Here is a 115343-nt window from a genome sequence, read left to right as displayed (position 1 = left end):
TACGTTTTGAGAAAAGGCCAAATCATCAATCATAGAACCTAGCGGGCGGCGTAAATAACCATCATCATCTAAGCTTCCAATAATCTGTTTTCCTATGATAAAATCTTGATCCGATAGCGGAATTAAATCTAGTTGTTCTTGTAAACTTTCAAAAAAAGTACTTTCAATTGCGATTGGTGTCTCCTTTTTCTCGTCATCATCATCACCGTTATTATAATTGGTGCTGTAATCGTTGGTGTTGTCATCCTGCAGATAATCATCTACATTAAACTCATCCATGCTATTGTCTTCAGAAGATTTTTCATAGTCATCAGGCCCATCATTAAGATCGTCATATTCGCCTTTAGGCTCGTCAGCAGTCATTAAACTTGGATCTTCAAGCGCAGGGTTATCTTCCAATTCTTCTTTTACACGGGTATCTAAGGCAACAGTTGGCACCTGTAGCAGCTTAATAAATTGGATTTGCTGGGGCGATAACTTCTGTAATAATTTTTGTTGTAAATGTTGCTTTAGCATATTGTATATAAAAGAATAGGGGCAAAAATAAACAAATCATCTCAGATATTTCCTACAATAGAATAAATGCTGTTTATATGTTCGGTTTTAAATTTTTGCCTAAACATTTGTATTAAATTTAATCTTTATTACTTTAGTAAATAAATCATTCTAAAACTTTGTAAAAATGGGATTTGTAAAAGAATTTAAGGATTTCGCCGTAAAAGGCAACGTAATCGATTTAGCAGTCGGTGTAATTATTGGAGCGGCATTCGGTAAAATAGTTAGCTCTTTAGTCGAAGACATTATAACTCCGGCAGTATTGGGTCCAGCACTTAAAGCTGCGGGTTTAGAAGATTTAAGTAAACTTACTATTGCTGGTACTGCGATTAAATATGGTAATTTTCTTTCTCAGGTAATCTCATTTATCATCATTGCGTTGGTTTTATTTATTATTATTAAAACAGTAAATAACATTAAAAAGAAGGAAGAAGTGGCACCTTCTGCGCCTCCAGCACCAACAAAAGAAGAAGTTCTTTTGACAGAAATAAGAGATTTGCTTAAAACAAAAGCATAATATTTAAAAGGGTTCGCAAGCATTTGCGAACCTTTTTTCTAATAGCTCTTTTTGATTTTCGGATCGGTTATAATAACATAATCGCCTAAATTTTTGAATTTTTCCCAATCTGGTTTTTCAAAACTTTCATCAGGGAAAGATGAAATATTTAAAGTTTTTAGCTTTGGTGCATAGTTTTTTAGCTTGGCCAGCGTTCCAAGTTTTTCATCACTGTGGAAGCGGCCGTTAAGTTGTAAAATTTTGATTCCTTTATTTGTCTTTGCAAATTTTGCGATAGACCAAGCCATTGTAGCATCCCAAAAATTTTGGGTTTGATAAATCTTCATCGATCCCATATTATGGCCACCCAAAGTTTCAATAAACTTCTCGTTATATCTACCCGTCGCAGTATCAACAGGTATTGGCGGAAGAAATATTTTAGATGTTTCAGGAAAATTTTTCAAAACATCTAAACCACCCATGGTAACGGCATTGCTATAACGGGCAGCAGCATTTGCAGCAATTACGCTCAGTTTATTTTGCTTTGCATATTCAATAGCTTGACGATAATCCGTATAATTTCCCCAGGCCCTGCTTTCTTTTATAAAGTTTTTCTCAGAAATTACACCTGCTAAATATTCGTTAACAATTGGCTGAACATCGGTATGGAACATTTCTAAACTCAATGCTGCCTTTTGAGGATATTTTTCGTTTAGCCTTTTAAGCAGCTCAGCCTCCAAAAAGTGCCCAATGGAATCATTATGTTCTTCTCCAAAAAATAGAACATCGGCTTTATCCATATCTAAAACAATATGATCAAGAGAAATCATTTTTTGTTTTCTCACATCATAAATTTTATATGTTGTGTTTATATCCTGTGCGAAGATGCCAAGTGGGAGCGTTATGGCGAATATTAAAAGAATAAATTTCATGTCCTCAAAATAGGAAAATAATTTTCACCGATGAAATAGCGACACTTACCGTTATTTAACCTTTTCTTGTGGGTTCTTGGTTTAACAGGTTAATTTTTATAGATACTTTTAATTATTAATATGAACACAAATGGAAAATCTAAATAACATAAATAAAAATTCTAGCAGGGTTTGGAGCGGTGCATTAATTATCATCATCGGACTTGCATTTTTGCTCAATAACATCGGCCTTAATATTCCAAGATGGCTTTTCAGTTGGCATACCTTTTTAATCGTATTGGGTCTGTTTATTGGTGTTAGAAGCAATTTTAAAGGAATAGGTTGGCTTGTGTTGGTTTTAATTGGAACTTACAATACCTTACAGCGCATACCGGAACTCGATTTGGACATTTCTAAATATGCGCTCGGATTTGGGTTGGTAATTGTTGGCGGGTTTCTAATTTTAAGACCTAAATCTAGTTTCGACAAGAAAAAATTTAAGGCCAATTTTAAAGATCAATTTAGCGAAAACGACGATTCCTCAGCATTTAAAGCCAAGGATAAAAATGCTTTTAATAACGATATTATTGATGTTACAGCTGTTTTTGGCGGAAGTCATCAGATTGTTTACTCAAAAAATTTTAAAGGTGGCGACATTACCGCAGTTTTCGGTGGTGCAGATATTAACCTAACACAATCAGATTTTGCTGAAAGTGTTTCGTTAGATGTTACCGCAGTATTTGGTGGAATAAAATTAGTAGTTCCACAAAACTGGGCCATAAAATCGAACGTTACCGCATTGTTTGGAAGTGTAGAAGATAAAAGATCTCATATGATGCCAAACGGAGAAATTCAAAAAACCTTGGTATTAGATGGTACAGCAATGTTTGGCGGTATCGAAATTAGAAGTTTTTAAATCCCTTTGTTATGAAATGGTTTTCAGTAAATTGTATTTATCGGGTTGTATGTGGTGAGGGCAAACATTCGCCACAATTTAACGAACAAATAAGGTTGCTTCAGGCCAATAGTAGGTTAGAAGCACTAGAAAAGATAAATCAAAATGCAAATAAGTATAATCTCCCTTTTAAAAATTGTAATGGTGAACAAGTAAATTGGGAATTTTTGGGAATCGGCAGCTTAATCGAGATTACTAAGCCAGAAGATGGGGTAGAAGTCGCCGCAAAAATTTTAGAACCAAAATCTGTAGAAAGATACCTTGAAAATGTAGCGCACAGAACCAGATTGCTCACAGAATATAACTAAGAAACAGTGATAACTAGACCATTAACCATTCCCCAAATTCAGAAAACATCATTAGGTTTTGCAATCTCGTGGATTGTTTTGTGCGCTATTGGTTTACATTACTTTGTAAACTTTTCGTGGTCAATTTCCTTTACCGATAGTTTTGTTAATAATTTTCTTCTTGCTGTGGCCTGCATAAGCATTAGCAATATGCTTGGCTATTATCAGCCCAAAAACGAAAGGATTTTGTATGTGTTAATTGTTACGCTAGCGCTAACCCTTGTTATTGTATATATTTCTAAATATGCCCTGCACTATATTTTTATTGATTATAAAGACTATCTCGATTTTTACAATTTCTCTTTTCCTTTTCGTGGTTTAATCTCTTTTATGTGTCTTGGCTGGTGCGCACTCGCTAATATTTTATGGTATAGGTTAGAAGAACAATCTGAAACACAACAAAGGCTCTCTGCTGCAAAAAGCTTGGCTAAAGAGGCCGAATTAAATAAACTTAGACATCAGCTTCAGCCACATTTTTTGTTCAACAGCTTAAATTCTGTGTTTGCCCTCACTATGGTAAACCCAAAAGAAGCTGGTGTTATGATTACCAAATTAGCCTCCTTTTTACGTGGAACTTTAAAACGTGATGATGAATTATGGGTTTCTGTAGAAGAAGAAATGGAATACATTCAACTGTATCTGGATATCGAAAAAGTTAGATTTAGTCATCGTTTAAATATTGAGGTTAACGTTGCAGATGATACTTTAAATCTATGTTTGCCCGGAACTTTGTTGCAGCCGATCGTAGAAAACGCGATTAAATTTGGATTATACAATACTTCTTCAAAAATTACGATTAAGGTTGATGTAACGGTAGATGAGAGCCTGTTAAAGCTGAGGGTGGAGAATCCTTTCGATCCAGAAATGAAAGCAACCGGCGGAACAGGATTTGGTTTAACCGCTATTAAGCGCCGTCTATATCTTTTATTTGCCAATCCACATTTATTGCAGACCGAAATTGAGGCAAATAATTTATATATTACCACTCTAAAAATTCCACAAAAAAATGATCAGGACCATACTAATTGATGATGAGCCTTTAGCCAGAGATATCGTAAAACATTACCTTTCAGATCATGCAGAAATTGAAGTAATAGCAGAATGTTGTGATGGTTTTGAAGGCTTAAAGGCAATTACCCTACACAAGCCCGATTTGATTTTTCTGGATATCCAAATGCCTAAAATAAGCGGTTTCGAAATGCTCGAGCTCGTAGAGGAAAAGCCCGCCGTTATATTTACCACAGCTTTTGATGAATATGCCATCAAAGCTTTTGAAGTTAATGCCGTGGATTACCTTCTTAAACCCATAGATAAAAGTAGGTTTGATGCAGCAATAAAAAAGCTTCCATCAAAACTTAATCAAACAGAAAATACCGAAGCAGTACTAAATGCGGCAGCGTTAACACCTGCGCAAAACAATAGAGTAGTAGTTAAAAAAGATGGCGTAATTAAAATTATTCCGGTTGCAGATATAAATTATCTTGAAGCTGATGATGATTATGTTAAGCTTAGTACCATTGATGGAGCTTTCTACAAAAATAAAACCATGGCTTATTTTGAGCAGACTTTAGATGCCGGACAATTTATTCGCATTCATCGATCGTATATTATCAATCTTGCTCAGGTTACCAAAATAGAACTCAAAGAAAAAGACAGTTACGTTGTGCTCCTTAAATCGGACATTTGGTTACCTGTTAGTAAAACCGGTTATGTTAAATTAAAAGCTGCGTTGGGCTTGTAAGCTCTTTTATGCAGTAATGGAATTAAATTCGGGCAAGATTTGCTACATTTGCTTTTCAAACAGAAAAATAAAAATAAAACACTCTTGCATATGTAGAGAAATCGCTTTATATTTGCACCTCTTAATTTTGAAATTATAATAGATAATATACAGTCATGAAAAGAACATACCAACCTTCGCAAAGAAAGAGAAGAAACAAACACGGCTTCCGCGAAAGAATGGCAACAGCTAACGGCAGACGAGTATTAGCATCACGTCGTGCTAAAGGAAGAAAAAGATTAACAGTTTCTGACGAACGCAAGCATAAAGCATAATTTTTGATTGCTTTTCCGATCAATCGGAATCGGCAGATCAGATTCTGCATTTATCAATCAAAAATATATGTACACATTCAAGAAAGAAGAACGGTTATGCAGCAGAAAATATTTAGATCTGCTGTTTAAAAACGGTTCTTCTTTTTTATTATATCCATTTCGCATTTCTTATATCTTTATTGATCTACCGGCCGATGTTCAGGCTCAAGTGGTTATCAATGTTCCAAAAAAGAGATATAAAAGAGCAGTAGATCGTAATCTACTTAAACGACGCATCAGAGAGGCTTATCGCTTAAATAAACAAGAAAACTTCTATAATCAATTGCCAACAGATAAAGGCTTGTTGTTGTTTTCTATCCAGTTTGTTGGGAAAGATAAGTATGAGTTTGAATTTATTCAGAAAAAACTGATCGCTACTTTCAAGCGTTTTCAAAACTTAATTCAACCCAATGAAAATCATCAATAAAATTTTCGGCTGGTTCTTTTTGGGTTTAATTCGCATTTATCAATATGCAATTTCACCAATGCTCGGGGCAAATTGTCGTTTTACACCAACTTGTTCGCAATATGGAATTGAAGCCATTAGAAAATATGGGCCATTTAAAGGCGGGTGGATGGCATTAAAAAGAATTGGTCGTTGTCATCCCTGGGGAAGCCATGGGCATGATCCCGTTCCTTAAATCAATTCAAAAATAGAAGCTGGGGCTTCAATCTTCTAACCTTTCACTTATCTTTGCACCATGGCTAAAATACTTCAAATAGAAACGGCAACTTCAGTATGTTCTGTAGCGGTATCAATTGATGGAAAAACTATTGCCGTTAAAGAAGAAACAGGGCAGAATTTACATGCTGGTAACCTCACCCTTTTTATTGAAGAGGTTATTAAAAAAGCCGATTTAACATTTAAAGATTTAGATGCAATTGCGGTAAGCAAAGGCCCGGGTTCTTATACAGGTTTACGAATTGGTGTTTCAACTGCTAAAGGATTATGCTATGCACTCGATATTCCATTAATAGCAATTGAAACGTTAGAAATGATGACTGCCGGATTTTTGATTAAAAATTCTAACTATTCTGGTTTGATTTGTCCAATGATTGATGCGAGAAGGATGGAAGTTTATACTGCAATGTTTAATACTGATTTAGAAATTTTAGAACCAACATCAGCAAAAATTATTGATGCAAGTAGCTTTTCTGAGTTTTTGGCTAACCAGAAAATAACATTCATTGGTGATGGTTCTTCGAAGTGTAAAGTAGCCTTAAATAGCCCTAATGCTTTCTTTTGCGAAGATAATTTTAATTCCGCTGGCAACATGTCGTTACTAGCAAAGCATGCTTTCACAAAAAGACTTTTTGAAGATGTAGCTTATTTCGAGCCTTTCTACCTAAAAGATTTTGTTGTTACCCAACCGAAGAAGCAAAAGACTTAAAATTATTTCCTCTTAAAAATGGAGAAAAGATTTTTAAAGAAACTTCCCTCATTATCGTTAATGCCAGGCATTACATCGCTAAATTGAGGATGGTTAACTACATCACCAAACTTGATGCCTATTCCCATATAAAAAGAACCTCCATTAGGTCCCGATCCAATGTTTGCATCGTTTTTGATAACCCCACTAATCTGGCTTGCGGTAGATAAAAGATTATCCGTTCCTAAAAACATTTCAAAATTTGGTGTTTGATACTTTGCCTGTAAACCAACCATAAAAATGTTGTTCAGGTTATAAAGCGGCGTTACACTCCCAGAAAAATCATTATACTTAAAAGTATTTATGAAAGCAATATCGCCACCCTTATAAAAAAGATTTTTAGATACAGCGAGTGCTGGTTTGTAGAAACCATAAGCTTTAGACATATAAACATCTATTTTTGCATTTGTAGGTGCTAAAAATTTATTGCTCTCTTCCGATAAAAGAAAAATATCCTTTATTTCTTCATTGGTATTTCCTTGGTTAAAAGCGATATTATTGATGGTTTTAAAGGCATTCGCAGTTGTTCTGGTGGTATTGCTTCGCCACCAAATAAATCCTAGATCTTTTACATTGGCCATTAAAAACAAGCCTTTTTTAGTTGTGTAATTGGTTCCAAAGCTTAAAGAAAGTCCTGGGTTTTTAAAATTTGGAAAGAATTTTTTTTTGTCTATTTCCTTGGTATCAGAAAAATTTGCAGAATATACTCCAGCAAGTCCAATATCCAAAGAATTGGTTTCCGGATTAATGTATAGATAGGAATCTGAAATATCCAATTTATTATAAAGAATTCCACTTAATAAACTTGCTTTAACACCAAAGGCCAATCTTTTATTATAATTCTCTCTATAAGTAAAGCTAAACTGATGATAAGTTTGTTGGTACCCTTTGGTATTTAGGATATCATTAAGTTGCGTAAATTGTGGAAATCTTGTATAGGTATCAAAGATTGCTAGTGTTTCATTGGTGTAATCGATTTGAGAATCAGACCTAATTTGCCATGCAAAGCCCATTTCCTTTTGATATTTATAGGATTTGAATAGACGAAAAGTGGCTACATAAATATTACTGTTTTCGTAGAAATGATTAACCTCTCCAGTCCCTATTGGAAGTGTTCTGGTATCATTTTTACCCTCTTGGGTTAACTTTCTTATGATGTATTCTGCGCTTCCCTTGTTTGCGGCATTAAAACCAAAATTTGGCAAAAAGAAATTGGAAGAAAATTTTCGCGAAGAATCTAAAGTGAACGATTTTTGAGAAGGGTTTTCAAAAGCATCGAACATCGTTTTAGTTCCGAATAAAGCAAATTGTTGGGCGTGTACAGCCGTAAAGCTGATTACTGCTACAAAGGCAAGTAAAAGTTTCTTCATGTAAATTGGTTTTCTGGCTTATTTGACTATTTAACGGTTGCTTAAAGAATCTGGTATTTCTGGTTTTAAATATTTGTTTAAAAGCAAGTTAGTAATGAACTTTCCCTTGTCCGCACTCATCTGATAATAAAAGGTATCGAAACTTTTTAAACCGCTATCTGCCCTTAAATGTTTGTAGTACGGTAATAAAATATTATTTCTAAAAATTTCAGAAGAGTTTTTAGTGCCGATATAATAGCTCACGTTAGATGTGCTAGAAATCTGATTTAATGCATCCTGATAAGCTGGATTTTGAATCAGGAGCCTGTTATTCCTATAATTATTTAAAAAAGATTGTATTGTACTTGCGTTATTCGCCACAACAAGATTGTTGTCAATTATGGTATAATACGGTCTTCCGAATTTGTTAAATGGCTCTCCATAGTAGCTAAAAAGGATATCTGAAGATTTGAATAGCCGAATTTCCTCACTGTAATCTGCGCTTACATCAAGCAAAAGTTGCTTTACTTTTTCGCCATCGCTCAAAGCTATGGCCGCAAGTTTTTCGGTTGTACTCAGCTGAAAAATTATAAACTGATTTTTTGAGTAAACTGGAAAAATATTATTTAGATCAACCCTATAATTGCTTTTTACATTTCCGATAATCTTTTTGGCGTTTAGGTCTTCTTTTTTTCTTTCTTGCCAGATGTTCAGTTTCTTGATCCAATTTTTATAATCATCAAAAGCGTACAAAACGTAATTTGCTGTATTATCTGGAAGAATATTGTTAATGGAAATATTTTGAGTTGGTGTATTTTCAAAGATTTTTAAGTAATTATCTTCAGCTTTTAATTCAGTGTAACCATTAAATAAAATTTTCTCTTTGCTGAAATTATAGTTTAATGCTGCGTAGCTATTTTGCTTGTTAAATAAGGAAATTTCTCCATTTATGTTTCCGGCGATAATATTTTTAAGCAGGAGCGGCGCTTGATTAAAGTTGATATAGATGTGCGCCAGTACGTTTTTATTGAGCAGATTGTTTTCTTTGATGTATTCGGTAAAAGGATTTTCCTCTAATCTAATGGAGGCATCTTTTATCAGTTTCAATGAGGTGGAAGCTGTAAGAACCTGACCATCCATGCCAACAAAAACAGATAGACTATCATTCAATTTAACCGAATAAACGTCCTTCAAATTGGCAACAACGGTAGATTTGCTTTTTATCTGGCTGTAAAAGTCTTTGATCGATTTATCAGGCTGAACCTGTAGTGTTATTAAAAAGTTCAGGGTTTTGTCTGAGTCTGGAAGCACGCTAATGTAAACTTCCTGATCCTTTATGAATGAATTCAGCGTATTGTCGCTAATTATAATCTCTTTTAATTGCTTTAAAAGAGTAGTTTTTTCAGCACCCAGCACCTGTTGTATTAAACTCTGACCTTCAATTATCTGGTAAAAACTTTTGTCGTTTTGGAAAGAAAAAAGCAAAGCTGCATTGTTGGTTGCCGATTGTAAAGCTAAATCTTTCGCATCGTTCTCATTATTTAATTTTGAAAAATATACGTAGGTCATTGCTGCCACGCCTATTACCAAGCCAGTTAATAAAATTATTATTCTTTTCATGTGTCTGTGCAACAAATTTAATTTATTACATCGATTAGTAAGAAGTTCTTTGCCAATTTATTAATTTAGCGATTGCTATAAGCAAAAGATTATGAACAAACGTATTATCCTTACTGCTTCTTTTTTTGGTGCTGTTGCTGTTTTACTTGGCGCTTTTGGTGCCCATGGTTTAAAGAGTTTAATTGATGGCCCTTCATTGGATATATGGCAAAAAGGTGTCGATTATCAGTTCTATCATACCTTTGCTTTACTTTACCTATCAACTTTTGCCAGGTATAGAAACAAACTGATTAACATTGCATATTTCTGTTTTACCTTCGGGATAATCTTATTCTCTGGCTCTCTATACTTGTTAGCAACCCGGAGTATTTTAAACATTGGCTTTACTGAATTTATAGGGCCTGTTACGCCAATTGGTGGTCTTTTGTTTGTACTTGGGTGGATCATGTTGTTTTTTGCGGCTATAAAAGATAAATAATGGACACATTCGAAAATGAGATCTTTACGGAAAGAGAAACTCTTTTTGTGGAAGTTGTTTTGCCTTTATCTCTGGCTAAAAACTATACCTACCGTGTGCCATTTGATCTTAATCACCAAGTTGAAATTGGAAAACGGGTTGTTGTTCAGTTTGGCAAACACAAGATTTACACCGCATTAATCAAAGCGATAACTAAAGTTCCGCCAACAGTTTACGAAGCCAAATACATTATCGATGTTATAGATGCCGAACCTGTTATTACGCCAACGCAATTAAAGTTTTGGGAATGGATGACGCAGTATTACATGTGCAATGAAGGCGACGTAATGGCTGCAGCCCTGCCTGCAAGTTTAAAACTGGCTAGTGAAACCATTCTAATACTCCGTGAGGATTTTAATGAAGATGCCGAGCTTACAGATAAGGAGGAGCTTATAATCTCTGCACTTAAAAAACAGCAAAAACTTACCGTTAATGATGTTTCTAAATTGCTTGGACAAAAAACAGTTTATCCAATAATCAATCATTTATTAGATAAAGAACAGGTTCTGGTAGCAGAAGAAGTTGTGCAGAAATATAAACCGCTATTAAAATCTTTTGTTCTTTTAAATGAATTCTATGCTGAAGAAGAAAATTTAAAGCAGTTATTTAATATTCTTGATCGGGCGCCAAAACAGCTTGATGCCTTACTTGCGTATTTGAAATTGCAGAAAACAGGGATGCCAATCTCAAAAGAACAACTTTTAGAAGAGAGCGATTGCGGACCTGCGGCCTTTAAAGCTTTAATTGATAAAGATATTTTTGTGATTATGAAACGACCAGTTAGTCGTTTGGCAAGTCATGACGATGATTTTAGTGTAAATTTTACTTTAAACGATGAACAGCAGAAGGCTTACGACAAGATAAATAGTTTATTTGGGGAAAAGGAAGTTACACTGCTTCATGGTGTTACAGCATCTGGTAAAACCCAGGTATATATCAAACTGATTGAAGAAATTATTCAGAAAACCGATGGACAGGTTTTGTTTCTTTTGCCAGAGATTGCTTTAACTACACAGATTGTAGAGCGGATAAAACTTTACTTTGGCAATGCCATTGGGGTTTATCATTCTAAATTTAACAATAGCGAACGTGTAGAAATTTGGAACAAGGTTAGAAACGGAGCGTATAAAGTTGTTCTTGGAGCAAGATCAGCCGTGTTTTTGCCTTTCCAGCATTTAAAACTTATTGTAATTGATGAAGAGCATGAACCATCTTATAAGCAATACGATCCGGCGCCACGTTATCAGGCTCGAGATGCTGCTATTTATTTGGCTCATTTGCATCAGGCAAAAGTTATACTAGGTTCTGCAACTCCATCGCTGGAAAGCTATTACAATGCCTTACAGGGAAAGTACGGATTGGTCGAAATGAAGGAACGTTTTGGTGGCGTTCAGTTGCCTAACCAACAGGTTGTGAGCATCTCAGAAGAGACGAAGAAAAAATCTATGGTTTCGTATTTTTCAAGCGTTTTAATTAAGGATATTGATCTGGCACTTTCTAAAAAGGAACAAATCGTACTTTTTCAAAATAGAAGAGGATATGCTACAATTTTAATTTGCGCCACCTGCGGATATACCCCTAAATGTATCAATTGCGACGTAAGTCTTACATATCATAAAAGCAGTGGGAAACTTCATTGCCATTATTGTGGTTACCAGCAAAGTAGTGTTAATATATGTCCAGCTTGCGGTTCAGTACATGTAGAACAGAAAGGTTTTGGAACCGAGCGGATAGAAGAGGAGCTAAAACTGCTTTATCCAGAGGTAACCATTGCCAGATTGGATATGGACACCACCAGAACACGAAATGGATTACAGCAAATCTTAACCGATTTTCAGGATAAGAAGACAGATATTTTAATTGGTACGCAAATGGTTGCCAAAGGTTTGGATTTTGATAATCTGAATTTAATAGGCGTAATTAATGCAGATACATTGTTGGGTTATCCTGATTTTAGAGCTTACGAAAGAAGCTTTCAGCTTTTAGCGCAAGTAGCGGGTAGGGCAGGTCGCCGTGCTGATCAAGGCAATGTGTGTATTCAAACTTACGATGCAAACAACCGAATCATTAAACAGGTTGTTAATAATGATTACATCGGAATGTACAACGATGAAATTGAGGAGCGAGAAAAATTTCTTTATCCTCCATTTACCAAAATGATCTTTTTATCTGTAAAGCATAAAGATGCTCATGTTTTGGATTACGCGGCAACAACGCTTGCAAATACACTTAAGGGCAAGTTTGGTAAGCGTGTTCTCGGACCAGAGCAACCTTTAGTAAGCAGAGTAAGGAACCTTTATATCAAACAAATTATCATAAAAGCGGATAAACATACGGCCATACAAAAAGTAAAAAACGCTTTAAAAGAAACCATAACTGAATTTAATGCAGTTAAAGAATTTAAAAGCGTAATGATCCAGATTGATGTAGATCCTTATTAATTTTTTCCGTTTAGGCTAAATTGAACACCAACTGAAACAGGATTTAGTAAATATTCCCATTTTCTATAAGTGGTAACCGTTCTGGCAACGCCATTTGGTTGTGTAAGATCTTGTTTTTCGTACGAGTAATAAAAATCTAGATTGCTTTCTGCAAATACGTTAAGTTGAGGAATGATGTTAACTTTTAACCCTAAAACCGGCGTTAATACTAAACCATTTTTGCTGGCATCAACTGTTTGTTCCGTACTGCCAACCAATGCGTTTTTTGGAGAAATTGTTCCTGTAAAGCGATTAGAGCGATATCCCAGATCAAAACCAAAGTAAGGTTGAATTCTAGAATAGTTAAAGTTCTTTTCGAAACCAATTTTGAATGAATAATCGGTTACCTTTCCTCTAGCAATTTCGCATGATGCACAGGTGTTATCAAACTCCTCATCATTACGATAATAATTTCCGCTAATTCTATAACTAATCTGATTATCGTTGAATTTAAACATTAACCCATTTCCATACGCTTTAACGTAATCTTGTGTATTGGTTTGGTTCATAACTTTTGGCAATTGCATTAAAGTAAAGCCACGTAAACCAATTGTATAGTTATAATCTGCGCTAGATTGAGCAAATAATGTTAAAGAAGTACATAAAACAATAAGGCTAAGTAATATTTTCTTCATAAATAGATAAGGATATTTTACAATAATTTTTATTCAATCTCAAAAGTAGAAATAATTCCTTACTAACTTGCAAATTATATTTGTAACCGTAAATCTAATTTGAATATTTTTAGTTTTGATTTACTGTTACTTACAGCCCAAACGAAATTTTAAGGTTGTATCACCATATAAAAACGCTAATTTTGAGACTTCATGGCCTATAAATTTGTTGATAATTACCGAGAACGTGGTGCGAGAAAAAAGCTTGTTGAGCTGTTGAGTAGTCGCGGTATTGAAGATGAAAATGTGTTGAAAGCAATCGGTAAAGTTCCGCGTCATTTTTTCTTCGACGAAACGTTTTGGAATCAATCTTATAAAGATATTGCTTTCCCAATAGGTGATGGACAAACCATTTCTCAGCCTTACACAGTTGCTTATCAAAGTGAGCTGCTTCATATTAAAAAAGGAGATAAAGTTTTGGAAATTGGGACAGGTTCTGGCTATCAAACCTGCATTTTAATGGAACTTGGAGCAAACGTATTCACCATAGAAAGGCAGGAAAACATCTTTAATCGTACCATTCAAGTATTACCAGGAATGGGTTACAGACCAACTTTTTTTTGTGGCGATGGATCAAAAGGTATTGCTGAACATGCGCCTTATGATAAAATTATTGTGACTGCTGGCGCACCTTTAGTTCCAGAAATTTTATTAAAACAATTAAAAATCGGCGGTATTTTGGTTATCCCGGTTGGTGATGAAAAGACACAAAAAATGGTTACGGTAATTCGTGTTAGTGAAACAGATTACGAAAAAATAGTATTAGATACCTTTAGGTTTGTTCCTCTGGTTGGAGATCAAGCCTGGTAAAAGGTTCATTAGTCATTAATTCAATGGCTTGCAAGAATAAACTAATAGAGCCAAAGAATTATCTTTTCATGGCTCTATCCATTTCACGTTTTACATCTTTATCTTTAAGGCTATCGCGTTTATCAAATTCCTTTTTACCCTGTGCAAGTGAAATTTCGATCTTTGCAAAACCGCGTTCATTAATGAAAATTCTTAAGGGAACAATGGTGTATCCCTTTTCTTCGCCTTTAAGTTTTAGTTTCCTTATTTCCTTTTTTTGAAGCAATAAAGCCCTGTCTCTCTTGATATCATGATGATAAAATGAGCTGTGGCTATATTCGGAAATGTGCAGGTTTCTTACGTAAAGAATTCCGCCAATAAACATGCAGAAAGCATCTGTCATATTTGCCTTGCCTTGTCTAATCGCTTTTATTTCTGTTCCTAAAAGTGCTATTCCTGCTATATATTTATCAATTAAATTATAATCGAAATAAGCCCTTTTATTTTTTATGTTAATGTCGTTTTTCAAAATTTATATTCCTATCTGCAAATCAAATACGATTTGCTCTTTTAATAACCACTAATTTAGCCGGATTGCAAATATCTTAAAAATTGGTGTGATAATCATTTTTAAATTAAATCAACATCAGATATTTAACTCTTATTTGTTCATCTGTTTGTAAAACCTCAATTTTATTTGGCAGTTAAGTATTTATTCGCTTAAGTTTGGAATCTTCAAAACATCGCAATGAAATTTAAAAATCTTCTTTTGGTCTTATTTTTTTTCATAGCTGTACAGGCAAAAGCCCAACAGCCTACATTATTGCCTCAATTTACATTCTTTAAGCTTGATGGTAAGTCCTTTTCAAATAAGGATATGAAACAAGGTAAAAAAAACTTATTTATACTTTTTGATTGTACCTGCGAGCATTGCCAGAGAGAAGTGAAGCTTTTAAATACCAATTATGCCAAGTTTAAAGATGTTAATATCTATATGATTACACTTGATGAGGCCTATATTATTCCTCAATTTTTTACATCTTACGCACCTGGCTTAAACTCAAAGCCAAACGTCACCGTTCTTCAAGATAAAAACAAAATATTTATACCAGCATTTTTGCCTTCTAAATACCCTTCGATGTATCTTTATAGTACGGCCAACAAACTTTTGCTTTACCAAAGTGGGGATGGCGGCATTCAAAAAATAATGAAATTGCTTAGCAAATAATTATCTGATAATTAGGACTGGCATATTAACCTTATGCCTAACGGAATCTACAGTTGTACCAAAAATTAAATCCTTAAGTCCTTTATGGCCGTGAGCGCCCATTACCAATAATTCTAGTTTATTGCTATTGCTAATTTTTGCAATAGCTTTTGCTGTACCGCCAAAACCTATAAAAGCGGTAGAATCATAACCCAAGTCTGCCAAATTGAGCCTGTATTTTTCTAGGTTTTCACCATCGCTCTGTGTTTCATGATCCATAACTACATCTCCATGATACCTTGCAGCTGCGGTTTCGACCACATGAATTAGATAATAATGTGCATTTTTTCCACCTTGAATAAGCGCATGCCTAATGGTGTTTCTATCATTTTTGGAGAAATCAACTGCAATTCCAATTCGTTCGTAAATCACTTTCTCTATTTTTCCAATATCAAGCGCATTGCCGTGCGGAACCATTTGCCTCTGCATATTTCTTTTATCAATAAGTGGATGAAAGAAAATGTAAAGAAGTAGGAGAATGATTAAGGTTACGGCAGGGAAAATAATTGCATAAATCCACCAATTGTTTGCTTCTTTTGTCCAGCCAGAAATTTCTTCTATAACCAACTTAACATTTAAGGCAATTATCCCGATTGCACTTGCCCAAGCTAAAATTTTTACCCACAACTTAATAGCAAAGTCCTTCATCAGTTTTTTATCTGATGTAAAATGGATCAAAGGAATAATTGCAAAGCCCAACTGTAAGCTCAATACAACCTGACTTAAAACCAAAAGGCCCCCAAGTGCATCATCTCCGTAATGAAGAATGGTAAAAAAAGCAGGGATAATTGCTAATAAGCGAGTAATCAGTCTTCTTAACCACGGTTGAATTCTGAGGTTAATATGACCTTCCATAATAATCTGACCCGCAAGTGTACCTGTAACGGTAGAGCTTTGGCCTGCTGCAATTAAGGCAATTGCAAATAGGGCAGGTGCAACTTTGCCAAAAATATTTGATAAAAGTTTATGTGCATCCTGAATTTCGGCAACTTCGTGTAATCCATTTTTGTAAAAAGCGGCCGCTGCCAAAATTAAGATGGCAGCATTTACAAAGAATGCCAAATTTAGTGCAACCGTAGTATCGATTAAATTAAATTTTAAGGCTTCCTTAATCCCTTTGTTTGTTCTCTCAATTTTTCTGGTTTGTACCAGTGATGAGTGTAAATAAAGGTTGTGTGGCATTACGGTTGCGCCAATTATACCTATAGCAATGTATAAAGCATCGCCACTTAGTAATGATGGTTCAAAACCTTTAGCAACTTCTTTTAATGATGGCTCAACAATAAACATTTCCACCAAAAAAGAAATCCCCACAATGAAAACCATTGAAACAATAAAGCCTTCCATAGCCCTCATTCCCTTATTTAAAAGAAACAGGAGTAAAATGGTGTCGAAAATGGTTATGGAAATCCCCCAGATTAACGGTAAACCAAAAAGAAGCTGTAACCCAATAGCCATACCAATAATCTCAGCTAAATCACAGGCGATAATAGCGGTTTGTGCAAGACCAAAGAGTGGAATGTTTGCCCAACGGGGATAAGCATGTTTGGAAGCCTGCGCCAAATCCAATCCTCTAACAATACCTAACCTTGCACTTAACGATTGAAGTAAAAGGGCAATTAAATTCGACATTAACAAAACCCAGATCAGCTGATAGCCAAATTTACTTCCTCCTGCTAAATCGGTGGCCCAGTTTCCCGGATCCATATAACCAACGCTTATTAAATATGCCGGTCCGATAAACGATAATATTCGTCTCCAGCCCTTTCGTTTATCTGTGGCTACGCTTTGATGTACTTCGCTTAACGATTCAGATTTTGCCATTACTGCTTATTAAAATATGTTTTGCAACTTCTCTACTTATATTGATCTGCTTCTCGCTCGAAAGAATTTCTACTGAACCATCGAAATCCGTAACATCATTAATATGAATTTGTTTGCCCAAGGTTAATCCTAATTTTTCTAAATGCTTTAAAAATGCCGAGCTGTGTTGACTAACACCTGTAATGGTTCCAGAATCTCCTACTTTTAAATCGATAAGTTTTATAAACTGGGTTTTCGCAAATCTTCCATGTTTATCCGGAATTGGATCACCATGAGGATCAGCTTTTGGGAAACCTAAAAATTCATCCAATCGCTCAATTAAATCTATAGATTTAATGTGTTCAAGCTCTTCGGCAACATCATGTACCTCGTCCCATTTAAAATTAAGTTTATCAACCAAAAAAACTTCCCAAAGTCGGTGTTTTCTAACGATATCAATAGCTGCCGATTTACCTTTTTCTGTTAAACTAACGCCTTGGTATTTTACATAATCAACCAATCCCTTGTCGGCTAATTTTTTAATCATATCTGTTACCGAGGCAGGTTTTGTTTGAATTTGTTCAGCAATGGCATTGGTTTGAACAGTTTCTGTTTTTTCTGCCAAATGATAAATAACCTTAAGATAGTTCTCCTCTGTGAAACTTTGCATTTTTATTTATCTAATTAATTTTTTAGGTAAATCTAAAAATTTTAATTTAAAATATATATGATAAATTATGTTAAAATTTAGAATATAATTTGGTTATGTTTGTGTTCTCAATACCTTTGAATTTATATGGCATCAGAATTAGATAAAATTGATTTTAAAATTTTAAGAATTTTACAAGAAAACGGTCGAATAACCAACCTATTATTATCTCAAGAAATTGGATTATCTCCAGCTCCAACATTAGAGCGTGTTCGTAAACTTGAAATGGCAGGTTATATCAAAAGCTATCACGCTCTGGTAGACGAAGAAAAACTCGGACTTGGAATTAAGACTTTTATTCAAATTCAACTTGATTTTCATAAAAACAATACGATACAAATCTTTTTGGATGAAGTAAACCAGATCAAAGAAATTACCGAATGTCATCATGTTACCGGCCAGGCAGATTTCCTGCTGAAAGTTTATGTTAAAGACATTAAAGCTTATGAGCGTTTGATTATGGACAAAATCAGCAAGATTTCTGTAGTGAAAACTTTTCAAACGATGATGATCATGTCTACAACGAAAAAAGAACCTATCGTTCCGTTGGAGTACTAGGTTGATTTTTACCACCTTAGACACTTAAGAACATCTAAGCTAAATTGCGTAAATTCTAATTATCGAATCAAAGTACCTAGGGATTTAGATTATACATTAATTCATTCACAAAAGCTCTTTTTCCATTTTGGACAATATTAGTGCAATTAAAGTTTATTAATAATCCTTTAGGTACATTTAAAAGTTTCATATAGGTAAGTATTTGAGCTTCGTGAATTGGTAAAATCCTTTCAACAGATTTTAATTCCAGTACTATGCAATTCTCAATAAATAAATCTGCCCTTAGCTCACTGTCCAACAGAATATCTTTATAAGAAATAGTTATGTGTTCTTCGGCAGAATATTTTATGTTTTGCAATTGCAATTCTCTAATTAAGCATTTTTGATAAACACTTTCGAGTAAACCAGGGCCAAGCAGTTTATGTACTTCAATGCAAGCGCCTGTTATTTTATATTCTAAATTATTAAGAAACGTTTTGTTAATCATATATAAATCATTAAAGTTTTAAAACTTTTGGGATGATTTAAAAGATTTTACTAAGGTGTTCTCAGGTGCCTTAGGTGGTGAATTTATTATAGTTTCCAGTCAATTGGTGCCAAATTATTCTGAACCAACAATTTGTTTGCTTTAGAAAAATGTTTTGAGCCGAAGAAACCATTATATGCAGAAAAAGGAGAGGGGTGTGCAGCTGTAAGTACATAATGTTTCTTCTCATCAATAAGCGCAGCTTTTTGTTGAGCATATTTTCCCCAGAGTAAAAAAACAAGATGTTTACGTTTCTCAGAAAGTGCCTTTATAATTTCATCAGTAAAAATTTCCCAGCCCCTGTTTTGATGAGAACCTGCTTCCGATGCTCGAACAGTAAGGGTTGCATTAAGCAATAAAACACCCTGTTCTGCCCAATGGATTAGGTTTCCATGATTAGGTGTTTTAAAGCCTTCAATGTCGGTTTCTAATTCTTTATAAATGTTTTTTAAAGAGGGTGGAATAGCAACGCCTTTTTGAACGGAAAAGGATAAGCCATGAGCCTGTCCTACGCCATGATACGGATCTTGACCTAAAATAACTACTTTCACCTCATCAAATGGTGTAGTGTTTAAAGCGTTAAAAATATCTGCACCTTTTGGATAAACAGTATTTCCATTTTGTTTTTCTTCCTGTAAAAAAGACTTCAAATTTTTCATGTAGTCTTTTTCAAACTCTCCATCCAAAACGGCTAACCAACCGGGTTCTAATGCTGCTGACATATTATCTATTTAAGCTTTCTTTTTTAATATAGCTAACAAGTCTCCTTCTAAAGTTGTTTTAGGGCCTTCAACTATTCTTCCAAGTTCAGCACCCTTTTTATCGTAAATGATAAATGTTGGAACCCTTTGAATGTTTAAACCGTCGATAATTCCATTTTCTGCTTTTTTTGTGCCATCAACAGCTATAATATCTACATTCTTTTCTTTAAAGTGCAAAGCATCAAGAACTTTAAAAAAGTTAGGAACGTTCACCTTACTATCGCCACACCAGGTGCCGAAAACAATTTTTATCTTTTCTTTCTTAACCAATTTTTTTAATTCGATCATGGTGGCAGCATCTGGTATATAAGCTGCATAAATTGGATCGTACATTTCCTTAAACTCAGGAAAAGTCATAATGCCTTCACGCGTACATGCATTTATAAGGATATCTTTGTTATGAGATTGATCATGGATTTTTTTGTTAATTTCTTGTGCAGAAACATTCATAGCGAGTACGATTAAGGTTATTGAAAACAGGATTTTCATATTTATAGATTAAGTTTTTAAGAGTTGTAAATTTTTAATGAAATTATTGTTTTAAAATCTAATTTCTGCCATTTAAACACGATATTTGCAAAAAAAATAATTTAGATTAAAATTTATGCCAAATATTATCAGATTAATTGCGGGGTTTGCTTTACTGGGTGGCGCAGTAGCTTTATTTATTTTCGGTTTTTGGCCTTGGGGTATTGTAGCTATACTTTTGGGCTTAATTGTTATTGTAACCTATTTCTTTAACGAAAATATGCTTTTAGCACAATGGTTTTTAAGAAAAGACAATATGCCTAAAGCGAAGATGTTCTTGAACAGAATTACCAATTACGAAACTCAGTTGATCAAACTTCAACATGGATATTATAACTTATTAGTTGGATTAATAGAAAGCAGAACAGCACCAATGCAAAGCGAAAAGTATTTTAAAAAATCGTTGGCCTTAGGGATGCAGATGGATCATAACGTTGCGTTGGCTAAGCTAAGTTTAGCAGGTATTGCAATGGCAAAACGTAATAAACGCGAAGCAACAATGTATCTTGCTGAAGCTAAAAAAGCAGATAAGAATAAATTACTTGCTGATCAGATTAAACAGATGAAAGATCAAATGGGCATGATGGATAAACAACAGCAAGTTCGTTATAGATAGAAAAATAATGGAAATATTTAATTCCTTTTGAAGGCCATTTCTTATTTGAAATGGCTTTTTTATTTGGTAATGTACGTTTGGGATTCCATAGATACTGTAGTGCACTTTACAGTTTGGCTAAGAGAAATTGAATGCGGTCATACCCATCAGGCTTAAGTTAAGTGGTATTATAAAACGTTAAAGCCTATCTCTCCCAATAAAACGTTCCTTTCCAAGTAGAAATTGGATTGCTTTTTTAATATTTCTATCAACTGCTTCCTCCGTTTTTAAATTGGAAATGTATCTTATTATCTCTTTTTGAAGATGTGGAGCAAGCTGATGAAATATTTCTTTAGCTTCCACATTATTATTTATTGCAAGCTCTAATTTTGGATGAGGTTTTAATGTACGGTTCTCCAAATCCAGCGTAATTTCAAACGAAGCATAATCTTCTACGTCTTTTCCTGCAGCTTTACGCATAGGCGTGTTGAGGTATAAGCGCCAATCTCCTGCATATTTTACGAGTGTCTGTTTAAACGGGTGGCCATCAATTTTTAAAAGAATTGGTATTTGGCCCCTTTCTTTTTTAGCTTGTTGAAATATATATTCTAGAACTGGTTTTGGAACAAACACGAAGGGATTTATGCCAATGATGTTAATTTGTGCAGTGAATGTATTTGGTTGATCCATGCTTTTAAAATGTCAATTGTGGTTAAAGATAGCAGTTTTGGTTTTTAGCACAAACCTGAACTTATAAACCTGATCGAGTGGTTATCCTTTTTGTTTGTCCGTAATTTTCCCTCAAAATCGAATCAACAAAAAGATAATAGCAAGAGCAGGACTAACTTTTATTCCCAGTAGGAATTTGCTTTTCAAAATCTTTAAAACCAAATCGATTTGAGAATTGTAGTTTATATAAAATCTTATACCTATGGCAACATCACAAGAAGGAAGTACTAATAATACTCAAGAAGAAAATAATATTAAAGATTTAGGTGGTTCTGAAGCGGTTGAAAAGCTTAGAGAGCTTGCAGAAAAAGCAGAAAGCTGTTTCTTCTGCACCAACATTAAAACCGGGATACCTTTATCTGTAAGACCAATGGCTATTCAGCAGGTTGATGACGAAGGAAATATTTGGTTTATGAGTATGAAGGATAGTCATAAAAATGATGAAATTTCTACCGATCCATTTACACATTTGCTGTTTCAGGCAGGTGCACACTCGGGTTTTGTAAATATTTATGGTATTTCAGAAATTAGCAGAGATCAAGCGAAAATAGATGAGCTTTGGAGTCCTTTTATTAAAACCTGGTTTCAAGGCGGAAAAGACGATCCAAATATTACTTTAATTAAAGTAATTCCATCAGAAGGGTATTATTGGGATACCAAACATGGTACAGCTGTGGCATTTTTAAAAATGGCAGCTTCTGTAATTACAGGTAAAACCATGGATGATTCGGTTGAAGGAACTTTGGATGTAGATTAGCGTACGTTAAAAGTTTAGAGTTGAAAGTTAAAAGTGTGAACTGAATATAAGTTGAACTGGCTACCCATAACTCAAAACTGATAACTTATTTATCGCCTAAATAATCAAAGCCTTCCAGCTCTTCTCTTCTGGTGCGTTTGCTTAAAAGATCTTCTTCTTCGGCTTCTGCTCTTTTGAAGAAAAAAGCCTCTGCCTGGATTCTTTTTATTAATTGGTGTACAAGAGATAAATCGAAAGCATCTTTGCTTAACTTAATGCAGTATTCTCTTTCGTTGATTTCTAAGCTTGAAATATTCATAAGGCAATCATTTTAAATTATCGATTGCTGTAAATATAGAAAAGGCTTGCTAAACAATTGTTAGCAAGCCTTTTAAGTTTATGTTATGTTTTTGTTAAAATCAATATTAAGTGAACGAAATGATTTTTATTTATGTGATAAAAATAATCCTTCGTCGGTTTTTGTAACTTTTAATATTCCTTTTCCAGTTAAGGCTTTCAAGGTCGTATCCCACTTCTTGTTGCTCCAGTCTGCTAGTTTTGCTTTTACATCGGCTAAAAGATATTGTTCCCCTTCTTTTACCAATCCATATAGTTCAGTTTCTTCAGGAGTTAATTCAATTTTCTTTTTCTCCGGACGCATCTGAGGGAAGAATAACACTTCTTGAATGGTACTTTGGTTGGTCATAAGCATTACAATTCTATCAATACCAAAACCTAAACCAGAAGTTGGAGGCATACCGTATTCTAAAGCTCGAACAAAATCATCATCCATGGCCATAGCTTCGGCATCACCACGATCGGCAAGCTTCAATTGATCTTCAAAACGTTCTTTTTGGTCGATTGGATCGTTCAATTCTGAATACGCATTTCCGATTTCCTTGCCATTTACAAATATTTCAAAACGCTCAACCAAGCCTTCTGCTGAACGGTGTTTCTTTGCAAGCGGAGTCATTTCGATTGGATAATCGGTAATAAATGTAGGTTGAATTAAATTCGCTTCTACTTTATCACTGAAAATCTCATCAACCAATTTACCACGACCCATTGTAGAATCTGTCTCTATTCCTAATGTAGCGCAAGTGTGTAGAAGTTCTTCTTCATTCATTGCAGAAACATCAATACCTGTATATTTTTGGATAGATTCGTACATGGTTAGTTTTTCGTATGGCCCTTCAAAATTGATTTCGTTTTCGCCAACTTTAACAACTGGAGATCCATTAGTTGCAATGGCTACTTTTTCCAAACATTCTTCAACCATAGCCATCATCCAGATATAATCTTTATAGGCTACATATATTTCCATCGAAGTATATTCTGGATTGTGCGTGCGATCCATGCCTTCGTTACGGAACATTTTTCCGAACTCGTAAACACCGTCAAAACCAGCAACAATTAATCTTTTTAGATAAAGCTCATTTGCAATGCGCAGGTAAAGTGGCATATCTAAAGTATTGTGGTGTGTTGCAAACGGACGAGCTGCAGCACCACCATGAATGGGCTGTAAAATTGGAGTTTCTACTTCCATCCAGCCTTGCTCATCAAAGTAATTGCGCATGCTGTTAATTACCTTGCTGCGTTTGATGAAAATTTGTTTATAATCTGGATTTACAGTTAAATCTACATAGCGCATTCTATAACGCAACTCTGGGTTGGTAAACCCATCATATACGTTGCCTTCGTCATCGCGTTTTACAATTGGCAAAGGACGGATGGATTTTGATAAAACTTTGAATTCTGTTACGTGAATAGAAATTTCTCCGGTTTGAGTTGTAAAAACATACCCTTTAACGCCAATGAAATCTCCAATATCTAAAAGCTTTTTAAAAACGGTGTTGTATAATGTTTTGTCCTCAGTAGGGCAAAGTTCATCTCTTTTTAAATATACCTGAATGCGACCTGTAGAATCTTGGATTTCAGCAAAAGAGGCAGCACCCATAATGTTACGTCCCATTATACGCCCAGCTAAACTAACGGTTTTATAGGCTGTTTTATCTTTTTCGTAGTTTGCTAAAATATCTGCAGCGTTTACATTAATCTCGTAAGATTCTGCAGGGTAGGGCTCAATGCCTAGTTCGCGTAATTGTTTTAACGACTCACGTCGTAGTATTTCTTGTTCTGATAATCCTATACTCATTTCGGGTATTTTTTGCAAAAGTAAGAATTTCTTCCGTCATTGCGAGGTAAGAAGCAATCTTAAAGCTATAGAATTAATTTTTTTGACAAGATTTCTTCTATTTCTTAATAATCAATTTGAATTAAGATTCTGCCTCTACGCCTTCATCATACATTTCGTTAATGGTGTCGGCGTATTTCTTTTCTACAATTCTGCGTTTAACTTTCATTGTAGGTGTAATTTCGCCTTCATCAATACTAAATGGATTCCGCTTTATTTTGAAGTTTTTAATGCGTTCGAACTTGGCCAGTTCGTTAGATATTTTTTTGATGTCGGTCTCAATCCAATCAATAATTTCCTGATTGCGAATAAACGGATCCTCTTCTTCAAAGAATGATGGTTTGAGCTTGAAGGTTTCTTCTAAAGTTTCTCTGTTTGGAATGATAATCGCCGTGATGAACTCGCGTTTATCTCCAATTAAAAATAACTGATCTATCTTAGGGCTTTTTAAGTATATATTCTCAACTGGTGTTGGGTAAACATTTTTGCCATATGCATTAACAATCATGTTTTTTAAACGATCTGTAATCTGAAGGTTGCCTTTGTAAAAACGGCCGATATCGCCAGTATGAAACCACATATCTCTATCTATAGCTTCGGCAGTTTCGGCAGGTTTGTTAAAGTAGCCTTTCATAACACAGTGCCCACGAACAATTACTTCGCCTTCAGCACATTCAAATTCTTCGTTAAAAGTTTCATGTGTTTGTATGTTTATAATCTGCTTGCTTTCAACATCCTGAATTCCGATTTCAATACCTGGAATTACACGTCCCACTGTTCCATAAACTTGTCTGTGGTATTCTGTAACAGACATTACCGGAGATGTTTCTGTTAAACCAAATCCTTCTAATATTTTAATGCCTAAATCTCCAAAAAATTCGCCTACGTTTTTAGGCAGGGCAGCTCCGCCAGAGATCATGAATTTTAATCGTCCACCGGTTTTCTCTTTAATTTTGCTGAAAACCAATTTCTCGGCAATTCCTTTTTTTGCGGATAAAATTAAACCTGGATTTTTTCCGGCTTCTTTTGCAACGCGATATTTATTTCCGGTTTCGAGTGCCCAGGTAAATATTTTTGCTTTGGTTCCACCGCCAGATGTGCCCGATTTTATAGCTTTATCATGAATTCGTTCTAATAACCTCGGTACGCAGCTCATTACAGTTGGGCGCACTTCGCCCATATTTTTTGCCAGTAATTCTAAACTTTGCGCAAACGCGATTTTACAGCCCTGGGCACAACATACATGATAAGTTGCCGTGCGCTCAAAAACGTGGGATAGTGGTAAAAATGATAAAAAAGTTTCTGTTTGATCTATCACCGGAATTTGCTGCAGGCAAACCTTAACATTCTCTACAAAGTTGCTGTGTGTAAGCATCACGCCTTTCGGAGTGCCGGTGGTGCCTGACGTATAGATTAGGGAAGAAACGTCGCTAGGCAATACTAAACTTCTACATTGATCAATATCTGCTTTTTCGGCTGCGGTAATCTGGTGTTTTAACGCAAGTATATCTGAAAATGCAATAACTTCTACATTAACATTTTCGGGAATGGTAACTTTTTCGAAATCTCTAAATGCCGGTATAATATATTTAAGCTCTTTACAGTTTGATGCAACTTTAAGTACTTTTCTGTAAAGGAAATTATTCCCAACAAGAATTGCTTTTATGCCAGAATCATTGATAATATAGGCTACTTCTTGCTCGGAAAGCGTTGGGTATATAGACACATTTATTACGCCAATCTGTTGGATGCCTTGATCATAATAAACATATTCGGGCGAATTTTCGATCATTAACCCTAATCTATCGCCCTTTTTTATTCCCATATCCAGAAAAAAGGCCGAAACTGCATCTGCTCTTTTAAGCGTATCCTCATATGAAATTTCAGTCCATTCGGCACCTTGTTTATGAATTAAAAAGGTTTCTTCTGGTTTGTGAATGTTCTTTACAACATTTCTCAACAGGGTAGGTACAGTTGAAAATTCGTTAATTAATGGCATGCTCGTTATTTGGTGTGTTCGTTATAATTAACAATTATAATGCTTTTTGGTTTAAAAATGCAAAATTGATGTGTTTCTGTTAAATGTAAATCTAATCGTAAAACGTCATTGCGAGGTACGAAGCAATCTCTTTGGCTAGGGAGATTGCTTCGTACCTCGCAATGACGAAAGTTCTATTCCTAATGTGAGAAAAATCTTATACATAAAAAAAGACCCCAAAATTGGAGTCTTTTAAAATAATTTTATTGAGTTTAAACCGAGAAACTTTCGCCACAACCGCAAGTACGGCTCGCGTTGGGGTTTACAAAGTTGAAACCTTTTCCGTTTAAACCATCCGTGAAATCAAGTTCTGTACCTGCAAGGTAAAGGAATGATTTCATATCTAATGCAATTTTGATTCCTCTATCTTCAAAAAACTGATCACCAGTTTTAGACTCGTTGTCGAAATCTAAATTGTATGATAAACCTGAACAACCACCACCTTTTACTGAAACACGTAAAAAGTAATCAGAACCCATTTCAGAATCCTGCATTAGGTGATCTATTTTTTCTTTTGCTTTATCGGTTATAGTTATCATCTTGAGTTAAGATTTTAGATTTACAATTTTAGACATAAACGAATAGTAAACAGTAATTCGTCAATCTAAAATCTAAATTCTGTTTAGTGGTGCGATTTTTCTAAAGCAATTGCTTCTAAACCATTTTTAACGCGATAATCGTTAATGGCCGATTTAATTGCATCTTCTGCCAACACCGAGCAGTGAATTTTTACTGGAGGTAAAGCCAATTCTTCAACAATATCCATGTTATCGATAGTTAAAGCCTCATCAATTGTTTTTCCTTTTAACCATTCTGTAGCTAAGGAAGAAGATGCAATAGCCGAACCACAACCAAATGTTTTAAATTTAGCATCAGTGATTACGTTATCTTCTCCAACCTCAATTTGTAAGCGCATTACGTCACCACACTCAGGTGCGCCAACTAAACCTGTACCTACAAATTTACTATCTTTATTTAATGTACCTACGTTACGTGGGTTATTGTAATGGTCAATTACTTTTTCTGAATATGCCATGATATTTTAGATTTTAGATTTACGATTTTGGATTGCCCCTCATTCGTAAATTATTAAATTTTATTTTTATTTGATTGTGATTTAAAATCGTAATTCGTCAATCTACAATCGTAACTTAATTTAGTGTTCTGCCCACTCAATTTTACTCAAGTCGATACCTTCTTTAAACATTTCCCAAAGTGGTGAAAGTTCTCTTAAGTGATTAACCGCTTTCTCAGTAACTGCAATAGCTTGATCAATTTCTTCTTCAGTAGTAAATCTTCCTAAGCCGTAACGGATAGAAGAGTGTGCCAAATCATCAGATAAACCTAAGCTTTTCAAAACGTAAGATGGTTCTAAGGATGCCGAAGTACAAGCCGAGCCCGAAGATACTGCTAAATCGCTCATAGCCATCATTAAACCCTCACCCTCAACATATTTGAAAGAAATATTTGCTACGTGCGGTAAACGATGTTGTGTATTACCATTAACATAGCTCTCTTCCATTTTGTTTAAAGTTGATTCTAACTTATCGCGTAAACCCGATAAACGAATGGCTTCGCTTTCCATTTCTAAGCGACAAAGTTCGCAGGCTTTACCTAAGCCAACAATACCTGGAACGTTTAACGTACCAGAACGCATCCCGCGTTCGTGGCCACCGCCATCCATTTGCGAAGTTACTTTAACTCTTGGGTTTTTTCTACGAACGTAAAGTGCTCCAACGCCTTTTGGGCCATACATTTTGTGTGCAGAGAAAGCCATTAAATCAATTCCGTCAGCAATAACATCAACAGGTATTTTACCAACTGCCTGCGTAGCATCAGTCATAAATAAAGCGCCAAATTTGTGTGCAATTGCAGCAATTTCTTTTACCGGTTGGATAACACCGATCTCGTTGTTGCCATACATAATAGAAACCAAAATAGTTTCCGGTGTCATGGCAGCTTCCAATTCAGCTAAATCAACCAATCCATCTTCTTTAACACCTAAATAAGTTACTCTGGCACCGTTTTTTTCAAGGTGTTTACAAGTATCTAATACAGCTTTATGTTCAGTAACGGCAGTAATGATGTGATTGCCTTTTTCTTTGTACATCTCAAAAACGCCCTTAATACCAAGGTTATCGGCTTCAGTAGCGCCAGATGTAAAAATAATTTCCTTTTCAGTACAGCCGATTAATTTGGCTACTTGTTCACGAGCATAATCCACTCCCTCTTCAGCCACCCAACCAAAAGCGTGATTACGGCTTGCGGCATTTCCAAATTTCTCGGTAAAGTATGGTAGCATTGCTTCTAACACTCTTGGATCAAGAGGTGTAGTTGCATTATTATCTAAATATATCGGCTGTTTCATTTCAGTTCTGTTATTTGCACTACAAAGATACAAAAAAACTTATTTAACAATTATAATTAATAGCTATGAGGTTATAGTTAAAACATGCATTTTTACATTCACATAACCTTATAATCTATGAATAAGATAGAACACATCGGCATCGCCGTAAAAGACCTCAATACTTCAATAGATCTTTACCAAAAACTACTCAATACCGATTGTTATAAAACTGAGCAAGTTACAACCGAATTTGTAAATACAGCCTTCTTTAAAACGGGCGAAAACAAAGTAGAACTCCTTCAGGCAACATCTCCAGAGAGCGCAATTGCTAAATTTATCGAAAAAAAAGGAGAGGGGATTCATCATATCGCTTTCTTGGTAGATGATATCTTGGCCGAAATGGAACGTCTGCATAATGAAGGTTTTGTTTTGTTAAGCGATTCGCCTAAAAAAGGTGCAGATAATAAAATGGTTTGCTTTGTTCATCCAAAAGATACAAATGGTGTTTTGATAGAGATTTGCCAGGAAATTAAGTGGCTTTAATAAGTCGTTGGGTTTTATGCCTCTCTTTTATAGGGGTGCTTGAACCATAGGCATCCCTTTGGGACAAGGCGGGGTGTACTTCAATATTTGAAAACGAAGGGTTCTGTGCTTATCGCTTTTATCGCCCTGCTGTTCATTATATCCCGATAAAGAATCGGGGATGTCATTCCCATCAGGTTTATTAACTTTGGTTTCTGGTTCTTGGCAAAACAGCGAGGTCCAAAAGTTTTTATTCTTAAAAGTTATTTGTGAGCGATACAACTTCCTTAATTAAAATTATCAGTAAAGATTTCGATATTGAAGATCATCTTTCTGAAGAACGTTTGAAGCAGGCTATGATTGATGCTTTTGACTATTTGGTAGATAACGACTTTCCAAAATTGATTCAGATTTTATATAAAGCCGATGTCGACCAATATAAATTAAAAGAACTGCTCGAAAATACTGAAGGCTTGAGCTCGGCCGAAGTAATTGCCAACACTTACATCGAAAGGCAAAAAGCTAAGGTGGAAACCTGGAAGAAATATAGTTTATAGATGTTCAGGGGGAAGAGTAAGGAATAAGGAGCAAAGATCAATGATTTGGTGCACTACATTTCACTGCCATCATTCGAAGAGATAACAATAATAACGAGTGAAGATTTATGATTAGGCGTTATACATTTCATTGTCGTCATTCGAAAATATAACAATAATTAAGAGTGAAGATTTTCATTTGTCGCAATGCATTTAATTGCCGTCTGCTTCAGCTGACGGATTAAAGAATATATAATGCATCGTTAGCATTCCAGTAAAATAACCATCATTCAAGGTTTAATCTGTAATTTTTATATTTTTGATTTATGAGTCAACCTGAAACCAAAACAAATCCTGTACGCCGTATATTAATGGCAAGCTTAATCGGAACCACCATCGAATTTTTTGATTTTTACATATTTGCAACTGCTGCCGTACTCGTATTTCCAACCTTATTTTTCTCTGCTGCCGATCCAACTTCTGCTACGCTAGAATCTTTGGCCACCTTTGCTTTGGCATTTTTTGCCCGTCCATTGGGTGCAGCTTTATTTGGGCATTTCGGAGATCGAAAGGGTAGAAAAGCAACTTTGGTTGCGGCGTTAATGACAATGGGGCCATGTACGGTAGCCATAGGTCTTTTGCCTGGTTATGCCTCAATAGGTATAGCTGCTCCAATTTTGTTGGCCTTGTTTCGTTTTGGGCAAGGTTTAGGTTTAGGTGGAGAATGGGGAGGAGCGGTATTATTGGCTACAGAAAACGCACCAGCCAATAAAAAAGCTTGGTATGGTATGTTTCCTCAATTGGGTGCGCCTATAGGCTTTTTATTGTCTACAGGCTCATTTTTCATCCTCAGCAAAACAATGGATGACACAACATTTATTCAATATGGCTGGCGCATACCATTTATTGCAAGTGCATTGCTGGTATGGTTGGGTTTATATGTAAGACTAAAAATAGAAGAAACGCCAGATTTTTTGAAAGTTATCGATCAAAACGAACGTTCTGCCATTCCTGTTGCTGATGTTTTTCTTAAACACACGAAGGTGATTGTTCTAGGTACTTTAGCAACCATTACTACTTTTCTGCTATTTTATTTAATGACGGTTTTTACATTGAGTTGGGGAACTTCCGCACTGCATTATCCAAAAAGTACTTTTCTAATCATTCAAATGATTTCGATGCTTTTCTTTGGCTTGGCGATTCCATTATCCGCAAAATTAGCCGACCGATACGGGCGCAATAAAATGCTCGTTGTGGCAACCATTTGCATTATGCTGTTTGGGTTAGTTTTTTCATCGCTCTTCACCACTGGAAGCGTGATGATTACAGGTGTATTCTTATCGTTGGGGATGTTTTTGATGGGACTTACCTACGGGCCAATCGGAACAGCTTTAGCAGGAATTTTCCCTGCAGCCGTACGCTATACAGGCGCATCACTAGCTTTTACACTAGCAGGAATTTTGGGTGCATCGTTAACACCTTATTTAGCAACTACACTAGCGCACAATTATGGCCTATCATACGTTGGTTATTATCTTACCATTGTTTCTGGCCTTACCTTATTGGCCTTACTGGGTGCAAAAAAAATAATGAAAGAGTAGGGAGGTTGGAGTTGAGTAGAAAGTGAAAAGTTTGAAGTAGAAAGTTTAAATTGAAAAGTATAGCGCAAATAAAAGAGAAATAACCTGCAAAGCTTAACGCTTTAATCGGTAATTATATAGTTGATTAGTCGCACCGTTTTTGGAGAATTAACCATAAGCTCTTAATGCTTTAAGGATTACAATTAATCGGCTCCTTGGCTTACTTTTCAATTTCTTTTAAACTATCCATTTTCTTGTATGCCAAGAAACCTTTAATATCTTCAAAGTGTTCGCGAACGCGTTTGTTTCCAAACTCGAAAACTTTTTCTGCTAAACCGTCTAAGAAATCCCTATCATGTGAAACCAAAATTAATGTGCCATCAAAATCGCGTAAAGCATCTTTAATAATATCTTTGGTTTTCATATCCAAATGGTTGGTAGGCTCATCCAGAATCAGCACATTAACCGGCTCTAATAAAAGCTTAATCATAGCCAAGCGGGTTTTCTCGCCTCCGGATAATACCTTTACTTTCTTAGTTGTATCATCACCACTAAACATAAAGGCACCTAATAAGTCCTTGGTTTTAAAACGTGTTTCAGTTGTTGGGATCTGGTCTATTGTATCAAAAACGGTTAAATCTTCATCTAAAAGTGATGCCTGGTTTTGTGCGAAATAACCAATCTTCACGTTATGGCCAACTTTCAAATCACCTTTAAAATCAATTTCACCCATAATGGCTTTGATCATAGTTGATTTACCTTCACCATTCTTACCTACAAACGCTACTTTTTGTCCACGCTCGATCACCATATTCGCTTTCTCAAACACTACATGTTCACCATACGCTTTGGTCAGTTCTTCTACCATTACAGGGTAATTGCCCGAACGTGGCGAAGGTGGAAATTTTAGGCGTAGAGCAGAAGTATCTACCTCATCTATCTCAATAATTGGCAATTTCTCCAGCATCTTTACCCGCGATTGTACCTGCAAAGTTTTAGAATAAGTGCCTTTAAAACGATCTATAAATTCCTGATTATCGGCAATAAAACGCTGTTGTTCTTCGTAAGCCTTCAATTGGTGCTCTCTACGCTCTTTACGCAGTTGCAAATAGTGTGTGTATTTCGCTTTGTAATCGTAAATACGGCCCATTGTTACCTCAATGGTGCGGTTGGTGATGTTGTCTACAAAAGCACGGTCATGGGAAATCACAATGACCGCCTTTGCCGAGTTGATCAAAAAGTCTTCCAGCCACTGAATACTTTCGATATCCATATGGTTGGTGGGCTCATCGAGTAAAATCAGATCGGGTTTTTTCAATAGAATTTTGGCCAGCTCAATACGCATCCGCCATCCGCCAGAAAACTCCGATGTTTGACGGGTAAAATCGCTTCTCAAGAAACCCAAACCCTTTAATACTTTTTCTACTTCTGCATCGTAGTTTACTTCCTCAATCGAATAAAATTTCTCGCTCAGTTCCGATACCCGCTCAATTAGCTTCATGTAATCGTCACTCTCGTAATCCGTACGAGTGTTCAGTTGCTCATTGATGTTTTCCAGTTCATCTCGCATTTGATAATATTCACCAAAGGCTTTAGATGTTTCCTCAAAAACGGTTACATTATCTTGTGTAAGTAAATGCTGTGGTAAATAAGCTATAATGGCATCTTTTGGTCCAGAAATATGCCCTGAAGTTGGCTGACCAGCACCTGCAATAATTTTTAATAAAGTAGATTTTCCTGCGCCGTTTTTACCCATAAGGGCAATTTTGTCGTTTTCGTTGATGGAAAAGGATACTTCGCTGAATAGTGTTGTGCCACCAAAAGATACGGTGATGTTATTTACGTCGATCAATGCTTTACTCTTTTATAATTGAGCCGCAAAGATAGGGCGAAGAAATAGTTTTTGAAAGGATTTGTAGCTAATTCCTTATTCTGTAGTTTTCATACTCCTTTAATAAATATAGGTAGGGGAAACCGTAAGGATGTAAAATCGAATATAGAGAGTTTTGGACAAATAAATTAAAATCTAAAGCTTATGGCCAATTACCGTTTAAATTTGAACCAACAATCCAATGGCGATTATGAAGTTCACAAGGATGATTGTAGATATTATCCTTCACAAAACTATGACAATTTAGGGTCTTTCAGCACATGTTCTCCTGCAGTTGCAGAAGCTAAAAGAAAGCATCCTTACAAGAAAATTAATGGTTGCGTGCACTGTGCAACTGCATGCCATACAAGTTAGGCTTGCAGAAGAGCAGCAATTCTTTTGCTGCTCTTATTTTTTATTAAAATAACTTCTCCTGAGGCGGTTTAACACCTGCTAAACGCAAATAAACCGTTGCCTGACCGCGGTGATGCGTTTGATGTTCAAAATCTTTTGTAAAAACCATGTCTTTAGTCATTTCGAAACGGTTCATAAATTTAACCTTTTCATCTAATTGCTGTGGAGATAATTTTTTCAAAGCATCAATAACATAATCGTAACCAGCCATAACAATCTTGGTTACATTGGCTTTCGATTTATCTTTAGTTTTTTCTACGTCACCCAATCCATACGGACTTTTTTCGCCAGTTGCTGTAGCGGTGAACCCATAATTGGCATCAGTAAGGTGTAACATTTGATCTGCAAAAGAGCGCATTTCAGGCGTCGGTTTTAATGAATAACCTGATTCTGGCATTGCATCTAAATATTCTTTGGTATAAGCTTTAGCTCTTTCCCATTCTGCAATTTTAGTGGCCGATTGATTTTGAGCGCTTGCCATACTGAATGTGGCAAACAGGCATAAAATGCTTAGCAATAGTTTTAAATGTTTCATAATTTGGTTTGTTTTGTTAAACAAATATAACTTAGAAACCTTTAAATCCCACTAGAAAAATTGGAAGATCTTATAAATTTTGGAGCGCTTCTATGCTTCGTAGCTTGTTCGTATGCGTAGGCAAAAGCCAAAACCTTCGGTTCTTCATAAGCTCCAGCGATAATCGATAATCCTACAGGTAATTCATGAATTTTGCCCATTGGCAATGTAATGTGCGGAAAGCCAGCCATCGCCGCGGGCGAACAGAAATAAAATCCATTTCCGGCATCGCCATTAAATAAATCTATAGGAGATGGAATGCCATAAGTTGTTCCAACTATTGCATCTAGCTGGTTTTTGGTCATTAAATCCGTAATAATTTTTCTTGAAGAAAGCACTTTCAAAACCGCTTCCTTATAGGCCACACTTTCTAAGTCTGGCGCTTTATCACTGCTTTCCAGTGTTTCCTGTTTAAAATAGGGCATAGCCGCGCTTTCGTTGGCCTTGTTAAATGCAATTACCTCTCTTAAGCTTTTAACTTTCGCATTCGAATTTGCCAAGTAGGCGTTTACGCCATCTTTAAATTCGCATTGCAATACTGTAAAACTTGCAGGGCCGATTACCCGCATTTCTTTAAGCAATTCGATTTCCACTGTTTCTGCGCCAAGTTCTTTCAATTTTTCTATAGCGGTTTTGTAAAGTGCAACAACGCCTTCATGCCCATTTAAAAGAGATTTTTCGATACCAATTTTCTTTCCTTGCAAGGCGCTGGTTTTTAAAAATGTGGTATAATCCGGCTCTGCCTTTCCAGCGCTGCTTTTTGTGACTTCATCTTTAGGGTCAATGCCGGTTAGTGCAGAAAGTAAAATGGCTACGTCGGTAACAGATCTACCCATTGGCCCGGCGGTATCTTGTGTTTTTGAGATGGGAATGATTCCGCTCCTACTTAATAAACCGACCGTAGGTTTTAAACCAACAATTCCATTAGATGATGATGGTGCTGTTACTGAGCCATTTGTTTCCGTTCCAATTGCAATAGCGCAGAGGTTTGCAGAAACTGCAGAGCCAGAACCTGAACTTGATCCGCTTGGATTTCTGTCCAAAATAAATGGATTTTTAGTTTGCCCCCCACGACTACTCCAGCCACTACATGGCCGGTTAGAACGAAAATTTGCCCACTCACTTAAATTGGTTTTACCAAGAATTACAGCGCCTGCTTCTCTAAGTTTTTTAACAATAAAAGCATCTTCTGAAGCAATATTTCCCAATAATGCCAAAGCGCCCGCAGTCGTTTGCATTTTATCAGCTGTGTTGATGTTGTCTTTTATCAAAACGGGTATACCATGCATAGAGCCCCTTATTTTTCCAGCCTTTCTTTCCTCGTCCATTTTGGTTGCAATTTCCAATGCATCCGGATTAATCTCAATTATGGCATTCAATTTTGGTCCATTCTTATCTATCTTTTCAATTCGATCAAGATACATTTTAGTTAAAGATTTGCTAGTGAGCTTACCTTTTTTCATCATATCCCGCAATTCGCTGATGGTTACCTCTTTTAACTGAAAGTTGTCGTTAAAATCAATGGTGGCATTTTCTCCGTTGTTGCCCATCATTGTTGCGCCGGCAGGAATGCCCAAAGTGGTAATTAAACCTACTGTGGAAGTATTTTTTATAAAGTTTCTTCTGTTCATTGGAAAGTTATGATGCTTGGAGAAATAAATATAGTTTTAAAAAAACATCTTCTTTAATAGGCTTTAAAAATCTTACAATTTAAAATTGTTTTTTACGCTTGTATTTCAGAAATAAAATTAAGATATTTGCACCTCTTAAAAAGAATTAGAAAGACTAATAGGAAATATCATAAGCGTTGTTGCCAGGCAAATTGCAACCATGTTCTTGATGCTTTCACACAAATAACTAAAATAATATTCAAATGAAAAAAGATTTGCACCCTACAAGCTACAGACCAGTTGTTTTCAAAGACATGTCTAACGAATATGCTTTCTTAACAAAATCTTGCGTAGATACTAAAGAAACAATTAAATGGGAAGACGGTAATGAATATCCTCTATACAAATTAGAGATTTCTCATACTTCACACCCTTTTTATACTGGTAAAATGAAATTGGTTGATACAGCAGGACGTATCGATAAATTCAAAAACCGTTACGCTAAGAAATAATTTAGCAACAAAAAAGCATTTTTTAAAGTCCCTTTGCCAAAAGCATCGGGACTTTTTTTATTTTTGTTGCTTATGACAGTCAATCTTTTTGATGATTCTAGTTGGGAATCATTACGTCCACTTACTTTTACAAGGCCTGTAGCCGATTTACGCATAGGTATCCTTACTATTGCAGAAAAATGGGCGAAATATTTAAATGCCGATTTCGGTTATGTTACTCAAGATTATCTCTCAAAAAAATATCCTGCTAAGTTAAACGCTCAGCTCTTCATCAATGGTTCTATTTGCCCAGATGAGTCTTTGTTAAGTTCTATTTCTGCTCTAAATGCTGGGGAAAGCCTTATTAAAGGTGAATTGATTATTGCTTACATTATAGGTGATTCTTCCGCTCATAATCTAGAACTTGCAAAATCTTTAAAACCAATAGAATATGTTGAAGATTTCATCAGAATTGTTTATCCCGATGATATTTTTACCCATAACGGCGTAGAGTTAAAAAAAGATTTTGCCTTATTAACTAAAGGAAAAACTTCAGCTCAGCTCAGTTCTACCAATACATTTTTAGGCGATAACATTTTCGTTGAAGAAGGTGCCACAGCCGAGTGTTCTATTTTTAACAGTAAGCAAGGCCCAATTTATCTCGGAAAAAATAGTCAGGTTTGGGAAGGAAGCATCATTAGGGGAAGTTTTGCCTTATGCGAAGATTCTTCTGTAAAAATGGGGGCAAAAATTTATCCAAATACAACTATTGGTCCGCATAGCCGTGTTGGAGGTGAAATTAACAATGCCGTAATCTGGGGTTATTCGTCAAAAGGGCACGAAGGTTACTTGGGTAATGCAGTAATGGGGCAATGGTGTAATATCGGAGCCGATAGCAACAACTCTAATCTTAAAAATAATTATGCCGAAGTTAGACTCTGGGATTATGCAAAACAAAGTTTCCGTAAAACTGGGTTGCAGTTCTGTGGTTTAATTATGGCAGATCATGCTAAATGTGGCATCAATACCATGTTCAATACAGGAACAGTTGCGGGGGTGAGCGCAAATATTTTCGGCCCTGGATTTCCAAGAAATTTTATTCCCGATTTTGCATGGGGAGGCGCTCAGGGTTTTGAAGTTTACAGCTTGAAAAAGATGTTTGAAACCGCAGAAAAAGTATATTCTAGAAGAGATTTGACATTTGATGATACAGAGAAAGAAATTTTAAATAAGGTTTTTAAACTGACTCAGGAACATAGACATTTTTAAACATTGATACTTTATACATTACAATAAATAAAACCAATCCTTAAAATATAAATATAATGAGAAAAAAAATTGTTGCAGGTAACTGGAAAATGAATTTAGATTATAACGAAGGTGTTTCGTTGTTCAGTGAAATCGTAAATATGGTTAAGGATGAGCGTAAAGGCGATCAACTGGCTGTAATTTGTGCTCCATTTATTCATTTAAACAGCCTGGCAAAACTTGGTGGTACTGACGTAGCAATTGGTGCTCAAAACATACACAATAAGGAAAGTGGTGCTTACACAGGCGAAATTTCTGCAAAAATGATAAAATCGGTTGGGGTTGAATATGTTATTTTGGGCCACTCGGAACGTAGACAATATCAGGCAGAAAGCGATGAACTTTTAGCTGCAAAAACCAAAACCGCTTTGGCAAATGATTTAAAGCCAATTTTTTGCATCGGCGAAACTTTAGATGAACGCAATAACGGAAGTTATTACGAAGTTTTAAAGAAACAATTGGTTCATGGTATTTTCAGCTTAACCGAAGAAGATTTTAGAAAAGTGGTTATTGCTTATGAGCCAGTTTGGGCAATTGGTACCGGTCTAACGGCTAGTCCTGAGCAAGCACAAGATATTCATGCTTTTATCCGTAGTGAAATTGAAGCAAATTATGGCTTCAATGTTGCGGATGACACTACAATACTATACGGCGGAAGTTGTAACCCAACCAATGCGGCAAGTTTGTTTGCACAAAAGGATATTGATGGGGGCTTAATTGGCGGTGCATCGTTAAAATCTCGTGATTTTACAGATATTATTAAAGCATTAAACAGCTAAATGCAATATATAAAAGCAATATTTAAATTTAAAAGTATCGAAGACTATCAACAGGATTTGCTTATTGCCGATCTTGCCGATTTAGGCTTCGATACTTTCGAAGACAGTGAAAACGGCTTTACCGCTTTTGTAATTAAAGAAAATTTTAACGAGCAAGAGTTAATAAGCCTTTTAAATGGCTATTCTGAAGATTTTAAAACCGAATATTCTTTAGAGGATGTCGCCGATGAAAACTGGAATGCCGAATGGGAAAAAAACTTTACACCACTTATTATCGATGATGTTTGTTATGTAAGGGCAACTTTCCACGAACCACAGCCATCATATCCCTACGAAATTGTAATTGATCCAAAAATGGCCTTTGGTACCGGCCACCACCAAACCACAACAATGGTTATGCAGTATATTTTAGCTGCAGATTTGAAGGACAAAAATATTCTGGATATGGGTTGCGGTACAGGGATCTTGGCAATTCTTGCTGCCAAATTAGGCGCCAAAAATTTACTTGCGATAGACTATGATGATATTTGTTATCAAAGTACCATAGAAAATGCTGCGCTTAACGGCGTTGAAAATTTAACTGCACTTTGCGGAAGTAAGGAAGTAATTCCAAACGAACAATTTGATGTGATTTTTGCAAATATCAATCGCAATATTCTTTTGGATCAGATTGGTCGTTATGCTGAAGTTTTAAAATCTGAAGGAAAAATTTTCTTTAGCGGTTTCTATTTGGAACCAGATTTAAGTATGATTACTGCAGAATGCGCCAAGCATGAAATCCGCTATATCGACCATAAGCAAAATGGAGACTGGATTGCTGCTCAGTTTGAAAAATACTAATGAATAAGTTTTGAATGAGTGAATGATGAATTTAGCAGTTCGTCATTCACTCATTCTTTAATTCTAAATTCAATCATTTAAATATGCGGATACATTTTATTGCGATAGGTGGAAGTGCCATGCACAATTTAGCTATTGCTTTGCATAAAAAAGGATATCAGATTACTGGATCTGATGATGTGATTTTTGAACCTGCTAAATCCAGATTGGATAAGTATGGTTTGTTGCCAGCTGAAATGGGTTGGAATGAAGATCGAATTTCAACAGATTTAGATGCCATTATTTTAGGCATGCACGCTAGAATTGATAATCCAGAATTGTTAAAAGCGCAGGAATTAGGCATTAAAATATATTCGTATCCTGAGTATATTTACGAGCAGAGCAAAGATAAAATTCGGGTTGTAATAGGCGGCAGTCATGGTAAAACCACCATTACAAGCATGATTTTGCATGTGCTTAATTTTTACAATCGCGATTTTGATTATTTGGTTGGTGCACAGCTTGCCGGTTTCGAAACCATGGTAAAAGTAACCCATGAAGCGCCAGTAATGATTATTGAGGGAGATGAATATCTTTCATCGCCAATTGATCGAAGACCTAAATTTCACCTCTACAAAGCAAATGTTGCTGTAATTAGCGGAATCGCCTGGGATCATATTAACGTTTTCCCAACTTATGCAGATTACACTTCTCAGTTTGATAAATTTATTGATACAATAGAAGAAGGTGGAACCTTAATCTATTGCAAGGCTGATGCTGATTTAAATGAGATTGTTAGTAATTCTACTGCTAAAGTAACTAAGATTGGTTATGCGATTCCAGATCACGAGATTAAGAATGGCATTACCTATTTACTTCCAGGGGAAACTGAACTGAAGATTTTTGGAGATCATAACCTCATGAATCTTAATGCAGCGAAACTAGTATGTAAAACGCTAAATATTTCTGACCCCGAATTTAACAACGCAATCTCATCTTTTACAGGTGCAGCTAAAAGGTTAGAAGTTATTTCTGCTGATGAATCGACCAATGTTTATAAAGATTTTGCACATTCTCCATCTAAATTAAAAGCAACAATCGATGCGGTTAAAACTCAGTTTACAGATCGCAAATTGGTTGCCTGTATTGAGCTTCATACTTTTAGCAGTTTGAATAAAGATTTTCTTAAAGAATATGCCGGGGCGATGGACAAGGCAGACGAAGCAATTGTATTTATCGATATAAAATCTTTTGAACAGAAAAGGATGGAGCCTTTTAGCGAAGATGATGTGCAACAGGCTTTTTCAAATCCTAAGCTAAAATTCTTTAACGATGCCAATAAATTGAAAGCATATTTATTGAGCTTAAATTATAGAAATACAAATTTATTGATGATGAGTTCGGGCAACTACGCAGGTTTTGATCTACCGAAACTAGCTGCTGAATTGCCTCGATAAGTTTGCCACAGATTATTTGTTGTAATGTAACATGAAAAGCATTGGCGATAACATTAAGCAGAGTAGGGTAGCGCTAGGTTTGAGCCAAGCAAGTGTTGCTAAAATGCTTAAAATCTCAACGCCTGCTTTCTGTAAGATAGAAACTGGACAAACGGATTTAAATGTTTCTAGATTATTACAGATTTCTAAAGTTTTTAAGGTTTCGGTGGCTCAGTTAATTTCTGGAAATGCAAAGGAACTAGATTCGTCTGACGAGCTTGTTTCGCTAAAAAAAGAACTTTTAGAAAAAGAAGAGGAGATTAATAAACTTAGAAAAAAGGTTATTGATCTTTATGATAAGTTAGGCATGTAGCTTTTTGTCATTATGAGGCATGAAGCAATCCTAAAAGGATAGTTAAGATATTAACCCTAAACATTAAGATTGCTTCGTGCCTCGCAATGACGAATCTTATTTAAAAAACCTTCCTCATCGTTAAATGCTTTTTACCAAATGTGGCACCAGTCGCTTTATGAATGGCAATCATTTGTTCATTAAAATCGCCTACCCAACTTAATTCCAGCTCTTTATACTGGTTTTTTGGCAAAACATACTCTCCCAATCTGATAAATAGTACAGATTCCAATCCATGTTTTTGAAATTTAGGTTTGGTTCCCATTACAATTGCCCGCATGCGGGTAACGCCTACCCAACGGCGGTAAGCAAATTTTAGTTTTTCTATTAACCCCAACTTCCCATCAAAGCCTTTAATCATTTGGTTGGCATCGGGTATTAAAACTACAAAAGATGCTGGTTCTCCATTAAAATAAGCAAATTGTATTAAATGCTCATCCATAATCGGCTCCATGCTTTTAAAGCTTTCCTGAAGCGTTTCTTTTTTAATTGGAACAAAGTTTTCAAAATCCTGCCAGCCATCGTTATAGATTTCCATTAAATCAGCGATGTATTTTTCAGAATTTTTCTTGCTGAAATATTCAAAAGTATATCCGGGTTTATTTCTTACCCAATTTGCAATTTTTGTAAAGCGCTCCGGAAAGGGAATCGTTAAATTGATATGATTCGTAAGCTGTTCGTACTCGGTTACAAAGCCATAATCTTCGAAAAATTTCTTATAGTAGGGGAAATTGTAATTCATCCCGAAAGATGGAGGCGTAAATCCATCAACCAATAAGCCCCAGAAAGAATCGTTCTCTCCGAAATTGATTGGGCCATCCATGGCTTTCATGCCGTTTTCTACTAACCATGCCTTAGCCGTATCGAACAATAGAAAAGCTGCCTTTTCATCATTAATACATTCAAAAAAGCCCATCCCGCCAGTTGGTTGCTCATAATTGAAAGCTTTCTTTTCATTTATAAAGGCCGCCACACGACCAATGAGTTTACCATTGGTATCTTTTAAAACCCATCTGGTGCATTTTCCGTGGTTAAAAAAATTGTTTTTCTTAGGGTCAAAAACGTTTTCTACTTCACTATCTAGCGGACAAATCCAATTTTTATCGTTCTTATAAAGAATTTTTGGGGTATCTAAAAAATCTTTTTTCAAGGCTGGGGTGCTTACCTGTATAATTTGCATGGGCAGTTTTAAAATTAAAAAGCATCCTACCAAGCTGGGCGGATGCTTTTCAAATATATCGTATTTTAAAGATTAATAATCGTCGTCGTCGTCATCGAAATTATCGAAGTTATCGAGGTCATCCAAAGGCAAGTCAAAATCATCGTCGTCATCGTCAACAGATTTTTTTGCAGTCTTAGGAGTCGTGTCCTCATCATCAAATTCATCGTTATCCTCTACCTCTTTCTTGGTAGTTGGTTTTGCTGGGATTTTCTTTGGCGCTTTCATTACACAAAAATAAAAATTGCTTTTATAGTTTAAAAATACAAAAAAACTTTTTTTAATAACAACCTGGTACCAAATTAATTAAAATTAAATTATTCAGCATTTTCGCCCACGGTATTCTCTTCTTTGGCTATATCTTTTAATTGCGGAAGCTGAGTTAAATTATTCAAACCAAAATAATCCATAAATAATGGGCTCGTACTATATAAAATCGGTCGGCCTGGTGTTTCTGCCTTTCCCTCAATGCTAATCAGTTCCTTTTCCAGTAAGCGCTGTACCGAATAATCAGAATTCACACCTCTTATCTGTTCTATTTCGAGTTTGGTAATGGGTTGTCGGTAGGCTATAATGGCCAAAGTTTCCATCGCTGCCTGACTTAATTTTTTCTTGGAACGATGTAACTGAAGTTGATTTACGGTTTCGTGGTATTCTTTTTTGGTAAGAAACTGATAGCCATTATTAAGATTAACGAGTTCTATAGCAAAATTTTCTACGCCATATTTTTCTTTAATGTGATCTATGCTTTCAAATACCTGATTTTCTATTACCTCTTCTTCGAAAACAGCATTTAATGCCAAAATAATTTCTTGAACACTGATACTTTGAACAGAAGAAAAGATAAGGGCTTCGATGTGTTTATTAATATGGGTTTGGAGCATATACAAAAATATAATTTTTGGGCATAAAAAAAGCGGTCTCGCTTTTAAAAACAAGACCGCTTCTTAACACACAAATGAAACCTGAATTAAGATATAGTTTTAGGTTAGGTTATTAAATATCTATATCAATTCTATAAGAACGTTTTGATAAACACTATCGTTTATTTCTAATACAAGTTTAAGGCTAAAGTCTATTGCTTGTAAGTTCTATTTAGTGAGTGGTATTAATAATTGAGTAAACGGTAAATTTTCTATTTTAATGGTATAGAAATAGATACCGTTGTACCATTAATGCTGTTTTGGCGGACATTTAGGTGTATAGGTTTTGCTCCAATCTGACCTAAAAGGTTTAATCTTTCTTTTGTTAGCTGCATGCCCTTACTTATGTGCGTTTCTTTTTTATCTCTCAGTGAATTCTCAATTCCAATTCCATCATCGATAATTTCTATGTTAAGATAAAATTCGTCTTGTAATTTAATATTGATGTGAATTTCTCCGCCAGTTTCTTTTGGCATAATTCCATGCCATATTGCATTCTCCACATAGGGCTGTAACAACATAGATGGAATAAAGGTTTCTTCCTTATCAATATCTTCATCAACCGAGAAAACGTATTTAAGTTTATCGCCGAATCGGTTTTTTTCGAGTTTGAGGTAAAGACTAAGATATTCTAATTCTTCTTCCAAAGAGATGTAACTTTTTGTACAGATCTCTAGATTTTTTCTAATTAAGCGGGCAAAGCCAGTTAAAACCTTGTTGGCAGAAGCCGTGTTCTGCGTGTTTATGTAATGCTGAATGGAGTTCATTACGTTAAACACAAAGTGAGGATTCATCATGGCCTGCAATGCCTGCTGTTCGAGCATTAATACTTTGTTTTTAACCTTTAATTGTTCCTGTTCCTTATCTTTTTGCTTTCTGGTGATGTTAACGGCTACCTTATAAAAAATATACGCTACTAGAAGAATTAAAATGGATAAGAACCAAAGGCTCTGCCAAAAATGCTTTTTAATGGTAAACGAGATTTTTGCAGATGGCCCCCAGTTACCGTTCTGGCTTTTGGCACTAACCTCAAAAACATAATCGCCTGGCTGTAATGACGAAAAATCGAGCCGTCGGGTTCTGGTTTCTATCCAAGCGGTATTGTCATTTAAGCGATAACGATAAGTGATATCACTCGTAGTAAAATCTACGGCGCTAAAAGTAAATAAAATGATGTTGTTGCCGGTTTCAAAGGTAAAGTTGTCCTTATCAATCGAAAGGCGTTCATTATCTCTAATAATTGAGGTAACATATACTTTGGGAAGGTTTCTAGTAATGTTTTTATTGTTGTACTTAAACAAAATCAAACCTCTGTTTGTGCCAAAATAGGCGGTGCTGTCATCAATAAACAAACTATTAATATCATCACTCAACAAATCTTTGCCATAGTCGAAATTGGCTACGCTTGGGCTTTCCGGATAGTTGGTGATTTTGTTTACGCCCTTGTTGGTTAACACCCAGATTTCGTTATTCTTAATAAAAATTTTGGTGCAGATATTATTGGTAAGACCGTCTTTTTGCGTAATCTGTCTGGAGATTTTGTTGTCCTTATAAAAAATCAATCCATATCCATCTGTTGCCAAAATTAAAGTTCCATCGGGCAATTGCTGAATATCGTTGATTCTTTTTGTTAGTAAGGGATTTTTTTCGAAGTGTTTAATCAGCTTTCCGTTGGAAAATTGAGACAAGCCATTAATGTTCGAGAACCATAAATTCCCTTGCTTATCGTAAAAAACATGGTACGATCGATCTTTAAAAAAATCTTCTTTTTCTCTGTATTTAAGGGAATTAAATTCGAATTGATTAATCCTGTCGGATAAAAATACTACGCCTGATGATAGCGCTAAAGCAAGGTGATTGTTATTTTCGCTTAAACTAAAATGCTTAATCACGAACATGGAATTGTTTACTTCCTTTAAGTATTTAACATCAGCCGTGCTCTTATAAATATTTTTAAAAACACCCATTCCGTAATCGGATGCGAAATAAACAGATTGATTTTTTGGATCGTAGGTAATTTGCTTAATGGTTTTGTATTTCTTAAAATCGTCTAAGCCCACTTCGTCTACCTGATAGTTGTTGATGCTCAGAATATCGATAACTGCATCATCGGTTCCAAGCCAAAGCCTGTTTTTGTTGTCTTTTGTAATGCTTTTAATTACATTACTGCTTAAGCCAGATTCTGCATCGATAATAGAGAGCCTAGAATTGATATTTGGCAACATATAAATACCTTGGGTCGTTGCAAACCACATATTCTGATTGGCATCTTTTATTACCTGATTAACAGAAACATCCTGAAGGTACTGAACTGTTTTTCCGCTCTTATTAAGTGCAAAGGCACCATTTGCATTGGCTAACCACACTTCTTTTAAAGCATTATCGTAATAAAAATAGCCCGACATGTTTTTAATCAGATTCTGCGGAATAGGAATCAGAGTATTTACAAACCCTCTTTTAAACTCTTTTAACCCAGATTTGTCCAAGTAAGCAAGCGATTTATCTGCCTGATTAAATGCCGTCATATAAGAGATCGGGTCTACTTCTGATTCTACCAGACTAAAATGTTTTCCGTTAAACTTTTGAACACTTAAATCGCTGTAGGCATAAATATTTCCCTCATCGTCTTCATGGATAAAAGCATTTATAAACTGATTGTTGACATGTGGTGAAACATATTTTTTTATGGATTTTCCATCCCAGCAAACAACTAAATTGGAGTTTGTTCCGAGCCAGATCCGACCCATTTTATCTTGAAGAAATGAAACAATAACAGTATTGAAATTTAGTTTCTTTAATAGATCGTTGTTATCTTGATTGTAAAATTTACCGTCTTTTAAATAGCTTAGCTGTCCGTTTAAGGTAAAAAACCAAATCCTGCCCTGGTTGTCTTCAGTCATTTTAAGAATCTGAGTATCGGGCAAGCCATCTTCAATTGTAAAGTTTTGGAAGTTTGTTCCATCAAAACGGCTAACTCCGTTATCTGTAGAAATCCAGATGAAACCTTTCTTATCCTGCAAAATGTAATAGCAATTGTTGCTTGCCAACCCATTTTTAGAAGTGTAATGAGGCAGATAGGTTGTTTGCGAAAAAAGTTTTGTCGGTAACATTATGAACAGCACAAACCAAACCAGCGCAATTTTCACGGCGATGCTAAAATCTATCTTAAGCTTATGTTGGATATTAATGGTCACTATGTGCTTTTGTAAATAACTTTATTTTCTCAAAGAAATCGCTTGCCCTTCTTCTAGAAATATTGATGCTTTCTCCGTTTTTCAAAAAAACCTGCAATCCATTTTTTGAATTATATTCTTTTAAATGATTTAGGTTTATAATACTGGATTTATGGATTCTTACAAATTGATCGGTAGGCAAAAGTTCTTCAAATTCTCTCAAAACCTTCGAAACTGTTATTTTATCTGCATTGCTGAGGTGAACAACAGAGTAATTGCTATCGGCTTCGATGTAGATAATGTCATCAACATCAATCATTTTAAAACCCTGTCCGTAAGGTAGGGTTAGCTTTCTTATTTCTGATCTACTACTTAAGCTCGATGCCAGATTTGTAATTCTTTCATCGCCTCCACTTTGATTTTGATACCGTTTAATATGTTCGGTAACCTTTTCAACGGCAATTTTCAGTTCATCAATGTCAATGGGTTTCAATAAGTAATCTAATGCGTTGGCTTTTATTGCTTTGAGCGCATACTGATCGTAAGCAGTGGTGAAAATAACAGCTGCATGGTGTTTTTGAGCATCGGGAATCAATTCAAAACCGTTTCCACCAGGCATTGCAATATCCAAAAAGATAAGATTGATTGGATGATGTGCTAAGATATCTTTTGCTTCTGCCACAGAACGGGCAATGCCGGTAATTTCTACATCAGGGCAATTTTGTTGCAACAGGAAAAAAAGTGATGAGCGTGCGAACTCTTCATCATCAACAATAATGGCTTTTAGTATAGTCATAGCAATAGGTTTGTGAATGTATTAAAAACGACTTGTAAAAAAAAATGCAAAAGAAAAAAACCGCTCATATAAATGTCACGTATATATCACCAAACGAAATCAAAACCCTAAAACATAAAGGATTATGAAAAACAATGAACTTATAACACAAGATGAACTTCAAGAAGAACGTTTATTTAACAGCAGCTTAGGCAGAAGATCATTTCTTCAGTTTGCCGGAGCTAGTGCTGCGGGTATCGCGTTGATGGCTGCAGGATGTAGAAAAGATCGCAATTATGGTGATATGAACACCGGTGCAACTTTAGATTTTAAAGATGATTTTGGTGTATTAAATTACGCTTATGCGCTTGAACAATTAGAGGCTGCATTTTATGTAAAAGTTGCTTCAGCACCACCTTCAACTTTTACCACAGCGCAAAAAGCGTATTTTCAAGATATTCAATTCCACGAAGTTGCACACAGAGAATTTTTCAAAAATGCTCTAGGAACCGCTGCAATTGGAAGTTTAGAGGTTGATTTCTCTTCTATAGATTTTACTAGTGCTACGAGTGTTTTAGGTGCTGCAATGGCATTTGAAGATTTAGGCGTTGCCGCTTACAATGGTGCAGGTGTTAGAATTAAAAGTACTGATTATTTAGTTTTGGCAGGTAAAATTGTTTCAGTAGAAGCTCGTCATGCGGCTTATATCAGAGACATTATATCTAATGGAACATTTGCTGATTTAGCAAGTTTAGCTCCACTTGGTGCAGTTAATGCCAGCGGACTTGATGGTGCACTTACTCCAGATAAAGTTTTAGCCATCGCTGGAAAATATGTAAAAACAAAAATTAACGTAATTAACCTTTAATCCTAAAATCTACAATCATGAATATCGTAAATATATTAGAAGAAATAGAAAAAGTTGATGGTGAGATCTATGAAAGATTAAGTCCACGACGTAATGCAATGAAAGATTTTTACAACATTGGTAAGAAAATTTCATTGGCAGCATTGCCTTTAGCCATGGGCTCTATGTTCCAGAAAGCTTATGGTCAAACCAATCCAAGTACAGTTAACGATGTTTTAGGTTTTGCCTTGGCATTAGAATACTTAGAATGGAATTATTATAACCACGCTTTAACATTAGCAAACGCTACTTATATTCCTGATGGAGCGCCAAGAGCTGCAATTACAACAATCCGTAACCACGAACGTGCACACGTAGATTTGTTAAAAGGCGCTTTAGGCATTACAGGAGCTGATGGTTATGTTTATGCTGATTTCGATTTTACAGCAAGTGGTGGTTTTGCAGATGTTGATACCAATTATCAAACATTTTTAAAAGTAGCCTTAGCTTTCGAAGATACAGGCGTTAGAGCTTATAAAGGTCAGGCACCTATTTTAAAAGGTAATGCAGTATTAACTACAGCACTTCAAATTCACTCGGTAGAGGCTCGTCACGCTTCACATTTACGCCAAATGGTTGCTGCAAACGTAACAGGCGCAAGTGGTTTAAAACCATGGATTGCTTATGCAGCTAATGGTAACGATACCGGTATTGCGGCTGTAAACGCAGTTTATGATGGTGAGCAAAATACCACACAAGCTGGTATTCAAATTACTGGAATTAATGGTACTTCGGTTTCACAATCTCAAGCAGCAGAATGTTTTGATGAATTCTTAACGGGAGCTGCGGTTAAAAACATTGCTAACTTATTTATAAAAGCCGGTAAAAAATTAACATAGTAAAAAGCATTTACATTATTAGGTAATGTTTAGTTTAAGGTAGGGAAGCAGAACTTAGGTTTTGTTTCCCTTTATTTTTGAGCAGAATTTTAAAGATTAAGGATTTTCAAGATTAAATCTTCAATTCTTAATTCTACGAAACATTAAATATAGATCACCACCAGATAAGAAAGTTAAGGTATCACTGTCGCTTTTTGGTGAAGATAGTTCATCACCATAGGTGAAATTGTACCCTATTGATTTTCTGTCGTCTGTTTTAAAATTCGTTTTCAAAATTTTTAACTTTAGTTCGTAGTATTCTATATATCGTTGATCGAATTCAAAGCTAAATAAATCCCCGCCACCATAAATACGAAGATTTGCATCAAAGTCGTTTTTAACAACTACATTACTATCCGTAGTAGATAGATGTTCGTTTTTGTACCGCAAATTATCGCCTTTTCTATATTTATTGTCGAAAAAGCCTTTACAAAGAATCTCAATGCTTTCCTGGTCATCGTAAGTGAAGTTATAGATAGAACCATCTTTAGTACATTTTACATAAGATGCATTTTCAAAGCCATCACTCTGCTCGTCAAAGCGGTACAGTTCTGTTAAGCCATTTAAAAACTTGGAAAATTTTATATTTTTATTTCTATATTTTTCCTTAAAAAGCTCTTCGTTTTCTCCGGTCTTATATTCAATGTCTTTCTGAGTGCCACCTTTGTAATCAGGCTTTTCTACACCACGCTCACCCATTAAATAATTATCAAAGCTTTCTGCAATTCCAGTTTTAAAATACTTTACAGGTAAGGGCTTAAAAGTTTTGGCATCGTATGCTTCGTAAGTCGTAGTATCATTATTTACAAAATGAGAAACCAGCAAGCGATTGTTAACCAAGTCCAAAAGCATTCCATTGTTCGAATAACCAAAATCATGGATGATCTTTCCTGTTTTGCTCATAACGGCATAGGTAAAATATGTCGAATCAGGATTTTTATAATAGATCAGCAATAAATCTGAGTTGGGTAAAGGCGTAAATTTAGAAATCGATTTTCCATCCTTTTTAATAACCAGTTCTTTATTGGTATGATTTGGAAATTCAGGCCAATCTTTGTGTTTGTCCTGCTGAGGTATTTTATATCCCCAATAAAAACAGAGGGAAACAAAAACTGTGATGAACACACATAAAAATATGATTCGCTTCTTATATTTTTTCATGCCCAATAATGTTCAATACCTAAGGGGTAGTTAGTTAATGGGATGAATTAAAAAAGGGTTTTTGTTAATATGTAATTACTTGTTCTTCTAAATGCTCAGGTAAGTCGCGGTAGTTATATTTTTGTCCACGGAGCTGAGGTTCAAAACCTGCTGCTTTTATAGATTGCTGAATACCATTTGCGGTGAAACGGTGAGGTGCACCAGCTGCAGAAACCACATTCTCTTCGATCATGATCGATCCAAAATCATTTGCGCCTGCGTGTAAGCACAACTGAGCCGTCGCTTTACCAACAGTTAACCAGCTCGCCTGGATATTTTTAATGTTTGGCAACATAATTCTGCTTAAGGCAATCATTCTGATGTACTCATCGGCAGTTACATTATTGCTAATGCCACGAAGTCTTTTCAATAAAGTTCCATCATCTTGAAAAGGCCAAGGGATAAATGCTAAAAATCCATTAGCCTCAGCAGGTTTTTCACTCTGCACCTGACGAATCCAAACCAAGTGTTCAAAACGTTCTTCAATGGTTTCAACATGGCCAAACATCATCGTTGCCGATGTTGTAATGTCTAATTGATGACATGCTCGCATAACATCAAGCCATTCTTGCCCGCCACATTTGCCTTTACTGATTAAACGTCTAACTCTATCGTTTAAAATTTCTGCACCTGCACCTGGTAAAGAATCCATTCCAGCTTCTTTTAATACTTTTAACACTTCGGTATGGCTAATGCCTTCCAGTTTTGCTACGTGGGCAATTTCCGGTGGACCCAAAGCATGTAGTTTTAAATCTGGATACAGTTCTTTTAATTTTTTAAAAAGATCAGCATAAAATGCAAGTCCAAGGTCGGGGTGGTGCCCGCCCTGTAATAATAATTGATCTCCACCTAAACGGAAGGTTTCTTCAATTTTAACCTTATAGGTTTCAATATCAGTAATATAGCTTTCATCGTGACCTGGTCTGCGGAAAAAATTGCAGAATTTGCAGTTTGCAATACAAACATTTGTGGTGTTTACATTGCGATCTATCTGCCAGGTAACCTTACCACTCGGAACCTGAATTTTTCGCAATTCATTTGCTACAAACATCAACGATGCCGTATCCGCATTGTGATATAGGTAAACACCTTCTTCCTGCGTTAAAAATTCAAAATGTAATGCCCGCTGTAGTAAATCGGCTGTATTCATAGTACAAATATAAAGAAAATGATTACACCGATTACAGGATTGCGCTGATTTGAAAATATTTGACATACCTTAAACCTTTCGCCTTCTACCGTCAACCCTTTTTATATATCTTTACAACTCTAAAAATAAATATGGTAGATTTTAATCGTTTTACGCTTGCTAATGGTTTGAAAGTTTTGGTGCATGAAGATGCCACAACGCCGATGGCCGTTTTAAATATTTTATATGATGTTGGTGCTCGCGATGAGAATCCTGAACAGACCGGCTTTGCGCATTTGTTTGAGCATTTAATGTTTGGGGGATCTGTAAATATTCCCAATTACGATGAACCTTTACAGCGTGTTGGTGGCGAAAACAATGCTTTTACTAGCAATGATATCACCAATTATTACATCACTTTACCCTCAGAAAATATAGAAACAGCTTTTTGGTTGGAAAGCGATAGGATGTTGAGTCTAGCTTTTTCTGAAAAAAGCTTGGAAACCCAAAGAAACGTTGTAAGCGAAGAATTTAAACAACGTTATCTTAATCAGCCTTATGGCGATGTTTGGTTGAAACTTCGTCCGTTGGCGTATAAAAAACATTCGTATCGCTGGGCAACAATAGGGAAGGAGCTTTCCCATATTGAAAATGCCAAAATGGATGATGTTAAAGCGTTTTTTAAGAAACATTATAACCCACAAAATGCAATTTTGGTTGTTGGTGGAAACGTTAAAACAGAGGACGTTAAAAAACTTGCCGAGAAATGGTTTGAGCCTATTCCTGCCGGTGATAAATACAATAGAAATTTAATTCAGGAAGACCCACAAACAGAAGCTAGAACAGAAACTGTTAAGGCAAATGTTCCGTTAAATGCAATTTACATTGCTTTTAAAATGCCGGGCAGATTAAATGGCGACTATTATGCTTTTGATCTCCTTTCTGATATTCTTTCTCGTGGACAATCTTCGAGGCTGTACAATAGTTTACTAAAGGAACAACAGCTTTTTAGCGACATTAATGCTTATATTTCCAGTAGTTTGGATCCAGGACTTTTCATAATAGAAGGCAAATTGATTGAAGGCATTTCTATTGAAACTGCTGAGAAGGCAATTTGGGCAGAACTTGATAAGCTAAAATCAGAATTGGTTTCATCAACTGAATTAACCAAGGTAAAAAATAAGGTAGAATCTGTGTTGGTGTTTTCAGAGATGAGTTTATTGGATAAAGCAATGAATTTGGCTTACTATGAATTATTGGGCAATGCTGATTTGCTAAATCAGGAAACAGAAGAGTTTTTAAAGGTAACCGCAGAAGATATTAAGAGGATTTCGAACAATACCTTCGATCAACAGTCATCATCAACATTATATTATTTAACTGACGAAAATGCTTAACAGACAACAAGCGCCTGATTTTAAGCAGGTATCTACAATAAATTTTATTCGCCCTACAGAAAACAAGCTTGATAATGATATTCCAGTTTATACCATTTATTCAGGTGAGCAAGACTTGGTTCGCATTGAGTTTATATTCAATAATGTTAACTATGATTTAGAAAAGCCGTTGCAAGCCATTGCGGTAAGTACAATGCTGAATAATGGAACGAAAAAACTTACATCAAAAGAAATTGCCGAACAAATTGATTTTTATGGGGCATTTTTTCAAACCGAATACATTCAAGATCAATCTTCAGTTACGGTTTATTCTCTTAACAAACATCTTGCATCGGTTTTACCCATTGTAAAAGATGTTTTATCTGATAGTCAGTTTCCACAAAGTGAGCTCGATATTTACATTCAAAATCAAAAACAGAAATTACAGGTAAGTTTAAAAAAGAACGATATTCTTTCTCGGAAAGAATTTGCAAAAGCACTTTTTGGTAATACAGCATATGGTGTAGACATTAAGGCAGAACATTACGATGCCATAAAACGCGATGACCTTGTGGATTATTTTAAAGCTGCTTATGCGCCCAATAACTGTACAATTATTGTTTCTGGTAAATTTGATGAAGAAAGTTTTAACCTATTGAACAATCAATTTGGTCATAACTGGGAGAAAAGTAGCGCAGTTAAAAACCATTTTAATTTTCCGCCTACGCCACAACAATTCATTTATAAAGAAAAACCCGAAGCTTTACAATCGGCAATTAGAATAGGTAAAATAGCCATAAACCGTAAGCACGAAGATTTTGCAGGATTACAGATTTTAAACTGCGTATTGGGTGGTTACTTTGGTTCGAGGTTGATGAACAACATTAGAGAAGACAAAGGTTATACTTACGGAATTGGTTCCGGAATTTCTGCTTTGCAGGATGCCGGATATTTCTTTATTGCAACAGAAGTTGGTGCTGATGTTTGTGCAAGCGCATTAACCGAGATTTATAAGGAAATCGAGCTTTTAAAAAATGAATTGGTTGGCGAGGAAGAACTTGGTTTAGTAAGAAATTACATGCTCGGCTCTATGCTTGGCAGCTTAGAAAATGTTTTCTCGCATGCTGATAAATTTAAAAACATTCATTTTTCTGGTTTAGATTACGACTATTACGAAAAATACATTCAAAAAGTAAAAACCATCACTTCAGAAGAAATTAAAGCACTTGCCATAAAATATTTATCGACTGATGATTTTACAGAAGTCGTTATTGGAAAGAAATAAAATAAATTATTCTAAAAAATCCCGCGGTTGAATCCATCAAACCGCGGGATTTTTTTTATCTATACTGACACAAATAGGCAGTCTGAACTTCAGTTTTAACCTTGAACGATGAGTTAGACGAAACCTCGAAAGAACTTCCAGATTCAATAACTTGCCATTGGGTTTCGCCATGTAACAAGATGGTAAGCGATCCTTCTATCACATGCATAATTTCCTTATTTGCTGTCCCAAACTCGTACTCTCCGGGGTTTATGATGCCAATCGTAGATTTTCCCTCTGGAGTTTCATAACCCAGGGATTTTACATTGCCATCAAAATATTGGTTTTCGGTAATCATATTGATATCAATTGTTATAAAACTTTAGCAAGAACAGCTTTCTGTTTATCGGCCTGGTAGATTTTTTTATTAAATTCTACGTATTCATTGTATTTTTCTGGAGGATACTTTTTGTTGCTCATTGTTTGTGTACGCAGGTAAGTTATTGTATTATCCTTTGTCGCAAATTTCGCCGTATAAGATCCAAATTCTGAAGTGATGTTAATGTCTTTAGGAATAAATTCTAAAGTATAACCTTTAGGCAATGTGTAAGTTATTTCATCTTCATCGTTATAACTAAATGGAACGGCGAAATAGGTTTTTCTGTTTTCTACTTTTAAAGGGACGCTTTCTTTACGGTTGGTTTGGTTTAGTGTAAGAAAAGCTTTATCGCCGCCTTTTGTTAAAAGCTGGTTGGTTTTGAAATTAATTTCCTCGGTAATTACTGGAAGCGTTTTGTCTTTTTGTTCGTATTTGTATGTCAAAAGTTCGACTCCCGGAATATCGCTGTTGTTTATAATAATTTTTCTCTGTTCAGAAGGTTCTTGTAAAGTAATACCAAATATGCTCTCAAATTGGGCATTGCCATAAGCCGATTTTATTCCGATTTCGGCCATTCCTTCATCGTTAAACTTTATGTTGGTTTTTCTGATCTGGTAATTATCTTTAACTCCATAAGTAGGCGTATGGATAATTTTGCCACCAGCCTCAGTTACAAGAAGAACATTTCTATCCGCGTTATCATATCCTATAAATCCCATGGGCTTATACTGACTTGTGCATTCTAAAAATGTGGTGTCTTTTTCTAATGGAACACATAAAATCATATGGTTGGCCTGCCCCATGCTAGAATAATTTGCGTTCATACTTGGCATTCCATTTCCAATAACGATAAGGTTGGATGAAATTCCAGCTTCATTTAACAGGGCTTTCATGTAATTGGATAATGCCTTGCAGTCGCCATAATTTACCTGCGCAACCTTTTCTGCAAGAATAGGTCTAAAACCTCCAATCCCCAATTGTACACTAACATATCGGGTATTCTGTTGAAGATGATTGTACAGAATTTGCATCTTCTGTTTAGGTGTTTTGGCATCCTTAATTAGGTTTTGAACCATTAGCTTGGTTGCATCGGGCAGTTTATTGCCATCAACATTTAAATTGTACATCCACGATCCAAAATCTTTCCAGTTATCAAAATTCCCGGCGGTACCATCATATTCGAATTGATTCGGAGCAACCTTAACCCATGCAGAAATATTATCAATTCCTGCATTTAGCGGTTCGCTTACAATTGCTGCATTATCAGCGCTTTTCCACTTATACTGAATTTTATCGCCAACTGTTACCGAATCTGTTTTTAAATTCTGGCTGGTTAAATAACGGATGTTGTATCCTTTTGGTTTTTGAATGGTATAGGTAGATTTTTCAGTCGAAATCGCAAAACCTTTTAAATCTCTCCAAGAAGGAAAAGATAATAGTCCTTTAAAATCTTGACTAAAACTATATTCTACAGTATATGGATAAGTAATACTTGTAAATTTTAAACGTTTTACGCGATTATCCTGAAGGAGAGAAAAACCATCGGATAAACTCTCATCTTTTATATCGGAAGATTTATAATCCTTTATTTTTTTTCCAGTTGCATCATAAAGGGTCGCTTTTAGGTTACTAATGGTCGAAAACTTATCGTAAACTTCTTCCATTTCTCCCCAATCATCACCAGCCTTGTTCAAAATTGTAACTGCAATTTTATAATCATACTGTGCAGAACCTAAGCTTTTTATGTCGAAAAATTGTTCTTCGTTTCTAATTACGGCTATCGCATCTTTAGTAAGGGCTTCGGGTATTTTGGCTACATCGTAAATGCCTTGGGCAAAAACGCCACAGCTTGCTGAAGCAACTAAAAGTAAGCTTAAAATATATCTCATTAGGCTTTCTTTTTAAATACAACTTGTTCTGCCTGTTTCTCTACAATTGCCTTAAAAAGTTCTTTCAAATCGAAATATTCTTCTGATGTATAAAGCGATTTATTTATGCTTATAGAACTTTTTACCATCAATTGTTTTCCTTCGGATACATAGTTGATCGAGAAAATTCCTTTGTTATCAGGCAACTTATAAATTCCTCCTTTTGGGAGTTTATCAATTTCATAATCTTCGGGGAAGCTTAAGGTTATGCGATAGCTTTCCTTGAATGGGAATGCAAAATCTACAGGAAACTTACGCTCTTCTAGTTTGAAAAGATTTTCTTTTGTCCGTTCGAAAAGGAGTGGGGTAAAATAAACCAGATTTCCAGCTTCTTCTACATTATCCTCGATCACAACATCCATAGATTCTGTTAAAAGCTCATCTAAGTTATCAAGATTATCAATTTTATAATTAGTGAGTTCTAAGCCTGTTTTGTTCTTTTTAAAATTCTTTAAAAATTCGGTTTCGTTATTGGTATTTCTATAACGATCTCTTAAAGCGAGTGCCGAATAACCTCTTGAATATTGGTTTATTTTCCCAGTTAATTTATTTTCTTTGTCTAGTGCTAAATTATATGCGAATATTTTTTCACTCGGTATCTGGGTTTCCGTAGAAATCCAATTTCCTGATGCATTTTTCAAATCAACATAAAATCCTTGATGACTCAGATTTTCATCACTTATTAAATCAATAGGCAAATCTTTATCTGTTGCATCCAGAAAATGAAAGTCTTTACCAACTTTTGCAACCAATACAACGTTGTTAAAGGCAGATATTAGCGGGTAGCCTGGATGTTCGCCATTTTCTCTAGTGCTAATCAATACGGGATAAGCTTCGATTTTAGCTTCTTTTAATAAACTGAGCAGGGATAGATTAATATCTGCAGTGGTTCCTGTTTTCTTTTCGAATACCGCTTTAGGGTTGGTTCCTGTAGCATATTTGTCATGCTCTTTATTCCATTTTAGATTGGTTTTAACATAATCGAAAATAAGTTTTAAAGAAGCTAGTGTATCTTTTTCTCCTTTTAAAATTCCAGGCAAAACCGATTTTGCATAACCATTTTTGTTGATGAAAAGTCCAAAATCTTCCCGCTCGGCTAAGTTGGTAACAATTTTTGGCCAAGAACCATTAAAGTCTCTGTATGGTTCATTTGGAAATTGCGTACCTGTAAGCTCAAACTCAATTTTTGGAGTGTAATCATCCATGGTGGTTACAAAAGGTTCGTCTTTTAGCGCAGGAACATTAGCCGCGGTATATTTATCGTATACAGAACTCGAACTTAAACCAGCTACATAAGTTGCGCTGGCTATTTCATGTATAGGATGTTCGATTTGATAATAACCACTAAAATTGTTTTTGTATTTTAAATATTCTGGAATTCTAACATTATATTCAGACCAAAGCGTTGGGATATCTGATTGAAATCTCCATCCGCGAAGGTTAAAGATGAAATCGGATTTAATTTTGTACTTAAATTCAATTATAGATCCTTCCTTAACGTTTGGCAATGCAAACTTTTTAACTGTATAATTTTTATTGAAGGCTTCGCTAAACTTTGCATCCTTATTAAGTTTGCTTACTACTATTTTTCCATCAACCAAATTATAAGTTGAGGCATCCATATAGTTTAAATCTTCTTTTTCGGAGCCGCTTCCCTTGTAAAGGTTAATGGTGTAATTTGCAAGATCGTAACCGTTCTTGTTTAAGATTTTATAACGAATATGTCTTTCAAATACATAAACAAAATCTTTGGTGGAAGGGCTTAACTCAAAATAGCATTCGCCAACATCGAAAAGCTTTATTGCGGAAGCAGCAGAGTCTACGCCAGTTGCTTTTGTTTCGAATTCTGAAGGCAAAACTTTGCCAAATTTGAATTCTCTTTTAACAGTTTGTTTGGTTTGGGCAAATAAAGACCCTGTTCCAATGCACAGCATCAGAACCAAAAATTTGAGAGCAGTTCTATACATTTAAATTGTTTTGGTTATTACAATAATAGAAACAAAATAGAAGAAATAAAATAAATCAACAGATTTTTTAAAGGTTCAAAAAATCGTTAACTAAACCTTATTTTGTGTTTAACCAGCTAACTTTTCCATCCATCGTACTCACCAAAATGTTTTTTCCGTCTACAACATTAACGGTATTGATCATAGAGTTGTCTATTTTGTGCGCCCAAACAGTCTTTTGATTTTTTGGATCAATTGCATATACAACTCCGTTTTTTGTTCCAAAGAATACTTTACCGTCTTTCTCTATTAACATTGAAGGAACGTGCTCGTATCCAAATCCAACATTAAGTCTCCATAAAACACCTGGATCAGTTGGTTGTGTTTTGTAGCCAACAATTTCATCTTGCATGGTTTTTCCATAAATGGTAGAGCTATCTGTAGAAAGTCCGATGGACTCCCGAACCGTTGCTTCTTTGTTTCGCCACAGTGTACTTCCATTATTTGCATCAATTGCAGTGAGATAGCGATCGGGTGCAGCAATAAAAACGATTCCTTTTGTGGCAACAGGCGTAACCATTGCTGGAGAAAACATCCTATTTGGCTGGCCATTATCCCATTTCCATACCAACGTTCCACTTTTTTCATCTAAAGCATACAAATGACGGCCCCAAGATCCAAAAATAATTTTGCCTTGGTAGATTAGTGGTTTCCCAACTATAGCGCCTTCAACCTCAGTAAATTTCCAGATTTCCTTTCCGGTTTTTACATCAAGCGCCCTGAAGCAATGATCGCTCCCGCCAATAAAAATATTTTTACCATTGGTTACTGGAGATCCCAATACTGAATTTGACGTTTCTACTTTCCATACCTGTTTACCAATAGATACATTTAATGCATAAATATTACCATCGCCAGAGCCTAATATAACTAGATTTCCAGCTACAAGAGGTGAAGAATAAATGGCCCCTTTAGTATTAAATGTCCAAACTTTTTTGCCGGTTTTACGGTTTAGCGCTTCCACCAATCCAACACTATTGCCAAAAATGATGTTGGTTGAAGAGTATGCCGGTGTGTTGACTACGTTAGCATTAGAATGATAAGTCCACGATTCTTTGGTTGTTGAATATTTGGTGTTTATAACGAAATCTGGGCGCTCATATTTTTTTGATTCATTGTTGACAAACCTTTTTAAGGCAATAGATCTCCAAGCGGGTAGAATTTCCTGATTCGGTTTTTTTACGGCAAAAAATACAGAATCTTTTGTCATGCTGACGATATTATAGCCACCGATGCTATCCTTGGCTCTTAAATTTGAACGACCCATAGTAGCTTCGATTCCTTCGAAATTATAGGGATGATTATTGTGGCCGTGGCCACAGATTGCATATTGAATGTTATATTTTTTTAAACGATCAGTGGCTTCATACCAGTTGTCTAAACTGTTATCTAATGGGTAATGATTTAGATAAATAATAGGCTGATCTTTTGAAGTGTTTTTTAAAACCCCATCAAGCCAAACATTTGCATCGCGAGGAATGTGGCCATCGCTCATGCGTACATAAGGACCAGAAGCACAGGCAATAAAACGATAACCATTATGATCGAAAGTAAATTTATCCGCACCGAATTCTTTGATGAAGTTTACACCACCAGATTCTGACCAACCGGTATCATGATTGCCTGGTATGGCATAAAAGGGTTTGTTTAATCCCGAAAGGATGCTTTTTGCGAGTCTAAGTTCGTCATTTGTTCCCATTTCGGTTACATCGCCAGTAACTACGATAAAGTCTATATCGGTAAGCTTATTGATGTCTGCAACAGTTCTGCGTAAATCCTCTTCGCCCGTAGGGGAGCCCACGTGGGTATCTGTTACAAAGGCGTATTTAAAATTTTGTGCGCTTAAATTAATGCAGATAAAAAGTAGGAAGGTAGAAATGATTAGTTTTTTCATTGCTTGTTTTTGCAGGATTCGAATTATAAATATGCGGTTTTTTGCGTTTGTTGTTTTCGTTGTAACAGCAATTTTATTTATATCTTTTTCAAGAAATTAAAATTGGACCATATTTCATTTACGAATCATTTGTTGCTTGTCCATTTATTCTTACATCCAGATCACAATCTATTTTAAAACTTAACTAAGTTTTCTTATCTTTGTCCGGCAAATAATAAATCCTAATTTATTTGCTATGCAACTCGATTCCACAAAATTTATTGCCACAGGTTTAACTTACGACGACGTACTTTTAGTGCCTGCATATTCTGAAATTTTACCTCGTGAAGTAAATACATCATCGTTTTTAACTAAAAAAATTAAACTTAATGTTCCATTGGTTTCTGCTGCAATGGATACCGTAACCGAAGCCGAGCTTGCCATTGCTATTGCGCAAAATGGGGGGTTAGGCATGTTGCATAAAAACATGACGATTGAAAGACAAGCCGAAGAAGTACGTAAAGTTAAACGTTCTGAAAGTGGCATGATTCAAGATCCGGTTACCTTACTAGAAAATGCACTTGTTGCCGATGCTTTCAAAATAATGAAAGAACATAAAATTGGTGGTATTCCAGTAGTAAGTAGCGATAACAAACTGGTTGGAATTATTACCAATCGCGATTTGCGTTTCCAAAAAAATATGAGCAGGCCAATTGCCGAAGTGATGACCAAAGAAAATTTGATTATCGCTCCAGAAGGCACTACACTTGTTCAGGCAGAAGAAATTTTACAAAATTATAAAATAGAGAAATTACCAGTTGTAAGTACCGATGGTTATTTAAGCGGTTTAATCACTTTTAAGGATATCCAGAAAGTTAAAAACTATCCGGTAGCCTGTAAAGATGAGCGTGGCCGTTTACGCGTTGGTGCTGCGGTTGGTGTAACTGCAGATACCCTTCAACGTGTTGATGCACTTGTACATGCTGGTGTTGATGTGATTACAATCGATACTGCTCATGGTCACTCTAAAGGTGTTGTAGATAAATTAAAAGAGGTTAAGGCTAAATATCCTGATTTACAGGTGATTGTTGGGAATATTGCTACGGGCGCCGCTGCTAAATTTTTGGCTGATGCTGGTGCTGATGCCGTTAAAGTTGGTATTGGTCCGGGTTCTATTTGTACCACAAGAATAATTGCTGGTGTTGGGGTTCCTCAGTTATATGCCGTTTTTGAATGTGCAAAAGCATTAAAGGGCACAGGCGTTCCGGTAATTGCCGATGGTGGAATTAAGCATACAGGCGATATCGCTAAAGCCATTGCATCTGGGGCAAGTACGGTAATGGCAGGTTCATTATTTGCAGGAGTAGAAGAATCTCCAGGCGAAACGATTATTTACGAAGGGCGAAAATTTAAATCGTACCGCGGAATGGGTTCTATTGAAGCTATGGAACAGGGATCAAAAGATCGTTATTTCCAGGATGTTGAAGATGATATTAAAAAATTAGTACCTGAAGGAATTGTTGGTCGTGTGCCATTTAAAGGTACTTTAGCTGAAGTTATGTATCAATACATTGGTGGTTTACGTGCAAGTATGGGATATTGTGGAGCCGCGAATATTGAAGCTTTACAAGAAGCTCAATTTGTTCAGATTACCGCTGCAGGAATGCGTGAAAGCCATCCACACGATATTACAATTACTAAAGAAGCACCAAATTATACAAGATAAACTTCATCATTCGAGGATAAAGTAATCTTAATACAGAAGATAGGAGCAGGGCGTCAGAAACGATAGTCCTGCTTTTTTATGGCGTAAATGTGGCGAGAAAATTAATGAACCTAATTTTTCGGTTGGCAAGACACCAACCGATAGGTTAAAGGTAAAAGCTGAAAGATTGAAACTTCCCCAGCCAGTCGTCATTTCGACCAAGTGGAGAAATCTTTTAAGAATGAAATTTTTAATAAATGGAGCGAGGCATCGAAAACAATGATCTCGCTTTTTTACGGCGCTGTCGTACTGAATTTATTTTAGGATCTTTACGTGATATAAGATACTGACTTGAATTCAGCATGAAGAGGAGCTTAAGCAAAGCGTTAACATTCCGTATCAAAAATCCCTAAACAAATCCCAAAAAAATAAATTTCACAAAATAAAATTTGGCAGATGCTTTTTTTTAATATATTTGTCGACTAAATCTATAGATTTTATATAATTAAAGAATGAATCATAACATTGCAGGCCTATTAAATTATTGTTGCTACTGTTTAATCGCTCAAAAAACTAGGTAAAAGCACAACAATTAACAAAAATCTAAACCCAAACACATTATAATAATCATGAAACAAAGTTTACTAATTTTCTTTTCACTTATTCTTTCAGCAGGCTCCATATTCGCTCAAAATACGGTAACAGGCGTTGTGAAAGGTGCCAACAGCATTACTATACCCGGTGCAACCGTTACCGTAAGGGGCACTAATATTGCAACTGTAACAGATGCCAATGGTGCCTTTACTATCGATGCGAAACAACAGCCCCCGTTTTATATTCGAATTAGTTATGTTGGTTATAAACCTCAGGATTTTCAGATTTTGAAACTTCAGAATACACCTATTGAATTAACTTTAGTGGAAGATACACAGCTAGATGAAATCGTTGTAACTTCTAGAAGACGATCGGAAGTATTACAGGATGTACCGATTCCGATTACGGTTATTGGTGGACAGGCTGCAGAAAACGCGGGCGCATTTAATGTTAATCGGTTAAAAGAATTGGTTCCATCAGTACAGTTATATGCATCTAATGCTAGAAATACTACACTTAATATTAGAGGATTGGGTTCAACATTTGGCCTAACGAATGATGGAATTGATCCGGGAGTAGGTTTTTACGTAGATGGGGTTTATCACGCTCGACCTGCAGCTACCTCAACAGATTTTTTGGATATCGAACAAATCGAGGTTATCCGTGGGCCACAAGGTACTTTGTTTGGAAAGAACACTACTGCTGGTGCATTTAACATTACCACAACCAAACCAACTCAAAACCCAACCGCAAAAGTAGAAATGAGTGTAGGAAATTATAATTTTCTACAAGCAAAGGCATCCGTTTCGGGTGGTTTGGCAAAAAATCTAGCGGCAAAAATTTCCTTATCAGGAACTCAACGTGATGGTACCATTTGGAATACTAGAGAAGAACGTAAATACAGCGGACAAAACAACCTGGGTTCTAAAGGCCAGCTGTATTACACGCCATCTGATAGATTAAAGATTCTATTAAGTGGAGATGTAAGTGTTCAACATCCGGCAGGTTATCCTTTGGTAATTGCGGGTGTAGCGACTACAGAAAGAAGCGCTTACCGTCAGTACGCTAAAATTGTATCTGATTTGGGATACCAGCAACCAAAGATTGATCCTTTTTCTAGGGAGATAAATACCAATACTCCATGGAGACACAATCAGTCTATCGGTGGAATTTCATTAAATGTTGATTATAAAATTGGTAACGGAACGCTTACTTCCACAACTGCATGGAGATTCTGGAACTGGGATCCAACAAATGATAGGGATTTTTCTGAGCTATCTGCGCTTACCAAATCACAGGGTAACTCACGTCACGATCAATATTCGCAAGAGGTTAGATATGCGGGTAACATAACCGAAAAATTAAGTGGCGTTATCGGGGTATTTGTTCTTGGTCAGAACCTTAAGGGACTAGACCAAACCGAAGAGGTAGGTAAAGATCAATGGAGATTTGTGCAAACAAGCGCTACAGGTGCACAGGCTGCTTATGCTACTCCAGGTTTGTTAGATGGCTTCGGAATTAAAACCAATTCGACTATTAAATCATTAAGTGCGGCAATATTTGGTCAGGTAGATTGGGAAGTGATCGAGCATTTACATGTCTTACCTGGCTTAAGATTTACGTACGATAAGAAGGATGTAGATTATAACAGAACTACTTACGGCGGCTTGCAGACTACCGATCCAGCTTTGCTTGCACTTAAAGCAGCCGTTTATGCCAACCAACAATTTACAACCAACGTAGATAACAAAAATTTATCGGGTAATATTACGGTTTCATATCGCCCAACACCTAAGTTAAACGCTTATGCTACATTTTCTACAGCATATAAACCAGTTGGGGTAAACGTTGGCGGTTTGCCAACAACATCAACAGGTGCTGCAGATTTATCGGTAGCCGTTGTAAAACCAGAATATGTAGAACACTATGAATTAGGCTTAAAAACAAAACCATTTAAAGGCGGGATATTAAACATAACGGCTTTTAATACCGATATTAAGGATTATCAAACCAATGTTCAGTCACCACAATTAGGCGTTAATAGAGGTTATTTGGCAAATGCAGAAAAAGTTAAAGTAAGAGGTTTGGAAATTGATGCTACCTATCAATTAGAAAGATTTTTAAGCTTAAACGCGGCATTGTCTTATTTGGATGGTAAATATGTAACGTTTACCAATGCGCCACTTCCATTAGAAGAAACAGGGCACACAGAACTTGTAAACAATGTTGCTACTCAAGTTGCGTTTAAAGATGCATCGGGCGGAAGATTGCCGGGAATTTCCAAATGGAATACTTCTGGAGGTGCAGAATTTAGCACACCGGGTAGTTTGGCTACAAAACCAGGCAGATATTTTATTGCTGGCGATGTGAGTTACCGCTCAGATTATTCATCCAATGCAACACCATCAAGCGTTTTAAATGTTGCCGGTTATTCATTATTCAATGCCAGATTAGGTTTTAGATCTGAAAAATTCTCAGCATTTGTTTGGAGCAGAAATATCGGCAATAAAAATTATTATGAGCAATTGCAGGCTGCAGCAGGTAATTCTGGTTTATACGCAGGCGTACTTGGCGATCCGAGAACTTATGGTGCTACTTTAAGATTCTCTTTCTAATTATAATCTTTTTTCTCTCTTATATTTGGTTGAAAGGCGTCGAATTATTCGGCGCTTTTTGTTTGCCTCACAAACCTCGCAGGTTTTTAAAACCTGCGAGGTTTAAACTCAAAACCTAAATTTATGGAGAGGACTTTCAATTGCATAAATACATTTCACCAAATTGATCGTTATGTTTTGATTTGGAAATGATCGGTTCTGTAATTCTTTGCCGATTGTAGCCCTGTTTTCCGCTAAATCCCCGATAGAAAAAATCGGGGGATACCGCTTCAACCAGGTTTAAAGTTAGTAGATAGCTCCCAAATTCATAGATAATTTCCTTTTACACAACCTCGTAGGTTTTTAAAACCTACGAAGTTTAATAAAATAGTCGAAGTTGAAACACTAGGCATAAAATAAAATTAAACTACTGTTTAATGCTTTACAAACCATAAAAAAGCAAACTGTAACAGTTTTGTGCAGAATTTAAAATTGTTGTGAAAGGATAAAATCTTAACTTCGGTAAATTTTTGTCTAAATGAATAAGCTTAAGTCGGTTTGTGTGTATTGTGGCTCAAACTTTAACGGCGATTTACAATTGCGCAACGCGATCAAACAACTGGCTGAAACGCTGGTTAAACAAGAAATCAGATTAGTTTACGGCGGTGGGAGTGTAGGGGTTATGGGTGTTCTAGCCGATGATGTTCTTGCTTTAAATGGCTTGGTCACAGGTGTAATCCCTCAATTTTTAATGGATAAGGAAGTTGGTCATAAAGGTGTAACCGAAATGATTGTTACAGAAAATATGCATCAACGGAAGCAAAAAATGGCCGATTTGAGCGATGGTTTCATCATTTTGCCCGGCGGTTTTGGAACTCTTGAAGAATTCTTTGAAGTGCTTACCTGGTTACAGTTGGGTTTGCACAATAAGCCAATAGGTGTTCTAAATGTTAACGGTTTTTACGACCCGTTGTTCGTCCAAATGGAAATGATGGTACAAAGCCGATTTTTAAAGCCAGCCAATAGAGATCTTGTTTTTAATGAAGCAGATGCAAAAATACTTATCGAAAAGATGGATGATTTTTCTGCAGTGCCAGATGAGGTTTGGTTTAGAGATAGAAACTTAAGCTAATCTGCGATAAACAGTTTTCTGAATATATTGAACAATACAACAATTTTAGCAATTACAATAAATTATAAAAATGCAAGTTATTAGCAGTCACGCAGAATTTGAACAGCATCTTGGCAAGGAGTTAGGCGTTTCCTCATGGCATACAATTACTCAAGAGCAAATAAATAAATTTGCAGATGCTACGTTAGATCATCAATGGATTCATGTTGATGAAGATAGAGCGCAAAACGAGGGTCCGTTTAAAGCTACGATAGCCCATGGTTATTTAACACTATCATTAATTCCTTTTTTATGGAAAGAGATAGTTGATATTCAAAACCTTAAAATGGAAATTAATTATGGTATTGAAAGCTTAAGGTTTGCGCAGGCAGTAACTGTAAATAGTAAGGTAAGATTAAAAGCTAAACTGGCTTCAATTATCAATCTTCGCGGGGTTACAAAAGTACATATGGCTATAGAAATGGAAATCGAAGACCAAAAGAAACCTGCATTTAATGGCGAAGTAGTGTTTTTATATCATTTTACAACAGCTTAATTTTTTTGCTGATGATTTAATCCTTTTTGAATTTCTTTTTGATGAACCCACTTAAAGATTCATCTTCCAGATCTTCTAAAGTGCTCAGTTCAAGCTCCAGCGCTTTGGTGCTGATTTGAATTTCTATTAAAGAAATAATAAGCGAAATCATAAAGAATATTAAACTTAAGGCAAATAAGATTTCAGCAATCGTATTCCATTCCAGATAAATAAAAAACATGCAGAACAGGCATAGACAAAAGCTCAATACGCCGAAAGCCTGCATGTTTTTAATAAGCCTCAATCTATAGCGCAGGTTTTTAATCTGATTTTGTAAGCCAATATTCTTCTCGCTCTCCTCGTATTTCGCTTTCAAACTTCTCACCAGTGCCGCCAAGGCTAAAAAACGATTGGTATACGCCAACATAATTAAACTAATTGCAGGAAATAATAACGCAGGGATATTTACGGTGAGCTCCATATTTTCGATTTATTCAAAATTATTATTTTAAATGGATTAACCGTAACGTGCACTAAGTATTTCGCAAGGAAAATAAGGTGTATAGGCTGTTTGGGTTTACCACAGAGAACACAGAGAAAAATAGAGCACTTTAAATAATTTTCTTTGTGTCTTTGGTTTTCTGTGTTCTCTATGTGGTTAATTAAATAGATTAACCGCAGAGAGTGCTAATATTTTCTTGTGTTCCTTCGTGCTTTCTGTGGTAAATCTTTACAATTAATCCATCACCTATACCAGAAACCGATTTGGTCTCGATATTTTTTCTAAAAATAAATTTAAATTGCCTACATGAATATCGAATTCAATAAAAACGAAGACATTAATAAGCAGCTGGTTTACGAATTGCGTACTAAGCTTAAAAAAATATATTTGGGCGGTGGCGAAAAAAATGCAGCCAAACAAAAAGCAAAAGGTAAGCTTTTAGCTCGAGAACGTATTGCATATTTAATAGATAAGGGATCTGAATTTTTGGAAGTAGGTGCTTTCACGGCAGATGGAATGTACAAAGAGCAAGGTGGTTGCCCATCTGCCGGAGTGGTGTGCGGAATTGGATATGTAAGTGGCAGACAATGTATGATTGTTGCAAACGATGCAACAGTGAAAGCCGGAGCATGGTTCCCGATGACGGCGAAAAAGAATCTTCGTGCTCAGGAAATTGCAATGGAAAATCGTTTGCCTGTAATTTATCTCGTAGATAGTGCAGGAGTATATTTGCCCATGCAGGATGAAATTTTTCCGGATAAAGAACACTTTGGTAGAATGTTCCGTAATAATGCATTAATGTCTTCCGAAGGAATTGTACAGATTTCTGCAATTATGGGTGCTTGTGTAGCTGGTGGAGCGTATCTTCCAATTATGAGCGACGAAGCCATGATTGTGGAAGGTACAGGTTCGGTTTTTTTAGCGGGTTCATACTTGGTAAAATCGGCTATTGGAGAGGAAGTAGATAACGAAACTTTGGGTGGCGCAACCACACATTGTGAAATATCTGGCGTTACCGATTACAAGCATCCAAATGATCAAGCATGTTTAGATAGCATCAAGAATATTATGAGCATGCTGGGTGCTCCTGAAAATGCAGGTTTTGATCGCATTGAACCAGCAAAACCTAAAGAAAAAGAAGAAGAGTTGTATGGGCTCTTTCCAGAAAATAGAGAAAAGCCTTACGATATGATGGACATCATCAACCGCTTAGTAGATCGTTCTGAATTTGAAGAATATAAAGGTGGTTACGGGCAAAGCATAATCTGTGGCTTGGGCAGAATTGATGGCTGGGCTGTAGGTATTGTTGCAAATCAGCGTAAAGTGGTTAAATCAAAGAAAGGCGAGATGCAGTTTGGTGGGGTTATTTATTCTGATAGTGCCGATAAAGCCGCCCGTTTTATTATGAACTGCAATCAAAAGAAAATTCCACTGGTTTTTCTTCAGGATGTTACGGGATTTATGGTTGGAAGCCGATCAGAGCATGGGGGCATTATTAAAGATGGTGCAAAAATGGTTAATGCTGTGGCGAATTCCGTTGTTCCAAAATTTACTATTGTTGTGGGAAATTCTTATGGTGCAGGTAACTATGCCATGTGCGGAAAGGCTTACGATCCAAGATTAATTTATGCATGGCCATCTGCAAAAATTGCGGTAATGGGTGGTTCGCAGGCTGCAAAAACACTATTGCAAATTCAGGAAGCATCGTTAAAAGCACAAGGAGAAGAAATTACGCCGGAAAAAGAAGCTGAACTTTTAAAGGAAATTACAGATAGATACGACAGTCAGACTACACCATATTATGCGGCTTCACGGCTTTGGGTTGATGGAATTATTGATCCTTTGGAAACCCGTAAAGTAATTTCTACAGGAATTGAAGCTGCCAATCAAGCACCTATAACGAAAAAGTTTAATGTTGGAATGATTCAGACTTAAAATTTAAAATCTAGTAGTGGCCTCTCGCTACGACATTAATTTAAAGAATGATTTATATTAAAATTTTAAATTTTTACGCTGGTCGAGATTTATTATAAACGAACTCCTATGGAGTAATCTCGTCCCTTTTGTCCTGTGGATTTGTAATCCAAACTACAGGCTATTGAAAATAATTTTATGCTATCTTTAAATATGAGATTTCCATTTATTGTATTATCAATTTTAGCAATTCATCTTTCATCATTTGCGCAAATAGCAAAAACCATTCATCAAAATGCAATTGTGATAGATACGCATGGCGATATTTTTTTCAATCAAATTAAATCCGGAATTGACGTAGGCAAGTTACAGCCAAAAGGCAATTTCGACTTGGTGCGGGCAAAAAAAGGCGGTTTGGATGTTCAGTTTTTTTCCATTTGGTGCGATGAAACCGGAGGATATGCTTTGGCAAATAGAGAAATCGATTCACTTTATAATTTGATTAAAAGATATCCAAAACGAATTGGGTTGGTAAAGAATGGAGCAGAGCTGGAAAATGCCATAAATCAAAATAAGCTTGCAGCCATGATTGGTGTTGAAGGTGGGCATATGATTGAAAATCGTTTGGACTATATCGATAGCTTGGCAAAAAGGGGAATGGCCTATTTAACACTTACCTGGAACAACAGCACCTCATGGGCAAGTTCGGCTGCAGAGGAAACTTCTGGGAAAATAAAGCCCGAAAATGCAGGTTTGAACGATTTCGGAAGACAAGTTGTTAAGCGGTTAAACAAGTTAGGCGTTTTGGTTGATCTTGCTCACGTTGGCGAAAAAACATTTTATGATGCCATAGCAACAACCACAAACCCCATAATTGTATCACATAGTTGTGCTTATGGGATTAATCCAGTTCCGAGGAATTTGAAAGATGATCAAATTAAGGCTGTAGCAAAAAATGGAGGTGTAATCTGCGTGAATTTTTATAGCGGTTTTTTAGATTCTTCCTATAATTCAAAACAAAAGGCTTTCTTAGCTAAATACGATGTCGAGTTGAAATCTTTAACCGAAAAATTAGACAAAAGCTCAGCAATTGACACACTAATTGCTCATCATCAGGCAGATGCCGATGCTATAAGGCCACCCATTTCATTAATAATCAAACACATCAATTACATCGTAAAGTTGGCTGGAATAAATCATGTCGGGTTAGGTGCGGATTTTGACGGTGCAGAATCTTTTCCATTGGGTATGAATAGTGTTGCAGATTATCCTAAAATTACCGAAGAATTGTTAAAAAATGGTTATTCCGAAACAGACATTAGGAAAATTCTCGGTGGCAATGTAATTCGATTGATCAAAGAAAATAAGGGGTGATTTCCAGTTTTTTCGCTATAAATAATGGTTTATCTTGAGAATAATTTTAATGAAAATATTGAGAGCAAATTACGATATATCATTGCTAGAAATGGATTACCTAGCAAAACAAGCGAATTCAAAAAAACGCAAATTGTCCCTAGAGGAAATGAGAAAACAAGTTTTAGCATTGAAGAACAAGAGTATCTTAAAATAAAGAATAATAATTCTTATCGAAACTGTCGTTATGTATAATCACAACGCAATTAATCTTTACCATTAGATGATTTTGATTTTATAGAAATAAGATCAGCATATTTCAAACGTATAAATCTCAATGTTAATAAGTAAACTATGTTGACAATGCGTACTTGCTGATCATTATTTAAAGACTTAAATTTGTACTCCAATTAATGAATTTCAAACACACAATATAATGTCACAAGAAAACGAACACGTTCAGTGTTTAATTATAGGTTCTGGTCCGGCGGGTTACACAGCTGCAATTTATGCAGCCAGAGCTGATTTAAAACCAATTATGTACACAGGCATGCAAGCTGGTGGGCAACTTACGCAAACCACTGATGTTGAGAATTTTCCAGGTTACCCGCAAGGAATTATGGGGCCTGAAATGATGGAAGATTTCCGTAAACAGGCAGAGCGTTTCGGTACCGATATCCGTTTTGGCTACATCAGTTCAGTAGATTTTTCATCAACTCCACATAAGGTTGTGGTTGATGAAATTAAAACGATTACTGCTGACACTGTAATTATTGCAACAGGTGCTACGGCTAAATGGTTAGGTTTACCGAGTGAGCAACAATATAATGGTTTTGGCGTTTCAGCATGTGCTGTTTGCGATGGTTTCTTTTTCAAAGGACAGGATGTAGCAATTGTTGGTGCTGGAGATACCGCGGCAGAAGAAGCTACCTATTTAGCGAAGCTTTGTAAAACCGTGCATTTATTGGTTCGTAGAGATGAGTTTAGAGCTTCAAAAGCGATGGTTAGTCGTGTTTTGGCAACTCCAAATATTATTGTGCATTACAATACCGAAACTCAGGAAATTCTAGGGAACGGCAAAAATGTAACTGCTGTTAAAGTTTTAAATAACAAAACCAATGTAGAATCTGATATCGCTGTTGAAGGTTTCTTCGTAGCCATTGGTCATAAACCAAATACCGATATTTTTAAAGGTCAGTTGGATATGGACGAAACTGGTTATCTTTTAACCAAACCAGGTTCTACCTTAACTAATGTAGAAGGTGTTTTCGCATGTGGCGATGTTCAGGATATGTATTACAGACAGGCCGTAACTGCTGCGGGTTCTGGTTGTATGTCTGCTTTAGATGCCGAAAGATATTTAGCAGCAAAAGAACATCCGATAGAGGCATAAAAATAATTTTATCATAATACTTGAAAGAGAAATCAGAAAATGGTTTCTCTTTTTTTATGTCTTAAATTTCAAGTTTTGACAACGCTTTATTCTGTCGCTATTCGGATTGTCAAAAATTAAGATGGAAAAAAAATTGATTGCCAGAAATACAGCGAGTCAAACGTTTGATCTGTATTGTAACAAAAAAGTGAGATAAAGGAAGCTTTTCTATTCTCTATCTTGTATTAAATAATCAAATAATTATCCTAAAACTAAATTTAAATCATGAACAAAATTCTTTCGATTTTTATTTGTGCCCTAATCAGTACATCCGCTTATGCGCAGAGCGATGTAAATCTAGGCATTATTCCCGCACCGGTTTCGATAACCAAAAACAGCGGGAATTTTGTGCTTGATAAAACCGTAGTCTTAAAGTCTACAGGAACTGAGGGTGCAAAAATGAGCGACTTATTAAATGCGTTTATTGTAACAAAAGCAGGCTTTTCGTTACGGGAGGTGAAAGATTTACAAGCAAATCAGAAAGCAATTATTTTAACATCTGTTGGAGCAGATCAATTGCCAGATGAAGGTTACACCATTAAAGTAACACCAAATCAAATTTTGCTAATAGGGAAAGGAGCAGGTTTATTTTATGCCGTTCAATCGGTTATGCAGATGTTGCCAGAAAAAATAAATGATAAAATTACAATTCCGGGCGTAGACATTAATGATTACCCACGTTTTAAATATCGTGGAACGATGCTTGATGTTTGCCGACATTTTTTTTCCATCTCATTTATTAAAAAATACATCGATCAGCTGGCTTATTATAAGATTAATACCTTTCATTGGCATTTAACAGATGATCAGGGTTGGAGATTAGAAATTAAAAAATATCCAAAACTTACCACAACCGGTTCTTCAAGAAACGGGTCTATTATTGGTAACTATCCCGGTAAAGGCAATTATCTAACAGAAGCCAAAGGTTTTTACACTCAAGATGAAGCCAAGGAAATTGTGAAATATGCTGCAGACCGTTACATTACCGTAATTCCTGAAATTGAATTGCCTGGGCATGCATCAGCAGCAATTGCATCATATCCAGAATTAAGCTGTTTTCCTGATCGCGATACTTTTGTAAGCGATAAAACCCCTTGGGCTGGTAGCAAAAAAGGAAAACAAGTGCAACAAACCTGGGGCGTGTTTGATGATATTTTCGTCCCTTCAGAAAATACATTTACTTTTTTAGAAAATATTTTGGATGAAGTAATCACAATTTTCCCATCTAAATACATTCACATTGGTGGCGATGAAGCGCCGAAAACCTATTGGAAAGAATCTGCTTTCTGTCAGGATTTAATGAAAGAAAAAGGACTGAAAGATGAACATGAATTGCAGAGTTACTTTATTCAAACGATCGAAAAACATTTAAATGCAAAGGGTCGTTCTATTATTGGATGGGATGAAATTTTGGAAGGTGGGCTCGCACCAAACGCAACCGTTATGAGTTGGAGAGGTGAGCAAGGTGGAATCGCAGCCGCTCAGCAAAATCACGATGTAATTATGACGCCGGGCTCGATGGGTTTATACATCGATCACAAGCAGTCTAATTCTCCAGATGAGCCTGTAACCATTGGCGGTTTTGCTCCGTATCAAAAAATATATGCTTACGATCCAATTCCGAAAGTTTTAACAAGTGAGCAGGGGAAACATGTAATCGGTGTACAGGCGAACTTATGGACTGAATACATCAAAACTCCAGAAAAGGCAGAAAATCATGCATTTCCTCGATTGTTGGCCTTGTCTGAAATTGCTTGGAGCCCTGTTGTTCGTAAAGATCTGAAGAATTTTACTGAAGACCGTTTACCGGTACATCTAGCCAAAATGGATAAAGCCGGAATTAATTTTTGGATACCCACACCAATTGGTCAAAGTGACAAACCGCTTAATGGCGGAGAGTTTACAATTGATTTAAAGGTTCCCATCAATGGTGGAAAAATTTATTATTCTTTAGATGAATCCCGCCCTTCGGAAAATGCATTTTTATATACAAAACCTTTTAAGGTTGTAGTTCCACAAGGAGAAAAAAGAACCTTAAAAACGATAGTTGTTGCTCCAAGCGGGAGACGAAGTGTTGTAGTTGAGACACTTCTTAATAATGGCTCGCCCGATGTTAAAGCTGAAGCAAAGAAATAAAAAACCTTTTGTTTTGAAGGTGTAAATCCTTAATTTGGGACAAACAAAATGTCCCACACAAAATGAAAACTAAGAAAAGTACATTACAGCATCTTTTGTTAATAACAGGGGTGCTGTTTTGTTTTGCCTGTACAGAAGAGAAACCCGCAGAAATAAAAACAGAAGCCGTTAAAGTTGAAAAAAATCCTTTTCGGTATTACAAGGATATTGAAGTAAAACCAGGATTGAATTTTGAAGTGGTAAGTTGGGGAAAAGGAGTAGATTCAATTGGCGGTTACCAGATATTGATGTCAGATTCTGTACACAATAATTTTAAATCTACTGCCGTAGAGCGTAAGGGAATTATGACCGATGTTTGGAATATGGATTTAGATAACGATGGAAATCCGGAGCTGTATATAGAGCTTTTGAGTAAAAAAAATATCTCCGATCTTAATGTATTTGAATATTCTGGTGGAAATTTTAATAAAATAGGATTTCCTTCGTTAACATCGAACCAAAAGAAAGGTTATAACGGGAATGATAAATTCTTTATAAAAAATGGAGATCTCTTCCGATCATTTCCAATAACCGATCCTGCTGATAGCACTAAGAAAATTGTTAAAACTTACCAATATAAACTGAGTGGAAACAGTTTTTCTACTACCGAAATAAAACCTGAATAAAAGAAATGGGCGAAGAAAATCCAAGATTTTCAATTGTAGATAGAATAAAAAGTTTTAAGCATGCTTTTAATGGCCTCAAATTTTTTTTTCTAAACGACCATAATGGGAGGGTTCATTTTTTTGCCGCGATACTTGCCATTGGCCTGTCTTTTTACCTAGAACTCTCCGGCTTGGAATGGATTGCCATACTCTCCGTAATATCAGCTGTAATTGTTGCGGAAATTATAAATACCTCTATAGAAAAACTTGCAGATGTTGTTTCTGTCGAATATCATCCAAAAATTAAGATTGTTAAGGATTTGGCAGCAGCGGCGGTTTTGTTGTGTGCATTTTTGGCCGTAGCAGTTGGTGGAATTATATTTATACCAAAATTATTTTTTTAACTCAGCAAGTGCTGCTTTAGATTCATTCATTTTATCTTGGATAATTACATCCCATCTGCCCTGCATTTTATGGTTGCTGCCGTGTTCGGTTTCTTCATCATAATTCTTTTGCATGGTATCAAAAAAATCACTTATCTGATTGGCAAGATCGGAAATCTGCGTTTTATAATTTTTAATTGAATAATTTCTATTTTTCAGTACCCTATCCGCCTCTAATAGTAATATATACTGAATATTAACATGTCCCTGCTCGTGATGAAGCAGGTTTGCTCTGGTTTCAGGATCTTTTATTCTGTCCCATTTTACCCACGATCTATCTTTATCTATACTGATTTCATTTTTTAAATTAATTACAACCCTATTGCGATAGGTGGTAGATGCATAACTATATTTCCATGTCATGGCGGTTAGCGCAAAAAAAGGAGAGCGCACATCGGCCTTGCCCTTAAAATAAGTTTCCCAGTCTAACTGAACAGGTTCGGTAAACTCTTGCTTAAAAGCAGTACATGGCAAAGCCAGCAAAAAAAGTATTGGAATTATTAGTTTTTTCATCAGTAATTTCTGTAACGAAAAAACCGTGCCTAAAATTATTCTGGGGTAGAAATCTGTCCGGTTATGCGCTCAAATTTTTCAATTAATAAGGAAATTCTTTCTTTTTCGCGTTTCATAACAGCCTTTCTTAAAAGTGTAGAGCAGAACAAGATCCAAAGAAAAGTAACTGCTACGGCTAATACTTGTTGAAAAAAGTTTAATCTGGGCAGAATTTCGATAAATGTAAAAATGAAACCCAACGATAGGGCAGTGGTGTAGAACCAATACATTTGATTGTAAAGGCGATAACGATTTAACTGATACGTTTTTAAGCCTTGCAAAAATTCTTTTGGGTGAGCTGTAAAATCATTTCTGGAAATTAATTTATAATCTCGGTATAAAATTATTGTAGTTGATAAGATGGCTACCAGAAAAATTATAAAGCCAGCATGTGTGGTCCAAGATTCGTACTCGTAAAATAACCATACACCTGCAATGGCAATAAAAGATACCAGCATACCTAAAATGTTTAAAGCCGACTTTAGCTTTATTCCATTAACCTCTTTCTTAGCCTGTTGCAACATTTCATCAGCAGAAAACCTAACTTCTACCTCGTGCTTTTGCCACAACTCCTGTATTTGATCAAACGCTTGCATACTGGTTATATAGTTCTGTTAATTTTTGTTTAATGCGATGAATTTTTACCCTCAAATTACCCTCGCTAATGCCAGAGATATCTGCTATTTCATGATAAGGTAATTCATCAAGTACCATAGTAATAATCAAACGGTCGTTTTCTTCGAGTTTGGAAATACAAGTGTACAAAAGCGCAACCTGTTCGTTTTTTTCTGAAAACTCTTCAATTTTATTTTCAATTATATTGTCTGTAAGTTCATCTTTAGCCTGTCTCTTTTCCGATCTTAAATAAGTTAAACAAGTATTTACGGCAATTCTGTAAATCCAGGTCGAGATAAGCGATTTGTTTCTGAATTTATCGAGATTCTGCCAAACTTTTAAAAATGTCTCTTGCAAAAGATCGTTAGCTGCATCGGTATCGCCTGTATAGCCATAACACAAATGGAATATTTTCTTGGAATTCGAATCGAAGATTTCCTTAAATAACTTGTCTTTTTGTTCCATTTAAATTGTTGAGGTTGCTTTTTAGATTTTGCTGAGGATGGTTTGTTACAGCAGATTTCAAAAATAGAATAAATTTAACAGGGTATGAAATCAAAATTTGTTACGCAAGCTAAATATCGTAGTTTTACCAAATTAACGGGGCCACAAACTTTTATTATTCATGAAGAAAAACAAACTCACGCTATTTATTTTTATTGCGCTGATTGCAGGTATTGCATTAGGCTATGTTTTAAACGTTAATTCAATTGATGTTTACAATCAGAATATTCTTAATGCTGATGCCAAGGTTAAAAGTATCGAAGTTAGTATCGCTAAATCTACCGATACGACTACCACTGCTTTTACGCAATTAAAAGCCGAAAAGAAAGCTAACACTAAAATTAAAAGAGAAAACGAAGAAATTCGCGAAAAGAAGCTTGAATACTTTACACTTTTAAGTGATATTTTTCTCCGCTTAATTAAAATGATTGTAGCACCACTGGTATTTACAACCCTTGTTGTTGGTGTGGCAAAAGTTGGCGACATTAAGGCTGTCGGCAGGATTGGTGGTAAAACACTGGGCTGGTTTTTAGCCATGTCCTTAATGTCATTAGTTTTGGGTTTAATCTTGGTTAATTTATTCGAACCTGGAAAACACATGAAATTAACACTTCCCGATCAATTGGTGAATACTGGAATTCAAAGAGCGTCGATGAGCGTTAAGGATTTTATTGCGCATGTTTTTCCAAAGAGTATTGCTGAATCGATGGCAACAAATGAGATTCTGCAAATTGTTGTATTCTCTCTTTTCTTTGGTGTGGCAACTGCTGCTATCGGAGATTTGGGTCAGATTGTGATTAAAGCTTTTGATGCAATTGCTCACGTAATTTTAAAAATGACGGGTTATGTAATGAATTTTGCACCACTTGCGGTTTTTGGAGCCATGACTGCAATTGTGGCCAAGCAGGGTTTAAATGTTTTAAATACTTATGCGATTTTTATTGGCGAGTTTTATTTTGGCTTAGCAATTCTTTGGGCCGTACTTATATTTTTAGGGTTTTTAATTCTAAAGAAACGCGTCTTCCGATTGGTGAACGATATGAAAGAACCTGCTATTTTGGCTTTTAGTACAGCAAGTAGCGAAGCAGCCTATCCTAAAACGATGATGCTTTTAGAACGATTTGGTTGTAAAGATAAAATTGTAAGTTTTGTGCTTCCTTTGGGTTATTCTTTCAACCTCGACGGATCGATGATGTACATGACGTTTGCTTCATTGTTTATTGCGCAGGCATATGGTATTCATTTAGGTTTCGAACAGCAGATTTCTATGCTCTTGATTTTAATGCTTACCAGTAAAGGTATTGCTGGTGTTCCACGAGCATCTTTAGTGGTAATTGCAGGTACAATTGCAAGTTTTAATATTCCTGAAGCTGGCTTAGCACTGTTAATCGGTATTGATCCGCTTTTGGATATGGGCCGATCTGCAACAAATGTTGTTGGTAATAGCATAGCAACTGCTGTGGTAAGTAAGTGGGAGGGCGAACTTAAAGAAAGCTAAAATATTCAGTCTTGAGCTTAAAGCCCGCTTTTGTGGAATATATGATTTTAGGATGTTTAGAACATCAATTAAATTTTTAAGCTTTGTAGTCTTTAAAACAATAAACTTAATTATTCACTTATTCAATAGTTATTTCCGTGTCGAACAAAGGAAAAAAAATATTCTTAGCGCTTTCCATCATCGTTCCGATGATTATTTACTGTTACATTTATTATAAACCAATCATTCAGAATGCACCTTTCCGCAAAAATGATTTTGTATCTATGCAGTTTAGTTGGGGCGTAAAAGATACTTTGGAGAATCACTACAACTCGGTTACTGGCGATTACCAATATGTGAATGCTCAGGATTCGACAGTTAAAAAACAGGTTTTCCTAAAAAGCGACGATATCCTTTTCATGCATAGTAAGGCAAACGAAATTGGTCTTTGGAATTTTCCCGATACCATTGGCAAAAAAAGTGCAAAATCTATGGCGGTTCCGCGTTACGATATGACCTTTAATTATAAGGAAAAATCAAAGCACGTTGTTCTGTATGGCGATTTTGATGGAAATCCAAAACTTTTGGACGCAGCGGTTCAAATGAGAAAAGTAATAGAAGAAACCATTAATCAAGCTGAGAAAAGAAGCGGAAAGTAGGTTAATTCAGCATCTCTCCGTAATATAGATTTTATAGTCCATTAAATATTATGGGCATTGAGAAAATGTAAAACTTGGCATTTTCTTAATGCCTTTTCCTTTTTGAAAGTAAGGCATTCGGTGCAGAAGATACGCAGTAGAAATTATCCCGAAAATATTTTCAATATGTGTTTGTGTGTTAATAGTATTTGTTCTATATTTGCACCTCGTTAAATAAAAATTATAAAACTAATATTTAAACAATGTACGCAATAGTAAATATAGCAGGACAGCAATTTAAAGTTGCTAAAGACCAGCACCTTTTTGTACACAGATTGCAAGGAGATGAAGGCGCTAGTATTGAATTTGATAATGTATTGTTGGTTGATAATGGTGGTGCAATCACTGTAGGAGCTCCTGCAGTTAAAGGTGCTAAAGTTTCAGCTAAGATCGTATCTCATTTAAAAGGTGATAAAGTAATTATTTTCCACAAAAAACGTAGAAAAGGTTACAAAAAGAAAAATGGTCATCGCCAGTTTTTCACTAAGATTCAGATTTCTGACATCACTCTATAATTAATTGTTAACCCAATCATTCTCTTTTTAGAGATTGAAAAAAATATAAAATCATGGCACACAAAAAAGGAGCCGGTAGTTCGAAAAACGGACGTGAATCGCATAGTAAGCGTTTAGGTATTAAAGTTTTCGGTGGTCAATTAGCTATCGCAGGAAACATTTTAGTACGTCAACGCGGTACAAAACATCACCCAGATAAAGGTGTTGGTATTGGTAAAGATCATACTTTATTTGCTTTGGTTGATGGTACTGTAGTTTTTAGAAAAAAAGCTGATAACAAATCTTACGTTTCAATTCTTCCTTATGTTGAAACTGAAGTTGTTGCAGAACCAGTAAAGAAAGCACCAGCAGTTAAAAAAGAAGCTGTAGCTAAAGAAGTTGTTGCTGAAGAAGCACCAGTAGCTAAAAAAGCACCTGCTAAAAAAGCAACCAAAAAAGAAGAAACTACTGAAGAAGCTGCACCAGCAGAATAATTAGTATTAAAATTATAGAAAAGGCTTTCTGATTTATTTCAGGAAGCCTTTTTTTGTACCACTTTTTTTACACCGTTAAAATCTGTTAAATAACATTTTTTAACAAAGCATCATAATACATTAGCGCAATTAATAACACAAACAATTGCGATGAATATTAAAGTACTTTGCCTTGCCATAGTTTACTCTTTTGTTGGATTATCTACTTTAAAAGCCCAAGAAGTTGAAGATAATATGCGAATGACGAAACCGTTTAAAGCTGACGGAATCTCAAGCGAATGGAATGAACCGTTAAATGAATACAATACCGATACCAAGCTTGCTTTTGCCCTGGCAAACGATGATAAGAACTTATACATAGTTATCGAATCGCTTGATCCCCAAACTACATTCAGTGTTTTAAGAGGCGGTATAACCTTAAACATAAATACGGAAGGCAAAAAGAAAACCGGAATCAATCTTGTTTTTCCATTAATGGAAAGGCCACCAATGCCAAAAGATGGAGAATCGCCTAAAAAGGAATTAACTAAAATGCCTTCAGAAAAGAGAGGAGAGTTGCCACATGATTTTACAGGAATGAACAAAACGATCCGAGTTTCTGGTTTTAAAAATATTTCGGACGGTGATTTACCGCTTGAAAATAATTATGGCATTGAAGCAGGTATGACCATTAAGCCTAACCGGGATTTAATTTATGAAATCAGTATTCCACTTGCACAATTACAGGTAGATCCGGAAATGAAAAAACCTCTTGTTTATAACATCAAAATCAATTCACCAGAAAAATCTAACTTTAAAAGAGAAGGCGGTGCCGAAGGTGGCGGTAAACCTGGAGGTAGAGGTGGTATGGGCGGAGGTCATGGTGGAGGAATGGGCGGTGGCGGAAAAATGGCCGGAGGTATGGGTGGTGGCCGTGGCGGTCAGCGACCACCAGAAGGTAGTGGAAATGAAAGTAAATCATCTGATTTCTGGATCAAATTTAAACTAGCAAAAGCTTAACCCAAAAAACAACATGTATATGAGCAGGTTCTAAAATTAGAGCCTGCTTTTTTTTAATACTCTCTAGCCATTAATTGTGTTGTTAAAGCTAAAAGATTTGATTTAGCGTTTTCACTAACATTTATTTGTGCAAATACTTTCAAAGCCTTATCCAAGTAATTGTTCATGCTTTCCTTAGCAATATTCTGAATACCCAAAGCATCGTAAACACCTTTAACAGCCTCTACTTTTTCTTTGCTATCAAATTCTCTGTAATCGGTCCAAGTTTTAAGTGTATGCTTAATTTCGCCATTGGCCAGCTCAAATGCTTTTAGCAAAAGGAATGTTTTTTTATTGGCAATGATATCGCCACCAACCTGTTTTCCAAATTTTTCTGGATCTGCATAAACATCCAAAATATCATCTTGAAGCTGAAAGGCAATTCCAATGTTCTCTCCAAATTGATAGATTAAATCGGCATCTTTCTCTGAGGCACCAGCTATAATAGCGCCTAATTTTAAAGCTCCACCCAATAAAACAGCGGTTTTTAAACGGATCATGTTGATGTATTCATCAATACCTACATCATCTCGCTGCTCAAATTCCATGTCCAACTGTTGGCCTTCGCAAACACCCTGTGCAGTAGCATTAAAAGTATCCAAAACATCTTTCAAAAAGATTGGATTAACTTTAGCCAGATTTTTGTTTGCTTCAACCATCATCACGTCCCCACTTAGAATTGCTGTATTCGTACTCCATTTTTCGTGTACGGTTGCCTGGCCTCTACGTAATGGTGCATTATCCATAATATCATCGTGTACTAAGGTGAAATTGTGAAAAACTTCTATAGCCATTGCCGCGTGGATCGAATTGATGGCATCCTTTCCGAAAAGTTCGGTTGCCATCAATACCAATAGTGGGCGAATCCGTTTTCCGCCAAGATTTATAATATAGGTTATCGGATCGTAAAGCTGTTTTGGCTGATCTGGGAACTTAAGATTTTTTATTGCTGTTTCTAAAAGTTTTTGGAGCTGTTCTATTGTTTGCATGTAAAATGGTTGCGGTAACGCTGTGCCTATAAGCACAAATGGTTTTAATATTTAATCGGGAATTAGGGTAAAATCTATCTGGCGTTTAGAAAGATCAACTTTCTTCACTCTAATCATTACTTCATCACCTAATTGGTATTTTTTCTTTTTTCTTTGTCCTACAATGCAGTAGTTTTTTTCATCCAGTACATAAAAATCATCGGAAATATCTCGTAAGCGAATCATTCCCTCGCATTTATTTTCTTCTATTTCTACATACATGCCCCATTCGGTTACGCCCGAAATAATGCCTTTGTAAACAGAACCAATATTGTTTTCTAGATATTCTGCCTGTTTGTATTTAATAGATGCTCTTTCGGCTTCAGCAGCTCTTTTTTCCATAGCGGAAGAATGGGCTGAGGCAACCTCGTAAAATTCTGCATCAGCAGATTTTTCGCCATCAAGGTAAGTTTGGAGTAAGCGATGTGCCATCACATCGGGATATCGGCGAATGGGCGAGGTAAAGTGCGTGTAGTATTCAAAAGCCAATCCGTAATGACTGGTTTTCTTAGTGGTATAAATTGCCTTCGCCATTGAGCGAATGGCCAGTGAGGTTAAAATATTTTGTTCTTTTTTGCCCTCAACATCAGCCATTAAATAATTTAACGACTTTGCGATTTCCTTATCAGATTTTGTATTGATTTTGTAACCAAATCTAGAAGCAAAAGTTGCAAAAGTATTTAAGGTTTCCATATTTGGAGAATCGTGAACTCGATAAACGAATGTAAGTTTCTTTTCTCCTTTTACCTTTTTAGCTACGTATTCTGCCACTTTTCTGTTTGCAAGAAGCATATAATCTTCAATGAGCTTATGGGCATCTTTACGCTCCTTAACATATACACCAATAGGTTTTCCAGATTCGTCCAATTTAAACTTAACTTCGGTGCTTTCGAAACTGATTGCCCCATTTTTAAATTTACGATCGCGTAATATGTAAGCGAGTTCATTCAGTTTTTCAATTTCTTTTGCATAATCTCCTACTTTAGTTTCGATTACTTCTTGAGCTTCTTCATAGCTAAATCTTCTATCCGAATGAATTACCGTTCTGCCATACCATTCGTTAACAATATTTGCCTGTTCATCCAATTCAAAAACAGCTGCGAAACAAAGTTTATCTTCATGCGGACGAAGTGAACACACGCCATTACTCAATCTTTCTGGAAGCATTGGAATTACCCGATCTACCAAATAAACTGATGTTGCACGGCTGTAAGCTTCCTTGTCCAGCTCTGTTCCCTGAATTACATAATGAGAAACATCTGCAATATGGACACCAATTTCATGGTTTCCATTTGCTAACTTCTGATAAGAAATTGCGTCATCAAAGTCTTTTGCATCAGCTGGATCTATCGTAAAAGTTAATACTTTTCTAAAATCCTTACGTTTGGCAATCTCATCTGCTGGAATTTCTTCTGGAATTGCATTGGCTTCTTTTTCTACCTGTGGAGGAAACGATAATGGAAAACCATATTGAGCCAAAATGGCATTCATTTCGGTATTGTTCTCACCCTGATCGCCCAATACATGCTTAACAACACCAATTGGATTTTTTGCGCCTTCTGGCCAATCTGTTAAGGAAACCAAAACCCGCTGACCATTTTTTGCACCAAGAATATCAGCAAGAGGCACAAAAATATCGTGCATCATTTTCTTGTCATCAGCAATTACAAAAGCAAAACGATCGGATATTTTAATTACGCCAGTAAAGTCGGATTTTGCTCTTTTGATGATTTCGATAACTTCGCCATCGTTTTTACGACCGCTTTTTTTAGCGAAAACATATGCTTTAACGGTATCGCCATGAAGGGCATTTTTAAGTTTTCTGGGCGCAACAAAAACATCTTTCTCAAATTCATCTTCAGGAACGATATAGGCAGAACCATCTGCAGTCATATCAACCCGACCGATGATAAAGTTTTGAAGGTCTTTCAATTTAAATTTTCCTTTTTCAGGCTCAAGATAAATGCCTGCACCTTTACCTTCTTTTAAGATTTCTAGAATGGTTTCTCTAGATTCCTGATCATTAAGATTAAGTTTGGCAGAAACCTGTTTGTAGTTAAGTACCTGATTGCTATTTTTTTCAAAAACATCGCTAACAAGTTGATTCAGAACTAATTTTATATTTGCAGATTTTTTCTTTGCCATACGCTAAACTCAATTTATCGAAGATACAGAAAAGATGTAAAGGATGGTTAATGTAAGATGGAAAATGGATGATGAATGACGGAAATGTATGTAAAATTAAAAAGTTAAAAAACGGGGGATAGAGTGGCAAAACCATCCATCACCCACCTTACATAATACATTTACCTTACGTGCCCGGAATGGCGTCAATTAATTTCTTGGTATAATCTGCCTTTGGCGCATAAAAAATTTGTTCTGAAAAGCCTTCTTCTTCGATTTTTCCTTTATTCATAACTAAAATTCTATCTGAAATGTGTTTAACCACAGCCAAATCATGCGAGATAAAGATATAGGTTAATCCAAATTCTCTTTGAAGATCTCGGAGCAAGTTAAGTACTTGAGCTTGAACAGAAACATCCAGAGCGGATACCGATTCATCACAAATGATAAATTTAGGTTCTAGCGCCAATGCCCTTGCAATTACAACGCGTTGACGCTGGCCTCCGCTAAACTCGTGCGGATAACGGTTAAAATGCTCTCCTTTTAAACCAACTTTCTCCAGTAATTCTAAAACTCTTTTTTTTCTATTCGCATCATTGTTAAAAAGATTATGAACCTGTAGAGGTTCAAGAATAGATTGGCCAATACTTAGCTTAGGATTTAAGGAGGCATAAGGATCTTGAAAAATGATTTGGATATCTTTTCTGAGTTTCCTTAGTTCTGCCTTGCCAATCTTTGTAATGTCTTGACCATTAAAAATAATATTACCAGATGTTGGCTCAATTAACCGCAAAATTGTTCTCCCCAAGGTTGTTTTTCCACAACCTGATTCTCCAACCAAGCCTAATGTTTCACCTGGGAAAACCTCGAAATTTAATTGATCAACCGCTTTTACAAAATCTGTTGTTTTACCAAAAAAACCGTTATTTATTGGATACCACTTACATAGGTTTTTGACCTGTAGTAAGGGTTTTTGCTCATATAATTTACTTCTTCTTAAGGCAATTTCATCGCTTGTTATTTGGTTCGAAGCCTGTAGATGAGCGGAAGCATCCTTAATTTCGCCAGTAAGAAAATCGGCAACAACTGGTAGTTTTTTTAATTGAAGAGCAGGGGATGGGCGACAGGCCAACAATCCTTTTGTGTAGGGATGCTGAGGGTTCTCGAAGATGGATTGTGCTAATCCCTGTTCTACAATTTCGCCTTTATACATTACGGCTACCTCATCAGCAATTTCATTCACCACGCCTAAATCGTGCGAGATAAAAATCATAGCCATATTTCTTTCTTCTTTTAGCTTAAGCAACAATTGAAGAATAGTTTTCTGAACAGTGACATCTAATGCTGTAGTGGGCTCATCAGCAATCAAGAGTTTTGGATTACAGCTCAGTGCCATTGCAATCATAACCCTTTGCTTTTGTCCACCAGAAATTTGATGCGGATAACTTTCGAATATTTTTTCGGGTCTTGGTAATTGTACTTCGTTAAACAGAGCGATGGTTTGTTTTTTTGCTTCGACTTTGCTTACTTTTTGATGTAAAATAATAGCTTCTGCAACCTGCTCGCCACAGGTAAAAACGGGGTTTAAAGAAGTCATTGGCTCCTGAAAAATCATCGAAATCTGATTTCCTCTAAACTGTCTGATCTCGTTCGAGCTTAAATTTAGCAAGCTGATGTTTTCGAAATTGATATCGCCGGTAATTTTTGCTGACCTTTCATCATGCAAACGCATAATAGAAAAAGAAGTTACTGATTTCCCTGAACCAGACTCGCCAACAATGCCCAAAACTGTACCTTTTTTAACATTAAAACTGATTTTTTTTACGGCTTTGAACCAAGATTTTTCATCCTGATTATAAAAATCGATACTTAGGTCTTCTACGTTTAACATTAAATTTTTGAAATAATAATTTCTTTAGAGCCACCTTCTAAACTATTGTATTCATCAAAATGATAGTGACATCCTACGGGAGACTCATCTTGTGCCAACAAAAGCAATTGTTTTGCAAGGGATATTAAGCCAGCTTTGTTGGCTTTGACCTGTATTTGATTCTCAATTATTTCTGTTTTAATTGAAAATCCATCCTCCCAATTATATGGTAATCCTTTTTCCGAACTGTATGTAGGGATGTTTAATTTTAATTCAATCATCATTACGCTACAATTGTAATGTTTTCGGCTGAAATTATATCCATCCCTTTAAACTTTAATAACACTTGTGCTGTTGTAACTACATCTTTCTGACAATAGGTTACAATTCTATCGAGGTTTTGCTCTTCGTAATAAACCTGCCTTACCTGACTTCCGTCAATATCATCTTTAGGCGTAGGAATGTTTAAAATTGCTGCCAATAAATTTAAAGAAGTATAGTGCTTATAATCGCCGAATTTCCACAGCTCCATAGTATCTAAGTGATTTACTTCCCAAGGTTTTTTGCCAGAAATTTGCAGTTGACTTGGAATTTCTATGCCATTGATCAATAATCTTCTGCATAAATATGGATAATCGAATTCCTTTCCATTGTGTGCGCAAAACATTAGTGTCGGTACCTGTTTTTCTAAAAGCATAGCGAACTGTTCTAAAATTTCCTTTTCATCATCACCGTAGATCGATTTTATTCTTAATGAATAAGCTTTGTCCTGATAGCTGAAAATCCCTAAACTAATGCAGATGATTTTGCCAAATTCTGCTAAAATACCAGCCTTTTCGTAAAATTCCTCTGCGCTTTGGTCTGAAGATCTTTGAAAATGGGTTTTTAATTCCCAAAGTTCCTGAAGGTGAGGCGGAACATCATTAAATGAGGCGTATTGAGGAACAGTCTCGATATCGATAACCATTACCTGACTTAAATCTAGACTTTTTAGCATAAAACAAGATACTAATTTTCTAAATAACCAAATAAGAATTATCAATTTTCATCCTAAATAGATAAGCTCTTAATACCATAGAATTTTATAGATTTGAATATGGCTAAAAGTAAATTTGAACAATCATTAGAAGATGGCCCACACAAGCAACTTCTAAACTTAATAGGCGAATGGAAAGGCAATACCAAAACTTGGTTTGAAGCAGATGTCTTATCAGATGAATCGGCCTCGAAAGCCGTTGTTTCTGCTATTTTGGGCAATCGTTTTATTTCTTTTGATTATGATGGGAGTTTGGATGGAAAGGTTTTTGAAGGTAAAATGATTATTGGATTCGATATTCCATATCAGAAATTTACGGCAAGTTGGATAGATAGTTTCCATATGGGAACTCAAATTATGCTTTCGAGTGGCAATGCGACAGAGAAAGGTTTTTCAATTCTTGGTACATATGGTAGTCCTGAATATGGCGACCAGCTTTGGGGATGGAGAACCACACTCGAAATTGTAAGTGATAATGAGATTATTTTGACTGCTTATAATATTTCGCCAGAGGGTGAAGAAGCTAAGGCAACAGAAACAATTTACAAAAGAGTTGTATTATAAGGATTTAATAGATATTAAAATAATGTTGGTGGGGTATTACCATTGGCCATTACAGGAATCTTTAAATCAGTTCCAACGGCTTTGTTTAACTTTTCTGTGAAATATGCAGAAAACAAAGGCGATGAAAGCTCCACATTCTGATGAACAAAAAAGTATAAATTTTCCAGTCCTTGATTTTTCCATTCCACTATTCTTTCGATCCAGTCATCCAGGCGTTTTTTGTCAATTTCATCAACATTAGCACCAACAAATCTAACAAATGCAGTAGGTGTGGTTAATCGCATGTGCAACATATCTCTTCGCCCAGCAGTATCCACAATAATATTTGTAATTCCGTTATCTTCAAATAATTGTGCAAATTCATTTGCAATTGCAGCATTCGAAAACCATTCACCGTTTCTTACTTCAACACCTAGCGGAATTACTTTTGGGAATTCTGAGATTACAATTTTTAATCTTTCAAAATCTTTTGGTTTGAAATTATCATGTAATTGAAGAAACGCCATACCAAGTTTATCTTCAAAATTGCTAATTGCATCACAGTACTGCTCAACAGGTTCCTTAACATTAATCAGTCTTTTAAAATGACTAATCGTATTGGTTAATTTTGGAAAAAATTTAAAATCTGCAGGTGTTTTTTGAGTCCAGGTAATTACTTGCTCACTGCTTGGCATGCCGTAGAAAGTGGCATTAAGCTCAATGGAATTAAACTGAGTAGAGTAATAAGTTAATTCATCTTTTGTGCCTTTGGGATAGAAACCTTTCAAATCTGCTTTGTTCCATTTTGCGCAGCCTACATAAGCCTGAAAATTCTGTTTAGGTTTATTGGCTTTTAAAATGGCTTCCGTTTGTGGAGCATCAGCAGGAAGTGTAAAATCTATAATTGAAGGGTCGTCTACTTTACCGAATTGCATATTAATCTTTATTTATTTCAAATATATCCAAATCCCCATAGATAAGTTCCTCCATAGCATCATAAATTTTACTTTTTAATTTTTCGTAAAACTTTTTGTTTGAACAATTACCAAATTTAAGGAAAATTACTTTTGGGGGTGTTCCTTTCCATGCAACAAGTTCAGGAAAATCAGAATCTTTTGATATGACAATGACCTTTTCTTTGCTTCGGGCAAGATTGTAAACTTCAATATCTGATGTTTTATTCAATTTAAGGAAATGAAATGAAATACATTTTATATTAATTTCTTCCATTAGCCATTTGGCGATAATTGGAGAAATGTTTTCATCTAACCAAAATTCCCAATCATTCGTAAATGTATTCATCCCTGAGTTGTTTTGTACTAAAGACCAATGCGGCCTTTATATCATCAGCTTCGAGGATGGGATGTTCCTCTAAAATTTCTTTATTTGTCATTCCTGACGATAACATTTCGAGAATATCAATTACGGTAAATCGATTGCCTCTAATTGTGGGCTTGCCACCCATTAGTCCAGGGATGAATGTAATTCTTTCTAGTAATTTACTTTCCTGACTTTTCATATATTAAATATACAAATTATAATATAAAAAAAGCGCTAAGTGAAAATACTCAGCGCTATATGTTTAAACCTTGAAGTCCCCTTTGGGGGATTTAGGGGTTAATAACCCAAAATCTTCAAAACCTGCTTACTATTCTGTTCTTCTCCAAAAACTTCAAAATTGAAACTTTCATCCCGGTTTCTTCGAATTAAAACATGTTTCGGACTTGGCAATAAACAATGATGAATGCCACCATAACCACTTAAAACCTCTTGATAAGCACCTGTATGAAAGAAACCTAGATATTGTACCTTACGCGTTTTCGGCATAAATACACTGTTCATATGCGCCTCCTGGTTGTAATAATCCTGACCATCGCAGGTAATTCCACCAAGGTTCACACGCTCATATTCAGCATCCCAATTATTAATTGGTAACAAAATGTATTTTTGATTGAGCGCCCAAACATCTGGTAAGTTTGTAATAAAAGAACCATCCAGCATTAACCAACGCTCGCGGTCGTTTTGTTGTTTACGACCTAAAACTTTATATAAAATTCCTGATGCTTCAGCAACCGTGTATTTACCAAATTCGGTAATAATATCGGGTTCCATCACATCGTGGATGGCACAAATTTCTTTAATCCTTTTTACAATTTCGTTAACCATGTATTCGTAATCGAAATCAAAAACCAATGAATCTTTAAATGGCATACCACCACCAATATCAAGGGTATCTAAATCTGGATTAATTTTTTTAAACTTGCAATAAAGCGTTACATATTTCTCTAACTCATTCCAATAATATGGCGAATCGGTAATGCCAGAATTAATGAAAAAGTGCAATAACTTGACACGAAAATTCGGATTGTGAACGATTTTATTGTTGTAAAAATCAATAATATCTTCCATACGCACACCCAAACGCGAAGTATAGAATTGAGAATCCGGTTGTTCCTCTGCAGCAATTCTTATTCCTAAATTACAAGGCGTATCAATATCCACCTCATCATCAAAAAGGTTAAACTCTTCTTTGTTATCCAGTATCGGAATAATGTTTTTATAGCCATCATGCAACATATCAATAATATACTGCTTGTACTGATAGGTTTTAAAACCGTTGCAAATAATGGTTGTATCCTTGGTTAAATGGCCTTTTTTCTCTAGAGCATCAACCATTGGCATATCAAAAGCCGATGATGTTTCTAAATGGATATTATTTTTAAGCGCTTCTTCTACAATATGTTTAAAGTGCGAGCTTTTTGTGCAATAGCAATACTTATAATCGCCACGATAATTGTTTTTTAAAATGGCAGTTTGGAAAAGAATCTTCGCTTGTTGAATCTTCTTGCTCACCATTGGTAAGTATGTGAAACGTAGGGGAGTACCGTAGGTTTCAATCATTTCCATCAGGTTTAAATCCTGAAAATATAATTCATCATCTATAACATCGAAACCTTCCTGCGGAAAGCCAACACTTAGATCAAGAAATTCTGAGTAACTCTGCATTTACTTTTAAATAATTTTTGCAAAAATGTAATTTTAAATCGAGAATTAATCGGTATTGAGAATATTTTTACTGTAGAGCAACGGTTGCACTTAAGACAAATTTTTTAGTGGAATAGTTTTGAGAAGGAAAGATAGGTATAAGTAAGATTTTTACTTGAAAAGCAGGGTTCTGTACATTTGGTAAATTTCAGTCCTGCTTTCCGCTGTATCCCCGAAGAAAAATCGGGGGATGCCGCTCCAATCAGGTTTATAAAAATTCGGGTTTGTGCTACTATTTAAGTTTTAATAGCAAACCACTTTAATAAACGTCGGTTGAAACCGACGGCAAAGAAATGGAATGTGCGATAATAGCTACGCTATTTCAAAGGCAAATGAATTTCAGCAAGCATGCACCTTGCGCTACCGCCACCGTTTTTTTCTATGGTGTAAATCGGGGCATAGATGATGATGCTATATTTTTCCAGCTTTGCTATTTGCTCCGCATTTAATGATAGGTAAGCTTGTTCAGACATTACAAGTAAATGCTCTCCCTTATTATTTTCTACCTGCAACATGTTGCCTGCAAAACGGTTCATTTGGTCAAGCGAAATCTCGATTATTTCTTTTCCGCTATTTATCAAACTTAAGGCAACCTTTCCCTTTTCATCAGGATTTGGAATGGACTCCATACAAATAACCGCGAAGTTATCGCCAATGCACATCATCACATTTGTATGGTAAATAGGAAATCGGGATACATCTATCGCCTGAAACGCAATAGGGTGATAACCTGTAAGCATGCAGAAATTATTCAATACTTCTTCATCCGTACGAACACTTAAGCAAGCATAGGCAATTTTGTTAACCCTATCCAAAACCATACTTCCGGTACCTTCTAAAAAAGCATGTTGCTGTTCGTAGAAACTAATATCACTAATGTGGTTTACCTTAAATTTATCTTTTAATCCCTCTAATATTTCATTTCTGCGTTCTAACCTACGGTTTTCAGAAAACATAGGGTACAAAAAAACAGAACCATCATCATGAAAGGAAACCCAGTTATTCGGAAAAATAGAATCGGGTGTTTCCGGTTGCAAAATATCATCAACAACCGTTACATCAACATCGTTTTTTCTTAATAAATCAACAAAACCATCAAACTCGTTTAAAGCCAGGCTTTGCACATTGGTTTCGGTGGATGCAACCTGAAATTTATTGTTTCCAGCCGTTTGCTCGTTGAATTTAAAATCAACAGGGCGGATCATAAGGATGTGGTTGGTTGTTTGGCTCATTCGTTTAATAGTTCAATGGTCAATAATTTATTAGGTTACTCGTTCATTGGCTCAAAGTTTATGCGTCATACCCAATGACTAATGGACCAATGACTAATGAACCTCCTACAGATCGTCTCTCAATATGGGTAAACTCATACAGTGGAAACCACCGCGGGCACGAGATAATTCAGCCGAAGGCATTAAAATCAAGGTGTCGGTAATGGTTTCAGCATTGGCTTTGCCACTTTCTAAATCCTGAATTAAATCTTTTACATCAATAATATCAAAACCAGCATCTCTAAAGGCATCAACAGTTTTATCGTTTCTGTCGTAACCTAAAACCACACCTTCCTTAATTGCAAGCAGGTTACAAGAATCTGTCCATTGCTCTCTCGAATCGTAAGGAAAAGTGTTGTTTCCGCTATAAATAATTTTTGTTGGTTCGGTGCTTTTTAAATCGTTCTGACTAATATCATTCAACAAAGCTTCAACATGTTCAAAATGTTTAGGCTCCTGCGGATTGGCCTTTGTAAATTGAATTGCTGTAGTAGCTTCTAATTTTTCGGGTTCTTTTAAAAAATTAATTGGTTCGTAAGGGTTATATTTTGGAGAATGCGCTATTGAATTCAAAATAACCCAGGTATTGCGCTTAACTTGCGTAAAAACCGTATCCAAGTGCATGTAGTCGCGTTTACTTGGAATTTTTACCACCGTAACCTTTTCTACAACATCGTTATCAAACAATAATTTTATGGCCTCGTTTGCGCCATGTTCTGATGTACGTTCACTACAGCCAATTAACACATGGTTCGGGCTTACCATCATCACGTCGCCACCCTCTAAAGTGGTGCTAAATGCAGGTTCATCGCCAGGGCGCAAAAAGTGCATCGTAACATCAGGAATTTCTAAAATGTTATTGCGATAATTTTCAAATAATGGGTGGTTGAAGAAAATATAGCGCATTAAGAGTGTTTCGCGTACGCGGGCTTTTTTGGCCGGCTTATTTAGTAAAATGTGGTTATTGATGGTTGTACCCACATCCCGAGTGAAAATTAAATTCGGAATCGGTGCAAAAATCATCGTGTCGTTGGCCAGTGTTCCAGAAATGAAAATCTCCGCCAATTGTTTCGGGTCGGTATTGGTTAATTCTAACTGAACTTTATAAGTACAACCTTCTATAGCACAAACTGCAGCTACCAATTTCTTACGGATAGATTCGTTTTCAAGCATTTCGCTTAATAAGTTCTGAATCTCTATGACCGAGTTTGAATTATGAAAATCGGGATGATTGGGTTTGTAAAAATTACGATTATCTTCTTCCGAATCTATTTTAGAGAGCTTTCCTTGGATTTTTTCGGGGTCGAGAAAGTACATCAAAAGTTTAATGTAATAATCGTATTCACCTTTACGGATGGTATCTAAATGAACAATATCTTCAAAAAGCCAATCTTGTGCCTTGGACGGAACAACTTTGCCCAAACCACTATCCGGACTATGAATTAACAATTTACGCAACCTACCGATCTCGGTTTTTACGTTCACCTTAAAATTTTGATTTTCTTCGCTCATGAATATTTAGTTGTACAAAGCTATTTAATTTTAGAATAGTATCAAGTAGTAAGTATCGAGGATAAAGACTGAAACTATATTTGCTCAATAAATTATTTACACACATTTAAGCCACTACGCCTTAGCCCTGATCTTTAAAACCATTTCGATCTGTAACCAAACTTCGGACATTGGTCTTCCAACTATCGAACTACTTTCCGACTTTTTTCATTAATTTTACCGCATGAATTTTATTATTGCCGAAACACAGAAAGCCATTCTCGAACTTTATAAAGAGGAGGTTGCCGAAAGTGTAATCAACATACAAGATACCCGTAAAGAATTTGAAGGTCAGGCAACGATTGTTGTTTTTCCGATTACCAAAATATCTAAGAAATCGCCTGAACAAACCGCTAATGAAATTGGAGAGTATTTGGTGGCTAACGTAGAAAATGTAACTAAATTTAATGTTGTAAAGGGCTTTTTGAACTTGAGCATTGCTGAAAGTTATTTCTTAAATCAGTTTAATGAAGAAATTTTAGCTTCTGATTTTGGTGTTTATCCATCCAATGGTAAAAAGGTAATGGTAGAATATTCTTCGCCAAATACCAATAAACCACTTCACCTGGGCCATGTTCGTAATAATTTATTGGGTTATTCGGTTTCCGAACTGCTTAAGGCTTACGGTTACGATGTGGTTAAGGTAAACTTGGTTAATGATCGTGGCATTCACATCTGTAAATCGATGCTTGCCTGGCAAAAATGGGGAAATGGCGAAACACCAGAAAGCTCGGGCTTAAAGGGCGACCACTTGGTTGGAAAATACTATGTAATTTTTGATAAGGAATATAAAAAAGAAATTGAAGCATTAAAAGCCGAAGGACAAACTGAAGAAGAAGCGAAGAAAAATGCACCGTTGATTAAGGAAGCACAGCAAATGCTTTTGAAGTGGGAGCAGGGCGATGAAGTGGTTGTTACGCTTTGGAGAACCATGAACGAATGGGTTTACGCAGGTTTTAATGTTACTTACAAAAACTTAGGGGTAGATTTCGACAAGTTCTATTATGAGAGTAATACCTATTTATTGGGTAAAGATACGGTTGATGAAGGTTTGGCAAAAGGCGTTTTCTTTAAAAAGGAAGATGGTTCTGTATGGATCGATTTAACGGCCGATGGTTTAGACCAAAAACTGGTTTTGCGTGCTGATGGAACTTCGGTTTACATTACCCAGGATTTGGGAACCGCTGAAATGAAACACGATGATTTCAATATGGATGAGTCGATTTATGTGGTTGGCAACGAACAGGATTATCATTTCAAGGTGCTGTTTTTGATTCTGGAGAAATTAGGTAAGAGCTGGGCAAAGGGTTTATATCATTTATCGTACGGAATGGTTGATTTGCCAAACGGGAAGATGAAAAGCCGTGAAGGAACTGTTGTTGATGCTGATGAATTAATCGAAAGCATGATTACCACAGCAAAAGATAAAACGGAAGAGCTTGGTAAGATAAATGATTTTACCACCGAAGAAAAGGAAGAGCTTTATAAAAATATTGGTTTAGGTGCCTTAAAGTATTTCTTACTAAAAGTAGAGCCTAAAAAACGTTTATTATTTAATCCTGCTGAGAGTATAGATTTTCAAGGCAACACTGGTCCTTTTATCCAATATACACATGCAAGGATCAAATCTTTGTTGAGTAAAGCCGATTACCAATTTGCTTCGACAGGTGCAGATTTCGTCGGTATTTCTGAGGTTGAGTTGGAGATGATTCTTCTTTTGGCTAAATATCCATCAGAAATTGCCACTGCAGCGAAAGCTTATAGTCCGGCGAGTTTGGCAAATTATTTATACGAATTGGCTAAACTATTTAACAAATTTTATCATGAAGTTCCGCCGATTGTTAAGACTGAAGCTGGCGATGAAAAACAGTTTCGTTTAAACCTAAGTAAAAAAACTGCAGATGTGATTTATACTGGCATGCTGATTTTGGGAATTACTTCTCCAGAAAGGATGTAAATCCGTCGGTTGAAACCAACGGTAATGAAGGTTTCAGTTCAACTAATAATAGATTAGAACTATGATCTTAAAATTCTCTAATCCCGAAAATCATGATCAATGATTAATGAACTGGTTTTACTTTGCCTTGTTGCTTTTGCCGCTGGATTTATAGATGCTATTGTAGGTGGCGGTGGTTTATTGCAAACTCCGGCCACCTTGCTCATTTTACCTCATTATCCTGTAGCTACATTGCTCGGAACAACAAAAATCCCTTCTATTGCAGGTACTACGTTGGCTGCTTTCAGGTATTCTAAGCAAGTAAAATTTAACTTAAAAGTATTAGCTGCTTGCGCCAGTACCGCATTTGTTGCCGCACTTTTGGGTGCGTTTTTGGTAAGCCGGATTGATAACTCGGTTATTAAACCAATCATTTTGGTTGTGTTGATTCTGGTTGCACTTTACACGTATTTCAATAAGCAGTTTGGCATTCATCAAGAGAAAAACCATTCGGTAAAAAAACAGGTTTTGATGGCTGCAATATTTGGCTTATTAATCGGTTTCTACGATGGATTAATTGGGCCAGGAACAGGTTCTTTTTTGATTCTAGTTTTTATTGCAGTTTTAGGTTTTGATTTTATTGGCGCCAGCGGCCATGCTAAAATTGTAAACATGGCCACCAATTTAGCTGCCATTATTTACTTCAGTTCTACAGGCCATATTCTTTTTCAGTATGCCATCCCAATGGCAATTTTTAATATTGGTGGTGCTTACTTTGGTACGAAACTAGCCTTATTAAAAGGAAATAAATTTGTTCGGATATTCTTTCTACTCGTTGTTTTCGGTACGATTTTAAGGTTTGCCTACGATTTGCTTAAATAGTTTGATATGTTTGAAACCTTTAATCAAGAAAGCCTTCATCAAATTTGCAATCGTTTAGCCCAAATCGACGGTGATTTGAAATTGATTCTTGATCGCTACGGATATCCACCATTTTGGTCGAGGCCAAATACCTTTGAATCTTTGGTTCACATTATTTTAGAACAACAGGTTTCGCTTGCCTCTGCACTTGCAACATTAAATAAGCTCAAAGAAAAAATAAAAATTATAACGCCAGAAAAGTTGTTGGGACTTAATGATGAAGAACTGCGGAACTGTTATTTTAGTCGACAGAAAACAGTTTATGTTAGAGACCTTGCAGAAAAGTTGCTTACTGGCAAACTGTCTCTAAAATCGCTCGAATCTATGGATGATTATCAAATTCGGCAACAATTAAAATCAGTAAAAGGCATAGGAGATTGGACGGTAGATATTTATCTTATTTTTATACTGCATCATTCTGATGTTTTTCCCATTGGAGATTTGGCAGCGGTGAATGCTTTAAAGCAGGTGAAAAAACTGGATAAGAACATTAGCAGGGATGAGATTGTTGAGAAAGTTTCAGAACAGAAACCTTACCGTACAATTTATACAATGATTCTGTGGCATTATTATCTTGAACAAAGAAAGACCCCAAACAAAGAAAAATTATTGTTCTAAAATGATGTTCTTTTAGCAAGATGGATCTATTGCTTTAACAGAAATTTAAATCATCTGTTGTTGTATTCTTAAAAAATACCCTTCCCTGTTAATAGAATAAATACAACAATAATAAAACCGAAAAGGATTCTAGCAAAATATTCTCGAATAAATAATCCGCAAAAAACCAGCATATCATCATCTACGTTTGAGTTGATCATTCCCCTTCCGCTTGAAGCGCTAAAGAGAATTTGTTTATCGGTATGATTATTTAAAGACCATCTGCTTAACCAGCTGTTTTGAAAACTCCAATCAAACTGTTCGCCAGATTTGAAGATGATTTTTGCTTTAAAACCAAGCAAATCGTAAGTTATTTTGGCTAAAACTTCGTTCTTGTTGTTAAATAATAAAGTTTCTGGGTTTGCAATTCCCGTACTTTTTAAAAGAAAAATTCCACTTTGGGTAGTTGCAATGGCAGAATTTTTTAACGAGCTAAAATTTAAAGAAAACCTAAGCAAGCCATCTTTTAGTACGTGATAGTTACTATCGAAAGTACCTTTGCTCCAGTTTAAAATTTGCTCCATTTTTAAAAATTATTTAATGATGTCTTGATGTTGTAGCTATAATAATTGGCACGAAACAAGCAACAAGTGCAGCACCTCTTTTGTTGTAAATTTGTTTAATGAATAAACCTGTAATCATCAATAAGCTGTCATCCGTATCGGAGGATATTGATCCACTGTTTGAGGATGAGTTGTAAATGATGTTGGCGTCTTTATAGTTGGAAACTACAAATTGTGATTTCCAAAAATTAGTAGATTTCCACTCAAATTGTTCGCCGGATTTCATGCTGATTACAGCCTTTGATTTCCAGCTATCATAAGTAATAATGGCAATAAGCTCATTTGTCTTTTTATCATACACATTTGTTTTAGATTGCCAGAATCCAACGTTTGTAAAAAAATAGTTCTTATCTTCAAATATCGATTCGGCATCACTTCTCCATGTGCTGAAAATAATTGCTCCTTTCTGTATTCCATTTACAAAAAGTTCTATTTTCGAGCTCAGCCAGTTTCTTTTCCAATTAATAAATTTTGCCATGATAATTCATTTGGCTTTTAGAGATTAGTTTTTTCAAGTTGTTACAACATTAAATTTTAAGCATAAAAAAAGTGCTTGTTTTTACAAGCACTTTTTGTCTGTGTGATCGAATTTTATCTGGGTAATCATTTAACCTGTATAATCTAATTCTAGAAGTTCGGTTTTAGCACATATTTATTATAGAAACGGAAAATATGTTCAGCGGCTTCTTCTGCGGTATCTACAAGACGGAATAAATTCAAATCTTCTTCGTGAATGTTATGCTCTTTTTGCAACATCGTTCCTTTAATCCATTCAATTAACCCGCCCCAATAATCGCTACCTACCAGCACAATAGGGAATCGGGCAATTTTGCCAGTTTGAATTAAGGTTAAGGCTTCAAAAAGTTCATCCATAGTTCCAAAACCGCCTGGCAGTACCACAAAACCCTGACTGTATTTCATAAACATTACCTTTCGAACAAAGAAATAATCAAACTCCAACAACTTGTTGTGATCGATGTATTTATTGTGAAACTGCTCAAATGGCAGCTCTATATTTAAACCAACAGATTTACCCCCGTTTGTATGAGCACCTTTGTTACCAGCCTCCATAATACCAGGGCCACCCCCTGTAATAACGCCATAACCTCTATCGGTTAAAAGCTTTCCGCATTCTTCGGCCAATTGATAATATTTGTTTGTCTGTGCCGTACGGGCCGAACCATAAATGGTAACACATGGGCCGATTTTGGCTAGTTTCTCAAAACCATCAACAAACTCGGCCATTATTTTAAAAATCTGCCAAGAATCGGTAACTTTTATTTCCTGCCAATCTTTATTCTCAAAGGCACTTCTAATTTTTTCTTCACTCGTCATATACTGTTATTCTAATATTAAAATCTGGTTTGCTGATCTGTTTTTTTACTGATCAACAATAAACCTAAAAATGTAATCAAACCATTTATCAAAATCAGTTCGACACTAAAAATGTAACCGCCCAATAAAGTGGTGGAGAACGTTGCAAGCAAGTAACATAAAAAAGGTGATAATATGCAAACTATCGGAACTAATTTATCGTGCAAACCTCGTTTTTTTACAAATAAGCCAAAACTGTAAAGGCCTAAAAGCGGTCCGTAGGTGTAAGATGCAATGGTAAAAATTAAACTTACAACTGATGAGCTGTTAAGCGCATTGATTACGATGATTACCAAGAACATCAAAATGGAAAACATAACATGTACGGTATGTCTTTTTCTAACAGCTGTAGTATCATTTAATTTCTCTGTCTTATTCATGCCCAAAAAATCAACGCAGAAAGATGTAGTGAGCGCTGTTAATGCAGAATCTGTAGTTGCGAAAGTAGCTGCGGTTAAACCTAACATAAATATTATGGCTGGGAGCGCTCCTAAATTATTAAGTGCAATTTCAGGAAATAACAAATCTGTTCTAGGCTTCGAGGTGATGTGGTCTAAAGGAATATCTATTCCATTTTTAGACGCAAAAATGTATAAAAGTGCGCCAACACTCAAAAAGAAAACGTTCAAAATAACAAATACACCTGTAAAGGTAAACATGTTTTTTTGTGCCTCTTTTATGGTTTTCATACTCAGGTTTTTTTGCATCAAATCCTGATCTAAACCTGTCATTGCGATGGTTACAAAAATTCCGCCGATAAACTGTTTACTGATGTAAAATTTATTGGTTAGAAAATCATTCAAGAAAAATATTTTCGAATAACTGCTGTTTTTTACCGTTTCGAAAGCTTCGGGGATATTGAAATTTAAGCTATTACAAATAAAATAAATGGTAAGAAAAACAGACAATACCAAGAAAAAAGTTTGTAAGGTATCGGTTATAATAATGGTTTTTAGTCCTCCTTTAAAGGTGTAAGACCAAATTAGCGCTAAAGAAATAAGAACGGTTAACCAAAAAGGCACACCATAGTTATCGAATATAAAGCGTTGCAAAACAATTACTACCAAGTATAATCTTGTTGCTGAGCCTAAAGTACGGCTTAACAAAAAAATAGAAGCTGCTGTTTTGTAACTGTAATGGCCTAAGCGCTGTTCTATATAACTATAAATGGAAGTTAAATTCATTCTATAGTACAGTGGCAGTAAAACCGTTGCAATTATGATGAAACCAACTGCGTTGCCCAAAACAAACTGAAAATATTGAAATTGATTTCCTGCCGGCGCACCAACTTCACCGGGAACAGAAATAAAGGTTACACCTGATAGTGCCGTTCCAATCATTCCGAAGGCAACCAAGTACCATTTAGAGTTTTTGTTGGCGGTAAAAAAAGTAGAATTATCGGATGAGTTTTTTGATGTTGCAAATGAGATGATAATCAGTAGTAAAAAGTAACCGATTAAAAAACATAAGAGGATGGTTGGCGACATAAGTTTTGTTTTAAGCTGCTAAATGTAAGAAATTACGATTTAAAGTCAATGGCTTAAAAGGTTGTTAAATTGCTAGACTGATAAATTGTTAGTCGCCCCCTTTAAATAACTGAATTTTTAACAACTATGCAACAATCAAACAATGGAGCAATTTATTAATATAACAATCAAACTATTTTTTCCTATCAACCATTTTTGCATATTTTTGTAATATGAATTTTTCATCCAAACTGCTAGAAGATGCAGTAAGCGAATTCTCTAAATTACCAGGTGTTGGGCAGAAGACTGCGTTGAGATTAGTTTTACATCTTTTAAATAAGGAGCAAGAAGAAGTTAACCAGTTTGGAAATACCTTAATTAAGCTTAAACAGCAGATTAAAAACTGCAGCGTTTGCAATAACATTTCTGATTATACGGTTTGCGAAATTTGTACTTCACATAAGCGAGATAAGGAAACCATTTGTGTAGTTGAAGATACCAGAGACGTAATGGCAATCGAAAATACATCTCAATACTTTGGTGTTTATCATGTATTAGGCGGATTAATTTCTCCAATGGATGGCATCGGCCCAGCCGATTTATTTATCGATGGGTTGGTTTCTAGGGTTGGTACAGGAGATATTAAGGAGGTTATTTTGGCATTGAGCCCAAACATGGAAGGTGATACCACAATCTTTTATCTATATAAAAGATTAAAAGAATTTAATGTGCCGATTACGACTATTGCCCGAGGAATTGCTTTTGGTGGAGAGCTAGAGTATACCGACGAAATTACACTTGGTCGTTCTATCATTACCCGTGTGCCATATGAAAATGCTATGATGAAATGATGAGGCAGTTTCTGTTTTTATGCGTTTTAATATTCTTAACTCTTTCGCTTTATGCGCAGGTTAAAATCCATTCACATAACGATTATACACATTATAAACCTTTTTTCGATGCGATCGAAAATAAAGCTTTCTCTATTGAAGCAGATATCTTTCTTGTAGGCGACTCATTAATCGTATCGCACAGTAGAAAAGAAATTAAAGCTGAAAATACATTGAATAAAATGTATTTAACACCAATTCTAGAACTATCGAAAACAGATAAATTTTATTCTTTTCAATTTATGATTGATGTTAAGGATAGCTTTGATTTAACTTACCCAGTTTTGCTTAAAGCCTTAAAAAAGTATAAAAATGGCTTTGAGAAAAATGGAGCAAAGGTTTCAGTGGTAATTAGTGGAAACCGCCCAAAAGATGGTGATTTTCATAAGTATAAAGAAGTCTCTTTCGATGGATTGCCCAATCATGCCTATTCTTTAGAAGATTTAAAAAAAGTAGTCATGATTAGCGATAATTTTGCCACTTATTCAAAATGGAAAGGCATTGGCGAAATTTCAGCATCGGATAAGGCAAAGCTAAAAACGTTAATTGTAAATGCTCATAAAATCAGGAAGCCATTTCGCTTTTGGGGTGCCCCAGATACTGAAGCTGGCTGGAACTTATTGCGTGATTTAGGCGCAGATATTATCAACACAGATAAGGTTGCCGAGGCAACAAATTATTTTAAAAACAAATAATAGATTATGAAGAGCAAGCCTTTATACTTGATTCTCTATTATTGATACTAGCTAAAAAAAATGAACTTGAAAGATAAGGTTATCATCATTACCGGTGCATCGAGCGGAATTGGAAAAGCTTGTGCTGAAGAATTCGCAAAACGCGGCGCAAACCTTGTTTTGGCTGCACGTCAATATGTTACGCTTTGTGAAATCACAGCCGATTTAGAAAAGAAATATCACATTAGAGCAGTAGCTGTTCAGGCAGATGTTAGCAAAGAAGCCGACTGTGAGTTGATTATTAAACAAACCCTGGTTTCTTTTAATAAAATAGATATTCTGGTGAATAATGCAGGTTTATCTATGCGGGCTTTATTTAACGATCTGGATTTATCTGTACTTAAAAACTTGATGGATGTAAATTTCTGGGGAACGGTTTATTGTACAAAATATGCCTTGCCCGAAATATTAAAAACGCAGGGAACGGTAGTCGGCATTTCGTCTATTGCTGGTTACCGTGGCTTGCCTGGAAGAACCGGTTATTCCGCATCTAAATTTGCAATGAATGGTTTCATGGAATCCTTACGTACAGAGCTTTTAAAAACTGGAGTAAATGTTTTGGTTGCCTGCCCAGGCTTTACCACCTCAAATATTCGGGTTGTAGCTTTAGCCAAAGATGGTGTTGCTCATGGCGAAACCAGCATGGAAGAAGGTAAAATGATGACATCAGAAGAAGTGGCAAGCATTATAGCCGATGGAATTGAAAAACGTAAACGTACTTTGATAATGACCGGTCAGGGAAAACTAGCGGTATGGATGAACAAGTTGTTTCCGGCTTTTGTGGATAAAAAGGTATTTGATTTGTTTGCGAAGGAAAAGAATCCGTTGATTAAGTCCTAAAATCAGATTGATTTTATAAATGTATCGTTTACATGATTCTAGTCGTAGCGTCCCGCTACGACATTCATGCCATTGATATTTATAGAATTTGTTATCGGATATTTATTTTGTCCTAGCCGGACGGGCTTTTTTCTTTTTGACAACAAAAAGAAACAAAAATTGCCGGCTGAAAATTTTTCTATTCAAGTTATTGCTTAGGCTTGGACTGTGTATTCCGAAAAATTTGTTAGGCCGGATTGAAGTTAAACGAAGATGCGATGGTAAGGCCTTGTTAGTTGGAAAAGCATATTGGCTCGTCAACTTGTTTTTGGTTATAATGATTCTAGTCATAGCGTCCCGCTACGATATTCACGCTATTGATTTTTAATACTTGTCATCCGATATCTATCTGATCTGAGCCTGTCGAGGAGCACCATAAGCATTTCAACAAACCAAATGTGACAGATCTATGAATCCCGAAACATCCGCAATAGGAACAATTTCGTTAATTTACTGTTGAAGGGATAAACCTTTTTTATATGTTAAAAAAATTAATTTTACTAATGCTCCTGTTTCAAACCATAATATCTTCTGCGCAGATAAAAACGGCTAAAAATATTAATTATGCCAGTAATACCGATGAAGCGAATACCCTGAATGTTTTTTATAAAAATGATGGAATAAATGATAAGCCTGTACTCGTATTTATTCATGGAGGATCATGGAGCAGTGGTAAAAAAGCAACGTATTGGTGGTTGGGGCGAAATTTTGCAAAGAAGGGTGTTGTTACAGTAATCATCAATTATCCTTTGGCACCCCATGTTCAATATGAAAGGATGGGGAATGATTGTGCATTAGCCCTTAAGTGGGTTCAAGAAAATCTTGTGAACTATACTGCAAGTTCTAATAAAATATTTATTATGGGACATTCGGCTGGTGCTCATCTTGCCGAATTAATTAATGCAGATCCCAAATATTTTCAACATGCAGGTATAAAAAATCCAATTAAGGGCGTAATCTTAAATGATCCTTTCGGGTTGGATATGAAGGAATATTTAAGTACAGCTGAGAAAGATGACTTCTATTTCGATTTTATCAGAACATTTACAGATAAACCGGCTGTTTGGCAAGGTGCATCTCCCTTAAATTATGTAAATAATATCAAAAACCCTCATTTGCTTTTTTATGGAAGTAAAACCTACGGTGCCATAAAATTGCAAACGCCAAGATTGTACGAAAAGTTAAAGGCAAATAACATTCCTGTTGATATTAAAGAGGTTAAAGGTAAAAGTCACGTTCCCATGATTAGCCAAATGATATTTGGAGGGAATGATTTGTACAAGGATATTGTGGAGTTTATTAATGTTTCTTTGCAAAAATAGAGTTTTGATAAATTCTTTTTCAATTTGTGGCTACTGATAACAGTACCAATAAATTTTGGTTTTATTTAATGTAAAAAACAGTAAATTTGTTTGTATGGAAACACTAATTGTACAGCCAAAAGATAGAAAGCAATTAACAGCTATTAAAGCTATTCTCAAAGCTTTAGATGTTGCCTTTAAAAAAGGAGAAGAGAATGATAGTTTGTACTTAAGTAAATCTGTGGCAAATAAAAAAGCGCTTGATAAAAGTATTAAGCAAGCTGAAAAAGGCCAGACCGTAAAAATAGGTGTTGCCGATTTATGGAAATAGAATTTACCCTTGATGCGAAAAAACAACTTGAGGAATGGAAAAAATCAGGCAATAAGCAGATCCAAAAAAAGATTTCTGAATTAATAAATTCGATTATTGAAACACCATTCACTGGTATTGGAAAACCAGAGGCCTTAAAATATAATTGGGTTGGATTTTGGTCAAGAAGAATTAATGATGAGCATCGTTTAGTTTATAAAGTAATGGATGATAAAATCATTATAGTTCAGTTAAAATATCATTATTAAGCCTTATTTAAATTAAACTTTCCATAGAATCTCGTAACAACTTATGTGTGCTAACCCATGTAAGTAAGATAGTAATAACCCAATCGTAAGTGATCTAAAACCAAAGGAACTGAAAGCGTTCACGATTGTTCTTTGGGATTAGCAAGAGATCGGGTTGCCTTAACCGATTATCGCTTCAACGGCTTTCTAGAAATTATTCAATTCGTATTGTTTCCGTATGATCAAAAAGGCTGAAATCCATAACCGTTTTGCCTTCTTCATTATGATAATGCATGATTTTGAATTTCGCATTCCACTCAATGTCTTCATCTTGGTAACTTGTTCTGGTGTGGATGGTTTGAGCAAAAGTATCGTCAAACGCTTTCAGAATTACAAAAATCTCCACTTCGGCTACTTTTAGTTCGTCTAGCGTTTTTTCAAACATCGGGCTATCTTCCGTAATCGGATGAACCAACGTCCAGTTTAAAGAAAGAACACTTATTTTACTGCGTTCTAATTCCAAAGGATAAAAACTTCTTTTTAATTTACCATCAACGGTTTCGTTAAAAGTCATAAACATTTGAGCCTCAACATCAATCAAAGAATTTTTCCGAAGATTAGCCAGTCTGCACATTAAACCGGTTTGGCCTTGGTAGGGTGCTATTACCATTTTTTTACTAAAAGTTACCTTAGAAGTTGGACGACTAAAACGGCCATACAGTAAGCCTGTAGCTAAGGCAAAAGCCAATAAGCCCAGCATACTTTCGAAAGCAGCAAGAATACTGGTGATGAAACCTTGAGGCGAAATATGCCCATAGCCGACCGTAGATATAGTTTGGGCCGAGAAAAAGAAAGCATCGAAAAACTGATCGCGGAGGGTTACACCTTTTGCACCATCTAAATTCTCTATACCAACAACATTGTAAGCAATGGCGAAACATGTGTTTACAATGAGATAAGCAATTAGGATTACAAAGAAAAACCTTGGCCAGCTCATGGTAACGAGTCGGGTGTAGGTATCGTCAAATTTAAACCAAGGCAATCCTGTTCGCTCTATATTTGGTGTTCCATCAGTATTTAATACCCGCTGGTTTTTAATTACAGGAGCAGAGCCGAAACCCAGATCATCATTAAACTGTACTTTTCTTTTAAAGAAAGCCATAAATTTTAGAAAGATTTTGGAATATTAAAAAAGTATATCAATATTTGTTGTATACAAACATGATAATTAAAAACTTAAATAACAATTGGTGGTGGCATAACGAAATTCGTTAGGCAGATTCTATTGTTATATATTTTAAAATATTTTATAAACGACGAAGAGGATTGCCCAAAAAGCAATCCTTTTTTTATTGCATTTTTTTAACAACCTATCGTCTCGGTTATTGTATTGGCGAAACGAAATGATAATTGATTCGTGGAGACACGAACCATGGCTTGAAAACATCAACATGAAAAGAATATTAAACCATTTATTTGAAAATAAGAGTTTCAGCAGGGAAGAGGCAAAAAACATTCTCATTTCCATAACTCAGGGTGAATTTAATTCTTCGCAAATTGCCGCTTTTATTACCGCATATGCCATGCGCAACATTACGGTTGATGAATTGCAGGGTTTTCGTGATGCCATGCTTGATTTGGCTTTGAAAACCGATTTCTCTAATTATGAACTGATTGATCTTTGTGGTACTGGTGGCGACGGAAAAGATACCTTTAACATCTCTACACTTTCTTCTTTTGTAGTTGCGGGTGCAGGTTATCCGGTTGCAAAACACGGTAATTACGGGGTTTCTTCCGGTTGTGGGTCGTCTAATGTAATGGAATATTTGGGCTACCGTTTTACTAATGATCAAGATGTTTTAAAAAAGAATTTAGATGTAGCCGGGATTTGCTTTTTGCATGCGCCCTTGTTTAATCCGGCTATGAAAATTGTAGCGCCGATTCGCAAAGATTTAGGCATTAAAACCTTCTTTAATATGCTAGGGCCAATGGTTAACCCGTCACAGCCAAAATATCAAATGGTTGGTGTTTTTAGCTTGGAACTGGCACGTTTGTACAATTATTTATATCAGGATACCACAAAAAATTACACCATTGTACATGCGCTGGAAGGCTATGATGAAATCTCTTTAACCTGCGATGTAAAAACCTTTAACAACAAAGGCGAGAGTATTTTAACTCTAAGCGATATGGGTTTTGATAAGGTTTCTGTAAACGATATTAAGGGTGGCGATACTGTAGAATCATCAGCAAAAATATTTATGGATGTGCTAAATGGCGAGGCGACCGACGTTCAGAATAACGTAGTATTGTGCAATTCAGCTTTGGCAATCAAAACCATAAAACCAACTGCAACTTTTGGCGATTGCTTTTATGAAGCCGAAGAATCTTTAATTAGTAAAAAAGCTTTAAATAGTTTTAAAAAACTAGTGGCATGATCAACGCGAATGGATTAAAACTAAAAGTTTGTGGAATGAAGTTCGCTGCAAATATTGCAAAGGTTGCTGAACTTCAACCCGATTATTTGGGTTTTATTTTTTATGAAAAATCTCCTCGATTTATAAACGATGTTTCTGCTGAACTGATTAAATACATTCCGGAGCAAATTAAAACCGTTGGGGTTTTTGTTGATGAGAATTTGGAAAAAGTAAAAGAAAAGATAAACTTACATAAGCTTAATGCTGTTCAGTTACATGGAAATGAACCGGTAGAGTATTGTAAAGACTTAAAATCTACCTTTGGTAGTTTAGAAGTGATTAAGGCTTTCGGCGTTGATGAAGCATTTGATTTCTCTGCTTTAGATGCTTATTTAGAATCCGTTGAGTATTTTTTGTTTGATACTAAAACAAAAGCACATGGTGGGTCGGGTAAAACGTTCGATTGGACGATCTTAGAAAAATACACTTTAGAAAAGCCTTATTTCTTAAGTGGAGGAATTGATTTGGAACATGCACAATTGATAAAAGAAATTGAAGATTCGAGATTATATGCGCTTGATATTAATAGCCGGTTTGAAGTTGAACCTGGCGTTAAGGATGCGGAGAAGATAAGGGAATTTGTAGCGAAGCTAGGCAATTAGTTTGAGCGGGTTGCGATCACCCTCTGGTAGGGCAGTAGGCGGAATTGGATAATGTTTGTCCTGGCCGGACGGGCTTTTTTCTTTTGACCCCAAAAGACCAGCGAAGCTAGCTTGAACACAAATAAAAAATAAAAGCCGGTGAAAAAACAAAACTCCCGGCTGAAAATTTTTCTATTGAAGTTAGTGGTTTGGCCTGGACTGGCTAGCCCGAAAAATTTGTTAGCCCGGATTAGAGTAGAACGGAGATATAGTGTTAAGGCTTTATTGGATGGAATAACAAGAAGCGAAGAAATAAAAGTATAAATAAAGGATTTGAGCGTTCATTGCTGTCGGTTTCAACCGACGGATTTGATAAAAAAGATATGAAATACAAAGTAAACGAAAAAGGATATTATGGAGATTTTGGTGGGGCATACATTCCAGAGATGCTTTATCCAAACGTTGAAGAATTGCGTCAAAACTATTTGAAAATTATTAATGATGCAGATTTTCAAAAGGAATTTCATCAACTGTTAAAGGATTATGTTGGCAGGCCTTCGCCGTTGTATTTGGCTAAGAGACTTTCGGAAAGATATGGTGCAAACATTTTCTTAAAAAGAGAAGATTTAAATCATACCGGTGCACACAAGATAAACAACACCATTGGGCAAATCCTACTGGCCGAAAAGCTTGGCAAAAAAAGAATTATTGCAGAAACAGGCGCTGGTCAGCACGGTGTTGCAACTGCGACTGTTTGTGCACTGCGCAATTTGGAATGTGTGATTTACATGGGCGAGGTAGATATTGAGCGTCAGGCGCCAAATGTTGCCCGGATGAAAATGTTGGGTGCAAAGGTTGTTCCCGCAAGTTCAGGGAGCAAAACTTTAAAAGATGCAACCAATGAAGCCATGAGAGATTGGATTAACAACCCGGTTGATACCCATTACATCATCGGTTCGGTAGTTGGTCCACATCCATATCCTGATATGGTGGCCATTTTTCAATCGATCATATCCGAAGAAACCAAAAAGCAATTATTAGCGCAAACCGGAAGCGATCAGCCAGATTATGTTTTGGCCTGCGTTGGTGGTGGAAGCAATGCCATGGGAATGTTTTATCATTTTATGGATGATGAAAATGTTAAGCTGGTGGCTGTTGAGGCCGCAGGAAAAGGTGTATCAAGTGGTTTTTCTGCAGCGACTACGTATTTAGGAAAAGAAGGTGTTTTACATGGAAGTAGAAGTATTCTGATGCAAACGCCAGATGGGCAGGTAGTTGAACCCCATTCAGTTTCTGCAGGCTTGGATTATCCGGGAATTGGTCCGCAACACGCACACTTGTTTAAAACAGGTCGAGGGCAATACGTTTCGATTACAGATGAGGAAAGCTTGGATGCAGGTTTATTGTTGACGCAGTTGGAAGGGATTATTCCTGCCATTGAAAGTGCACACGCTTTGGCCTATCTAGAAAAAATGGAATTTAAAACAGGCGAAAATGTAGTCGTTTGTTTATCTGGCCGTGGCGATAAGGATTTAGACACTTATATTAAATATTTTAAATTATAACCCCTAAATCCCCTAAAGGGGACTTTTTGCGGTAATTTTTTCACACTTAATAAAGCCCCTTTAGGGGTTGGGGTATATGAACAGAATCAAACAACTCTTCGAATCGAAGAAAAATATATTATCCATTTATTATACTGCTGGTTATCCTAACATTGGCGATACCATTCAAATTGCGGAGGCTTTGGAACAATCGGGTGCCGACATGCTTGAAATAGGCTTTCCTTATTCAGATCCTGTTGCAGATGGACCGGTTATCCAGGCAAGCAGCAAGCAGTCCTTAGATCAGGGGATGACACTTAAACTGCTTTTCGAGCAATTGAAAGACCTGCGCAAGAACGTTACCATTCCGGTTTTGTTGATGGGTTATGTAAATCCTGTTTTACAATTTGGCGTAGAGAATTTCTGCAAAGCCTGTGCTGAGGTGGGCGTTGATGGTTGTATTGTTCCTGATTTGCCCATGGTTGAGTATGAAGAATTTTATAAAGGGTGCTTTGAGGAACACAATTTAAGTAATGTGTTTTTGATTACGCCTCAAACTGCTGAAGAACGGATCCATAAGATTGATGGATTAACAAATGGATTTATTTATCTACTTTCTTCTTCGGCTACAACTGGAAAGAACCTGGAAGTTGGCGATACAACGGAAACTTACTTTAGCCGAATAAAAAATATGCATTTAAAGAACCCAACCATGATTGGTTTTGGCATTAGTGATCGAAAAACTTTTGATAAAGCCTGTTCTTTTGCAAATGGTGCAATCATCGGAACCGCCTTTGTAAAAGCCATTGCGGATGGAAATTTAAAAGAAAGTGTAAGCAATTTTATGAAAGCATTTAAGGACTAAAGGAAAGCAAAACATTTTTCTATTAAAAAAAGCATCGTGGTTAACCAGCGATGCTTTTTTCATTACGGCCAATAAATAATAACCATTTACCAATGAGCCAATAAACAATAAACAATAAACAATAAACAATAACCAATTAACCAATGACCAATGACCAATTAACCAATGAGCCAATAACCAATGACTATTGACTATTTAACTATTGACCAATTAACCAATTAACCAATGACCAATTAACCATTGAACCATTGAACTATTCCTTTCCCTCCACGCCAGATTTTACTGGAATTGGTTTCTTTTTGCGAAAACTCGGGAAACTCATGGGACTTTTGGCTGGCCTTTCATCACCAAGTAAAGCACCCCATTGTTTAAACATTTCAGTACGGTCGAAAATTATTTTTAATACGGCAACAATTGGCAAGGCCAAAAACATTCCGGAGACACCTGCCACGCTACCGCCGATGAAGACTCCGAGGATGGCAAATAAAGCGTTGATTTTTACTTTAGAGCCTACAATTCTAGGCATCAGAATATTATTGTCTAAAAATTGAACAAAAGCAATAACCCCTAAAACGGTTACCACAGGCCATAATTCTTGCGAAGAAGTTAGGGTAAGCAAGACACCTATTAAGTTCCCAATTAAGGCACCCACGTAAGGAATTAAGTTTAAAATGGCGAAAATTACGCCAATAAGTAGAGCGTGTTTAATTCCAATTAACATAAGAATGCCCCCTAACAGGATGGTCATGTAGGTAATTTGAATAAGCAGACCAATCAGATAACTTTTAATAATGGATTCTGTTTCGTAAATGGCTTCTTTAACTTTTGGATGATGATCTGGCTTAAACCACATAAATATGAAGCGCAGTAAAATATCTTTATAAAAAAGCATTAAATAAATATAAATGGGCAGTAGGCCTATAAAAACAAAGATCCCGCTAAGCGTTACCGCCGCCCCACCGGCTAGTGAAGTGCCCATGTTCATTAAATCGTCGCTCTTGCCCTGAATAAAAGCTTTTTGCTGTTTATCGTTATAATGGGTTATCCTGCTGATCCAATCACTAAGCGAGTTTATATGTTGTGTTACGTTTGCCTTTATCTGTGGAAAATCTTTAACCAAGATCCCGATTTGGTTCGAGAAAAACCATACTATTAAAGCCACAAACAGTGCTACCAGCATAATTGGCAAGATGATGGATAAACTTTCTGGAAATTTCTTTTTCTTTAAAAAGCGATAGACAGGCAGCAGCATAATGCTGATAAAAAATGCCATTAAAATTGGCATAATTATATCTCGGCCGATCACAATTACGGCAACCAGTGCCATGAGACCCAATAGCTCAATAGATCTCTTTACAGTTAATGGAAAATTATTCATAATTAGTTTTAGGGTTCCCTGAATTAAACATAGTGGTATTGGAAATGTTTTAAGATAGGCAATTTTGGCTGTTGTTCTGGCAGATTTGGAAGAGGAATTTGATGAGTAAAGTTTTTCCGCAGATTGATGCAGATCAGGGACTCAGATTTAAAAGATCAATGGTTTAGTAGAAACAATCTTTTTTACTCGATAGGGAGCTACAACTCCGGTTTTCTCCTCGGATAAAGCGAATCTGGGGGCTGATGGAGTCGAAACGGCCTGTGCCTTGCTTTACTTATCTTAACATTTTATCTTTTGCTAGGGAGATGAACAGAAAAAATTACTTCCCGCCCATGATATACCGATTGTTTAGCCTTATTTTTGCCGATTCAGAACATAAAGATGAATACTCAAGATACCATTATTGCTTTATCTACGCCTCCGGGATCAGGTGCTATTGGCGTGATCCGCCTTTCTGGCCCTGATGCCATTCGCTTAACCAACGATGTTTTTGCCGGTAAAGATTTAGAAAAGCAGGCTTCACATACCCTACATTTTGGTTTGATTAAAGATGGCGATCAGCTAATTGATGAGGTAGTAGCTGGTTTATTCGTTGCACCAAAATCTTATACCAAGGAAAATGTGGTTGAGATTTCCTGCCATGGTTCTAACTATATTATCCAGCAGATTATAAATTTATTAATCTCGAAGGGTGCAAGAGCGGCCAAACCTGGAGAATTTACTTTGCGTGCTTTTTTAAATGGTGCTTTTGATTTAAGTCAGGCAGAGGCGGTGGCAGATTTAATTGCTTCGAATTCGAAGGCTTCGCATGATGTGGCGATGCAACAGATGCGTGGTGGTTTTGCCAATGAGCTGAAAGGCTTGCGTGAACAATTGATTCATTTTGCCTCGATGATTGAGCTGGAACTTGATTTTGCAGAAGAGGATGTCGAGTTTGCGAATCGGGATCAATTGCGAAACCTGGTTACTAAAATCAACTATGTTTTACAGCGTTTAATTTCGTCTTTCGAGCTTGGCAATGTGATTAAAAACGGTGTGCCAATTGTAATTGCGGGTAAACCGAATGTGGGTAAATCGACCTTGTTAAATGCTTTGCTAAATGAAGAACGTGCAATTGTTTCGGACATTGCCGGTACCACCAGAGATACCATTGAGGATGAACTGAATATTGGTGGCATTGTTTTCCGCTTTATTGATACGGCAGGGATTCGGGATACGGCCGATATTATTGAAGCTTTAGGGGTTGAGCGGACGCTTGAGAAAATGAAACAGGCAAAGCTGATTATTTACATGGCAGATGCTTCGCAAACCGTTGCCGAACTAGAGGAGCAGGTTAGGGGATTGGTCAAACTGGAGATTCCGTACTTAATTTTATTAAATAAAGTGGATTTACTTGCTGCCGAGCAACGGAGTGCCTTTGCCGCTTTAGGAGTCGTTTTTATCTCTGCCCGGGATAAGGTGGGTATTGATGAATTGAAGATAACCTTACTGGAGCAGGTAAACCTGCATCATATTAATACCAGCGAAACCCTGGTTACCAATATTCGCCATGTGGAGGCTTTAAAGCAAACTGAAAATGCCTTACAACGGGTGCTGGAAAACGTAGATAATCCTGTGACTTCTGACTTTTTGGCGATGGACATTAAGCAAGCGCTCCATTATCTCGGCGAAATCACAGGCACGGTTACTACCGATGATTTATTGGAGAATATTTTTACTAAGTTTTGTATCGGGAAATAAATCTAATTTCTTTTGTTTTACTTTTTATTCTTTTATTTGATTATCAGTTATTTATAACAAATATATTTTCTTTTAATATCTCATATTACTACATTTGTTACACCTTCTGTACTACTTTACACGTTTAGAGATGTACAAGGTGTACACCTTTCAGTAAGTTGAGTATGAAAATTTCTCTAAAAGAAAAAAAAATTAAAAATAATAAGGTAAGCCTATATCTTGAGTTTTATAAAGGTTCTTCAACAGATACTGTTGGCAAAAGAAATCACATAAGAGAATTTGAATACCTACAAATTTATCTTCATGAAAACCCAAAAAATATAGTTGAAAGAAAAGAGAATAAGGAAAATCTAGAATTAGCCCAAAATATACTTGCTATTAGAAAGAGTGAGCATGTTCAAGGAAAATTTGGCATCAAGAGTAGTACAAAATCAAAAAAACAATTTTTAGAATATTTTGAAGAGAAAGCTAATGAGAAAGAGAACTCTGTAAAAAATTATGGTGTTTGGACTTCTGCACTACATCATCTAAAAATTTGTGTAAGTCCCAATTTGATATTTGATGAAATAGACGAGGACTTTGTTAAAAAAGTACGTTATTATTTTGATGTTAAGGCTAGAACAAAGAGTAATTTGCCATTATCAACAAACTCCAAGTATAGTTACTTTAACAAAGTTAAAGCATGTTTAAGGAGTGCATTTGACGATGGTTTCGTTTCTGTTAATTATGCTGCAAAAGTAAAAGCTTTTGAGCAGGCTGAAAGTCAGAGAGAATATTTAATATTTAAAGAACTTCAAGCATTAATCGATACAGATTGTAAATATGATGTGTTAAAACGGGCTTTTATCTTTTCTTGTTTGTCAGGACTTCGTTGGTCTGATGTAAATACTTTAATATGGTCAGAAGTGCGTGATGAGGGGGATGATTTGTTTAGAGTTAATTTCAGGCAGGAAAAAACTGATGCTGTAGAATATTTATATATTTCAAAACAAGCAAGGGAATTATTAGGAGAAAGAAGAACACCAAATGAAAGAGTATTTACAGGCTTGAAATATAGTGCAGTTTATAATAACGAGATTGTTAGATGGTGTAATAGAGCTGGTGTATTTAAGCATATCACTTTTCATAGTGCTCGCCATACAAATGCCGTCCTATTGCTTGAAAACGGAGCAGATTTATACACCGTGCAAAAAAGGCTTGGTCACAAAGAAATTAAAACTACAGCTATTTATGCTAAAATAGTTGACGAGAAAATGAGAGAATCAGCTTATATTATTCCTGAATTTAAATTTTAGTAACGATGAAAAAGAAGTTATTTTTAATTTTACTGATTTTTACATTTCTTCTGGGATTTGGACTTCCTTATTCGAAATTATCTGAATCAGATAATTATTTACAAATAATATTATTTTGCATGCTCCTTATTCTTGCTTGCTTAATATGTATATTTTTAAAAAAGTGTTTTTATTGGTATACAAGCTTTATGATGAATAACAGAAATAAATTTGTTGTAAAAGTTGACCGGCCTAGAGTTTATATATTTTCTTTGCTATTTCCTATATTACTGATTGATTATTTTATGCTTAAAAATACTCGAATACAATATGTTAAGGGATGGTTCATTGGAGATGTTAAATTTTTCAGTTCTTTATTCTTATTGGGGATTATCCAAAAAGTGGCCACCGTTTTTTACTCAAAGTGGCCACTTTCTTTTCAGCTAAAGTGGCCAGTATATACCGGTAAAAGTGTGCACTTGACTGATTTATAGCCGTTTTAAGCCTGCT

General features: G+C 35.8%; 114 protein-coding genes (1 of these 114 running past the window's edge). 61 read left to right on the top strand and 53 right to left on the bottom strand.

What is annotated here, in order from left to right; genetic code table 11:
• Window positions 1-516, bottom strand: the 5' portion of a protein-coding gene (gene rpoN / locus DF947_RS19410) for an RNA polymerase factor sigma-54 (protein ID WP_109932059.1). It extends 957 nt beyond the left edge of the window; 516 of the gene's 1473 nt are visible here — the first part of the coding sequence; it begins with the start codon at window positions 514-516; its stop codon lies off the left edge, out of view.
• 166 nt (window positions 517-682) lie between these two features.
• Between rpoN and mscL the strand changes: the two genes are divergently transcribed.
• Entirely contained in the window at window positions 683-1072 is a 390-nt protein-coding gene (gene mscL, locus DF947_RS19405; RefSeq protein ID WP_109932057.1) for a large-conductance mechanosensitive channel protein MscL, read from the top strand.
• A 38-nt stretch (window positions 1073-1110) separates the two neighbouring features.
• Here the strand turns inward: mscL and DF947_RS19400 are convergent, their stop codons facing one another.
• Window positions 1111-1983 (bottom strand): ChaN family lipoprotein, encoded by an 873-nt coding sequence (locus DF947_RS19400; protein WP_109932055.1) that lies wholly within the window; start codon window positions 1981-1983, stop codon window positions 1111-1113.
• Between the two features lie 130 nt (window positions 1984-2113).
• Here DF947_RS19400 and DF947_RS19395 point away from each other — a divergent pair, with 130 nt between their 5' ends.
• The 8 genes from DF947_RS19395 (at window position 2114) to tsaB (ending at window position 6749) form a co-directional block, all read left to right on the top strand.
• Window positions 2114-2878, top strand: a complete 765-nt coding sequence (locus tag DF947_RS19395) for a LiaF transmembrane domain-containing protein (protein WP_109932053.1) — start codon at window positions 2114-2116, stop codon at window positions 2876-2878.
• A gap of 11 nt (window positions 2879-2889) precedes the next feature.
• Complete coding sequence (locus DF947_RS19390) at window positions 2890-3225, top strand: DUF4288 domain-containing protein (protein ID WP_109932051.1); 336 nt, start codon at window positions 2890-2892, stop codon at window positions 3223-3225.
• Window positions 3226-3231: 6 nt separating this feature from the next.
• Complete coding sequence (locus tag DF947_RS19385) at window positions 3232-4293, top strand: sensor histidine kinase (RefSeq protein WP_240615423.1); 1062 nt, start codon at window positions 3232-3234, stop codon at window positions 4291-4293.
• Window positions 4271-5005 (top strand): LytR/AlgR family response regulator transcription factor, encoded by a 735-nt coding sequence (locus tag DF947_RS19380; protein WP_109932049.1) that lies wholly within the window; start codon window positions 4271-4273, stop codon window positions 5003-5005. Before DF947_RS19385 ends, DF947_RS19380 begins: the two co-directional genes overlap by 23 nt.
• A gap of 155 nt (window positions 5006-5160) precedes the next feature.
• Complete coding sequence (gene rpmH / locus DF947_RS19375) at window positions 5161-5319, top strand: 50S ribosomal protein L34 (protein WP_010601723.1); 159 nt, start codon at window positions 5161-5163, stop codon at window positions 5317-5319.
• A 67-nt stretch (window positions 5320-5386) separates the two neighbouring features.
• Window positions 5387-5785, top strand: a complete 399-nt coding sequence (locus DF947_RS19370) for a ribonuclease P protein component (protein WP_109932047.1) — start codon at window positions 5387-5389, stop codon at window positions 5783-5785.
• Entirely contained in the window at window positions 5769-5999 is a 231-nt protein-coding gene (gene yidD / locus DF947_RS19365; protein ID WP_109932045.1) for a membrane protein insertion efficiency factor YidD, read from the top strand. The genes DF947_RS19370 and yidD overlap by 17 nt, the downstream gene beginning before the upstream one ends.
• A gap of 60 nt (window positions 6000-6059) precedes the next feature.
• On the top strand, window positions 6060-6749 hold the full coding sequence (gene tsaB / locus DF947_RS19360) for a tRNA (adenosine(37)-N6)-threonylcarbamoyltransferase complex dimerization subunit type 1 TsaB (RefSeq protein ID WP_109932043.1): 690 nt from the start codon (window positions 6060-6062) through the stop codon (window positions 6747-6749).
• 2 nt (window positions 6750-6751) lie between these two features.
• On the opposite strand, the gene DF947_RS19355 is transcribed toward tsaB, so the two are convergent.
• Both DF947_RS19355 and DF947_RS19350 read right to left on the bottom strand, forming a co-directional pair.
• Window positions 6752-8158 carry a DUF5723 family protein gene (locus DF947_RS19355; RefSeq protein ID WP_109932041.1) on the bottom strand — a complete coding sequence of 469 codons (1407 nt, stop codon included), beginning with the start codon at window positions 8156-8158 and terminating at the stop codon, window positions 6752-6754.
• Between the two features lie 30 nt (window positions 8159-8188).
• A complete protein-coding gene (locus DF947_RS19350; protein WP_109932039.1) occupies window positions 8189-9757 on the bottom strand; it encodes a hypothetical protein in 1569 nt (522 codons plus the stop codon).
• 91 nt (window positions 9758-9848) lie between these two features.
• Here DF947_RS19350 and DF947_RS19345 point away from each other — a divergent pair, with 91 nt between their 5' ends.
• Complete coding sequence (locus DF947_RS19345) at window positions 9849-10235, top strand: DUF423 domain-containing protein (protein WP_109932037.1); 387 nt, start codon at window positions 9849-9851, stop codon at window positions 10233-10235.
• Window positions 10235-12715, top strand: coding sequence for a replication restart helicase PriA (gene priA / locus DF947_RS19340; RefSeq protein WP_109932035.1), 2481 nt, complete (start codon window positions 10235-10237; stop codon window positions 12713-12715). Before DF947_RS19345 ends, priA begins: the two co-directional genes overlap by 1 nt.
• Here the strand turns inward: priA and DF947_RS19335 are convergent.
• The gene (locus tag DF947_RS19335) at window positions 12712-13389 is read right to left on the bottom strand and encodes a hypothetical protein (protein ID WP_109932033.1); all 678 of its coding nucleotides are present in this window, start codon (window positions 13387-13389) and stop codon (window positions 12712-12714) included. The genes priA and DF947_RS19335 overlap by 4 nt on opposite strands.
• A 192-nt stretch (window positions 13390-13581) precedes the next feature.
• On the opposite strand from DF947_RS19335, the gene DF947_RS19330 reads away from it, so the two are divergent.
• Entirely contained in the window at window positions 13582-14238 is a 657-nt protein-coding gene (locus DF947_RS19330; RefSeq protein ID WP_109932031.1) for a protein-L-isoaspartate(D-aspartate) O-methyltransferase, read from the top strand.
• Between the two features lie 58 nt (window positions 14239-14296).
• Here the strand turns inward: DF947_RS19330 and smpB are convergent, their stop codons facing one another.
• On the bottom strand, window positions 14297-14746 hold the full coding sequence (gene smpB, locus DF947_RS19325) for an SsrA-binding protein SmpB (protein WP_109932029.1): 450 nt from the start codon (window positions 14744-14746) through the stop codon (window positions 14297-14299).
• Between the two features lie 219 nt (window positions 14747-14965).
• Here smpB and DF947_RS19320 point away from each other — a divergent pair, with 219 nt between their 5' ends.
• Complete coding sequence (locus DF947_RS19320; protein ID WP_109932027.1) at window positions 14966-15445, top strand: TlpA family protein disulfide reductase; 480 nt, start codon at window positions 14966-14968, stop codon at window positions 15443-15445.
• Here DF947_RS19320 and DF947_RS19315 read toward each other — a convergent pair whose 3' ends face one another.
• A complete protein-coding gene (locus tag DF947_RS19315) occupies window positions 15446-17308 on the bottom strand; it encodes an Nramp family divalent metal transporter (protein ID WP_109932025.1) in 1863 nt (620 codons plus the stop codon).
• Window positions 17295-17957, bottom strand: coding sequence for a metal-dependent transcriptional regulator (locus DF947_RS19310; protein ID WP_109932023.1), 663 nt, complete (start codon window positions 17955-17957; stop codon window positions 17295-17297). The genes DF947_RS19315 and DF947_RS19310 overlap by 14 nt, the downstream gene beginning before the upstream one ends.
• Window positions 17958-18083: 126 nt before the next feature.
• Here DF947_RS19310 and DF947_RS19305 point away from each other — a divergent pair, with 126 nt between their 5' ends.
• On the top strand, window positions 18084-18554 hold the full coding sequence (locus tag DF947_RS19305) for an Lrp/AsnC family transcriptional regulator (RefSeq protein WP_025142637.1): 471 nt from the start codon (window positions 18084-18086) through the stop codon (window positions 18552-18554).
• Window positions 18555-18630: 76 nt separating this feature from the next.
• Here the strand turns inward: DF947_RS19305 and DF947_RS19300 are convergent, their stop codons facing one another.
• The 3 genes from DF947_RS19300 to DF947_RS19290 all read right to left on the bottom strand — a co-directional run bounded on the left by DF947_RS19300 (window position 18631) and on the right by DF947_RS19290 (window position 20330).
• Window positions 18631-19041, bottom strand: coding sequence for a GxxExxY protein (locus tag DF947_RS19300; protein WP_109932021.1), 411 nt, complete (start codon window positions 19039-19041; stop codon window positions 18631-18633).
• Between the two features lie 86 nt (window positions 19042-19127).
• Window positions 19128-19802 carry a uracil-DNA glycosylase gene (gene ung, locus DF947_RS19295; RefSeq protein WP_109932019.1) on the bottom strand — a complete coding sequence of 225 codons (675 nt, stop codon included), beginning with the start codon at window positions 19800-19802 and terminating at the stop codon, window positions 19128-19130.
• Window positions 19803-19811: 9 nt separating this feature from the next.
• A complete protein-coding gene (locus tag DF947_RS19290; RefSeq protein ID WP_109932017.1) occupies window positions 19812-20330 on the bottom strand; it encodes a TlpA family protein disulfide reductase in 519 nt (172 codons plus the stop codon).
• Window positions 20331-20445: 115 nt separating this feature from the next.
• Here DF947_RS19290 and DF947_RS19285 point away from each other — a divergent pair, with 115 nt between their 5' ends.
• Window positions 20446-20985, top strand: a complete 540-nt coding sequence (locus DF947_RS19285; RefSeq protein WP_109932015.1) for a hypothetical protein — start codon at window positions 20446-20448, stop codon at window positions 20983-20985.
• A gap of 177 nt (window positions 20986-21162) precedes the next feature.
• Here the strand turns inward: DF947_RS19285 and DF947_RS19280 are convergent, their stop codons facing one another.
• Complete coding sequence (locus tag DF947_RS19280) at window positions 21163-21654, bottom strand: DUF1905 domain-containing protein (RefSeq protein WP_109932013.1); 492 nt, start codon at window positions 21652-21654, stop codon at window positions 21163-21165.
• Between the two features lie 241 nt (window positions 21655-21895).
• On the opposite strand from DF947_RS19280, the gene DF947_RS19275 reads away from it, so the two are divergent.
• Window positions 21896-22450: a pyridoxamine 5'-phosphate oxidase family protein gene (locus tag DF947_RS19275; RefSeq protein WP_109932011.1), complete on the top strand. Its 555-nt coding sequence runs from the start codon at window positions 21896-21898 to the stop codon at window positions 22448-22450.
• Between the two features lie 85 nt (window positions 22451-22535).
• On the opposite strand, the gene DF947_RS19270 is transcribed toward DF947_RS19275, so the two are convergent.
• From DF947_RS19270 to DF947_RS19245, 6 genes are all read right to left on the bottom strand, one after another.
• Window positions 22536-22748 carry a hypothetical protein gene (locus tag DF947_RS19270; protein WP_109932009.1) on the bottom strand — a complete coding sequence of 71 codons (213 nt, stop codon included), beginning with the start codon at window positions 22746-22748 and terminating at the stop codon, window positions 22536-22538.
• Window positions 22749-22874: 126 nt separating this feature from the next.
• A complete protein-coding gene (gene lysS, locus DF947_RS19265) occupies window positions 22875-24584 on the bottom strand; it encodes a lysine--tRNA ligase (RefSeq protein ID WP_109932007.1) in 1710 nt (569 codons plus the stop codon).
• Window positions 24585-24705: 121 nt separating this feature from the next.
• A complete protein-coding gene (locus tag DF947_RS19260) occupies window positions 24706-26622 on the bottom strand; it encodes an AMP-dependent synthetase/ligase (protein WP_109932004.1) in 1917 nt (638 codons plus the stop codon).
• A 251-nt stretch (window positions 26623-26873) separates the two neighbouring features.
• Complete coding sequence (locus tag DF947_RS19255) at window positions 26874-27200, bottom strand: HesB/IscA family protein (protein ID WP_109924826.1); 327 nt, start codon at window positions 27198-27200, stop codon at window positions 26874-26876.
• Between the two features lie 83 nt (window positions 27201-27283).
• Window positions 27284-27697, bottom strand: a complete 414-nt coding sequence (iscU, locus tag DF947_RS19250) for a Fe-S cluster assembly scaffold IscU (RefSeq protein WP_109931993.1) — start codon at window positions 27695-27697, stop codon at window positions 27284-27286.
• A 120-nt stretch (window positions 27698-27817) separates the two neighbouring features.
• Entirely contained in the window at window positions 27818-29029 is a 1212-nt protein-coding gene (locus DF947_RS19245; protein ID WP_109931990.1) for an IscS subfamily cysteine desulfurase, read from the bottom strand.
• Between the two features lie 117 nt (window positions 29030-29146).
• Here DF947_RS19245 and mce point away from each other — a divergent pair, with 117 nt between their 5' ends.
• The 3 genes from mce (at window position 29147) to DF947_RS19225 (ending at window position 31670) form a co-directional block, all read left to right on the top strand.
• Window positions 29147-29554: a methylmalonyl-CoA epimerase gene (gene mce, locus DF947_RS19240; protein WP_109931988.1), complete on the top strand. Its 408-nt coding sequence runs from the start codon at window positions 29147-29149 to the stop codon at window positions 29552-29554.
• 248 nt (window positions 29555-29802) lie between these two features.
• Window positions 29803-30090 (top strand): hypothetical protein, encoded by a 288-nt coding sequence (locus tag DF947_RS19230; RefSeq protein WP_109931984.1) that lies wholly within the window; start codon window positions 29803-29805, stop codon window positions 30088-30090.
• A 305-nt stretch (window positions 30091-30395) separates the two neighbouring features.
• Window positions 30396-31670, top strand: a complete 1275-nt coding sequence (locus tag DF947_RS19225) for an MFS transporter (RefSeq protein ID WP_109931982.1) — start codon at window positions 30396-30398, stop codon at window positions 31668-31670.
• Window positions 31671-31869: 199 nt separating this feature from the next.
• On the opposite strand, the gene DF947_RS19220 is transcribed toward DF947_RS19225, so the two are convergent.
• A complete protein-coding gene (locus tag DF947_RS19220; protein WP_109931980.1) occupies window positions 31870-33501 on the bottom strand; it encodes an ABC-F family ATP-binding cassette domain-containing protein in 1632 nt (543 codons plus the stop codon).
• A gap of 183 nt (window positions 33502-33684) precedes the next feature.
• On the opposite strand from DF947_RS19220, the gene DF947_RS19215 reads away from it, so the two are divergent.
• Complete coding sequence (locus DF947_RS19215) at window positions 33685-33894, top strand: hypothetical protein (protein ID WP_109931978.1); 210 nt, start codon at window positions 33685-33687, stop codon at window positions 33892-33894.
• Between the two features lie 43 nt (window positions 33895-33937).
• Here DF947_RS19215 and DF947_RS19210 read toward each other — a convergent pair whose 3' ends face one another.
• The gene (locus DF947_RS19210; protein WP_109931976.1) at window positions 33938-34468 is read right to left on the bottom strand and encodes a DinB family protein; all 531 of its coding nucleotides are present in this window, start codon (window positions 34466-34468) and stop codon (window positions 33938-33940) included.
• Window positions 34469-34509: 41 nt separating this feature from the next.
• Window positions 34510-36138, bottom strand: coding sequence for an amidase (locus DF947_RS19205; RefSeq protein ID WP_109931974.1), 1629 nt, complete (start codon window positions 36136-36138; stop codon window positions 34510-34512).
• Between the two features lie 242 nt (window positions 36139-36380).
• On the opposite strand from DF947_RS19205, the gene DF947_RS19200 reads away from it, so the two are divergent.
• The 6 genes from DF947_RS19200 (at window position 36381) to DF947_RS19175 (ending at window position 41323) form a co-directional block, all read left to right on the top strand.
• Window positions 36381-36629 carry a type B 50S ribosomal protein L31 gene (locus DF947_RS19200; RefSeq protein ID WP_025142617.1) on the top strand — a complete coding sequence of 83 codons (249 nt, stop codon included), beginning with the start codon at window positions 36381-36383 and terminating at the stop codon, window positions 36627-36629.
• 72 nt (window positions 36630-36701) lie between these two features.
• On the top strand, window positions 36702-37877 hold the full coding sequence (locus DF947_RS19195; RefSeq protein ID WP_109931972.1) for a GlmU family protein: 1176 nt from the start codon (window positions 36702-36704) through the stop codon (window positions 37875-37877).
• Window positions 37878-37933: 56 nt separating this feature from the next.
• The gene (tpiA, locus tag DF947_RS19190; RefSeq protein ID WP_109931970.1) at window positions 37934-38695 is read left to right on the top strand and encodes a triose-phosphate isomerase; all 762 of its coding nucleotides are present in this window, start codon (window positions 37934-37936) and stop codon (window positions 38693-38695) included.
• Complete coding sequence (gene prmA / locus DF947_RS19185; protein WP_109931968.1) at window positions 38696-39535, top strand: 50S ribosomal protein L11 methyltransferase; 840 nt, start codon at window positions 38696-38698, stop codon at window positions 39533-39535.
• Between the two features lie 83 nt (window positions 39536-39618).
• A complete protein-coding gene (locus tag DF947_RS19180; protein ID WP_109931966.1) occupies window positions 39619-40971 on the top strand; it encodes a UDP-N-acetylmuramate--L-alanine ligase in 1353 nt (450 codons plus the stop codon).
• 31 nt (window positions 40972-41002) lie between these two features.
• Window positions 41003-41323, top strand: coding sequence for a helix-turn-helix domain-containing protein (locus DF947_RS19175; RefSeq protein WP_109931964.1), 321 nt, complete (start codon window positions 41003-41005; stop codon window positions 41321-41323).
• A 100-nt stretch (window positions 41324-41423) separates the two neighbouring features.
• Here DF947_RS19175 and DF947_RS19170 read toward each other — a convergent pair whose 3' ends face one another.
• The 5 genes from DF947_RS19170 to DF947_RS19150 form a co-directional block, all read right to left on the bottom strand.
• A complete protein-coding gene (locus DF947_RS19170; protein WP_109932284.1) occupies window positions 41424-42542 on the bottom strand; it encodes an N-acetyltransferase in 1119 nt (372 codons plus the stop codon).
• Between the two features lie 72 nt (window positions 42543-42614).
• Entirely contained in the window at window positions 42615-42809 is a 195-nt protein-coding gene (locus DF947_RS19165) for a hypothetical protein (RefSeq protein WP_109931962.1), read from the bottom strand.
• A gap of 89 nt (window positions 42810-42898) precedes the next feature.
• Window positions 42899-43465, bottom strand: a complete 567-nt coding sequence (gene scpB, locus DF947_RS19160) for an SMC-Scp complex subunit ScpB (protein ID WP_109931960.1) — start codon at window positions 43463-43465, stop codon at window positions 42899-42901.
• Between the two features lie 251 nt (window positions 43466-43716).
• A complete protein-coding gene (locus tag DF947_RS19155) occupies window positions 43717-46614 on the bottom strand; it encodes a ligand-binding sensor domain-containing protein (protein WP_109932283.1) in 2898 nt (965 codons plus the stop codon).
• Between the two features lie 73 nt (window positions 46615-46687).
• Window positions 46688-47473, bottom strand: coding sequence for a LytR/AlgR family response regulator transcription factor (locus tag DF947_RS19150; RefSeq protein ID WP_109931958.1), 786 nt, complete (start codon window positions 47471-47473; stop codon window positions 46688-46690).
• 124 nt (window positions 47474-47597) lie between these two features.
• On the opposite strand from DF947_RS19150, the gene DF947_RS19145 reads away from it, so the two are divergent.
• A complete protein-coding gene (locus tag DF947_RS19145; protein ID WP_109931956.1) occupies window positions 47598-48320 on the top strand; it encodes a ferritin-like domain-containing protein in 723 nt (240 codons plus the stop codon).
• A gap of 17 nt (window positions 48321-48337) precedes the next feature.
• The gene (locus DF947_RS19140; protein WP_109931954.1) at window positions 48338-49198 is read left to right on the top strand and encodes a ferritin-like domain-containing protein; all 861 of its coding nucleotides are present in this window, start codon (window positions 48338-48340) and stop codon (window positions 49196-49198) included.
• A gap of 120 nt (window positions 49199-49318) precedes the next feature.
• Here DF947_RS19140 and DF947_RS19135 read toward each other — a convergent pair whose 3' ends face one another.
• On the bottom strand, window positions 49319-50398 hold the full coding sequence (locus DF947_RS19135; protein WP_146202951.1) for a hypothetical protein: 1080 nt from the start codon (window positions 50396-50398) through the stop codon (window positions 49319-49321).
• 64 nt (window positions 50399-50462) lie between these two features.
• On the bottom strand, window positions 50463-51587 hold the full coding sequence (locus tag DF947_RS19130; protein ID WP_109931950.1) for a CofH family radical SAM protein: 1125 nt from the start codon (window positions 51585-51587) through the stop codon (window positions 50463-50465).
• A 131-nt stretch (window positions 51588-51718) separates the two neighbouring features.
• On the opposite strand from DF947_RS19130, the gene DF947_RS19125 reads away from it, so the two are divergent.
• Together DF947_RS19125 and DF947_RS19120 are read left to right on the top strand one after the other, a co-directional pair.
• The gene (locus tag DF947_RS19125) at window positions 51719-52963 is read left to right on the top strand and encodes a M16 family metallopeptidase (protein WP_109931948.1); all 1245 of its coding nucleotides are present in this window, start codon (window positions 51719-51721) and stop codon (window positions 52961-52963) included.
• The gene (locus DF947_RS19120) at window positions 52956-54227 is read left to right on the top strand and encodes a M16 family metallopeptidase (RefSeq protein ID WP_109931946.1); all 1272 of its coding nucleotides are present in this window, start codon (window positions 52956-52958) and stop codon (window positions 54225-54227) included. The genes DF947_RS19125 and DF947_RS19120 overlap by 8 nt, the downstream gene beginning before the upstream one ends.
• A gap of 55 nt (window positions 54228-54282) precedes the next feature.
• Here the strand turns inward: DF947_RS19120 and ppnP are convergent, their stop codons facing one another.
• The 4 genes from ppnP to DF947_RS19100 all read right to left on the bottom strand — a co-directional run bounded on the left by ppnP (window position 54283) and on the right by DF947_RS19100 (window position 60413).
• Window positions 54283-54564: a pyrimidine/purine nucleoside phosphorylase gene (gene ppnP, locus DF947_RS19115; RefSeq protein WP_109931944.1), complete on the bottom strand. Its 282-nt coding sequence runs from the start codon at window positions 54562-54564 to the stop codon at window positions 54283-54285.
• A gap of 14 nt (window positions 54565-54578) precedes the next feature.
• The gene (locus tag DF947_RS19110) at window positions 54579-56474 is read right to left on the bottom strand and encodes a DUF3857 domain-containing protein (RefSeq protein ID WP_109931942.1); all 1896 of its coding nucleotides are present in this window, start codon (window positions 56472-56474) and stop codon (window positions 54579-54581) included.
• A complete protein-coding gene (locus tag DF947_RS19105) occupies window positions 56474-58480 on the bottom strand; it encodes a DUF3857 domain-containing protein (RefSeq protein WP_109931940.1) in 2007 nt (668 codons plus the stop codon). The genes DF947_RS19110 and DF947_RS19105 overlap by 1 nt, the downstream gene beginning before the upstream one ends.
• A gap of 97 nt (window positions 58481-58577) precedes the next feature.
• Window positions 58578-60413, bottom strand: a complete 1836-nt coding sequence (locus DF947_RS19100; protein ID WP_109931938.1) for an outer membrane protein assembly factor BamB family protein — start codon at window positions 60411-60413, stop codon at window positions 58578-58580.
• A gap of 235 nt (window positions 60414-60648) precedes the next feature.
• Between DF947_RS19100 and guaB the strand changes: the two genes are divergently transcribed.
• From guaB to DF947_RS19080, 4 genes are all read left to right on the top strand, one after another.
• Window positions 60649-62118: an IMP dehydrogenase gene (guaB, locus tag DF947_RS19095; RefSeq protein WP_109931935.1), complete on the top strand. Its 1470-nt coding sequence runs from the start codon at window positions 60649-60651 to the stop codon at window positions 62116-62118.
• A gap of 608 nt (window positions 62119-62726) precedes the next feature.
• Window positions 62727-65306 (top strand): TonB-dependent receptor, encoded by a 2580-nt coding sequence (locus tag DF947_RS19090; protein ID WP_109931933.1) that lies wholly within the window; start codon window positions 62727-62729, stop codon window positions 65304-65306.
• Window positions 65307-65823: 517 nt separating this feature from the next.
• Complete coding sequence (locus DF947_RS19085) at window positions 65824-66417, top strand: LOG family protein (RefSeq protein ID WP_109931930.1); 594 nt, start codon at window positions 65824-65826, stop codon at window positions 66415-66417.
• Window positions 66418-66487: 70 nt separating this feature from the next.
• Window positions 66488-66952 carry a MaoC family dehydratase gene (locus tag DF947_RS19080; RefSeq protein WP_109931928.1) on the top strand — a complete coding sequence of 155 codons (465 nt, stop codon included), beginning with the start codon at window positions 66488-66490 and terminating at the stop codon, window positions 66950-66952.
• A 16-nt stretch (window positions 66953-66968) separates the two neighbouring features.
• Here DF947_RS19080 and DF947_RS19075 read toward each other — a convergent pair whose 3' ends face one another.
• Window positions 66969-67412, bottom strand: coding sequence for a DUF2721 domain-containing protein (locus DF947_RS19075; protein ID WP_109931926.1), 444 nt, complete (start codon window positions 67410-67412; stop codon window positions 66969-66971).
• Between the two features lie 327 nt (window positions 67413-67739).
• On the opposite strand from DF947_RS19075, the gene DF947_RS19070 reads away from it, so the two are divergent.
• The 6 genes from DF947_RS19070 (at window position 67740) to DF947_RS19040 (ending at window position 75316) form a co-directional block, all read left to right on the top strand.
• On the top strand, window positions 67740-69368 hold the full coding sequence (locus DF947_RS19070) for an acyl-CoA carboxylase subunit beta (protein ID WP_109931924.1): 1629 nt from the start codon (window positions 67740-67742) through the stop codon (window positions 69366-69368).
• A gap of 192 nt (window positions 69369-69560) precedes the next feature.
• Window positions 69561-70721 (top strand): dipeptidase, encoded by a 1161-nt coding sequence (locus DF947_RS19065; protein ID WP_109932281.1) that lies wholly within the window; start codon window positions 69561-69563, stop codon window positions 70719-70721.
• Window positions 70722-71136: 415 nt separating this feature from the next.
• Window positions 71137-72093, top strand: coding sequence for a thioredoxin-disulfide reductase (gene trxB / locus DF947_RS19055; RefSeq protein ID WP_109931920.1), 957 nt, complete (start codon window positions 71137-71139; stop codon window positions 72091-72093).
• Window positions 72094-72357: 264 nt separating this feature from the next.
• Window positions 72358-74268 (top strand): beta-N-acetylhexosaminidase, encoded by a 1911-nt coding sequence (locus tag DF947_RS19050; protein ID WP_109931918.1) that lies wholly within the window; start codon window positions 72358-72360, stop codon window positions 74266-74268.
• 62 nt (window positions 74269-74330) lie between these two features.
• Window positions 74331-74933 (top strand): hypothetical protein, encoded by a 603-nt coding sequence (locus DF947_RS19045; protein ID WP_109931916.1) that lies wholly within the window; start codon window positions 74331-74333, stop codon window positions 74931-74933.
• Window positions 74934-74938: 5 nt separating this feature from the next.
• Window positions 74939-75316: a diacylglycerol kinase family protein gene (locus DF947_RS19040; RefSeq protein WP_109931914.1), complete on the top strand. Its 378-nt coding sequence runs from the start codon at window positions 74939-74941 to the stop codon at window positions 75314-75316.
• On the opposite strand, the gene DF947_RS19035 is transcribed toward DF947_RS19040, so the two are convergent.
• Genes DF947_RS19035 through DF947_RS19025 form a run of 3 tightly spaced genes read right to left on the bottom strand, consistent with a single transcriptional unit; the run spans window position 75305 to window position 76987 of the window.
• Window positions 75305-75868 (bottom strand): DUF922 domain-containing protein, encoded by a 564-nt coding sequence (locus tag DF947_RS19035; RefSeq protein ID WP_109931912.1) that lies wholly within the window; start codon window positions 75866-75868, stop codon window positions 75305-75307. The genes DF947_RS19040 and DF947_RS19035 overlap by 12 nt on opposite strands.
• Window positions 75869-75903: 35 nt before the next feature.
• Window positions 75904-76503, bottom strand: a complete 600-nt coding sequence (locus DF947_RS19030; protein ID WP_109931910.1) for a hypothetical protein — start codon at window positions 76501-76503, stop codon at window positions 75904-75906.
• Window positions 76490-76987, bottom strand: coding sequence for an RNA polymerase sigma factor (locus DF947_RS19025; RefSeq protein ID WP_109924789.1), 498 nt, complete (start codon window positions 76985-76987; stop codon window positions 76490-76492). The genes DF947_RS19030 and DF947_RS19025 overlap by 14 nt, the downstream gene beginning before the upstream one ends.
• Window positions 76988-77147: 160 nt before the next feature.
• Between DF947_RS19025 and DF947_RS19020 the strand changes: the two genes are divergently transcribed.
• The 5 genes from DF947_RS19020 to DF947_RS19000 all read left to right on the top strand — a co-directional run bounded on the left by DF947_RS19020 (window position 77148) and on the right by DF947_RS19000 (window position 81188).
• Window positions 77148-78524: a dicarboxylate/amino acid:cation symporter gene (locus DF947_RS19020; protein ID WP_109931908.1), complete on the top strand. Its 1377-nt coding sequence runs from the start codon at window positions 77148-77150 to the stop codon at window positions 78522-78524.
• Window positions 78525-78661: 137 nt separating this feature from the next.
• On the top strand, window positions 78662-79162 hold the full coding sequence (locus tag DF947_RS19015; RefSeq protein ID WP_109931906.1) for a hypothetical protein: 501 nt from the start codon (window positions 78662-78664) through the stop codon (window positions 79160-79162).
• Window positions 79163-79404: 242 nt separating this feature from the next.
• Entirely contained in the window at window positions 79405-79716 is a 312-nt protein-coding gene (gene rplU, locus DF947_RS19010) for a 50S ribosomal protein L21 (protein WP_025146774.1), read from the top strand.
• Between the two features lie 53 nt (window positions 79717-79769).
• Complete coding sequence (rpmA, locus tag DF947_RS19005; RefSeq protein ID WP_109931904.1) at window positions 79770-80189, top strand: 50S ribosomal protein L27; 420 nt, start codon at window positions 79770-79772, stop codon at window positions 80187-80189.
• A 150-nt stretch (window positions 80190-80339) separates the two neighbouring features.
• On the top strand, window positions 80340-81188 hold the full coding sequence (locus DF947_RS19000; protein WP_109931902.1) for a hypothetical protein: 849 nt from the start codon (window positions 80340-80342) through the stop codon (window positions 81186-81188).
• 53 nt (window positions 81189-81241) lie between these two features.
• On the opposite strand, the gene DF947_RS18995 is transcribed toward DF947_RS19000, so the two are convergent.
• From DF947_RS18995 to DF947_RS18975, 5 genes are all read right to left on the bottom strand, one after another.
• The gene (locus DF947_RS18995) at window positions 81242-82216 is read right to left on the bottom strand and encodes a polyprenyl synthetase family protein (RefSeq protein ID WP_109931900.1); all 975 of its coding nucleotides are present in this window, start codon (window positions 82214-82216) and stop codon (window positions 81242-81244) included.
• 51 nt (window positions 82217-82267) lie between these two features.
• Window positions 82268-84400: a ribonuclease R gene (gene rnr, locus DF947_RS18990; protein WP_109931898.1), complete on the bottom strand. Its 2133-nt coding sequence runs from the start codon at window positions 84398-84400 to the stop codon at window positions 82268-82270.
• 166 nt (window positions 84401-84566) lie between these two features.
• Complete coding sequence (locus tag DF947_RS18985; RefSeq protein WP_109931896.1) at window positions 84567-86270, bottom strand: ABC transporter ATP-binding protein; 1704 nt, start codon at window positions 86268-86270, stop codon at window positions 84567-84569.
• Window positions 86270-86533, bottom strand: a complete 264-nt coding sequence (locus DF947_RS18980; protein ID WP_205940824.1) for an Imm32 family immunity protein — start codon at window positions 86531-86533, stop codon at window positions 86270-86272. The genes DF947_RS18985 and DF947_RS18980 overlap by 1 nt, the downstream gene beginning before the upstream one ends.
• Window positions 86533-87246 carry a 3'-5' exonuclease gene (locus DF947_RS18975; protein ID WP_109931894.1) on the bottom strand — a complete coding sequence of 238 codons (714 nt, stop codon included), beginning with the start codon at window positions 87244-87246 and terminating at the stop codon, window positions 86533-86535. The genes DF947_RS18980 and DF947_RS18975 overlap by 1 nt, the downstream gene beginning before the upstream one ends.
• Before the next feature lie 99 nt (window positions 87247-87345).
• Between DF947_RS18975 and DF947_RS18970 the strand changes: the two genes are divergently transcribed.
• The gene (locus tag DF947_RS18970) at window positions 87346-87849 is read left to right on the top strand and encodes a DUF1579 domain-containing protein (RefSeq protein ID WP_109931892.1); all 504 of its coding nucleotides are present in this window, start codon (window positions 87346-87348) and stop codon (window positions 87847-87849) included.
• Between the two features lie 14 nt (window positions 87850-87863).
• Here DF947_RS18970 and DF947_RS18965 read toward each other — a convergent pair whose 3' ends face one another.
• The 6 genes from DF947_RS18965 to DF947_RS18940 form a co-directional block, all read right to left on the bottom strand.
• Window positions 87864-88763, bottom strand: coding sequence for a DUF72 domain-containing protein (locus DF947_RS18965; RefSeq protein ID WP_109931890.1), 900 nt, complete (start codon window positions 88761-88763; stop codon window positions 87864-87866).
• 1 nt (window position 88764) lies between these two features.
• Complete coding sequence (locus DF947_RS18960) at window positions 88765-89130, bottom strand: DUF5615 family PIN-like protein (RefSeq protein WP_109931888.1); 366 nt, start codon at window positions 89128-89130, stop codon at window positions 88765-88767.
• A complete protein-coding gene (locus DF947_RS18955; RefSeq protein ID WP_109931886.1) occupies window positions 89111-89347 on the bottom strand; it encodes a DUF433 domain-containing protein in 237 nt (78 codons plus the stop codon). Before DF947_RS18955 ends, DF947_RS18960 begins: the two co-directional genes overlap by 20 nt.
• Before the next feature lie 98 nt (window positions 89348-89445).
• Window positions 89446-90834: an arginine decarboxylase gene (locus DF947_RS18950; RefSeq protein ID WP_109931884.1), complete on the bottom strand. Its 1389-nt coding sequence runs from the start codon at window positions 90832-90834 to the stop codon at window positions 89446-89448.
• Window positions 90835-91190: 356 nt separating this feature from the next.
• A complete protein-coding gene (gene ctlX / locus DF947_RS18945; RefSeq protein WP_240615422.1) occupies window positions 91191-92105 on the bottom strand; it encodes a citrulline utilization hydrolase CtlX in 915 nt (304 codons plus the stop codon).
• Window positions 92106-92210: 105 nt separating this feature from the next.
• Entirely contained in the window at window positions 92211-93656 is a 1446-nt protein-coding gene (locus DF947_RS18940) for an arginine deiminase family protein (protein WP_109931882.1), read from the bottom strand.
• 223 nt (window positions 93657-93879) lie between these two features.
• Between DF947_RS18940 and argS the strand changes: the two genes are divergently transcribed.
• The 3 genes from argS to DF947_RS18925 all read left to right on the top strand — a co-directional run bounded on the left by argS (window position 93880) and on the right by DF947_RS18925 (window position 97170).
• On the top strand, window positions 93880-95652 hold the full coding sequence (gene argS / locus DF947_RS18935; RefSeq protein WP_109931880.1) for an arginine--tRNA ligase: 1773 nt from the start codon (window positions 93880-93882) through the stop codon (window positions 95650-95652).
• A gap of 99 nt (window positions 95653-95751) precedes the next feature.
• Window positions 95752-96513, top strand: coding sequence for a sulfite exporter TauE/SafE family protein (locus DF947_RS18930; protein ID WP_109931878.1), 762 nt, complete (start codon window positions 95752-95754; stop codon window positions 96511-96513).
• Window positions 96514-96519: 6 nt separating this feature from the next.
• Window positions 96520-97170, top strand: coding sequence for a DNA-3-methyladenine glycosylase family protein (locus DF947_RS18925; protein WP_109931876.1), 651 nt, complete (start codon window positions 96520-96522; stop codon window positions 97168-97170).
• Between the two features lie 68 nt (window positions 97171-97238).
• Here the strand turns inward: DF947_RS18925 and DF947_RS18920 are convergent, their stop codons facing one another.
• The 4 genes from DF947_RS18920 to DF947_RS18905 all read right to left on the bottom strand — a co-directional run bounded on the left by DF947_RS18920 (window position 97239) and on the right by DF947_RS18905 (window position 100633).
• Complete coding sequence (locus DF947_RS18920) at window positions 97239-97733, bottom strand: hypothetical protein (RefSeq protein WP_109931874.1); 495 nt, start codon at window positions 97731-97733, stop codon at window positions 97239-97241.
• Window positions 97734-97746: 13 nt separating this feature from the next.
• Window positions 97747-98250, bottom strand: a complete 504-nt coding sequence (locus DF947_RS18915) for a hypothetical protein (RefSeq protein WP_109931872.1) — start codon at window positions 98248-98250, stop codon at window positions 97747-97749.
• A gap of 149 nt (window positions 98251-98399) precedes the next feature.
• Window positions 98400-99107: an LOG family protein gene (locus DF947_RS18910; protein ID WP_109931870.1), complete on the bottom strand. Its 708-nt coding sequence runs from the start codon at window positions 99105-99107 to the stop codon at window positions 98400-98402.
• A 17-nt stretch (window positions 99108-99124) separates the two neighbouring features.
• The gene (locus DF947_RS18905) at window positions 99125-100633 is read right to left on the bottom strand and encodes a sodium:solute symporter (RefSeq protein ID WP_109931868.1); all 1509 of its coding nucleotides are present in this window, start codon (window positions 100631-100633) and stop codon (window positions 99125-99127) included.
• Window positions 100634-100845: 212 nt separating this feature from the next.
• Between DF947_RS18905 and recR the strand changes: the two genes are divergently transcribed.
• From recR to DF947_RS18875, 6 genes are all read left to right on the top strand, one after another.
• Window positions 100846-101463: a recombination mediator RecR gene (recR, locus tag DF947_RS18900; RefSeq protein ID WP_109931866.1), complete on the top strand. Its 618-nt coding sequence runs from the start codon at window positions 100846-100848 to the stop codon at window positions 101461-101463.
• Window positions 101460-102197, top strand: coding sequence for a PI-PLC domain-containing protein (locus DF947_RS18895; protein ID WP_146202950.1), 738 nt, complete (start codon window positions 101460-101462; stop codon window positions 102195-102197). Before recR ends, DF947_RS18895 begins: the two co-directional genes overlap by 4 nt.
• Before the next feature lie 60 nt (window positions 102198-102257).
• The gene (locus DF947_RS18890; RefSeq protein ID WP_109931862.1) at window positions 102258-103076 is read left to right on the top strand and encodes an SDR family oxidoreductase; all 819 of its coding nucleotides are present in this window, start codon (window positions 102258-102260) and stop codon (window positions 103074-103076) included.
• 518 nt (window positions 103077-103594) lie between these two features.
• Window positions 103595-104437, top strand: a complete 843-nt coding sequence (locus DF947_RS18885) for an alpha/beta hydrolase (protein WP_109931860.1) — start codon at window positions 103595-103597, stop codon at window positions 104435-104437.
• Between the two features lie 94 nt (window positions 104438-104531).
• On the top strand, window positions 104532-104747 hold the full coding sequence (locus DF947_RS18880) for a DUF2683 family protein (RefSeq protein ID WP_109931858.1): 216 nt from the start codon (window positions 104532-104534) through the stop codon (window positions 104745-104747).
• Window positions 104738-104995, top strand: a complete 258-nt coding sequence (locus DF947_RS18875) for a Txe/YoeB family addiction module toxin (RefSeq protein ID WP_109931856.1) — start codon at window positions 104738-104740, stop codon at window positions 104993-104995. The genes DF947_RS18880 and DF947_RS18875 overlap by 10 nt, the downstream gene beginning before the upstream one ends.
• A 193-nt stretch (window positions 104996-105188) precedes the next feature.
• Here DF947_RS18875 and DF947_RS18870 read toward each other — a convergent pair whose 3' ends face one another.
• Window positions 105189-106136 (bottom strand): ion channel, encoded by a 948-nt coding sequence (locus tag DF947_RS18870; protein ID WP_109931854.1) that lies wholly within the window; start codon window positions 106134-106136, stop codon window positions 105189-105191.
• 289 nt (window positions 106137-106425) lie between these two features.
• Between DF947_RS18870 and trpD the strand changes: the two genes are divergently transcribed.
• From trpD to trpA, 4 genes are all read left to right on the top strand, one after another.
• Window positions 106426-107412: an anthranilate phosphoribosyltransferase gene (gene trpD / locus DF947_RS18865; RefSeq protein WP_109932275.1), complete on the top strand. Its 987-nt coding sequence runs from the start codon at window positions 106426-106428 to the stop codon at window positions 107410-107412.
• Window positions 107409-108053: a phosphoribosylanthranilate isomerase gene (locus DF947_RS18860; RefSeq protein WP_109931852.1), complete on the top strand. Its 645-nt coding sequence runs from the start codon at window positions 107409-107411 to the stop codon at window positions 108051-108053. Before trpD ends, DF947_RS18860 begins: the two co-directional genes overlap by 4 nt.
• Before the next feature lie 362 nt (window positions 108054-108415).
• The gene (gene trpB, locus DF947_RS18855) at window positions 108416-109597 is read left to right on the top strand and encodes a tryptophan synthase subunit beta (protein ID WP_109932273.1); all 1182 of its coding nucleotides are present in this window, start codon (window positions 108416-108418) and stop codon (window positions 109595-109597) included.
• Window positions 109598-109673: 76 nt separating this feature from the next.
• Window positions 109674-110441 (top strand): tryptophan synthase subunit alpha, encoded by a 768-nt coding sequence (gene trpA / locus DF947_RS18850; protein WP_109931849.1) that lies wholly within the window; start codon window positions 109674-109676, stop codon window positions 110439-110441.
• 253 nt (window positions 110442-110694) lie between these two features.
• Here trpA and DF947_RS18845 read toward each other — a convergent pair whose 3' ends face one another.
• Window positions 110695-111819, bottom strand: coding sequence for an AI-2E family transporter (locus tag DF947_RS18845; RefSeq protein WP_109931846.1), 1125 nt, complete (start codon window positions 111817-111819; stop codon window positions 110695-110697).
• 381 nt (window positions 111820-112200) lie between these two features.
• Between DF947_RS18845 and mnmE the strand changes: the two genes are divergently transcribed.
• Window positions 112201-113559: a tRNA uridine-5-carboxymethylaminomethyl(34) synthesis GTPase MnmE gene (mnmE, locus tag DF947_RS18840; protein ID WP_109931844.1), complete on the top strand. Its 1359-nt coding sequence runs from the start codon at window positions 112201-112203 to the stop codon at window positions 113557-113559.
• A 164-nt stretch (window positions 113560-113723) separates the two neighbouring features.
• Window positions 113724-114854 carry a tyrosine-type recombinase/integrase gene (locus DF947_RS18835; protein WP_109931842.1) on the top strand — a complete coding sequence of 377 codons (1131 nt, stop codon included), beginning with the start codon at window positions 113724-113726 and terminating at the stop codon, window positions 114852-114854.
• Window positions 114855-115343: the final 489 nt, after the last annotated feature.

It is taken from the genome of Pedobacter paludis, from assembly GCF_003173575.1.
GTDB lineage: Bacteria > Bacteroidota > Bacteroidia > Sphingobacteriales > Sphingobacteriaceae > Pedobacter > Pedobacter paludis.
This window is presented reverse-complemented; position numbering and strand designations above follow the sequence as displayed.

Coding starts and splice junctions, on each gene's coding strand:
- DF947_RS18995 (WP_109931900.1), bottom strand. CDS start 82,216: ATGCAAACAATAGAACAGCTCCAAAAACTTTTAGAAACAGCAATAAAA.
- DF947_RS18980 (WP_205940824.1), bottom strand. CDS start 86,533: ATGATGATTGAATTAAAATTAAACATCCCTACATACAGTTCGGAAAAA.
- DF947_RS18960 (WP_109931888.1), bottom strand. CDS start 89,130: ATGAATACATTTACGAATGATTGGGAATTTTGGTTAGATGAAAACATT.
- DF947_RS19150 (WP_109931958.1), bottom strand. CDS start 47,473: ATGACTATACTAAAAGCCATTATTGTTGATGATGAAGAGTTCGCACGC.
- DF947_RS18875 (WP_109931856.1), top strand. CDS start 104,738: ATGGAAATAGAATTTACCCTTGATGCGAAAAAACAACTTGAGGAATGG.
- DF947_RS18845 (WP_109931846.1), bottom strand. CDS start 111,819: ATGAATAATTTTCCATTAACTGTAAAGAGATCTATTGAGCTATTGGGT.
- DF947_RS19125 (WP_109931948.1), top strand. CDS start 51,719: ATGGTAGATTTTAATCGTTTTACGCTTGCTAATGGTTTGAAAGTTTTG.
- scpB (WP_109931960.1), bottom strand. CDS start 43,465: ATGCTCCAAACCCATATTAATAAACACATCGAAGCCCTTATCTTTTCT.
- DF947_RS19280 (WP_109932013.1), bottom strand. CDS start 21,654: ATGGATCAACCAAATACATTCACTGCACAAATTAACATCATTGGCATA.
- DF947_RS19255 (WP_109924826.1), bottom strand. CDS start 27,200: ATGATAACTATAACCGATAAAGCAAAAGAAAAAATAGATCACCTAATG.
- DF947_RS19000 (WP_109931902.1), top strand. CDS start 80,340: ATGAATATTAAAGTACTTTGCCTTGCCATAGTTTACTCTTTTGTTGGA.
- DF947_RS19065 (WP_109932281.1), top strand. CDS start 69,561: ATGAGATTTCCATTTATTGTATTATCAATTTTAGCAATTCATCTTTCA.
- DF947_RS19390 (WP_109932051.1), top strand. CDS start 2,890: ATGAAATGGTTTTCAGTAAATTGTATTTATCGGGTTGTATGTGGTGAG.
- DF947_RS19285 (WP_109932015.1), top strand. CDS start 20,446: ATGCCAAATATTATCAGATTAATTGCGGGGTTTGCTTTACTGGGTGGC.
- DF947_RS19075 (WP_109931926.1), bottom strand. CDS start 67,412: ATGGAGCTCACCGTAAATATCCCTGCGTTATTATTTCCTGCAATTAGT.
- DF947_RS19380 (WP_109932049.1), top strand. CDS start 4,271: ATGATCAGGACCATACTAATTGATGATGAGCCTTTAGCCAGAGATATC.
- DF947_RS19350 (WP_109932039.1), bottom strand. CDS start 9,757: ATGAAAAGAATAATAATTTTATTAACTGGCTTGGTAATAGGCGTGGCA.
- DF947_RS19315 (WP_109932025.1), bottom strand. CDS start 17,308: ATGGCAAAATCTGAATCGTTAAGCGAAGTACATCAAAGCGTAGCCACA.
- DF947_RS18955 (WP_109931886.1), bottom strand. CDS start 89,347: ATGAAAAGTCAGGAAAGTAAATTACTAGAAAGAATTACATTCATCCCT.
- DF947_RS19345 (WP_109932037.1), top strand. CDS start 9,849: ATGAACAAACGTATTATCCTTACTGCTTCTTTTTTTGGTGCTGTTGCT.
- DF947_RS19395 (WP_109932053.1), top strand. CDS start 2,114: ATGGAAAATCTAAATAACATAAATAAAAATTCTAGCAGGGTTTGGAGC.
- DF947_RS19090 (WP_109931933.1), top strand. CDS start 62,727: ATGAAACAAAGTTTACTAATTTTCTTTTCACTTATTCTTTCAGCAGGC.
- DF947_RS18905 (WP_109931868.1), bottom strand. CDS start 100,633: ATGTCGCCAACCATCCTCTTATGTTTTTTAATCGGTTACTTTTTACTA.
- DF947_RS19020 (WP_109931908.1), top strand. CDS start 77,148: ATGAAGAAAAACAAACTCACGCTATTTATTTTTATTGCGCTGATTGCA.
- DF947_RS19370 (WP_109932047.1), top strand. CDS start 5,387: ATGTACACATTCAAGAAAGAAGAACGGTTATGCAGCAGAAAATATTTA.
- DF947_RS19225 (WP_109931982.1), top strand. CDS start 30,396: ATGAGTCAACCTGAAACCAAAACAAATCCTGTACGCCGTATATTAATG.
- DF947_RS19330 (WP_109932031.1), top strand. CDS start 13,582: ATGGCCTATAAATTTGTTGATAATTACCGAGAACGTGGTGCGAGAAAA.
- argS (WP_109931880.1), top strand. CDS start 93,880: ATGAATTTTATTATTGCCGAAACACAGAAAGCCATTCTCGAACTTTAT.
- DF947_RS19320 (WP_109932027.1), top strand. CDS start 14,966: ATGAAATTTAAAAATCTTCTTTTGGTCTTATTTTTTTTCATAGCTGTA.
- ung (WP_109932019.1), bottom strand. CDS start 19,802: ATGTCAGCAGCATTAGAACCCGGTTGGTTAGCCGTTTTGGATGGAGAG.
- DF947_RS18890 (WP_109931862.1), top strand. CDS start 102,258: ATGAACTTGAAAGATAAGGTTATCATCATTACCGGTGCATCGAGCGGA.
- DF947_RS19025 (WP_109924789.1), bottom strand. CDS start 76,987: ATGGAACAAAAAGACAAGTTATTTAAGGAAATCTTCGATTCGAATTCC.
- DF947_RS18985 (WP_109931896.1), bottom strand. CDS start 86,270: ATGTTAAACGTAGAAGACCTAAGTATCGATTTTTATAATCAGGATGAA.
- DF947_RS19335 (WP_109932033.1), bottom strand. CDS start 13,389: ATGAAGAAAATATTACTTAGCCTTATTGTTTTATGTACTTCTTTAACA.
- DF947_RS19080 (WP_109931928.1), top strand. CDS start 66,488: ATGCAAGTTATTAGCAGTCACGCAGAATTTGAACAGCATCTTGGCAAG.
- tpiA (WP_109931970.1), top strand. CDS start 37,934: ATGAGAAAAAAAATTGTTGCAGGTAACTGGAAAATGAATTTAGATTAT.
- DF947_RS19120 (WP_109931946.1), top strand. CDS start 52,956: ATGCTTAACAGACAACAAGCGCCTGATTTTAAGCAGGTATCTACAATA.
- DF947_RS19310 (WP_109932023.1), bottom strand. CDS start 17,957: ATGCAAAGTTTCACAGAGGAGAACTATCTTAAGGTTATTTATCATTTG.
- DF947_RS19140 (WP_109931954.1), top strand. CDS start 48,338: ATGAATATCGTAAATATATTAGAAGAAATAGAAAAAGTTGATGGTGAG.
- DF947_RS19105 (WP_109931940.1), bottom strand. CDS start 58,480: ATGTATAGAACTGCTCTCAAATTTTTGGTTCTGATGCTGTGCATTGGA.
- DF947_RS19085 (WP_109931930.1), top strand. CDS start 65,824: ATGAATAAGCTTAAGTCGGTTTGTGTGTATTGTGGCTCAAACTTTAAC.
- DF947_RS19045 (WP_109931916.1), top strand. CDS start 74,331: ATGAAAACTAAGAAAAGTACATTACAGCATCTTTTGTTAATAACAGGG.
- DF947_RS19180 (WP_109931966.1), top strand. CDS start 39,619: ATGCGGATACATTTTATTGCGATAGGTGGAAGTGCCATGCACAATTTA.
- trpA (WP_109931849.1), top strand. CDS start 109,674: ATGAACAGAATCAAACAACTCTTCGAATCGAAGAAAAATATATTATCC.
- DF947_RS18925 (WP_109931876.1), top strand. CDS start 96,520: ATGTTTGAAACCTTTAATCAAGAAAGCCTTCATCAAATTTGCAATCGT.
- DF947_RS18860 (WP_109931852.1), top strand. CDS start 107,409: ATGATCAACGCGAATGGATTAAAACTAAAAGTTTGTGGAATGAAGTTC.
- DF947_RS19130 (WP_109931950.1), bottom strand. CDS start 51,587: ATGAATACAGCCGATTTACTACAGCGGGCATTACATTTTGAATTTTTA.
- DF947_RS19305 (WP_025142637.1), top strand. CDS start 18,084: ATGGCATCAGAATTAGATAAAATTGATTTTAAAATTTTAAGAATTTTA.
- DF947_RS19175 (WP_109931964.1), top strand. CDS start 41,003: ATGAAAAGCATTGGCGATAACATTAAGCAGAGTAGGGTAGCGCTAGGT.
- DF947_RS18940 (WP_109931882.1), bottom strand. CDS start 93,656: ATGAGCGAAGAAAATCAAAATTTTAAGGTGAACGTAAAAACCGAGATC.
- DF947_RS19400 (WP_109932055.1), bottom strand. CDS start 1,983: ATGAAATTTATTCTTTTAATATTCGCCATAACGCTCCCACTTGGCATC.
- DF947_RS19290 (WP_109932017.1), bottom strand. CDS start 20,330: ATGAAAATCCTGTTTTCAATAACCTTAATCGTACTCGCTATGAATGTT.
- DF947_RS19100 (WP_109931938.1), bottom strand. CDS start 60,413: ATGAAAAAACTAATCATTTCTACCTTCCTACTTTTTATCTGCATTAAT.
- DF947_RS18930 (WP_109931878.1), top strand. CDS start 95,752: ATGATTAATGAACTGGTTTTACTTTGCCTTGTTGCTTTTGCCGCTGGA.
- DF947_RS19195 (WP_109931972.1), top strand. CDS start 36,702: ATGACAGTCAATCTTTTTGATGATTCTAGTTGGGAATCATTACGTCCA.
- recR (WP_109931866.1), top strand. CDS start 100,846: ATGAATTTTTCATCCAAACTGCTAGAAGATGCAGTAAGCGAATTCTCT.
- DF947_RS18970 (WP_109931892.1), top strand. CDS start 87,346: ATGGCTAAAAGTAAATTTGAACAATCATTAGAAGATGGCCCACACAAG.
- DF947_RS18965 (WP_109931890.1), bottom strand. CDS start 88,763: ATGCAATTCGGTAAAGTAGACGACCCTTCAATTATAGATTTTACACTT.
- iscU (WP_109931993.1), bottom strand. CDS start 27,697: ATGGCATATTCAGAAAAAGTAATTGACCATTACAATAACCCACGTAAC.
- mscL (WP_109932057.1), top strand. CDS start 683: ATGGGATTTGTAAAAGAATTTAAGGATTTCGCCGTAAAAGGCAACGTA.
- DF947_RS19035 (WP_109931912.1), bottom strand. CDS start 75,868: ATGAAAAAACTAATAATTCCAATACTTTTTTTGCTGGCTTTGCCATGT.
- DF947_RS19260 (WP_109932004.1), bottom strand. CDS start 26,622: ATGCCATTAATTAACGAATTTTCAACTGTACCTACCCTGTTGAGAAAT.
- DF947_RS18910 (WP_109931870.1), bottom strand. CDS start 99,107: ATGACGAGTGAAGAAAAAATTAGAAGTGCCTTTGAGAATAAAGATTGG.
- guaB (WP_109931935.1), top strand. CDS start 60,649: ATGCAACTCGATTCCACAAAATTTATTGCCACAGGTTTAACTTACGAC.
- ppnP (WP_109931944.1), bottom strand. CDS start 54,564: ATGATTACCGAAAACCAATATTTTGATGGCAATGTAAAATCCCTGGGT.
- DF947_RS19355 (WP_109932041.1), bottom strand. CDS start 8,158: ATGAAGAAACTTTTACTTGCCTTTGTAGCAGTAATCAGCTTTACGGCT.
- DF947_RS19215 (WP_109931978.1), top strand. CDS start 33,685: ATGGCCAATTACCGTTTAAATTTGAACCAACAATCCAATGGCGATTAT.
- lysS (WP_109932007.1), bottom strand. CDS start 24,584: ATGAGTATAGGATTATCAGAACAAGAAATACTACGACGTGAGTCGTTA.
- DF947_RS18950 (WP_109931884.1), bottom strand. CDS start 90,834: ATGCAGAGTTACTCAGAATTTCTTGATCTAAGTGTTGGCTTTCCGCAG.
- DF947_RS19200 (WP_025142617.1), top strand. CDS start 36,381: ATGAAAAAAGATTTGCACCCTACAAGCTACAGACCAGTTGTTTTCAAA.
- DF947_RS19135 (WP_146202951.1), bottom strand. CDS start 50,398: ATGAAAAAATATAAGAAGCGAATCATATTTTTATGTGTGTTCATCACA.
- rpmH (WP_010601723.1), top strand. CDS start 5,161: ATGAAAAGAACATACCAACCTTCGCAAAGAAAGAGAAGAAACAAACAC.
- DF947_RS19040 (WP_109931914.1), top strand. CDS start 74,939: ATGGGCGAAGAAAATCCAAGATTTTCAATTGTAGATAGAATAAAAAGT.
- DF947_RS18885 (WP_109931860.1), top strand. CDS start 103,595: ATGTTAAAAAAATTAATTTTACTAATGCTCCTGTTTCAAACCATAATA.
- DF947_RS19165 (WP_109931962.1), bottom strand. CDS start 42,809: ATGAAAGCGCCAAAGAAAATCCCAGCAAAACCAACTACCAAGAAAGAG.
- trpD (WP_109932275.1), top strand. CDS start 106,426: ATGAAAAGAATATTAAACCATTTATTTGAAAATAAGAGTTTCAGCAGG.
- DF947_RS19275 (WP_109932011.1), top strand. CDS start 21,896: ATGGCAACATCACAAGAAGGAAGTACTAATAATACTCAAGAAGAAAAT.
- DF947_RS18920 (WP_109931874.1), bottom strand. CDS start 97,733: ATGGAGCAAATTTTAAACTGGAGCAAAGGTACTTTCGATAGTAACTAT.
- rpmA (WP_109931904.1), top strand. CDS start 79,770: ATGGCACACAAAAAAGGAGCCGGTAGTTCGAAAAACGGACGTGAATCG.
- DF947_RS19245 (WP_109931990.1), bottom strand. CDS start 29,029: ATGAAACAGCCGATATATTTAGATAATAATGCAACTACACCTCTTGAT.
- mce (WP_109931988.1), top strand. CDS start 29,147: ATGAATAAGATAGAACACATCGGCATCGCCGTAAAAGACCTCAATACT.
- DF947_RS19155 (WP_109932283.1), bottom strand. CDS start 46,614: ATGTTACCGACAAAACTTTTTTCGCAAACAACCTATCTGCCTCATTAC.
- DF947_RS19110 (WP_109931942.1), bottom strand. CDS start 56,474: ATGAGATATATTTTAAGCTTACTTTTAGTTGCTTCAGCAAGCTGTGGC.
- priA (WP_109932035.1), top strand. CDS start 10,235: ATGGACACATTCGAAAATGAGATCTTTACGGAAAGAGAAACTCTTTTT.
- tsaB (WP_109932043.1), top strand. CDS start 6,060: ATGGCTAAAATACTTCAAATAGAAACGGCAACTTCAGTATGTTCTGTA.
- DF947_RS19070 (WP_109931924.1), top strand. CDS start 67,740: ATGAATATCGAATTCAATAAAAACGAAGACATTAATAAGCAGCTGGTT.
- DF947_RS18895 (WP_146202950.1), top strand. CDS start 101,460: ATGATGAGGCAGTTTCTGTTTTTATGCGTTTTAATATTCTTAACTCTT.
- DF947_RS18975 (WP_109931894.1), bottom strand. CDS start 87,246: ATGCTAAAAAGTCTAGATTTAAGTCAGGTAATGGTTATCGATATCGAG.
- DF947_RS19145 (WP_109931956.1), top strand. CDS start 47,598: ATGAAAAACAATGAACTTATAACACAAGATGAACTTCAAGAAGAACGT.
- DF947_RS18915 (WP_109931872.1), bottom strand. CDS start 98,250: ATGGCAAAATTTATTAATTGGAAAAGAAACTGGCTGAGCTCGAAAATA.
- trxB (WP_109931920.1), top strand. CDS start 71,137: ATGTCACAAGAAAACGAACACGTTCAGTGTTTAATTATAGGTTCTGGT.
- DF947_RS18880 (WP_109931858.1), top strand. CDS start 104,532: ATGGAAACACTAATTGTACAGCCAAAAGATAGAAAGCAATTAACAGCT.
- DF947_RS19210 (WP_109931976.1), bottom strand. CDS start 34,468: ATGAAACATTTAAAACTATTGCTAAGCATTTTATGCCTGTTTGCCACA.
- DF947_RS19050 (WP_109931918.1), top strand. CDS start 72,358: ATGAACAAAATTCTTTCGATTTTTATTTGTGCCCTAATCAGTACATCC.
- yidD (WP_109932045.1), top strand. CDS start 5,769: ATGAAAATCATCAATAAAATTTTCGGCTGGTTCTTTTTGGGTTTAATT.
- prmA (WP_109931968.1), top strand. CDS start 38,696: ATGCAATATATAAAAGCAATATTTAAATTTAAAAGTATCGAAGACTAT.
- DF947_RS19300 (WP_109932021.1), bottom strand. CDS start 19,041: ATGATTAACAAAACGTTTCTTAATAATTTAGAATATAAAATAACAGGC.
- DF947_RS19270 (WP_109932009.1), bottom strand. CDS start 22,748: ATGAATATTTCAAGCTTAGAAATCAACGAAAGAGAATACTGCATTAAG.
- mnmE (WP_109931844.1), top strand. CDS start 112,201: ATGAATACTCAAGATACCATTATTGCTTTATCTACGCCTCCGGGATCA.
- trpB (WP_109932273.1), top strand. CDS start 108,416: ATGAAATACAAAGTAAACGAAAAAGGATATTATGGAGATTTTGGTGGG.
- rplU (WP_025146774.1), top strand. CDS start 79,405: ATGTACGCAATAGTAAATATAGCAGGACAGCAATTTAAAGTTGCTAAA.
- DF947_RS18870 (WP_109931854.1), bottom strand. CDS start 106,136: ATGGCTTTCTTTAAAAGAAAAGTACAGTTTAATGATGATCTGGGTTTC.
- DF947_RS18835 (WP_109931842.1), top strand. CDS start 113,724: ATGAAAATTTCTCTAAAAGAAAAAAAAATTAAAAATAATAAGGTAAGC.
- DF947_RS19205 (WP_109931974.1), bottom strand. CDS start 36,138: ATGAACAGAAGAAACTTTATAAAAAATACTTCCACAGTAGGTTTAATT.
- rnr (WP_109931898.1), bottom strand. CDS start 84,400: ATGGCAAAGAAAAAATCTGCAAATATAAAATTAGTTCTGAATCAACTT.
- DF947_RS19030 (WP_109931910.1), bottom strand. CDS start 76,503: ATGCAAGCGTTTGATCAAATACAGGAGTTGTGGCAAAAGCACGAGGTA.
- DF947_RS19170 (WP_109932284.1), bottom strand. CDS start 42,542: ATGCAAATTATACAGGTAAGCACCCCAGCCTTGAAAAAAGATTTTTTA.
- ctlX (WP_240615422.1), bottom strand. CDS start 92,105: ATGAGCCAAACAACCAACCACATCCTTATGATCCGCCCTGTTGATTTT.